The following is a 111,629-nucleotide window of genomic DNA, read 5'->3' as shown; positions in this document are numbered from 1 at the left end:
GCGGCGCCTGCGCGAGCTGTTCATCGATATTTGCCAGGCCGACCCGAACCAGAACTGGGCCGGCTATGAAAAGTATGCGTTGCAGTTGCAGCAGCGCAAGGAAGTGCAAGCCGTGGTGCGCCTGGCCAGCTGGCTGCGCCGCCACCACGACAACGGTCCCGTCAGCGACAGCGACCTGAATGCCGAAGGCGTGATTGCGCTGGCCATCATCTTCGCCATCGAAGGGGGAGGGCGCATCATTGCGCGCACGGGGCAAAAGGAGTTCGAGCGTTTCGTGCGTTCGGTGCGCAAGAACAAGCCCGACTTCGAAGAAGGCTGGGCTGCCTTGCTGGCCAAGGTACCGGCACAGCACCATCCGGTGCTGGAAGACCGGATTGCATCGTATCGCCGCAGCTGCACCGTGGTGCAGAAAATCCGCACGCGGGCCAGCATGAAAAGCCTGTTCGAAGACCTGGAAAACTATGCCGGGTCGGAGCTGGACGCGGATTACTCGTAATTGTTGTTGTCCACCAGGGCCGGCTTTGCCGGCCTTTTTTCTTCTTGCGCCGCTGCTTCAGCCAGCTTCACGAATGCCGTCACCAGCGGCGACGTCTCGTCTTCCCGTAAAGCCAGGAACAGGCTGGTGGTCGCCTGCGGGTCGGCAATCGGGCGGTAGCACACGCCGTCCATGCGGATGCGGTCGAACGAGGCGGGCAGCACGGAAATGCCGCAACCGGCCGCCACCAGACCGATGATGGTCGACGCTTCGCCCGCCTCCTGGGTAATGCGCGGAATAAAACCGGCCGCCCGGCACAGGCGAAAAATCCGTATATAAATCCCCGTTCCCGCATTTTTCGGATACATGACGAACGCTTCGCCGGCCAGGTCGGCCACCGCCACCTCTTTTTGGGCTGCCAGCGGGTGGTGCACGGGCAGCACCAGCAGCAGAGGATCTTGCCGTAGTTCCGTCAGTTGTATGGCGTCAGGAAATGTCGTTTCGGGTGTGCGCACGAAACCCAGGTCCAGGGTGCGGGCGGCGATCGCTTCAAGCTGATGCAGGGTGGCGATCTCGTGCAGGGTCAGGCTGACATGCGGAAACTGCTGGCGGTAGCGGTTGATGACGGTCGCAAAATACGGCGTGAACGGCGTCGAAAAGGTAAAGCCGATGCGTAACTCTCCCGCTTCCCCGCGCTGGGCGCGCTGCGCCGTGATGGCGGCCTGTTCCGACAGCGCCAGGATGCGGCGCGCATCGTCCAGAAATAAACGGCCCGCTTCCGTCAGCCGTACCGAACGTTTATTTCGCTCCAGCAATTGCGCACCCAGTTCCGCTTCCAGCGCCTGGATTTGCTGGCTCAGCGGCGGCTGGCCGATATGCAGGCGCTCGGCCGCACGCGTGAAATGCAACTCTTCGGCGACGGCGACGAAGTAACGCAGGTGGCGCAATTCCATATCCAGTAATCTTTTTTAAGTATGAGTTGGGCCTTAAATATATATTGGACGATATGAGTTGACAATCTTATGATGAAAAATCGCTTTTACCGAACACGGCCATGTCTGATTTATCGCTCGCCCTTGCTGCACCTTCTGCCCCTGCCATCGCCAAGGGTACGCCTGAATTCACGCGCACCAACCGCGCCCTGTTCTTTGGCGGCTTTTCCACGTTTAGCTTGCTGTATTGCATACAGCCGCTGTTTCCCTTGCTGTCGCACCAGTTTCACCTGAGCCCGGCGCAAAGCAGCTGGTCATTATCGGTATCGAGCGGCTTGCTGGCCATCTCGCTGGTGCTGTTCAGCGCCGTGTCGGACCGTATCGGCCGCAAATCGCTGATGGTGTTTTCCATGATCAGCGCCGCCGTGCTGACGGTGCTGTCCGCGTTTGCCCAGGACTTTACACAGTTGCTGGCCATCCGCGCCGTACTGGGTATTGCGCTGGGCGGCATGCCGGCCGTGGCCATGGCCTATCTGGGCGAGGAAATCGATCCGCCATCGCTGGGACTGTCGATGGGCTTGTATATAGCCGGCAGCGCGTTTGGCGGCATGTCCGGCCGCTTGATCGCTGCCGTGCTCAGCGATTTCCTGTCGTGGCGCTGGGCGCTGGCTACCCTGGGCGTGGCCGGCTTGCTGGCCGGTATTGAATTCTGGCGCAGCTTGCCCGCCTCGAAAAACTTTACAGCCAGTACCAAAGGCTGGAATGCCTTGCCGCATGCGGTGCGCCAGCACTTTTCAGACCAGGGCTTGCCCTGGTTATTTATCCTGGCGTTCTTGCTGATGGGCTGTTTTGTCAGCCTGTATAACTACATCGGCTACCGTTTGCTGGCCGCGCCGTTTGGCTTGCGTCAAAGCACGATAGGTTTGCTGGCCTTTTTATATCTGATCGGTATTTTCAGCTCCGTCTGGGCTGGCCGCCTGGTCGATAGGCTGGGCCGGCGCGGCGTGCTGTGGATCATGCTGTCGGTGATGTTGTCCGGCATCTTGTTGACCCTGTTCAATTCGCTGGTGATGATTGTGGCCGGCATGGCGCTGGCCACCTTCGGCTTTTTTGCTACACACTCGATTGCCAGCAGTTGGGTCAGCCGCCGCGCCCGCGCTCCGCAAGCGCTGGCCTCGTCCTTTTACCTGCTGTTCTATTACCTCGGTTCCAGCCTGATCGGTTCGGCCTCCGGCATGATGTGGGGCTTCGATGGCTGGACCGGCGTGATCATCATGCTGGGACTGTGTTTGGGCGGCGGCCTGCTGATCGCCTTGCGGCTGCGCCATTTGCAGCCCTTGGGGGCAAGCGCGGCGGTGGCATAACGCCGATCTTGTAGATTCTCATGCCCTTTGCCGTGTCTGTACCGATCGGGTGGTACTACCGCAAGCGCGCCGGGGAACCTCCAGTGGGCTTGCCTGTCCAACAACAGACAACCCATAGCACAAGGAGGCTTCTCATGATGCAAGTGAGCGAAGTGGCACGGCGCTTTGGCGCCATCGAACAAGCGATAGGCCAGGCGGCAAAAATGTGCGGCAGCGCGCAAGCCATGCCGATGGACTTGAAGGATTGCATGGACCAGCTGGAGCAGCAAAAGAGTGCGGTGCGCCGGGCCATCGATACGCATGATGATGCGCGCATCCGCCAGGCGGTCGATCAACTGGAATCGCTGGGCGACCGCGCCAAGCGGGCCTGTGGCGCGGCCACCCAGCTGACGCCCGAAATGAAGCAGGCGGTGCTGAAGGTGCATGATGAACTATCGGATTTGAAGCATCAGCTGCACTGATTTCACATCTGCCGGAACAGGTGGGCATACAGGGGACTGACCCGCAATTGCGCCGGATGCTGGCGCAGGGTCAGCGATAGCTTGCCCATGTCATCGCGCACGGCAGTGGCGATGGCGCTGGCGTTGACGATGGTGCCGCGGTGGATTTGCCAGAATTGCTGCGGGTCCAGTTGCGGCAAGAGTTCTTTCAGGCTGGTGCGTATCAGCGCCTCGCCATCGTGGCACACCACGTTGATGTATTTGTCCAGCGCTTCGAAATACACCACGTCGGCGACGGGGATCATGCGCACGCTGTTGCCGACTGCCGCCCGTATCATCTGCAAACGCGGCGCAGGCGGCGTCATCGCTTGTAACTGCGTCAGCAAGCGGGCCAGGTTATCGTCTGCTGGCGGGGCGGCCTGCGTGTTGACTGTGCCTGCGTTCAGGCGCTGGCGCAAGCGTTCCACCGTCTTGCCCAAGCGTGCATCGTTGACAGGTTTCAAGACGTAGTCGGCGGCGGCGTGCTCAAAGGCGCTCAAGGCATATTCGTCATAGGCGGTGACGAATACGATGTGCGGGAACGGACGCGTTTCCGGCCATTGCTCGGCCATTTCCTCGGCCGCTTCCAGCCCCGTCTTGCCCGGCATTTTGATGTCGAGAAAGAGTATGTCCGGTAACAGGGCCAAGCCTTGCTGCAGCGCTTCCACGCCATTCGCGCAGGTGGCGACGATTTCCAGCTCTGGCCACAGCCGCCGCAAGGCGTGGGTGAGGGCGGCGGCCAGTATCGGTTCGTCTTCGGCGATCAGGGCGCGGATGGGGCGGGTAGTATGTTCGCTCATGATGGGATGCTCATTGTAGTCGATTGCAGGGGAAGAATCAGGCTGGCGATGACGCCGCCTTGTGGCTGGGCATTCAGTGATAGGCTGGCCGCGTCGCCATGCATGACTTGCAGCCGTTCGCGGATATTCGATACGCCGAGTTGCGTGCCCTTGGTCTGGCCCGGATGGTCTAACCCCAGGCCATCGTCGCGCACCGTCAGGATCAGCCGCGCCCCATCGGTGCTGGCCTCGACTGTGATGTGGCCGCCTTCGATCTTCGGTTCCAGCCCGTGCTGGATAGCGTTTTCCACCAGCGGCTGCAGCAGCATCGGCGGTACTTTTGTCTCGCGCAGGGAGTCGGGCAATTGCAAGGTATAAGCCAGGCGCGCACCCATGCGTATCGCCATCAGGCCCAGGTAAGCATCCATCAGCGCAAACTCCTGGCCCAGGGTGGTGGTGTCGGCGCGCGAGGAACTGAGGGTGGCGCGCAAGTATTGAATCAGCTGCTCGAGCAGCAATTGCGCCTTGTCCGTGTCAAAGCTGATCAAGCCCTGCAGGTTGGCCAGGGTATTGAACAGCATATGTGGTTCGATCTGCGCCTGCAGCAGTTGCAGCTGGGTCTGCATGGCTTGTCGCGCCACCGATTCGGCTCGCGCTTTTTCCTCGGCCGCCGCCGCTTCCAGGCGGGCGATTTTTTCGCGGTTGGCAAAGAACAGCACGGCGCCACCGCCACCGATCAGGGTAAAGGTCAGGGTGCTGATGATTCTGGTGGGTAACAGGCTGGCGATGCTATCGACAGATACGCCAGTCAGCCAGCTGAACAGTTTCAATCCGGCCACTTGCCCCAGCGGTGCGACTACCAGCATCAGGCCGATCATATACCAGAGTTTGTGCTTGCGCTGCTCGTTCAACAAGGTCAGTCGCAGTCCGTTAAACAGCAGATAGATGATGCTGCCGATGCACATCGAGGCGATAAAGTTGAGTTTGATGTCACTGCCCGGATCAAGACCGTAAGTGATCACGATGGTAAAGATAATGCTGATGACCAGCGCATAGCGGACGCCGTACAGCATTTGATACCAGCGCGTTTTTTTCTTGTGGGTAGCAGGCAGAGCGGAATGCATGGTGCAACCTTTAATTGACGATATGGCTATCCTCGGCCGTCCTGCTCACGCGGTCAAGCCTGTTGCGACGAAACCGGCTGTGCGCGGCGCGAATCGTGGTGGCATGGCGGGATGGCTGCGAGCTGGACTTTACTTTTATCTGCGCCGGCGCGATAGTCTGGTTTTCGACACATACCTGACTGGTGGAATCCCATGTGGCCTTATCCACGCACCCTGGCGCACCGCGGCGGCGGCACGCTGGCACCTGAAAACACGCTCGCCGCCTTGCGCTGCGGCCTGGCCTATGGCTACCGCGCCGTGGAATTCGACGTCATGCTGGCGCGCGATGGTCTGCCCGTCGTGGTGCATGACCCGGAGCTGGGCCGCACCGTGGCCGGTACTGGCCATATCAACGATTACACGGCGGCGCAACTGGGCAAGATGGAAGCGGGCGCCTGGTTCGGCCCCCAGTTTGTCGGCGAAGGCGTGCCGACCTTCGAGGCTGTGGTGGCCTACTGCAAGGCGCAGCGCATCTGGATGAATATCGAGATCAAGCCAGCGCCCGGTTTTGAGGTACAGACGGGAGCCATGGTGGCGGGCGCCACGCGTGACTATTTTGCGGCCGAGATTGCTGCCGGAGCACTCTTGCCCTTGCTATCGTCGTTCAGCATCGAAGCTTTACAGGCGGCCCGCCAGGCCGCGCCCGAACTGGCGCGTGGCTGGCTGGTGGAAGAGATTCCTGATGATTGGGTGCAACAGGCGAGGGAACTGGGCGTGGTCGCCCTGCATTGCAACCACAAGCTACTGACGCCGGCCTTGGCACAGGCGGTCAAGGCCGAAGGATTGGGCTTGTTCTGCTACACCGTCAACACGCCCGAACGGGCCAGCGAATTGCTGGCCTGGGGCGTGGACGGCTTTTGTACGGATCGTATTGATCTGATTAAAACGTCACTCGCAACCCCACCGTCAAGTTACGCCCAGTCAACGGCGCCGCGTTCTTGATAAACGAGGTGTTGCTGAACGCCAGCTGATTCGTCAGGTTGTTGGCCTTGATGTAGAACTGGGCAGGCGTGGTGCCGATGCGGGTATCGTAGTTGGCGCTCAGGTTCAGCATATTGTAGCCCGGCGTTTCCGTCTCGAAGGCCGCCACCTTGTCTTGCTTGTTGACCCTGTAGAACTCGGCCAAGCCGCTCCATGCCTGCCAGTTGGCATCGAACCGCACGCCAAAACGCTGCGCCGGAATGCGCGGCAGATTATTGTTACCCGCGCCGCCACCATCGGCCAGTCTGGCCCTTACGGTGTCGCCGAACAGGCTGGCGCCGAACATCGGGTTGATCTGCTGGCGGATTTGCCCTTCGAAGCCGGTAAACGTGGCGTCGCGCTGGGTGTACTGGATCAGCTGGAAACCTTCATGGCTATCCAGGGTCGAGCCAAAGATGTAGTTGTCGATCTTGTTGCGGTAAGCGCTGGCCGAGAAGGTGGTGGCGCCCGCGTATTTGCGCAAAGTCAAGTCGATATTGTTCGACGTTTCCTTGTTCAAGTCCTGGTTGCCCAGTTCATAGGTTGCCGTGGCCATGTGCACGCCGTGCGCATACAGTTCTTCGGCGCTGGGCAGGCGGTGCGTGCGCGACAGGGTGGAACCCAGCGAATACTGCGGCGCGAATTTCCACACGGCGCCCAGCGAGACCGAGGTGCCCTTGGCGCTGCGGTCTTGCAGAGTGGGACTATCGACGGCGATGTCTTGCCACTCGTGGCGCAGGCCCGCTTCGAAACGCCATTGGTCCAGCTTGTATTCCTCGATCAGGAAAGCGGCGTGTTTTTTTGTGATGGTCGGCGCCACATACGCTTCTTCGCCGAGGGCAGAGAAATCGCGTTTCGATGTTTGCAATCCCACCACGCCGCGCCAGCCCAAGACTGGATGGTGTTCCATTTCCAGCCGCGCATCGTGCGCCTTGTTCTTGAAGGTGGTGGCCACTTCCGTGCCTTCGATTTCATCATGCTGGTAATCGGTGAACGAAGCGCGCAGGCGCAGCTTGGCAAAGCCGGGCACGGGATCGCGCAATTCGCCGCGCACATCCCAGCGCTGGCTTTTCAGCTTGACGTAGGGCACGTCGCCGCTTTCGTCGTGATCGTGCTCCTCTTCATCGCCATGATTGTGGCCTTCGTGGCTTTCATGGCCGCCGCAATGCAGATGCGTGCCGTGCGGATGGCAGCTTTCAAATTCGTGGTTGTGGCCAGGCAAGCCATATTCGGCGTGCTGGCTGGTAAAAGCCAGGCCCAGGAAACCGCGCTCACCCACCCACGATACACCGACGCTGCCTGTGTCTGTCCGGTTATAGCTGCCGGGCACGGTGGAGCCGCCTTCCCAGTCGCTGCCGACCTTGTAGGCGCTGGCGTTGCGTTTTACGCCTTCCGCGTGTACGGCGATATTGCCCGAGCCGCCGGTGACTTCAAACGCGCCCGCTTTTTCGCGCGCAGCCGAATTGGCGCGCACTTCCGCACTGCCTTCATAGCCCTTGACCGGCACGCGGGTGGGGATTTTCTTGTCGATCACATTGACCACGCCACCGACGGCGCCACCGCCATAGGCCAGCGCCGAGGGGCCGCGCAGCACTTCGATCTGTTCCGACAGCATCGGTTCCGCCGCCACCGCATGGTCGGGGCTGATGGTCGAGGCGTCCTGCACTTCGGCGCCATCCGACAGGATTTTCACGCGTGGGCCATCCATGCCGCGGATGATGGGGCGGCTGGCGCCGGCGCCGAAATGGCTGGAGGTAATGCCGGGCTGGCCGGCCAGGGTTTCACCCAAGGTTGCTTCGCGTGCACGTACCAGTGCTTCGCCTTCGAGCACGGTCACTGGCGTACTCATGTCATCGCTGCCCAAGGCCAGGGCGCTGGCCGAGACGGTCACGGCGGGCAGGGCAGGAGCTTGTTGCGCCCATACGCTGGCGGGAGCAGCAAAGGCGAGCGTCAGGGCCAGGGCGAGCGGGGTAGGTCGGTGCAGGTGCTTGGTAACGGTCATGGGGCTGGGATTCCTTTATCTATAACGGTGTTTTCAAGTAATGGCTGGCGTTTCAGAAAATATCGGGCGTGCCATAAAATGATAATGATAACGCATTATCATTACTGGGTGGTGAATTTTGCATGCAGTAAAGATAAAGAGTCGCCGACGTGGTGCTGAAGTAGAGGGGGTGGATGGTGTATTCTGTGGGCTATGGAACGCACAACACGTCAAAAAACCGCTATACAAGCCGCCATCGAGTCGGCACAACGCCCCTTGTCGGCGCAAGAGATACTCGAACAGGCCAGTCTGCAAGTGACGCAGCTGGGCATCGCTACCGTCTATCGCAACCTGAAATCGCTGGTGCTGGAAGACAAGGTGCAAGTGGTGACCTTGCCCGGTGAAAACCCGCGTTATGAATCGAACGCGGTGGCCAATCACCATCATCATCATTTCCAGTGCACCCAGTGCCAGCGCGTGTTCGACGTGCATGATTGCCCTGGCGACTTGAAACGGATGGCGCCGCAAGGTTTTGTGGTCGAGCACCACGAGCTGACCTTGTATGGCCGCTGTGCCGACTGCAATACCGGCGCCAGTGCCGTGCTTGCGACAGCGGCGGCACCGCACGAGTGCAGCCACGCCGACCCTGCCTGACGGCCTGCATCCTTGCCTGTCCCTTAATTCCGGGCACCCATATCACGTATAATCAAGCCTTTAAAGCTGCCGCCACCTTTTGCCAATAAAACATGAAATCATCTGAAATCCGCGACAAGTTCCTCAAATTTTTCGAGTCCAAGGGCCATTCCATCGTCCGCTCCAGCTCCCTGGTGCCAGGCAATGATCCGACCTTGCTGTTGACGAACAGCGGCATGGTGCAATTCAAGGACGTGTTTACGGGCACCGACAGCCGTCCGTACACGCGCGCCACTTCCGTGCAGCGCTGCGTGCGCGCCGGCGGCAAGCACAACGACCTGGAAAACGTCGGCTACACGGCGCGCCACCACACTTTCTTTGAAATGCTGGGCAACTTCAGCTTCGGCGACTATTTCAAGCGCGATGCGATTCATTACGCCTGGGAACTGCTGACCAAGGTATACGGCTTGCCCGCCGATAAGCTGACCGTCACCGTGTATATCGAAGATGACGAAGCGTATGACATCTGGGCCAAGGAAATCGGCGTACCAACCGAACGCATCATCCGCATTGGCGATAACAAGGGTGCGCGCTACGCCTCGGACAATTTTTGGCAAATGGCTGACACGGGCCCATGCGGTCCTTGCACGGAAATCTTCTACGACCACGGCGCCGACATTCCAGGCGGCCCACCGGGCTCGCCTGACGAAGACGGCGACCGTTTCATTGAAATCTGGAATCTGGTGTTCATGCAATTCAACCGCGACGAAGCGGGCGTGATGCACAAGCTGCCCAAGCCTTGCGTCGACACCGGCATGGGCATGGAGCGCCTGGCGGCCGTGCTGCAGCACGTACATTCGAACTATGAAATCGACCTGTTCCAGCATTTGATCAAGGCTGCTGCGCGCGAAACGGGCGCCACGGACCTGGAAAACAAGTCGCTGCGCGTGATCGCCGACCATATCCGTTCGGCTGCCTTCATGATCGTCGATGGTGTCATTCCTGGCAGCGAAGGCCGCGCCTACGTCTTGCGCCGCATCATCCGCCGCGCACTGCGCCACGGCCACAAGCTGGGCCAGACCAAGCCTTTCTTCTACAAGCTGGTGGCCGACCTGGCCATCGAAATGGGCGGCGCTTACCCAGAGCTGGAAGAAGCGAAACACAATGTGGCGCAAATGCTGAAAGCCGAAGAAGAGCGTTTCGGTGAAACCCTGGAAACCGGCATGAAAGTGCTGGAAGCGCAATTGGCCAAGGATGGCTCGGGCATCGATGGCGCCACCGCCTTCACCCTGTACGAAACCTATGGCTTCCCGCCAGACTTGACGGCCGACATTTGCCGCGAACGCGACATCACGTTTGACCAGGCCGGTTACGATGCTGCCCTGAAAGAAAGCCAGGAACTGTCGCGCAAGGGCGGCAAGACGCATAAAGACAGCAAGGTGGAATACGCAGGCGAGAAAAACAAATTCGTCGGCTACGATCAACTGAGCTTCAACAGCAAAGTGGTGGCCCTGTACGCCGCCGGTACGCCAGTTCAGGAACTGAAAGCGGGCGACGCCGGCATCGTGGTGCTGGACACCACGCCGTTCTACGCGGAATCGGGCGGCCAGGTGGGCGACCAGGGTGTGATTTCGTCCGGCGCGGGCGTGTTTACCGTCAGCGACACCCTGAAAATCCAGGCCGACGTGTTTGGCCACCACGGCGTGCTGGCTAGCGGTAGCCTGAAAGTGGGCGATGCCGTGGCCGCTGAAGTGGACCAGGCCAAGCGTGGCCGCACCATCCGCAACCACTCGGCCACACACTTGATGCACAAGGCCTTGCGCGAAGTGCTGGGTAGCCATGTGGCGCAAAAAGGCTCGCTGGTCGATCCCGATAAAACCCGTTTCGACTTTAGCCACAATGCGCCGATGACGGTCGATCAGATCGCTGCCGTGGAGACCATCGTCAATAAAGAGATCCTGGAAAACCACGCAACGCAATCGCACCACATGTCGTTCGATGACGCCGTCAAGCATGGCGCGATGGCCCTGTTCGGCGAGAAATACGGCGATGAAGTGCGCGTACTCGACATCGGCAGCTCGAAAGAGCTGTGCGGCGGCGTCCACGTGCAGCGCACGGGCGATATTGGCCTGTTCAAGATCATCGCTGAAAGCGGCGTTGCCGCCGGCATCCGCCGCGTGGAAGCCGTGACGGGTGAAGGCGCGCTGGCGCTGGTGCAAACCATCAACCGCCGCCTGCTCGACGCCGCCAACGCCTTGAAAACGCCGCCGGAAGAGCTGACTGCCCGCATCGGCCAGGTGCAAGACCACGTCAAGGCGCTGGAGAAAGAACTGGCCGCGCTGAAATCGAAACTGGCGTCTGGCCAGGGCGATGAGCTGGTCACGCAAGCGGTCGATGTGAACGGTATCAAGGTGCTCGCCGCCACCCTGGACGGCGCCGATGTAGCCCGTTTGCGCGAAACCATGGACAAGCTGAAAGACAAGCTGAAAACGGCTGCCATCGTGCTGGCCAGCGTCAATGACGGCAAGGTCAGCCTGATCGCCGGCGTGACGGCAGACGCCACTTCCAGGGTCAAGGCAGGCGAGCTGGTGAACTTCGTTGCACAACAAGTGGGCGGAAAAGGCGGCGGACGCCCTGATATGGCGCAAGCTGGTGGCACTGATCCGAGCGGTTTGTCAACTGCCCTGGCAGGTGTCCCTGCCTGGGTTGCTGAACGCGCAAAATAAGGCTATCTACGTTGAAAGCCAGCAGGCATGCGGGGTTGAGTCCCCGCTGCTCTGTCAGAGGGGCCCGCAAACCAGGTTTGCGGGCCCTTATTTTATTTGTCCTCTCGTTGTGACCCCACAACAGCTGTTGAACTATTTTGGTGCAGCGCGTCATGGGCCGCTAATTGGAGTACTATGTCGAAAATCAGTACAACAAAACAATGGTGGGATATTGATGAGCGACACACTACTTGATAACGAGATTATGGAATTTCATAAAGAACTCGATGCGCGGGGCTTGAATTGCCCTTTGCCGATTCTGAAAGCAAAAAAAGCATTGGCAGAGCTGCAAAGCGGTGAAGTGCTGCGCATCATGGCAACCGATCCCGGTTCCGTGCGCGACTTCCAGGCCTTTGCCAAACAAACCGGCAATGCGCTGCTGTCGCATGTGCAAACGGGTACGGAGTTTGTTTTCTTGATGCAACGCAAGTAAATCTGATGGGCCGGGGCCGTCGCAGAACGGCCTGGCCAGCATAGCTGTACCCCTTTGCTGCTACGCTTTTGCTGCCCTGCAGCGTCCTCGTTTCTTCCCTGGAAATCCGTGCAACATTCTGGTTTAGATGGATTGCTCTAACAAAAAATCGCACGATCGTGCTTAAATTCGGTTCAAGATTCAAATTTCTCTTATAATCGAAGTCACAATCAGCACTTGATCCGTCATTTTTATAATTTCCCAAAGGCATAGCTATGAAAGTCTTGGTACCCGTCAAACGCGTGGTCGACTATAACGTCAAAGTACGCGTCAAGAGTGACGGCACTGGCGTCGATACCGCCAACGTCAAAATGTCGATGAATCCTTTCGATGAAATCGCGCTGGAAGAAGCCACGCGTCTGAAAGAAGCCGGCAAGGTGACTGAAGTGGTCGCCATCTCCTGCGGCGTGACCCAATGCCAGGAAACCCTGCGCACCGCGATGGCCATCGGCGCCGACCGCGGCATCCTGGTGGAAACGACGACCGAACTGGAACCGCTGGCCGTGGCCAAGCTGGTAAAGGCGCTGGCCGATAAAGAGCAGCCACAACTGATTATCCTGGGCAAGCAAGCTATCGACGACGACAGCAACCAGACCGGCCAGATGCTGGCGGCGCTGCTCGGTTGGCCGCAAGCCACCTTCGCCTCGAAAGTCGTGCTGGAAGACGGTAAAGTGACCGTGACCCGCGAAGTCGATGGCGGCCTGGAAACCCTGGCGTTGACCTTGCCAGCAATCATCACCACCGACCTGCGCCTGAACGAGCCACGTTATGTGACTTTGCCGAACATCATGAAGGCCAAGAAAAAGCCGCTCGATATCACCAAGCCGGAAGACCTGGGCGTCGATGTCACGCCACGCCTGAAAACGGTGAAAGTTGCCGAACCAGCCAAGCGCTCGGCCGGTATCAAGGTGCCAGACGTGGCCACGCTGGTCGCCAAGCTGCGTACCGAAGCCAAAGTCATCTAAGCGCGGCCTCGCCGTCTATCCAGAATATTTACAGGACATATCATGGTCGCATTAGTTATTGCTGAACACGACAACGCTAGCTTAAAAGGCAGCACCCTCAACACCGTGACCGCGGCTGCCCAGTGCGGCGGCGACGTGCACGTACTCGTCGCTGGCTCGAACGCTTCTGCTGCCGCTGCAGCCGCTGCGCAAATCGCCGGCGTTGCCAAAGTCATCGTGGCCGACGCGCCGCACTTCGCTGACGGCCTGGCTGAAAACGTGGCCGAACAAGTGCTGGCGATTGCCGGCAACTATAGCCACATCCTGGCGCCAGCCACAGCTTACGGCAAAAACATCTTGCCACGCGTGGCCGCCAAGCTGGACGTAGCGCAAATCTCGGAAATCACCAAGGTCGATAGCCCGGATACCTTCGAGCGTCCTATTTACGCCGGTAACGCAATTGCTACCGTGCAATCGGGCGACAAGATCAAGGTCATCACCGTGCGTACCACCGGTTTCGACGCGGCTGCCGCCACCGGCGGTTCGGCTGCCACCGAGACCATCGCTGCCGTGGCCGATATCGGCAAATCGGCTTTCGTGGGCCGCGAAGTAGCCAAGTCCGACCGTCCTGAGCTGACCGCCGCGAAAATCATCGTGTCCGGTGGCCGTGGCCTGGGTTCGGCTGAAAACTTCCAGATCCTCGAACCGCTGGCCGACAAGCTGGGCGCCGCCATGGGTGCTTCGCGCGCTGCGGTCGATGCCGGCTTCGTGCCGAATGACTGGCAAGTAGGCCAGACCGGCAAGATCGTTGCGCCATCGCTGTACATCGCCGTCGGTATCTCGGGCGCGATCCAGCATCTGGCCGGGATGAAAGATTCGAAAACCATCGTGGCGATCAATAAAGATCCGGAAGCGCCGATCTTTGCCGTGGCGGACTACGGCATCGTGGGCGATCTGTTCGAGATCGTGCCGCAACTGGTCAAAGAATTGGGCTAAGAGCAGGGTTAATTTAAGTCACTTCGGGTTTTGTTTATTACAAAGCCACGCCGGCCCGCCCTCCACGGCGAGCCGCGCGTGGCTTTTTTCTTGGAGGAAATAAGATGAGCTATCAAGCCCCGCTGAAAGATATGTTGTTCGTCATGAACGAACTGGCCGGCCTGGCCGAAATCCATACGCTACCTGGCTGCGAAGACGCGACACCGGACACGGCCGAGGCCGTGCTGGAAGAAAACGCCAAATTCTGCGGCGGCGTGGTCGCTCCCTTGAATGGCCCCAGCGACAAGGAGCCGAGCTTCTGGCACGACGGTGAAGTGACGACCTCGAAAGGTTTTAAAGAAGCTTTCAAGGCGTACGGCGAAGCGGGCTGGCAGGGCGTGCAGCACCCGACCGAGTTCGGTGGCCAGGGCTTGCCCAAACTGTTGGCCACGCCCTGCATCGAAATGCTCAACTCGGCCAGCATCTCGTTTGCGCTGGTGGCCCTGCTGTCGGATGGCGCCATCGAAGCGTTGCTGACGGCGGGCAGCGATGCACAAAAAACCACTTACCTGGAAAACCTGGTGTCGGGCAAGTGGACGGGCACCATGAACTTGACGGAGCCGCAAGCGGGTTCCGATCTGGCCGCCGTGCGCACGCGCGCCGTGCCGCAGGAAGATGGCACGTATAAAGTGTTCGGCACCAAGATTTTCATTACCTATGGCGAGCACGACATGGCCGAGAATATCGTCCACCTGGTGCTGGCCCGCACGCCGGACGCCCCGGCTGGCGTGAAAGGCATTTCCCTGTTCATCGTGCCAAAATTCCTCGTCAATGCGGATGGCAGCCTGGGCGCGCGTAACGATGCGCACTGCGTCTCGATCGAACACAAGCTGGGCATCAAGGCCAGCCCGACGGCGGTCTTGCAATTCGGCGACCACGGCGGCGCCATCGGCACCCTGGTGGGCGAAGAAAACCGTGGCCTGGAATACATGTTCATCATGATGAATGCAGCCCGCTTTGGCGTCGGCCTGCAAGGCATCGGCCTGGCTGAGTGCGCATATCAGCAAGCGGTCACTTTCGCCAAGGACCGCGTGCAATCGCGCGACCTGGCCGGCTCGCCCGGTCCGGTTTCCATCATTCACCACCCGGACGTGCGCCGTTTGTTGATGTCCATGCGCTCGCAAACCGAGGCGGCGCGCGCGCTGGCCTATGTGGGCGCGGCCATCAGCGACGTTGCCCATCACCATCCGGACGCGGATGTGCGTGCGGAAAGCCTGGCCACCTATGAATACCTGGTGCCGATTATCAAAGGCTGGTCGACGGAAATGTCGCAAGACGTGGCCCGCGACGGCGTGCAAGTACATGGCGGCATGGGTTTTATCGAAGAAACAGGCGCCGCCCAGCATTACCGCGATGCCAAGATCCTCACCATCTACGAAGGCACGACGGCCATCCAGGCCAATGACCTGGTCGGCCGCAAGACGGTGCGTGATGGCGGTGCGGTAGCCAAGGCCATCATCGCCCAGGTGCGCGCCACGGAAGCCCAACTGGGCGAACTGACGGGCGCCGACTTCCAGGCCATGCAGCGCCATCTGGCCGAAGGCAGCGCCGCACTGGAAGCTGTCGTCGAGTATGTGCTGGCGAACGTCAAGACCGATATCAAGGCGGTGTTTGCCGGCAGCGTGCCGTATCTGAAATTGGCGGGCATCGTGCTGGGCGGCTGGCAAATGGCGCGCGCGGCCATCGTGGCGCAGCAAAAGCTGGGCGAGGGTAGTGGTGACGCCGCGTTCTACAAGGCCAAGATAGGCACGGCGCGTTTCTTTGCCGACCATATTCTGTCGCAGGCACCGGGCTTGCGGGCCACTATTATTGAGGGCAGTGCCGGCGTGATGGCGCTGGATGAAGAGCAGTTTTAAGGGTTTTAAATCTTAAATCTTAAACCAGCGGGCCCGAGGCGCGGGCCTGAGAAAATGCCGATGGCGGCGTTGCAGCTTCCTTGCCGTACATGCGTACTGTCTGCGTCGCTGCGCCTTGCCCTCCCCGCTAGGCCCGAGTGCCTTGGTTCAGGACTCGGGCCTGTTGTTGCTGTGCTGATTTTTATCGACGGGCAATTCCGTTGCCTGAGTTGCGCACCAAGTCACCAGCTGCCAGTCCAGGGTCCTGGTCAAAATTGAAATCAGCCTTGGCGCCGGTTTCATATTGCACGGTGACGGTCCACACCTTGGCGTTTTTGTAGTGGCCTTCGACTTGCTTGCCAGCATAAGCGCCGCCCGCTGCGCCAGCCAGGGTGGCCAGGTCGCGGCCGGTGCCGCCACCGACCTGACGTCCCAGCAGGGCGCCGGCCACGCCGCCGCCTATCAGGCCCAGCGCGCCGCCTTCACCTGCTTTTTCGCTCACATTGACTGCCAGCACCTTGCCGCAATCGGCGCAGATCTGGTGTTGGGCTTGTGGTGGCTGATATTGCGTCGAGCCGCCGGCCAGCGCCGCTTTTTGCGCAGCCTTGGCGTTGATGATGGCCTGGTCGTATTCGCTCTTGGCGTCGCGCAGGCATTGCAAGCGCGTTTTCGAGGTGGTCTCTTCGGCGCACAACTTTTTGTCATCTGCATAGCGCGTATTGGCCTGCTTGGTATCGTAGGTATATTGCGCCTTGGGTGACAGGTTTTGCGCAGTGGCCAGGCCACTGAACAGGGTGGCGATGGCGGCTACTAAAATTAAGGGGCGACGAATCATGATCTTCTCCATTAAGAAACACCAGCAAGGCTGGTCTTGAAATCAGTATAGAGGAAAAGCATAATTGCTTGCCAACACCGCTGTGCGTGCGGTGTGGCGGTAAAAATCAACCGTAGGCGCCACCCGTGTAGAGTAAATCGAACAGGCGCGCCATGGTGGCGATCAGCACGCCTGCGCCTAGCATCAGGGTAGCGACCAGCGCCACGGCCAGAGGCCAGCCCGTATCGGAGTGCTGGCCTGATATGGCGTTGTACTGGGCATCCCATTTTTCATCGGACATCAGGCCCAGCACCAGTGCTTCCAGGAAGCCGATTAGCGCAGAGGTAATCAGGGGCAGGATCTGATAAAACCAGTCGGCATCCGGAAAAATCAGCCGCAAGGCCAGGCTGGCGGGCAGGGCGGCCAGATGCAGCCAGCCCCAGCGATCCTTGCCGCCATGTAAATAGAAGCGGTGCAGGCCAAGAGTGCCGACCAGAAACGCCAGCAGGGTCGTGAAAGCCTTGTTCTTGTGTACGGATTGCGTCATGGTTGTACTGCTCATGAGAACTCCAAGATTGCTTATCGGTAAAGATTATCAGTATGGTGCATAGACTGCGTGAGGCATAGCATTTTTATGTAGCGTAAATAGTATTAAACAGCATGCGAAATATGGATAAAATGCACGGTTTATGGCCGTGCAAGCCTGATAAACGCAGACGGGTATTGCGTCTTTGGCGATGTCTGGTCATAATGTTTGATTAGCCCAAATTACACGCCCGTCATCATAACGCTTGCTGCCTGGCGGTAAAGCGCGCTATAATTTGCGGCTTTTTCCGCCTCAGCACACTTTTTGGAAATATTATGGTCGTTATTCGTTTAGCTCGTGGAGGCGCCAAGAAGCGCCCGTTCTTCAACATCGTCGCTACTGATTCGCGCAATCGCCGCGATGGTCGCTTCATTGAGCGTATCGGTTTTTACAACCCGATGGCGCAAGGTGGCGAAGTTCCACTGCGTATCACCGCAGACCGTCTGGCCTACTGGCAAGGCGTTGGCGCACAATTGTCGCCAACCGTTGCTCGTCTGGTTGCCAGCAACGGCAAAGCAGCAGCTTAATTTCAGATCACTGGTTTGACGGTCAAGACTGCATCCGGGGTGAAAGTCCCCGATGACCTGGTACAGGTAGGCTATGTCTCCGGTGCCTATGGCATTGCTGGCGGGGTCAGGATCACTCCTTTCTCCGACGACGCGGATGCATTATTAAGCGTTAAAACCTGGTGGCTTGATAAACCGACCTTGCATGACGTCAATGTCAGGCAGGCGAAGTTGCACGGCGGCGACGTCGTGGCCCAGCTGGTGGGTGTGGTAGGGCGGGATGCCGCAGAAGCGCTGAAAGGCGTGGCTGTAAAAATTCCGCGTAGCCATTTCCCTACGCTGGATGCCGATGAGTTTTATTGGTCCGATCTGATCGGACTGACAGTTGAGAATTTACAAGGCGAGTGCCTCGGTGTAGTGAGCGACATGATGAGCAATGGTCCGCAATCGATATTGCGTATCGCTCCGGTCGGGAACCCCGATGACACTGCCGAGAAGGCGCCTGAGCGCCTGATCCCGTTTGTCGGCCAGTTTGTCATTAACGTTGACAAGGCCGCCAAGAAGATCACGGTCGACTGGGGTCTCGATTATTAAGCCGATTGCGCTAACTTTGCGCCGAGCAATGTTTTTTGGGATGGGAGTGAGCGATGCAGTTTGATGTCGTCACCCTGTTCCCGGAAATGTTTGCCGCGCTGACGCAGTCGGGTGTTACCCGGCGTGCCTTCGAGCAAAAGAAATGTGGCTTGTCCCTGTGGAATCCTCGTGACTTCACGACCGACAATCACCGTACCGTGGATGATCGCCCGTATGGCGGCGGCCCCGGCATGGTGATGATGGCCCGCCCGCTCGAAGCGACGATCAATGCCGCCAAGCAACGCCAGACGGAACTTGGCCTGGCTGCGCCGCGCGTGGTGTTCATGTCGCCGCAAGGCCGTTCGCTGACGCATGAACGTGTGACGCAGCTAAAAGCCGAGCCTGGCCTGGTGATACTGTGTGGCCGTTATGAAGCGGTCGATCAGCGTTTGCTCGACCGTTGTGTCGATGAGGAAATCAGCGTCGGCGACTTCGTGTTGTCGGGCGGCGAATTGCCTGCCATGGCCTTGATGGATGCGGTGATCCGCTTGTTGCCCGGTGTCTTGAATACCGAGGCGTCGGCGATCGAAGACAGCTTTGTCAATGGCTTGCTCGATTCGCCCCATTACACGCGGCCGGAAACGTATGAAGGCGTGGCTGTGCCCTCCGTCTTAATGGGTGGCAACCATGCCGAGATAGGCAAATGGCGCCGCCAGCGCATGCTGGAAGCGACCGCGAAAAAGCGCCCCGACCTGCTGGTTGCTGCGCGCAGCGGCGGCTTGCTGAGCAAGGCCGACGAACAATTTTTGGCCAGCCTGTAAGTTTTCTTCGGAAGGCAAGCGGGGTGGTTGTAGTGCGGGCATGTTGCCCAAATGTGTAGTACCCATCCTCTACCGGGCGGATAGTGCGCTATCCACAGTGCGCCGGCATGATGGTTTTCGGAGTTATAAAATGGACTTGATTCAACAATTAGAGCAGGAAGAAATTGCTCGTCTGGGTAAAACCATTCCTGAATTCGCACCTGGCGATACCGTTATCGTCAACGTCAACGTAGTCGAAGGCACCCGCAAGCGCGCCCAGGCATACGAAGGCGTCGTTATCTCGCGTCGTAACCGCGGCCTGAACTCGAACTTCATCGTTCGTAAGATCTCGTCGGGCGAAGGCGTTGAGCGTACGTTCCAACTGTACTCGCCGCTGATCGCTTCGATCGAAGTGAAACGCCGTGGTGATGTTCGCCGCGCCAAGCTGTACTACCTGCGTGAGCGTTCGGGCAAATCGGCTCGTATCAAAGAAAAACTGCCAAATCGTCGCGTTGCGGCGAAAGCAAGCGCGTAATTCAGCGTCTGCGTTGTAAAAAAAGGGGGTACCATCGGTACCCCTTTTTTTATTTCGGCGCAGAATGGATGCCCAGGAGGGACTGTATGACGACACTTGCATTTGATCCACAACAATTGGCCATCGATGCGATCGCTGGCGAAGCGGCGCTCGATGTGGCGCGCATGGCGCCGGACTGGCTGCGTGAGCGCCTGGCCACACCACCTGCCTGGCAGGCAGAGCTGCCCGAGGCGGCGTTTTCTCCACGCGCTGAGCCGGTCCTGGCCGCCGTGCTGATTCCACTAGTGCAGCGCCCGCACGGCTTGAGCGTGCTGCTGACCATGCGCACCGATCATTTGAGCAGCCATGCGGGCCAGATCAGCTTTCCCGGTGGCCGTAGTGAACTCTACGATGTGAACCCAGTGGCCACCGCCCTGCGCGAAACGGAAGAAGAAGTGGGTCTGGCGCGCGAGCATATCGAAGTACTGGGCTGCCTGCCCGATTACATGACCGGTACCGGTTACCGGGTCACGCCGGTGGTAGGCCTGGTCACGCCGCCGTTCAGCTTGCGTGCCGATCCGTCCGAGGTGGCGGAAATCTTCGAGGTGCCGCTGGCCTTCCTGATGGATGGGGCGCATCATCAGCGTTTGTCGGTGGAATTGGCGGGCGGGCGCCGTTCGTTTTATGCCATGCCGTATGAGCGGTTTTTTATCTGGGGCGCCACGGCAGGCATGCTGCGCAACCTGTTTCACCTGTTGCGGGCTTGAGCGCGATTAAAAAATTGCGCTGAAAATCCGTGCTGCACGTAATAAGTTTGATTCCAGCACGGCACTGCGCTATCGTAGCGGGCATTGCGGTATTGCTGAAAAAGACAAAAGGACGTTTGATGACATTTCTCTCCATACTTTGCGCATTGCTGATCGAGCAGCTCAAACCTTTGCGCGCGGATAATCCGATCTACGCCGAGATCAAGAGCCTGGCGATGCGCATGGAGACCTGGTTCAATGCCGGCCACGCCAGCCATGGCCGCATGGGCTGGTTTTTGATGCTGGCCATGCTGATGGTGCCGACGGCCGCCATCTATTGGGTCTTGTCGTACTACAAGCTGACCTTCGTGGCCTTCGCCTGGAATATCCTGATCGTCTACCTGACGCTGGGTTTCCGGCACTACAGCCATTATTTCACGTCGATCCAGCTGGCCCTGAGCGCAGGCGACGAGGCTGCCGCGCGCACCTTGCTGGCCGAGTGGACCAAGCAAGATACGGTGGGCATGGAAGTGAGTGAAATTTCGCGCATCGCCGTTGAAAAAGCTTTGATCACCACCCATCGCAATGTGTTTGGCGTCTTCTTCTGGTTTTTGATGCCGATCGGTCCGGCCGGCGCCGTGATGTACCGCGTGGCAGAATACCTGGCGCGTGCCTGGAATGAGCCGGAACACATGCGCAATGAGGCATTTGGCCAGTTTGCCGAACGCGCTTTTTACTGGATCGACTGGATCCCCGTGCGCCTGACGGCCGTGGCCTTTGCGGTGGTCGGCAATTTTGAAGATGCGATCTACGCCTGGCGCAATTTTGCCCACCGCTGGCAGAATGAGGCGATCGGCATCATCCTGACGGCAGGCGGCGGCGCCATGGGCGTGCGCCTGGGTACGCCTGCGGAAACGGCGGCCCGCGTACTGGTCACGCCGGACATGGCGGTCGATGACAGCGATAGCGAAAGCGACATCCTGCCTGGCGAAGAACCTGGTGCGCGAGCATTGCAGAGCACGGTTGGCCTGGTCTGGCGCGCCTTGCTGCTGTGGATGCTGTTACTGCTGCTGATGTCAGGCGCTGTCTGGCTCGGTTGACGACATTCGCCGTGCAGCGCCGTTTCATGCGCATTGCAGGGTGAACAGAGGTAAAATGAGGGGCTGGTGCGCAGTGCGCACCAGCCCCTGTCTTTTATGTGCGTTCATATCTGCTTACATCTGCACTTCAGATCGGGCTAGAACCCAGGTCTTCTATAAGATATAATACTGGCTGAGCGATGCAAGTACAGCACAAGGTAGTTGCAGACGTAGCAAGCGTAGTTGATGTAATTTAAATGCCGCAACTGAAATACAGCAATTGAAATACCAGCCCGGCTTCGCTGCCGGGGCCATTCACGCAATCCAGTCCCGACAAGCCACATGGCCGAGTTATCTCAAAACAACGGAGAACTCTCTGACGAGTTCTTTATCCTAGGTCTCACCAGCAATGGCAAGCAATTTCGCCCCAGCGACTGGGCCGAGCGCCTGTGCGGTGTGATGTCCTGCTTCAATCCCGAAGGTGGCGGGCGCAATGCGCACCTGCAATATTCGCCTTATGTACGCCCGACCCTGGTCAATGGCGTGAAATCGGTGGTGGTCAATACCAAGCTGCGTGAAATCGAACCGATGGCGTTTCACTTCGTGCGCGAGTTCGCCAAGGATAACGACCTGCAAATCGTCGAAGCCTGTTTCCTGCCGCATCCTGACGAGAAGTAAGCACTCATTCTGACAATGCCGCCAGCCCGCGTCCGTGGGCAAGGGTGGTGTTGGTCCGCACACACTGCCAACGCGCACTCAATCAAATCCCCTCGCCTGAAAATGCTGGAGTTGCAACTCGTTTAACGGGAAACATGCATCTACTATCTGTCCAGGTCATTGTGGTAGATGGAGGGCATGGAAATCTGACTTTATGCCGCTACGCGGGCATACATGAAAAAATTCCCCGGCAGACCCCGCACCACGCGGTAGGAACGTAGCCAGCCTTCCCGTTCGAATCCCGCTTTTTCCAGCACGCGTATCGATGCTGCATTGGTGTCGAGTACGCAAGCCTGCACGCGCAGGCAGCGCTGCGATTGTAATGCCCACTCGCAAGCAGCCAGACAGATGGCCGTGGCGATGCCGCGTCCCCACCATGCTGGCGCCAGGTCATAGGCGATTTCCGCCTGGCGGTGCTGCACCGAGCGCTGGTTGAATCCTACGGTGCCGATCAGGCGGCCCGTGCTGCCGTCTGCACAACGTTCTGCAATCGCAAAACGCAGCGGCGTTTCCGGTCCCTCGATCTGGTAGCTGTTGAACAGCGCATAGAGATCATGGATGTCGCGCAGCTGCCAGCTGGTGTGGCGGATCACTTCCGCCTCGCGCAGATACGCATACCAGTGTGGTATGTCGGCCGCCAGCAGGGGCCGGATCTCGACCAGTGGATGGTTGCAGGGTGGCAGGGAGGGAGCTGGCATGCATATCTCCTGTAGCGGCTGGCATTGATTGGTACTTGGTACTTAACTCGTACTTAATTCTGCCACAAAGTCATACATGTCTCCCCGAAAGTAGGAGCGGCAAAATTCCACGGCGCGGCCATCGCGCAAGAAACCCAGGCGTTCCACCGACAAGCCGGCGTCGCCTTCCTCGGCTTGCAGCAGGGTTGCCTGCTCGCCCGTCAGCAATAGCGCACTCAAGCGCTGCAAGGCCCGCACGGGGCGGTTGCCTGCCTGTTCCAGCGCGTCGTACATGGAAATATCCACGGCTTCCAGTGCCGGCAGGCAGCTGGCCACGATGGTGGCGTATTCCAGGCACATCGGCACGTCGTCCGCATAGCGGATGCGGTGAAAGCGGTACACGGGCGCGCCGGGCGAGAGCCGCAGCCGCAGCGCTTCTTCCGGCGTGACCGTGCCTTCCGACCGTTTGAGCCAGACGCTGCGCGGCGTACGGCCGCGGGCGCGCATGTCTTCGGAAAACGAGGTCAGCTTGGCGAAGTTTTTCTCGATGCGGGTATTGATGAAATTGCCGGAGCCGGGACGCCGCACCAGCAAGCCTTCATTGACCAGGCCATCGATGGCCTTTCGTACGGTGATGCGCGACACGGCCAGGTCCATCGCCAGCTGGCGTTCGGCAGGCAGTGCTTCGTCCGGGCCGAGGATGCGTTTGTCGATCGCTTCGCGCAGTGCGCGCTGCAATTGCTGGTACAGGGGCAGGCTGCTGGTCTGCCCCAGGCCTTGCATGATTTGAGCCAGGGTAGTCATACGGTGGGCGTCTCCGTTATGGCGCGTTATGGACGCGCTCTGCATGTGTTTTTCGTCGCTGGATAATACCAAAAAAGGCCGTTATAAAACCAATTTTCATGGTCAAGGCAGCAATTGCGTGAAAATCATCGCTGGTATATATCGCTGTTCCCAGAGTGAAGCACAGATTAGAGACAAAGTGGTCTGTGTGTTTCAAACAACGTTATGAAAAAAATGTTTCAACTGGTAGTGCTGTGGTATTGGTTAGTAGTATATTGGAGTTGAATTGGTTTTGTAAGTGGTTGAAAGAAGGATCTACAGGGGCTGCCAGCTGTGAGCCGACTGTCAAGAAGATCTACGTTAAAAATGAAAAGGTTCCATTCTGGAACCAAAATCAAGGGGGAGTACATGAAAAGCAATTTGACACCTGCTGCTGTCGTTGTGAAATCCGGGTCGCGTAGCCGTACGCCGATCGCCATGGCTGTTGCCGTGATGGTCGCTGGTCTGGCTTTTTCGGCGCAGGCGCAAGAAGCACCGGCAGAAGATTTGACTACCGTGACCGTGACCGGCGTGCGCGCATCGCTGGAAAAATCGCTGAAGCAAAAACGCAATGCGGATTCCGTGGTGGAAGTGGTGACAGCCGAAGATATCGGCAAAATGCCAGACCGTAACGTGGCTGACGCGATCCAGCGCTTGCCTGGTGTGAATACCCAATCGTCGGCCGGTGGTGAAGGCGGCTTCGGCGAAAACGACCGCGTCAGCTTGCGCGGCACCAGCCCAAGTTTCCAGCAAACGCTGTTCAATGGCCATGCCATCAGCACCGGCGACTGGTTTGTGTTGAACCAATTCGGCGGCAACGTTGGCCGCAGCAGCAGCTTCTCCTTGCTGCCATCGGAACTGGTGAGCTCCGTTGTCGTACACAAGAGCGCCACGGCCGACCTGCCTGAAGGCGGCGTCTCGGGCACAATCGACGTGATTACCCGCCGTCCACTGGAATTCAAGAACAAGATCACGGCCGAAGGTTCGATCCAGGGTTTCTATAACGACCTGGCAGGCAAGACCGATCCGCAATTCTCGGGTCTGGTGAACTGGAAAAATGACGACAATACCTTCGGTATCATGGTGCAGGGCTTCTCGCAAAAATCGACGGTGCGCCGCGATGGCCAGGAGATCCTGGGTTACACCCCTATTTCCGCTACCAGTGCTGCCGCCGTGGCCCATCCTGAACTGGCCGGCGTGAAAGTACCGACCTTTATCGGTGCCAGCCTGTTCGAGCAAAAGAAAAAACGTGAAGGCGGTGCATTCGATATCGAATTCCGTCCGACCAAGGACCTGACCCTGGATTTGAACGGCTTCTACTCGGAATTGAAGGCGCCGCATCAAAACACCAACTGGCTGGCAGCACCTGCCAACTCGGTCAACACCGCCAATCTGGTGCCGAGCAACTACACGGTCAGGAACGGCACCCTGATAGGCGGCTCCTTTACCCAAAACGCGGGCGAGGTCGACAATATCTACCGTCCTAATGCGGGCGGTAAATCGCAATATATCGACTTTAACTTCAAATACCGCGCTACCAAGGATCTGACGCTGACCGGCAAGATCGGTTCGACCCGTGGCGTAGGCTATGACCGCGACGATGTGTACTACCAAAACAACGTCGATGGCGGCATGGTTTACCAGTTGAATGGCATGAGCCCGGCGACCGTTTCCTATCCAGGTGGCACCACCAATAAACCAGGTTCGACAGCATGGGCCGGTGGCGGTGAATCGCAGTCCGTCGATAAAGAAAAATATGCCCAAGTCGATGCAGAGCTGCGTTTGTCCAGCGGCATCTGGGATTCGGTCAAGTTCGGTGGCCGTTTTACCGACCACAAGCGCGATGCAGAGCATCCGTTTGAAACCCGTCCGGGCGACCTGGGCTTTTCCAATCCTGGTCCGGTATGGAATGGCACCATGTACCCGAGCGACTTTGCCAAGAATCTGGGTGGCAACCTGTCGAATAACTACTTCAAGTATGACGGCTCGGCATTGGGCGCATGGGGCGCGGCGCCAGGCAACCGTCTGTTCGACTATGTACGTCGCCACAACTGGACCGACGAATTCAAGCTGCAGGAAAAAACCTCGGCCGTCTACGCCATGGCTAACCTGACCGGCGATAACTGGAGCGGTAACTTTGGCCTGCGAGCTGTGCAGACCAAGCAATCGACCTTGGTCAACCAGGCTGGCGGCCCTATCGTCGGTTCAGACTGGGGTCCATACTCGCAGCACCTGTTCGAGCGCACCTACAATGACTACCTGCCTAGCGCCAACGTCAAGTTTGATGTCCGCAACGACTTGGTAGTGCGTGCAGCGATCGCCCGCACCATTGCCCGTCCTGACTATAGCGCGCTCGGTGGTTCGGTTTCCTTGAACGATGATGCATTGAGCGGCAGCGGCGGTAACGTCCAGCTCAATCCAGTCAAGTCCGACAATGCTGAAGTCAGCGCAGAGTGGTACTTCGCGCCGAAATCGGCTTTCTCGGTGGGCTTGTTCTATATGGACCTGAAATCGGTCGTGTCGAACGGCACCGTCAGCGCTACCTATTTCAACAGCAAGCGTAATGCCAATGCCGTGTACCTGATCACGTCGCCATTCAACACCACCGGCAAGAACAAGGGCGCGGAATTCAGCTACCAGCAACCGCTGTTTGGCGACTTCGGCGTACTGGCCAACTACACCTATGCCGACGGCAAGCTGGACAACGGTGATGAGTTGATCAATGCATCGCGCAACACGTATAACGTGACGGGCTTCTATGAAGCCAATGCATGGAGCGCACGCCTGGCCTACAACTATCGTTCGTCCTACAAGGCGGGCGTGGACCGTGGCGCCAGCCAGCACGTTGAAGGCAGTGGCGGCCTGGCCGGTTCGATCAACTACAAGATCAACGAACATTTCACTCTGACGTTCGATGCGCTGAACTTGACGAACACGACCATCAAGATGTATGCCGAGAACCGCGATCAGCCACGCGCGTTCTACAGCAATGGCCGCACCTACTATTTTGGTGTGCGCGGCAAGCTGTAAGCAATACCAGCCAGTCTGATGCATGCGCGCCAGGCTGGCCTCTTTCCTGATCTTTCTTGAGGCAAGCTCCTGCTACAGGTAGCTTGCTTTTTTTTTGCCGTCCTGCCACCGGGCGGATGTTCTGTCGTAGTACTGCAGTGTTTGCCTTCTGTATTCATATAAAACACCCCGCCACCGGCGGTATACCTATAAATCGAGGAGCTTATGAGTCGTTTGCATGCCGTTTTCCCTTCCCCTTCCGTTTTGCGTACGAGCTTGCGTCCTGTTGCCGCTGCCGTCGCCCTGATGTCTTTCAGCCTGGCGGCGCAGGCGCAGCAGGCTGATTCAGCCACGGCCGCCACTGATGCTTCTATGCAAGCCGTGGTGGTAACCGGCATCCGCGCTTCGCTGGAACAATCGCTGAGCCAGAAGCGCAATAGCGATTCGGTGATCGATGTGGTCAGCGCCGAAGACATCGGCAAGCTGCCCGATAAGAACGTGGCGGACGCCGTGCAGCGCGTGCCAGGCGTCAACATTTCATCGTCGGCGGGTGGCGAGGGCGGCTTTTCCGAAAATGACCGGGTCAGCATACGCGGCACCAGTCCCAGCCTGACGCAAACCCTGATCAATGGCCATGCGGTCGGTACGGGCGACTGGTTTGTCACGGATCAAGTCGGTACGGTGGGGCGCAGCGTCAGCTTTGCCTTGCTGCCGTCGGAAATCGTCAGCCGCGTGACGGTGCAGAAAAGCGCGCAGGCCGACCTGGTGGAAGGGGGCGTGGCCGGTTCCATCAATATCGAGACGCGCAAGCCGCTGAGTTTTAAAGATCCGTTCACGGCGGAACTGGCGGTGCAGGCGATTTACGCGGACTTGCCCGGCAAGACCGATCCGCAAATGAATGCCCTGTTCAACTGGAAGAACGAGGCTAAGACCATGGGCGTGCTGTTCCAGGTGTTTTCTGAAAAACGCCACGAGCGCCGCGACGGCCAGGAATTTTTTGGTTATGGCGCCATCGATGCCAACAGCCCGGCCGCGCAGAAGTATCCTGAACTGGCCGGCGTGCTGGCCCCGCTGGGCATCAATTCGGCCCTGTTCGAACAGGTGCGCAAGCGGCAAGGCGGCAGCATCGACTTGCAGTTCAAGCCGACTAACGACCTGATGCTGGACGTGAATGGCTTTTATTCCAAGCTCGATGCGGCCAATTACAACCGCAGCTTTTATAACCAGCCGGGAGCCAACCTCAATGCGGTGGACAATGACGGCAAGCATGTGGGCGTAATCCCCAGCGCATTCACGGTCAAGAACAATACCCTGGTGGCGGCAGAGATTCCTGCTTCGCAATATCCGCTTGCCGGCACCACGCCCTATAACGGGCAGCTGTATCCGGGCCTGGTGGATCAGATCTACCGTCCCGGCTCGAATTCCTCGACCGCCTATATCGATTTCAATGGCAGTTACCGCGCCAGCGACCGGCTGCGCATCACGGGCAGCCTGGGTTACACGCGCGGTATCGGCGAAACGCCGGTCGACCTGGGCTACGAGGCGGGCCTGAGCGGCATCGGCGTGTCGTATCAGTTGAACAGCCTGTCGCCGGCCAAGATGAATTTCCCTGGCCTCGATGTCTCCAAGTTCAGCAATGTCGTCACGGCCTCGGCCTGGGGCTCGCACGTGGAAACCCTGGACACGGAAAAATACGGCCAGCTTGACGGCGAGCTGAGCATGGATATGGGCGTGCTGGAATCGCTGAAATTCGGCGCCCGTTATGCGGAACATCACCGCAATGTGTCGTGGCCGGAAAACCGCAGTTGCGCCCTGTGCGACGGCACCACCAACGCCCCCTTGCCGGTATGGAGCGGCGCCACTTATCCGGGCGACTATGGCAAGGGCCTCGGCGGTGGCGGCTACGGCCGCTACTGGCAGCTCAGTCCTGCCGACCTGGTGGCCTGGGCCAATCAGTACGACACCACCGGCGGACCGAATTCGCGCAACTGGCCAGCCGAACTGGACGTGAAGGAAAAAGACAGTGCAGCCTATGTGATGGCCAATTTGTCGGGCAATAAATGGCGCGGCAATGTGGGCGTGCGCTTGGTGCGCACCCAGCAAACGACGGTGACGAATGTGCCGGGTGGCCCGAATCCGATTGGCCAGGACAACCTGTTTGGCACGTACACGCCGACCGTCGTCAAGCACAGCTACACTGATGTATTGCCCAGCGCAAACTTCAAGTTTGACCTGAGCAAGGATTTGGTGGCCCGCGCGGCAGTAGCGAAAACCATGGCGCGCGCCGATTACAGCGCGCTGGTGGGGGCGGTCAACCTGAACGATCAGTTGCTGACAGGCACGGGTGGCAATCCTGATCTGAAACCGATCCGCTCGACCAATTACGACGCCACCCTGGAATGGTATTTCGCGCCCAAGGCCATGTTGTCTGCCGGCGTGTTTTATATGGACATGAAGTCCTATGTGACCTTCGGCACGGCGCCCGTGACCTATTACAATAATACGTTCAAGAAATTCAACACCTATGTGATCCAGTCGCCGACCAATATCGGCGCCACCAACAAGGGTGTGGAACTCAGTTACCAGCAAGGTCTGTGGGGCGGCTTCGGCGTGGTGAGCAATTACACCTATACCAATGGCAAGGCGGCCGATGGTGCGGCCGTGGTGGGCAGCTCGAAAGGCACCTATAACGTGGAAGGCTATTACGAAGATGCGCGCCTGAGCGCCCGCCTGGCTTACACCTACCGTTCCAGCTTCCTGGCCGGCCTGTTCAGCAGTTCACCGCAGTATGTGAATGGCGTGGGCAACCTGGCCGCATCGATCAATTACAAGATCGACGAGCGGTACTCGCTGACCTTTGACGTGCTGAACCTGAACAATCCGGTGCTCAAGTATTATGGCGCCAACAAGGACCAGCCGACGGCGCTGTATTCGAATGGCCGTCAATATTATTTTGGCCTGCGCGCCAAACTGTAAGTTTTTTTGGACGGCTCCCTGCCACAAGCGGGAGCCGGTTTTTCTCTTTACATTGCTGAATCATGACAACTTTAACGCCGAGCTCTCAACGCTATCTCGCACTCGATGTCTTGCGCGGCCTGACCGTTGCGCTGATGATTGTCGTCAACACACCGGGCGATTGGGCGACCGTGTATGCGCCGTTCCTGCATTCCGACTGGCACGGTTTTACCTTGACCGACCTGGTCTTTCCCAGCTTTCTGTTTGTGGTTGGCAATGCCATGGCATTTGCGCTGGGTAAATATGAAAACCTGGGCCATGGCGCGGTGCTGGCCAAGCTGTTCAGGCGCAGCGCGCTGATCTTCTTGCTGGGCTTTTTCCTGTACTGGTTTCCATTCTTTAAGATTGATGCTGCGGGCCAGTTTGCCTGGACACCGCTGTCGCAGGTACGCATCCCCGGCGTGCTGCAGCGCATCGCCGTGTGTTACCTGGCTGCCGCCTTGATCCTGCATTACTGGAAGATCCGTGGCGCGCTACTGTTTTCCGCCGTGGCCTTGCTGGGCTACTGGGCCATCCTCGCGCACTGGGGCGACTACACGCTGCAGGGCAATGCGGCGTCCAGGCTGGATTTATTCTTGCTGGGCGAGGGCCATTTGTACCATGGCGAGGGCATGGCCTTTGATCCGGAAGGCATACTGGGTATCTTGCCGTCGATCGTCAATGTGATCGCCGGCTATCTGGCGGGCAGCTTTTTACGCCAGACGGCGCCGGCGCAACTGCGCCGCAGCCTGTACCTGCTGGCCGTGGCGGGCGTCATGTGCGTGGCCGTGGCCCTGTGCTGGAATACGGTCTTCCCCATCAATAAAAAGCTGTGGACCAGCTCTTACGTGATGCTGGGCATCGGCCTCGATGTGCTGCTGCTGGCCGCGTTGATGTTCATCATCGATGTGCGCCGTATCACCGGCTGGACTTACTTCTTCGAAGTGTTTGGCAAGAACACCCTGTTCATCTACTTGCTGTCCATGCTGCTGGTGATCATCTCGTTTACGGTGCGCGTTGGCCCCCTGAACGGTTACGACTGGCTGTACCGCACCGTGTTCGTGGGCTGGGCGCCGCCGCATCTGGCGTCCCTGCTGTTTGCGACCAGCTTTATGCTGCTGTGCTGGCTGATCGCCTACGGCATGGACAAGCGCAAGATCTATATCAAGGTATAAGCACTAAAACTTCAGCTTGAGATGGTAGCGGCTGGCCAGCAAGGTCAGCAGCAGCATCAGGGCGGTGACGACGGCCGCGTTCAATAGGCCGGCGGCGCCGCCCGTTTCCCACCAGGGCCACCAGAAGCGGGGCAGGTGCAGCACGGCTGCCAATTGTTCCCACAGGTCGGGCGCGATGTAGGCAAACAGGGCATTGGCGCCGGCCGGCAGCAGCAGGGCTGCCCAGGCGCGCCAGCGCCAGATATCGATCACGATGTAAAACAGCAGGAACATGGCCAGCACGATGCCGCTGCACACCAAGGTGTACGATTCGGTAGCGAAAATCTTGTTAATCTGATGATACGGCCGCAGCAGCAGGCCGGCGGTAAACAGGCCGGCGGCAAACCAGGCCATGAAGACGATGCGCTGACGGTTGCTGAGCGCGGCATCGCGCAGGAACAAGCGCCCCACCAGCGTACCGGCCATCACATTGGCAGCCGTTGAGCCGAGCAGTTGCGGCACGTTCACCAGCTTGTTGATGCCAGCTGGCAAGAAGTCCAGGCTGCCTGCCGTGCCGCCCATATACAGCACGATCAAGCCGGCAAACGCCCCCATCAGTGCCGTGCCGTTGCCGTTGCAAGCCAGGTAGATCAGGCTGCACAGCAGATAGGACCAGCCTATCATGCCGAGGATGCCCCACCAACTCGGTTGCAGCCAGGTGCTGGAAAATTCTTCATTGAGCTGGCCGCGGAAACTGGCCAGCAAGAACAGCATCAGCGCGCCGCCGGCAAGCAATTCCCGGCGTCCCGCACCCTGGCGCCACAGCAAGATCATCGCCACGTAAAACAACAGGTAATACGGCGCGCGCGGCAGCAGGGCGGCTGCTGCATCGTAGCGGTAGGCATTGACCAGCATCACGCCAGCGAGCATCAGGCTGGCTGAACGCCAGAGCAGCCGTCCCAGCAGGGCAGGCGTGACATGGCCGCAGTGACGCTGCAGGGCCAGTGGAATGGCCATGCCCACCATGAACAAAAAGCCGGGAAACACCAGGTCGGGCAGGGTGATGCCGTCGGCGCGCGGCCCAGCATGTTCCAGCCAGTAGGGGATGTTCGGCATGCCGCCCAGGTAGTTGACCCAGATCATCGCCAGGATCACGAAGCCACGAAAGGCATCCAGGCTGATCAGGCGTTCTTGTGTGCTCGTGGCGGTAGTGGACGGCATGGTGATGATCATCTCCTGTTTTGAATTTTTTAAAATTATAAAAAAGATAAATATCGGCGCAAAAAAAAGCGGCTCCGGTACATGCCGGGAGCCGCTTGGGGACTTAAGCTTGCAAGACTTATTGTGCTGCTGCAGGCGCTGCCGCTGCCGCCACCGGACGGTTCAGCCAAAAAATCCAGTAGCGGGCCAGGTCGCTGACGCCGTCAGTACCCTTGATCGTTTCCAGCTCCTTGATGGCTTCATCTTTCTTGCCGGCCATGGCGTAGGAATAACCCAGACGCAGTTTGGCGTCTTCAGGACGTTTCAGGCCGCCCTTGGCGATGCCTTTCTGGATCAGGTCGATACCTTTGTCGAACTGGTCCATCGTGATATAGGCGTAACCGAGGTTGATCAAGCCTGTACCGTCCTTGCTCTTCAAGGCGGAGGCTTCGCCGGTGGCGATGTTTTTCACGTCGTCGGCGGCAGCCTTGTTGGCCTGGTCGCGCAGTTTCTTGTGCTTGGCTGCATTGGCGCCGGTACCCAGCACGCCCTTGGCAAAGCCGGCATCCAGCACTTTTTTCGCTTCGGTCGGGAAGGCGTTTTGCAGGGCGATTTCGCCCATGTCGCTATAGTCTTCCGGCGACATGGTTTTCACGGCCTGGTTTTGCAGGCGCAGCACGTCAAGCGCGAACCGGTCCGAGTAGCCAGCCTTGCCTTGCAGGCGGCCCAGCAGGTCGCTCCAGTAATCGTCCGACGGGTAGTAGCGCACCAGGTTTTCCATGGCGATCAGGTAGGTCGCCTGGTCCTTGCTCTTCGAGCCAGTATTGGCCAGCAATTGCAGTTCTTCGATGGTTGGCGTCTGGCCTGCCTGTTGCTTGGCCGTGATGTCGCTCAGCAATTCCTGTTTCGCACGCGCAAAATCATTGTTGAAGTAGTAAGCGCGGATGATGTACGGGCGCACGCTGGCCACGTCGCCAGTCTCGGTCTGGTAGCGGGTGAACCATTTGATGGCGTTGGTGTAATCCTTGGCGTTGTAGTGGTAGTTCGCCAGTGCCTGGATGAAGTCGCCCTGGGCTTTCTTGTCGAGCTTGCCAGATTCAATCACCGCTTCCAGTGCCGTCATGGCCATCGGCGCATTGTTGGTGGTCGATGCGAGCGCTACGCGCAGGCGGTTCAGCACGAACAGCTCATACGGCGTCAAGGCCGGGATGGCGGCGACCTGGTCGATGCGGCTTTGTACGTCGGCATAGTTCTTGGCATCCATCGATGCCTTCACCTGCGCTGGATCGAGCAGCTTGAAGACTTCAGGACGCACCGTGTCGGCAGGAGCGGCAGCCGGTGCGCCTGCGGCAGGCGCGGCAGGTTGCGCATCCTGCGCGTGCGACAGGGCGGGCAGCATGTTCAGGCCGATGGCGGCCAGGAGCAGGCTAAGACGGGCAAGGCGGAATTGGGACATGGTCAATCCTTCAATCAATAACAAAAGTATGCACCGGCACTGGTTGCCGTAGTGGCAACGCAAGGGGCCAGGCTAGCTTGAAAAACATGTATTCTGCCATTCTGGGCGCACAAGTCAAAGGGCGCCAGCATGGTAAACAGCGGCTATTGTCACATAAACGGCCGCGGCAGGGCGCTAAACTGTACGCGGTAGCGCTTTCCCTGCAGCATCAAACAGCAAACAGCGCTGAGGTGGCAGAGACAGCCGCATGGCGTTGCCCGCTTGCAGCAACTCTTCCTCGGCTGGCTGTTTTACGGCCAGCATCTCGGGCACGCCCTCCATGCTGGCGTAGACGATGGCGACGTCGCCCAGGTATTCAACATGGCTGACCCTGGCGTCGACCAGGTTATCCTGGGTATCTGCCGCGCTGCGCAGGCCCAGGTGTTCGGCGCGCACGCCCAGGGTCAGGCTGTCGCCGCTTGCTATGGTGCTGCCATTGGCGGCGACATCGATGACGGCGCCGCCGGGCAGGCGCACGCTGACCTTGCCAGCCTCGCCTTGCATCGCGGTGCAGGGAATGAAGTTCATCTTCGGCGCACCGAGGAAGCCGGCCACGAACAGATTGCCCGGATTGTTATACAGCTCATGTGGGCTGCCCACCTGTTCGATGCGCCCGCCGTTGAACACCACGATGCGCTCGCCCAGGGTCATCGCTTCGACCTGGTCGTGCGTGACGTAGATCATGGTGGTCTTCAATTCCTGATGCAGGCGCGAGATTTCCACGCGCATCTGCACGCGCAGCGAGGCATCCAGGTTCGACAGCGGCTCGTCGAACAAAAACACTTGTGGCTTGCGCACGATGGCGCGGCCGATGGCCACCCGCTGGCGCTGGCCGCCCGACAGGTCTTTCGGCTTGCGTTTGAGCAGCGGCGTAATCTGCAGTATGTCGGCGGCCCGTTCCACGGCGGCCCGCACCTCGGCCTTCTTGTGGCCCGCCAGGTTCAAGGCAAACGCCATGTTCTCGAACACGGTCATGTGCGGATACAGGGCGTAGCTCTGGAAGACCATCGCCAGGCCGCGCTCGGCCGGCGCGATATCGTTGGCCAGCTTGCCGCCGATGTGCAGCTCGCCGCCGCTGATGTCTTCCAGGCCGGCGATCATGCGCAGCAGGGTCGACTTGCCGCAGCCGGACGGGCCGACAAAGACCACGAATTCGCCGTCGCGGATGTCGAGGTCGATGCCGTGGATGACCGGGTGCTTGTCGTCATACAGCTTGACGATATTGTTTAAAACGATTTGTGCCATGTACGTCGTGACTCCGGTTGACTCTTAATTTGCGCTGGCTGCCGCTGGTGGGGACTCGGATTTGCCGAGTTCCGGCTTGTCGGCGCTCTCTTTTGGTCCCACGCGCATGAAGCGCGACAGCACCAGTACGGGAATGGCCGATACCAGCACCCACAGGAAGAAATTCTTGTAGCCCAGCGCCATCTGGATATCGCCGCTGATCATCTTGAACAGCACGAAGCCCAGCTGCATCACGCCGGTGGCAAACGCATAGTGGGCGGTCTGGTATTTGCCCACCGAGACCACCTGCATCATGAACAGGATCAGGCCGACGAAACCAAAACCGTAGCCAAACATTTCCACGCTCAGGGCAGCCGTGATCAGGGTCAGGTCGCTCGGCAGGCTGTGGCTCAGGTAGTAAAACACCAGGTTCGGCAAGTTCATGGCCAGGATCAGGAAGAACATGGCGCGTTTCAGGCCCAGCCATGAAGTGAAGTAGCCACCGCCTATGCTGCCCAGCAAAAACGCTACCGTGCCAGCCGTGCCATACACGGCGCCCACTTCCACTGTCGACAGGCCCAGGCCGCCCAGTTCGCGCGCTTCGCGCAGGAACAGCGGGCCGATGGTCTGCACCTGCGCTTCGCCGGCGCGGAACAGGATGATGAAGGCGATCATGCCCCAGATGCCAGGCTTTTTCAGGAAGTCCACCAGCACTTCCCACAGGGTGCGGCTGATGCCGGCGATGCTCTTGTCCTTCACGGCGGTATTGCGCACTTGCGGCAGCGACCAGATGTGATAGGCGGCCAGCGACACCATGATGGCGCCGATGATCAGGAAGATCACCGACCAGGCGGACTTGACGCCGATATTTTTCTCCAGGTAGCCGGCCAGGATCACCAGGCCGCCCAGCGAGATGAACTTGCCCGCGTTGAAGAAGGCGCCTTGCCAGCCTGCGTAAGCCGCTTGCTGCTTGTTCGACAGGCTGGCGATATACAGGCCGTCGCAGACGATGTCGTGCGTCGATGCGGCCAGTGCAGCCACGGCCAGCACGGCGATGCAGGCAGCAAACCACAGCGGCGTTTGCAGCGCCAGCGCGATCATGCCCAGGCTCAGGCCACCGAGGAACTGGAACAGCACCACCATGGTTTTTTTACTGGGCGCCAGTTCGAGAAAGGGACTCCACAGCGGCTTGAAGACCCAGGCAAAACCGATCATCGCCGTCCAGCGGGCGATCTGGTCGTTCGGCACACCCAGGCTCTTGAACATCAGACCGGCCACCAGCGCCACCGCATAAAACGGCAAGCCCTGGGCGAAGTACAGCGTGGGAACCCAGGTGATCGGGCTGCGGACGCTTTTACCGTTTTTACTTAACTCTGTCATTCAAGGTCTCCGTGCATCCAGTGGGTGAATTAATGTGCTTACTTGACCGCGCCATCCATGCCGCGCATGAAGAAGCGCTGCGTGAACAAAAAGGCCAGCAGGGTCGGCACGATGGTGATCAGGGTGCCGGCCGCCACCACGCGCGTGCTGCTGCCAAAGGTGCCGCGCAAATACAGCACGCCGACCGACAGCGGGAATTCATCGGGTTTGCTCATCACGATCGATGGCCAGATGTATTCATTCCACGATTCGACCGCTGTCAAAATGCCGACTGTCGCCAGCCATGGCGTAATCAGCGGCAGCATGATGCGGCTGAAAATCACCCACTCGGAGGCGCCATCGACGCGCGCTGCATCGATCAGGTCTTGCGGCACTTCCTCGAAGGCCTGCTTGAGCAGCAAAATGGCCACCGCCGTCACCACGTTGGGCAGGATTACGCCCGTGTAGGTATCGACCAGGCTCATTTGCGTGATGGTGATGAAGTTGACCAGGAAGTTCACTTCCGACGGCAGCACCAGGGTCGCCAGGATCAGGCCAAACACCAGTTTGCGGCCGCGAAATTTCAGGCGCGCCAGCGGATACGCGGCCAGTGAACACAACAGCAATTTCCAGAAGACCGTGAACACGGCGATCAGCACCGAGTTCTTGAAGAAGGACCAGATGGGAATCGCGTTGAACACTTCCACAAAATTTTCCAGCGACGGCGCTTTCGGCCAGAAGGTGGGCGGAAACGCGAATATATTGCCTTCCGTGGAAATGGCGGTCACCAGGGTCCACCAGAAGGGGAATACGCAGATCACGGCGATCGCGCACAGTAGGCCATAGTGGGCTAGCACTTGTAAGCGCGTCTTCAGAGGGCGGGAACGGATTTTCATGGTCATTCCCTTATCAGCGGTGTTTCGGTTTCAGATAACGCAGGCAGAGCAGCGCGATGCCGATGCAGAACAGCGAGACGACAAAGCTGGCGGCCAGCGCGCGCGGCAGTTTTAAGTGTTTCAAGCCCTGGTCGTAGGCGTAGTACAGCGCCGTGAAGGTGGAGTTCATCGGCCCGCCCTGCGTCAGCACGTCGACTTCCTGGTAAGCCTTCAAGGCTGCCAGCACCGACAAAATGGAGCACAGCATGATGGTCGGGCGCAGCATCGGCACGGTGATTTTCCAGAAGCGCTGCCAGCGGTTGGCGCCATCGAGCATGGCCGCTTCCTGCATATCCGACGGGATCGCCTGCAGGGCCGCCAGGTACATCACCATATACCAGCCCAGGCCGCGCCACAGGGTGACGAACATCACGGCAAACAGGGCCAGGCTATCGTTCGACAGCCAGCCCACCGGCGCATTGACCAGCTTCAAAGTCATCATCACGTAGTTCAAGGCGCCCTGTTCGTGGAACATGAAGCCCCACATGATGCCAACCACCGACACGGTGGTCACCACCGGTACATAAAAGGCAGCGCGAAACAGGCGGATGCCGGGCAGGCGGTTATTCACCAGCACCGCCAGCGAGATCGCGCCTATCTGCACGAAGGGCACCATCAGCAGGAATAGCAGCGAATTTTTCAGGCCCGAGACGAACATCTCGTTATTGAAGATGTAGCGGAAGTTATCGAGGCCGACGAAGCGCGTCTCGCGTATCAGGCTGTAATCGGTAAACGCCAGCACCGAACCGTAGCCGACAGGCCAGAAGGAAAAGGCGGCGAGCAGCAGCAGGGCAGGGGTCAGAAATAGCCAGGCTTGCAAGGTGCGGCGGTGAACGGGTTTCATGTGCTTCCTTCTCAGTGCGGCGCCAGGGTGGCCAGCTTCTTGTTCCAGATGGCCACGGCCTGGTCCAGCGCCTGCTTCACATCCTGCTTGCCCGTCACGCCTGCTTCGACGGCTTTCACCAGCGAGCGGCGCAATTCATCGTAATCGTCGATGCCGGCCACGTACAGGGTACGCGAGTGGTTCATCGACATCGCGCCGGCTGCGACGGCTTTTTCAGCCGCGCCTGCGTTCTTTGGCGTCGATAAAAAGAACGGATCGGCCGCCGCCTTGATGGTGGTCGGGAAGACGCTGGCCTGGCGCGCGAAAGCCAACTGGTTGTCGTCGTTGGTGAGGAAGCGGGCGAACTTGCCCACCGCTGGCAGCAAGCCTGGCGATACGCCCTTTGGAATCGCGAAGTGCACCAGCCAGCCGCCATCGGCGATGCTGGTCGGGCCCAGCGGCGCTGGCGCGACGTCGGTGATGGCATAGATATCTTTGGCGTCGCTGCGGATGCGCTGCATGGCCGTCGGCGGCGCCAGCAGCATGCCCAGGCGGCCGCCCTTGTAGGCGTCGATCACGGCCGGGAAGTTATCTTCGGCGAACAGGCTTTCTTTCAATAAGCCGCCCACCTTGTAGGTGTCGGCCAGTTTCTGTACCAGCGCCACATGCTGCGGCGAATTGAAGACGGCCTGGTTGTTGACGATGACGGATAAGCCCTGCTGCATGAACAGGCCATCGATTTTCGACAGCGCCGGCGCGATGCCGGCTTTGCCCGTGCGCTGCGCAATTTGCCGCGCAAACGCCAGCTGTTCATCGAGGCTGGCCGGGCCGCGCGTGAGGCCGGCCTGCTTGAAAATGGCGGTATTAAAGGCGATCACCGCGACATTGCTGTACATCGGGAAGCCATAGGTGCGGCCCTTGAAAGTCAGGTCGGCCAGGGCGCTGGGCAGGTAGTTGCTGCGTGCCTCGCCGAGCAGCGCATCGACTGGCGTGAGCAAGCCGTCGCGCGCATATTCATCGGCCCAGGGCACGTTCAGGCTGACCAGCGCGGGCGGTGTGCGCGCCACGATGCGCGTGACCAGTTTGGTCTGTATCACATCCCAGGGGAAGTCGATCCACTCGATCTTGACGTCGGGATTCTGCGCCTCATAGCTGGCCACCACCGCATTGAAATACGGCGTGAACTTGGGCTTCATGCTGAAGGTCCAGAATTCGATTTTTTGGGCGGCGTAGGCCTGCGGCGCCAACAGGGCCACGGTGGCAACGGCTGCCAGCAGTCTCTTGATCATCATTCTTGTCCTGGCGCCGTGCAGCGCCATGTGTCTATGAATCCGCAGCGCGGGTACATGCCCTTGCCGTCGTTTATCGTGGGTGGCGGCAGCGCTACCCCGTGCCGAGGGTAGCGCTGCCGGGTGCTGCTTTTAATTGGTCTTTGTCACTTTGTTCAGGTGACGCGGCGTATCCGGATTCATGCCACGCGCTGCCGACAACTGGGCTGCCATCACGTAGAAAGACTGGATCGCGGCGATAGGGTCGAGATCAGGCGTGGCCGTCACTGGCAAGGTCAGGTCGCGCTCGGCCACATCGGCCGGGGCGGCCAGCAAGACCTTGGCGCCACGTCCGCGCATTTCGGTAGCCAGTTGCAGCAGGCTGGCCTGGGTCGCGCCGCGGGTTGCAAAAATCAGCAGCGGGTAGCCATCTTCGATCAGGGCCATCGGGCCATGCTTGATTTCGGCGCCGCTGAAAGCCTCTGCCTGCAGGGCCGAGGTTTCCTTGAACTTCAGGGCCGATTCCAGCGCTACCGGGAAGCTGATGCCACGGCCGACCACCATGATGTTGCGGGCAGGCGCCAGTACCTCGATCGCTGGCGACCAGTCGATGCGGGCAGCTTCTTGCAGTGCTTCCGGTAGTGCTTCCAGGCCAGCCAGCAGTTCAGGATCATTCTGCCAGTGCGCTACCAGGCGCGCGCCGGCCACCAGGCTGGTGATGAAGCTCTTGGTGGCGGCCACGCTTTGTTCTTTACCTGCGCGCAGCGGCATGGCCCATTCGGCGGCGTGCGCCAGTGGCGATTCGATGTCGTTGACCAGGGCCACGGTGGTGGCGCCGCCGTCGCGGAAGTAGCGGATCGGTTCGACTACGTCAGGGCTCTGGCCTGATTGCGAAATCGAGATGGCCAGGGTATCGCGCGTCAGCAGCGGCGATTTGTTCAGGGTCACCAGCGACATCGGCAGCGACGCCACCACGCGGCCCAGGCGCGCCATGATCAGGTAGGCGACATAATTGCAGGCGTGGTCGGAACTGCCGCGCGCGATGGTCAGCGCGGTCGAGAAAGCGGTGCTCCTCAATTTGCGGCCCAGTTCCGCGTAGCGTTCCGAGTCGTTGGCCAGTTGCAGGGCGACGCATTCGGCGGCGGAAACGGCTTCTTTAAGCATCATTGAGGTCACAGATTTCTCCTTCTATATACACAGCTTTGAGTTTGAGATCGCGATCCAGTACCACCAGATCGGCGTAAGTGCCGGGGGCCAGCCGGCCGCGTTCTTCGAGGCCCAGATAATCGGCAGCATTGGTCGATACGCGCCGCGACGCATCGGCCAGGTCCAGTCCCAGCCCTACCAGGTTGCGCAGCGCCTGGTCCAGGGTCAGGGTGCTGCCCGCCAGGGTGCCATCGGGCAGGCGCACGCCACCCATGCATTTCTGCACGGCGTGGCGGCCCAGCATGTATTCGCCGTCCGGCATGCCGGTGGCGGCGGTTGAATCGGTAACGCAGTACAGCCGCGGGATGGCGCGCAGGGCCACCTTGATGGCGCCCGGATGCACGTGCAGCAGGTCGGGGATCAGTTCAGCGTATTCGGCGTGCGCCAGCGCGGCGCCGACCATGCCCGGCTCGCGGTGATGCAGGCCGCTCATGGCGTTGAACAGGTGCGTAAAGCCGACCGCGCCGTGTTCCAGCGCAGCTACGCCATCTTCGTAGGAACCGAGCGAATGGCCGATCTGCACGCGCACGCCGGCGTCGGCCAGAGCGCGCACCAGCTCGAGGTGGCCGGCGATTTCCGGCGCCACCGTGATCACGCGCAGCTTGGCCAGGGTTTGCAGGCGGTCGATTTCCGCCAGCGAGGCGGCGCGTGCATAGTTGGGTTGCGCACCGAGCTTGCCGGAATTGATGTATGGGCCTTCCAGATGGGCGCCCAGCACGCGCGCCGTGTTCGGCCGGCGGTTCCTGGCCGCGATGCCGATCGCCGTCAGGGCCGCGTCGATATCTTCCGGCGGCGCCGTCATGGTGGTGGCCAGCAGGCTGGTGGTGCCGTGGCGCGCATGGATGGCGGCAATCGTGTAGACCGCTTCGCCGCCTTCCATGATGTCCTTGCCGGCGCCGCCGTGCACGTGCAGGTCGATAAAGCCCGGGATGATGTAATCGTCGCCGTTCTGGGATGGGTGGACCGAGTCGCCTTTGATCGCCTTGACGCGCTCATCGAATTCGATGGCGCCGTGGATCCAGCCGCCTGGTGTCAGGATATTGCCTTGGATATTCAATACATCGCTCATCTGCGCGACTCCGCTACGAATTCATAATAATCACTGCGGCAATACGAGTGGGTCAGTTCCACTGCCGCGCCGTTGTCGAGATAACTGACACGGGTGATGTGCAGCATGGCTTCCCCCGTCTTGATATTGGCCAGCTTGGCCTGTTCCGCCGTGGCGTTGACGGCGCGGATATGCTGCAGCGCGCGCATCGGGATGGTGCCGCGCGACTCCAGATAGCCGTACAGCGAATCGCTCACCTGCTGCGGGTCCGGCATGTACAGCGCCGGGATGGTGGTCGTTTCAATCGCCATCACCACTTCGTCGGCCGTGCGCAAGCGGCGCAGGCGCGCCACCGGCATATGCGGCGACAGGCCCAGCGACAGCAGTTCCAGCGGCGCGGCCGCGCCGATATCGCGTTGCAGCCAGCGCGAGCCGGCCTTGAAGCCGCGCTGGCGCAGTTCTTCCGAAAAGCTGGTCAGGCGCGACAGCGGCTGTTCCAGCTTGGGCGTGATATAGGTGCCCGAGCCGCGCTTGCGGGTCAGCATGCCGCGGTCGCACAGCATGTCGATCGCCTTGCGCGCCGTGACCCGTGAAATTTCCAGCAGGTCCGACAGCACGCGTTCGGAGGGCAGGGCCTGGTTGGCGCGCCAGTCGCCGCTGGCGATGCCGTCCGACAGCATGTTTGCCAGCTGCATGTAGAGCGGCGTGTCGCTGGCGGGATTGGGTTTGAAGCTCGAGAGTTTGGCTAGCATGGCGCTGTTTCCCGCAGATGGTTGCGTATCAGGCGCAGGCCGCCTGCCGCCGAGTCGCCCTGGGCCGGCACGACGCGTTGCAGCAGTTCAGCCGGCAGGTAGGCCGACAAGGGCGCCGCCAGGCCGCCGCACAGGGCGACCGGCAAGCTGGCGTTCGGATCGAGTGCCCCGGCGATCAGCGCGACTTGCTGGCCTGCTTCGACCAGGATGGCGCGCGCCACGGCGTTGTTGGGTGCATGTTCCAGTACCAGCCGCGCCAGTTGCGCGAAGGTGGTCTGCGAGGCGCTGGCCAGCCAGGCTTGCATGGCGTCGCGGTGGCCGCCGCACGCGTCGATGATGGCGGTGGCGAACGCGCTGCCAGGTACGCGGCCATCGACCACTTGCTGCGCATGGCCCATGGCGCGCATGCCGATCCAGGCGCCACCGGCTTCGTCGCCGGACGGGTAGCCCCAGCCACCGACTTCATGGCGGCTACCGTCCGCATACAGCACTTCGCCCACGCTGCCGGTGCCGATGGCAACGATGGCGCCCGGTTTGCCGCTGTGGGCGCCCAGCAGGGTGGTCAGCGCGTCGGACTCCAGCGCCACGTGGGCGTAGCCGGGATTGTGTTCGATGAAGCTGGCAGCCCACTGTTTGTTGTGCACGCCGGCCAGGCCCAGGCCGATGGCCATCTGCTGCAAGGGCGGCTGCGCCAGGTCGGCCGCGCGGAAGGCCAGGGTGACGGCGTGCGCCACCGAAGTCCAGGCGCGGTCGATGCCGTGCACCAGGCCGGAAGGCCCGCTTTGTCCCTGCCCCAGTTCTTGTCCATCAGGGCGCGCCAGGCGTACGCGGGTTCCGCTGCCCCCTCCGTCGACGCCGATTATGTATTCGATCATGTGTATGCAGTCCGGCTATGGTTGGTTGCGCCTGTTCCCGGACTTTTATTTGCAGGGCGGGAAAAAGCTGAAGGCACTATATTGTCGGCCCGGTGGCTTGTCAACAGGTATTTAAGTGGTATTGACTAACTGATCAACAAGTTTGCGTGCATGATTGAATTTGTTGTTGCAAGTTATTGTTATTAAAGAGTTTTTTAATGTTGAGAATGGTATTGAAATTGGCCTTGTTCAATGCCAATTTTTTGTGGCGATATGACCACTGGGGCTTGAGGTTTGCGTGGAAGCATGCTTGGCAAGGCCGGTCATCAGGAGTACAGTCCGCCTTTTAGACCTCAGTTGGAAGACAGCAGATGAACGACAAGGCAGCAAAAAGCGAGTATTGGGACGAGTGGCAAAGCGAGGCGCTGGCCGCCGGCGTGCCAGCGCCGTTGGCGGCACTGGGCATGGAAGTGATGCGCGCCCATCGCAAGAACCGCTGGCCGAAGGAATTCCTCGGCCGCCTGGACGATGGTCCGACCATGCTGGCGATGTGCCTGGAAGACGAGGCAGAAACGGAAATGTTGTTTACCGAGTGCCTGTATCCCTACGATACGGCGCTGCTCGAGAAGACGCGCCGGCGCCTGTGCCTGCACTGAGGTAGTGCGGGAGCAGGTAGTCAGCAGTAAGCAGAACGGCCGCCTTGCGCGGCCGTTTGCACGTGTGCAAGCTATTGGCCGACGAAGGTATCGTTGTTGGAATTACGCATGCGCAAGAGCAGCAGGCCAATGGCGATCAGCAGCAGCGCCGGGGTACTCGGTTCGTAAGGTTGCAATAAAGGCAGCTGGCCGAGGTGATGCCGCGTGGAATCGGCGCCAGCGAGATTGCTGCTGGCCGACAGGGTCAGGGCTGAGGCGAGCAAGATCAACTTTTTCATCATGGTGTGTCCGTCCGAGGCTGCAATCTGAATACGCATGGCCGAAACAATGTCGGTCCATGTCCTGTCTCCAGCGTGTAGTCTTGTCCACGACGACGGGTTTGCGCCCGCACATGATGGGTTCATATCTTTTTATACATTCCTTGTATTTAAACACAATAAATATAAATTTGAAATGCTTTTTTGCTTGCATCGCGTTTGGGCGTCGAGGGATGCACAAGGAAGTGGCCGGGAAATGACGTGGCATTTTACTTGCGCGGTGTCATAATGGGCAGGGCATCCCCGCCCGGGCGCATGGAGCAGATGATGAGTAAGGCACAGGACAGCAAGAAGGAAAGCAAGAAAGAGCCGGCGAAATCCATGAAGGAAAAAAAGGAAGCCAAGAAGATCAAGAAGGAAGAGCGCAAGCGATAGGCGCTGGCGTGGATCGTATGCGCATGCCCCATCTGACGCGTTTTATGTTGATGGCCGCCATGGCTCTGTTGCCGGCCGTCAACGTCATGGCGCAGAAGAAGGCGCCGCCGTCCACCTTCGGCCAGGTGGTGGGCAATGCGGTGCTGTGTATCGATCATCTCGACAACAAGGCTTTTTATGCGTATCTGCTGACTGCCTTCGGCCCGGCCTACAAGCATGAAGGCGGCGCTTACTGGTTCCGTACCGACGCCACCCTGTGGGGCGCACCCGTTAATGAGGTGATCGTCAGCGACGATACCAGCCCCCTGGTGTTCATGGGCGTGGTGGTCGATAGCACGCCGGAAAAACTCGAACCGGCCATCCGCACCGCGTCTGGGATGAGTTTCCGCAAGGCCGATAATTCCGCATTTCCTGTCCGCACATCCGTGCCTGGCAGTAAAATCGTCTACTTTGGTCGCAAGGCAAAAGTCTATTGCGCAAGATACAAGCCATTGCCGCCCAAGCATACCCGCTGAGTGTGCAGCTTGTCTGTATTTTGTCTGTTAACTCGGCGCCTGACTGCGCCACCTGATACTCCATCTGCAGGGTCTTCATGTACACGCATTATTTTCAGCTCAAACAATCGCCGTTTTCGATCGCCCCCGATCCCCGCTATCTGTTCATGAGCGAACGCCACCGCGAAGCGCTGGCCCATTTGCTGTATGGCGTGGGCAGCGGCGGCGGTTTTGTCTTGCTGACAGGGGAAATCGGCGCTGGCAAGACTACCGTGTGCCGCTGTTTCATGGAGCAGATACCCGAGAATTGCCAGCTGGCCTATATCTTCAATCCCAAGCTGTCGGTCGAGGAATTGCTGCACTCGATCTGCGAGGAATTCCGAATCAGCCTGGCGCCCGGCGTGGCCAGCGTGAAAGGTTATGTCGACGCGATCAACACGCATTTGCTGGCCAGCCACGCACAGGGCAAGAACAATGTGCTGATCATTGACGAAGCGCAAAACCTGTCGGCTGCGGTGCTGGAGCAGTTGCGTTTGCTGACGAATCTGGAAACGAGCGAGCGCAAGCTGCTGCAAATCATTTTGATCGGCCAGCCTGAATTGCGCGCCATGCTGGCCAGGCCGGAACTGGAGCAGCTGGCGCAGCGCGTGATTGCGCGCTATCACCTGGGGTCCCTGTCGGCCGATGAGACGGCCAGCTACATCCACCACCGGCTGGCAGTGGCAGGCAGTACGGCGCAGCAGCCATTCTCTGCCAGCCTGATGGCGCAAATCCATGCCCTGAGCCATGGTGTGCCGCGCCGCATCAACTTGCTGTGCGACCGTGCATTGCTGGGTGCCTATGTGGAAAACCAGCGGCAAGTGACGCGCAAGATCTTGCGCCGGGCGGCGCAGGAAGTGTTTGCGGAAGAGGGAAGTAAATCGTCCGTGCAGGCCTGGCGCTGGCCGCAAGTGGCGGCGGGCGTGCTGGCCGGCGCCGTGGTGACGGCGGCACTGGCCTGGCATTTTGTGCCCGCGCCAGTCTCCGCACCGTTGCATGCGGCGGCGCCGGTGGCTGCGGTTAAGCCAGCGCCTGCTGTCGCGCCGGCCGCCAAAGTGGCTGCGCCCGACCGCGACGCCGTCTTGCGCCAGCTGGCCAGCTTGTGGGGCGAGCAACTGCCAGTGGGCGATGCCTGCCAGGCGGGCGCCCGCGCCGGCTTGCGCTGCCTGCAAAGCCGCGGCGGTATCGCCGAGCTGCGCGTGCTGGACCGGCCGGCCATGCTGACCTTGTCCGGCGATGGCGGCGCGGAGCAACTGCTTTTGCTGACAGGTGTGCATGGCGAGCAAGCCAGTGTGCTGGTCGATGGCAAACATCAAACCTTGCCGCTGGCAGAACTGGCACAGCGTAGCGATGGCAGTTTCGTCACGTTCTGGCGCGCGCCGCGCGGCTGGCGCGATGAAGTGCCCGTCGGCGCGCGTGGCCCCGATGTGGACTGGCTGGCGCGCCGCCTGGCGCAATTGCATGGCTTGCCACCGCCGGCCGACAACTTGCCGCTGGACGATGCGATGCAAAAGCTGCTGCGCGGCTTCCAGCAAGAACAGCAACTGAAGGCCGATGGCCTGGCGGGACCGAAGACTTTCATGCGCCTGATGCAGCTGGGCGACAACAATACAGAGCCGCGCCTGTCGGATGCGACGGCAGCTACAGCAGCCACAGCGGCCATGGTCGCGGGGAAATAAGATGTCGTATATTCTGGAAGCACTGAAAAAATCGCAGGCCGAGCGTCAATTGGGCGAGTTGCCATCCATCCACGCGCCCCAGTTTCCCTTGCACCATGTGCACGGCGTGGCTGGCAATAGCCGCTTGCCAGTGTGGCTGGGGCTGGGCGCCGCCAGCCTGGCCGTGCTGGCGGCATTGCTGTGGTGGCAGCCTTGGCAGCAGAAGATTGCTGCGCCAGCCCCGGTGGCTGCCGCGCCTGTGCCGCTACCTTTGCCTGCCGCTCCCTCCGCCCCCGCGACGGTGGCGGCAACGCCAGCGCCAACATTGGCGCCTGCACCCGTCAAGATGGCGCCCGTGCCTGAATCCAAACCGCAACCCCAGCCCCAGCCTCAGCCCGTCGCCAGGGTTGAAGCGGCGGCGCCAGCCAGCGTGCCAGCGGAAGAAGTGATACCCGGCTTGCGCGACTTGCCCGAACCGATACGGCAGCAAATTCCACCGATAGTCCTGGGCGGTTATATTTACTCGAAGAATCCGGAAGACCGTCTGCTGCTGATCGACAAGGTGCTACGCCATGAAGGCGAGGAGCTGGCGCCTGGACTGGTGCTGGAAAAACTGCAGCCGAAGGCGGCCATCTTCAACTTCAAGGGCTATCGCTACAAGATGCCGTACTGATGCCAGGCCGGACGTTGTTGCATATCAAGCCAGGCTAAGGCCAGGGGAACCCGGCAGCCGAGCCTGGGTCGAACTTCTGTTGGCGCCGCTGTGCGCCTCGGGCGCAGGCAGGCCGGAAGTTCTGGGCTTGGGAGTTCAATAATGGCGAGCAATCTGGCGCAGATCGACCATATCGTCGTGCTGATGATGGAAAACCGTTCCTTTGACCATATGCTGGGCTATTTGAGCCTGGAGGGCGGGCGTAGCGATATTGATGGCTTGCGCGTCGGACACGCCAACACGCATGCCGGCGTGAGTTATCCCATCCATCATTTGCAGCGCACGGCATTTGGCCCTGAGCAAGACCCATCGCATACGGGCGCCTCGGTGGCGGTGCAGCTGCAAAACAGGAATGGCGGGTTTGTCGACGATTACGCGCAAACCCATCCGGGCGACCCTGACCCCGGTCTGGTGATGGGCTATTACAACGCCGCCGATTTGCCCACGTACGACTTCCTGGCACAGCAATTCTGCGTCTGTGACCGCTGGTACAGCTCAGTGCCGGGCGCAACCTGGCCGAACCGCCTGTATGCGCTTAGCGGCAGGGCGGCTGGCAGCAAGGATAGCCGGCGTGTACCGCTGTATGGCAACAAATCGTTTGTACGCCAGCTGGAACGTTCCCTGGTCAGCTGGAAATTTTATTCTGCCTGGAAACCGTGGAGCCTGGCCTTGACGGACGACCATTACCGCTCATCCGAATGTTATGAGCCGTTCGGTTCGCGCCAGCGCCGCTACGGTTTTATCGGTGATGCGCTGGCGGGCGCCTTGCCCTCGGTTAGCTGGATCGATCCCCATTTCTTTGCCAATGACGACCATCCGCCAGCCGATATCCGCGCCGGCCAGGCGCTGGTGGCGCAGGTGTACCAGGCGCTGTCTCAGGGGGCGGGCTGGCCGCGCACGCTGCTCATCATTTGCTACGACGAACACGGCGGCCTGTTCGATCACGTGGTTCCTGGTGCAGCCGAGGATGATGATCCTGCATTTCGCCAGTACGGTGTGCGCGTGCCGGCCCTGCTGGTGTCGCCACTGGTGGCTCCCGCCAGCGTCTGTCATGAGGTGCTGGACCATACCTCCATCATCAAAACCATCTTGCAGCGTTTTTGCCACGGCGATGGCGGCGCCTTGCCTGCCATGGGCGCGCGCGTGGCGGCGGCCGGTAGCCTGGAGGCGGCATTGCTGCTGGCGCAGCCACGGCCAGCGCCTGTCGTGCCCGACAGTGTTCAGGCGCAGCGCGCTGTCTGGGAGGCTGATTTGCGCGCCGCCGATTTTGCGCCCGTGAGCGTGGCTGCATCGTCCGCGCCTGCCATGTCCGATGCCGAGGCGGGGGCGATCGCGGCCCACCGGCAATTGGCCCGGGGCGCCAGGAATGCGCTGGCGGCCAATGTTAAAAGCGCAAGAAGTGGCAATAGCGGCGGCAAGAGCACGCCGCAGTCGCTGGGCCGGCGGCGTAAAAGGAAAGGGCTGCTTGATGAGAGGGCGCCGGCGTCTTTGGGCATGCTGGCTGCTGCAGACGGGGAGGGGCAAGGATGAGGTAGAGCGCCAGGTGGGCTGCGTATAATACGCAACAGTCACTGAGCAAAGAGGACGACAATAATGCAAATATCCATGCCCGCTCATCCGGTACTGGGCGTGATAGGCCGTTCCGGCAGCGGCAAGACCACGTTGCTGGAATATGTGGTGCAGCAGCTGGCGGCGCGCGGCTTGCGCGTCAACCTGGTCAAGCACAGCCACCATGACCTGTCACTGGAGCCGCCACAGAAGGATAGCGCCCGTTTGCGCCTGGCTGGCGCGGCCGAGGTACTGGTGGCTTCGCCGTATCGTTATGCCATCGTACATGAACTGCGTGGTGCGCCCGAGCCGACCCTGGCCCAGCAGTTGGCCCGCATGGGGCCGGCGGACCTGACCCTGGTGGAAGGCTTCAAGCAAGATCCCATCCCGAAGCTGGAAGTATTTCGTGCCGAAGTAGGGCAAATGCCGCTGTATCCACATGATTTGCATGTAATCGCGGTAGCGTCGGACAGCCCTGCGCCAGACGGCTTGCGCGAGGGCCTGGTCTGGCTGGATTTGAATGCCTGCGAAGATGTGCTGGCCTGGCTGCTGCAGTGGCATAAAGACAGGCTGGCAAAATAAGACTAAAGTATTGCCAGCAGCACCCGTTAACAGGGGTAGACCTTCACTGGAGAACGCTATGGACGTTGGAAGCATTGCTCAACTGTCAACCACGATGGCGGAGACAGGGACGCGGCAAGCTGTCGGCTTGTCCGTATTGAAAAAAGCGCAGGAAGTGCAGAGCTCAACGGCGACCGCCTTGCTGGCCGCTTTGCCACCTGTGCCTGCGGCGCCAAACCTGCCTGCTCACCTGGGTAACCGTATCAACACGACCGCCTGAGCGCGTCATCAGGCGCGGCTTTCCAGCGCCTGACGAGATTCAAGCTGCCCACACCACCGTTATTAACGGTGTTGTGGGCTTTTTGTTTTTTTTACCTGCTCTTCCTTTGGCCATAAAAACGGAATGTTCGCCATAGTGCCGCCAATTCAGTAGAATCACTGTGCCGCCAGTTGCAGGGCAGTGCCGCGGCGCAAGCTCCTGAACTCATCACTTACCATTTGCACGAGGATCACCATGAACAAACGTCAAGCTTTCGTCGCCGCTGCTCTCGCAGGCCTGTGCGCCGCCAGCACCGTCAGCGCAGCGGCGCACGATGCGCCCGCCACTACTGGCGACAAGGAAAAATGCTACGGCGTCGCCAAAGCGGGACTGAATGACTGTGCCTCGGCCGACGGCGCCCATTCCTGCGCCGGGCAGGCGACACAAGATAACTTGCCTGGCGAATGGGCCTATGTTGCCAAGGGCACGTGCACCCAGGCTGGCGGTTCCCTGAAGCCGGCCAAGGCTGCTAAAAAGGCCCAGTAATCATCGCCGCTGCACGCACGCCCTTGCCCACCCATGCGCTCGCTGGCGTGGGCGTTGGCTTGCGCGCCAGCCATTACCGCGACTTCCTGGCAGCCCGGCCCGCTGTGGACTGGCTGGAAGTGCACACGGAAAACTATCTGGCCCGTTCCGGCTGGGATTGGCAAGTGTTGTCCACCTTGCGTGCCGACTATGCGCTCAGCCTGCATGGCGTGGGCCTGGGGTTGGGCTCGGCGCAGGGGTTTTCCGAGCAGCATCTGGAGCGCGTGCGCCAACTGGTAGAGCAGATCGAACCAGCGCTGGTGTCGGAACACCTGTGCTGGGGCGCCGTAGCACAGCATCAATTCAATGATTTGCTGCCTTTGCGCCTCGATAGCGTGGCGCTGGACTTGCTGTGCGCGCGGGTTGGGCGGGTGCAAGATGTCTTGAAAAGGCCGATCTTGCTGGAGAATGTCTCCACTTATCTGCGTTTTCATGGCGACACCATGAGCGAAGCGCAATTCCTGGCTGAACTGGCCCGCCGCAGCGGCTGTGGCTTGCTGCTCGACATCAACAACCTGTATGTAAACCAATGCAACCACGGCGAAGATGCGCTGGCAGCCATGCAAGCCATCGCGCCGGGCAGCGTGGGCGAATTCCACCTTGCCGGCCACCTGGTCACGCCGCATGCGGTGATCGACCATCACGGCGCGCGTGTTGCTGAACCCGTCTGGGCCTTGTACAAAGCTGCCTTGCAGCGCTTTGGCCAGGTACCGGCCCTGATCGAATGGGATACGGATGTGCCCGCGCTGGAGGTCTTGCTGGGTGAAGCGGACAAGGCGCGCAGCCTCATGGCGCCGCACCGGCCGCCTGTGCCATGGCAAGCTTCAAGTGGTTCGATGGCGCCCGCGCTGCCGGACCCTGCGCTGGAGGCAGGCCAGCAAGCATTTGCCGCCGCGCTATTCGATATGGCATACAACGATGCCGCCTTGCAGCAATTTGCAGGCTCATCGAGCCCCGAGCGTCTGGCCTTGTACCGCGGCAACCTGGGTGCCACCTGGCGACGCACCCTGGGCCATGCTTATCCTGTCGTGCTGGCGCTGGTGGGCGAGGAATTTTTTAGCGGCCTGGCGCGCGCCTATGGCAATGTTTATCCTTCGCAAGATCCTGACCTGAACCAGTTCGGCAGCCATTTTTCGACCTTCCTCGACGACTTTCCGCCTGCGGCCGAATTGCCGTATCTACCTGATATGGCGCGCCTGGAATGGGCCTTGCACCTGGCTCATTACGCGCCCGATGCGGCCGGTTTGCCGGCCAGCAGCCTGGCGTCATTGACGCCGGACCAGCTCGAAACGAGCCGCTTTGCCGTGCATCCTGCATGCTCCCTGATCGCTTCGCCATGGCAAGTGCTGGCCTTGTGGCAAGCGCATCAGGAGGGTGACAGCAAGGGTGTATTTCCCGGGGAATTGGCTGGCGATACTTATGTGCTGGTGTGCCGGCCACAGTGGAAGGCGCAGGCGGTTGTACTCGATGCAGCGGCGCATGCGGCGCTGTCGCTGCTGCAGCAGGGGCAGGTGTTTGGCGCCGCGCTCGATGCGGCGTTTGAGTTCGATGATGCGTTCGACCTGGGTGGCCAGTTGCGCCACTGGCTGGCGCATGCGGTATTGATTGAAATGCGTTAAAGCGCTATCAAGGCTGGCTAAAGGCGCGCAACAGGCGTGCTTCGCCCGTCTGATCGTGGCATAGTGCGTTGGCCGCTTCAGTGGCCGCCATCATGCGCGCCAGCTGTTCTTCTTCGAAGCGGCTCAGCTCAGCCATGGCAGCTACCAGCGCGACTTCCAGCCTGGCGCGGGCGCTTTGATACAGGCTGCTCGTGTATTTATCTGTGTTGCGGAGCAATTCTTCCGCATTCTCTATGACTTGCCGCAAATCAGCGATCAGGCGTTCCTGATCGTGTGTGCCGTGCTCGGGATGGTCCATGGCTTCCCCCTTCCGCATATCGATGAATATATGAAACAGTCTCTGGAGCCATGCACTCAGCTGCGGTGCTTGCCCTGGAGCGCGGCTGCGCCCCAGGCTCCCATCGTCAGCCGACGACGGTGATGCGGACGTCGGCCACGCTGACCACCTGGCCTGCGCGAATCTTGGCTGTCTTGCGCAATTCCTTCTTGCCGTCGACCTTCACCACGCCGCTGTCGACCATGACCTTGCCTGCGCCACCGCTGTCACACAAGCCGACCAGCTTGAGCAGCTGGTTCAGCTCGACGAACTCGGAGGTTAAATCAAAGCTTACTTTTTGCATTGTATCCCTTATTGCAATAATGTGTTTTTAGCACTGGATGACGACGTCTACCAATCTGTTACGCCTAGTTTACATCAAGCTGTCCGGGATGCAGGCAGGGCTTCAGCTTTTGTTGGGGCGCGTCATCTCCAGTGGCACGATCCACGTTGCAAATTGCTCCTCTGTTACAAAGCCCAGTCCCAATGCCGCCTCTTTCAGGGTCGTGCCTTCATGCTGCGCCTGCTTGGCGATTTGCGCCGCCTTGTCATAGCCGATATGCGGCGCCAGTGCCGTGACCAGCATCAGGGAGCGCGCCATCAGCTCGGCGATGCGCTCGCGGTTTGCTTCGATGCCGTGTGCGCAATGCTCGTCAAAGCTGCGCATGCCATCGCCCAGCAGGCGGGCGCTCTGCAGGAAATTGTGCGCAATCAAGGGCTTGAAGACATTGAGCTCGAAATTGCCCGACGCGCCACCCACCGTGATGGCCACATCGTTGCCGAAAACCTGGCAGCACAGCATGGTCAGCGCTTCGCACTGTGTCGGGTTGACCTTGCCCGGCATGATGGAGCTGCCCGGTTCGTTTTCAGGGATCGTGATTTCGCCAAGGCCGGAACGTGGGCCGGACGCCATCCAGCGCACGTCGTTGGCAATTTTCATCAGGGCCGTTGCCAGGGTTTTCAGTGCGCCATGCGAGGCGACCAGCGCATCGTGGGCGGCCAGGGCGGCAAACTTGTTGCTGGCGCTGGCAAATGGCTGGCCTGTCAGGCGCGCGAGTTCGGTGGCGATGCGGTCGGCAAATTCGGCATGGGCATTCAATCCCGTGCCCACGGCCGTGCCGCCGGCGGCCAGTTGCAGCAGCGGTGGCAATGATGCCGTGATGATATGTTCGGCAAAGTCCAGCTGTGCCACGTAGCCGGAAAATTCCTGGCCCAGGGTCAGCGGCGTGGCGTCTTGCAAGTGGGTACGGCCGATCTTGACGATATCGGCAAACTGCGTGGCCTTGGCATCGAGGGTGGTCCGCAACTGGCGCAGGGCGGGCAAGACGGTGTTGGCGACGGCCAGCGCGGCAGCCACATGGATGGCCGTCGGGAAGATATCGTTCGAGGATTGCCCCAGGTTGACGTCGTCATTCGGATGCAGCAGGCGCTCGGCGCCGCGCAAGCCACCCATCAGCTCGGAACCCCGGTTGGCCAGCACTTCATTCATGTTCATATTGCTTTGCGTGCCCGAGCCCGTCTGCCAGACGGCCAGCGGAAATTCGCCGTGGTGTTTGCCGGCCAGCACCTCATCGGCCGCTTGCGTGATGGCGACGGCTTTCTTGCCGCTTAATAAACCCAGGTCCAGGTTGACGTGGGCGGCCGCGCGTTTGACGGTAGCCAGGGCGGCGATCAATTCAGGCGGCATCTTTTCCGTGGAAATGTGGAAGTGCTCCAGCGAGCGCTGGGTCTGCGCTCCCCACAACTGACCGGCGGGTACGTCGATCGGGCCGAAACTGTCGCGTTCGATTCTGCTACTCATGGCATCCCTTTCATCGATTTTGGTCCTTCGAGTGTACTCCAGACGACAAAATCGCACAGGGCGTGGCCATACGGTACTGCTCGGCCTTTATTTTGTGTATTTCCTGCCGTTAATAAGGGAGGTACCCCATTTTCCCTGTTGTCAAAGCGACTCATCCATGCAGAGCAGTGTATTTTCCCGTCGGATCCTGATCTCCTGTGCCGCCGCCAGCGTGGCCATGCCCGGCGCTTTTGCGGCCGAACTCGGTGATATCAGCGCGCTCTCGCACGTGGGCCAGCCGCTGTCAGCCGATATCGAACTGACGGCGCTGGCGCCCGATGAAAGCGCTGGCGTGGCCGTGCGCCTGGCGTCCCCCGATGTGTACCAGGGCGGCGGCATCACGATGGATCCGGCACTGCAAGGGCTGGCCATCAGCCAGGCGGTGCGCCACGGCCGGCGCTATGTCCACGTGAGTACGCAACAGGCAATCACGGCGGGCCATGTACACCTGTATTTTGTGCTGGGCAGCGGTAGCGGCGCCAATGTTCGCCTGGCAACGGTCTGGCTGACACCGGCGCCGGCCGCGCCTGTTCCTGCGCCAGTGCCTCTTGCCGTATTAGCTGCTCTGCCGGCCAAGCCCCTTGCGCCGCCCCCCGATGCGGCCGCACTGGCAGCCCGTGTCCGTGCGGAAGGCATGGTGCGCCCACCGGCCGTGTTCGTGCCTCCTGCCGTACCTTTGATGCGGCCGCCGCTGCGCCGGACCATCCCGGCGGCGGCATCCTGCGCGCCGCAAGCCGTTGCCGCACCCGATGCAAGTTGTGTTGCGCTCAATCAACAGAATGCCGCCTTGAATGACAAATTGGGCGAGTTGGAAGGCAAGGTTGGCGCTTTGCAAAAGGCGCTGGCCGTGCCTGCTGTCGCTCCTGCTGTTGCCGCCGCGCCAGCCGCCGCCGAAGCGCCGCACGCCAAGCCCAAGCCCCTGCATGCAGCCCCAGCCGTGAAGGAAAAAAAACCGTCCGGCGGCGGCCTGTGGTGGCTGGGACTCGGTATCCTGCTCTTTTTGCTGCTGACGGCGGTGATCGTGTATGTCTGGCGCAAGCGCAGGGAAAAAGGCGCCGACCGGCCGCCATCGAAATACTGGGTTTTGCTGCGCAAACCATTTCGCCGCGCGCCAGTGCCTGTCTTGACGGAAACGGTGGAGGAGGGCGAGGCTGAAGCGGCGCCAGCGGAACCGGAGCCATCGCCATTTTCGCGGTGACTCATTTGCTCGCTGGTGGTTCAAGATGTAAAAAAAGCGCCCATGGCGCTTTTTTTGTATCGGTCAGTTTGGCCGGGTGGCCGCAGGGCTGGCTACCAGCGTCAGCGGTGTTTCCGTGATATCGCGTATGACCCTGTCATTCGCCAGTATTTGTTTCAGCAAGTCAATCTTGCGCTTGCGCGCTGCGGCAGACAGTGGCGCAACCTCACCATGCTCGATAGATTGCGTTTCTTGAGAGCACTGTTTTTCCAGGATACTTAAACCATCCCAGTCGCTCGAACGCGCGGCGGAGACCATTTGATTAGTCAGTCCGGCAATATTTTCATACATCGCGAGAACGTCGTTGGGAGTCATGAGCCTCTCCAGGTAAGTTACGGAAAAGTGCTACATGGCTAGCATAACGGCGAAGCGGCTGAAAACTTGAGTGATTTTTTGAAAGAAAGTGTAAGTAGTGTTCAAACAGACATCAAACAAACGAACTCCCCGGGAAGCCGCATGAATACTGGGGTTGCAAGATTTCCTTCAGGTAATATTTAGTGTACTAGTTCTTCCAGGCCGGCGCTGAGCGTGGCAGGTGGCGGCATCTTGTCGACCATGATGGAAGGCGGTAATCCGAGCGCTTCAGCCACTTCACTGGGGTAGCAGGCGATGATTTCTTCGTTGTTCAGCGCATTTTCCTCGATACGGGCGCGCCAGGCGGCCAGGTGGATGACGGCCGCCATGCGATTGAGGGGCTGGCCGGCCAGCGGATCGGGAAAGGCAGCGATGGTTTCGGCAAAAACGGGCGGGAACTTCCAGCGGCGCGCCAGTTCCGCGCCTACATCGGCGTAGCAGTAACCTAGCGATACGCGCTCGGCGTCGATGCGGCGCGCGTCGAACGGTGGGGCGATCTTGTCCAGTTGCATGGCTTGCTCGGGCGCCGCTGCATGCAGCACCAACTGGCCGATGGCATGCATCATGCCGATGGTGAAGGCCAGCTCCGTATTGTCGCCCGTCTGTTTGGCGATCCAGCGGGCCGAGACGGCGCTATGCAGGCTGTAGCGCCAGAATTGCTGCAGGTTTAATCCCGGCACGGCCTTGAAGCCGCTGACCAGGCCGGAACTGATGACCAGAGTACGCACGGTCACAAAGCCCAGCATCAGCACCGCATCTTCCACCGTGCCGATGCTGCGCGAGACGTGGTAATACGCCGAGTTGGCCAGGCGCAGCAGCTTGGCGCTCAGGGCCGGGTCGGCGCCCAGCTTGCGGGCCAGTTCTTCGGTGGAAATACTGGGATTGTCGAAGCTGCGGACCAGCTCATCGACGATTTTCGGGGCAGTGGGCAGGGCATGGGCATGTTGAAACAGCGCTTCAAGTTGCATGGCACTCTCCTTTGTTCGCGCGGCAATCGGTCTGGCTGTCACGAAACTATATGCCGTTTTTTTATCTTGTTGCAAAAAATCTCGACAACGCTTTTTGTCGCCAAACAGGCTATGATTTCAGCCACGATTTCAGAGACATTCACGAAAGGATTTCCATGCACGCTAGCCGCCCATCCTGGCGCACCACGCCACTTTCCGCCGCCTTGGCGCTCGCCCTGGCCGGCGCTGCCCTGGCTGGCTTGCCGGCCCACGCCGCTCCTGCCACGGCCGCTACCGCCACTGCGCCAGCGGCTGTTTTACCCGGCGATGACTTCTTTAATTACGTCAATGGCGACTGGGTGCGCAACACACAGATTCCCGCCGACCGCAGCAGCTGGGGCTCGTTTGCCAGCCTGAGTGACAGCACGAACAAGCGTATTATCGGCCTGGTTGAAGGCCTGGAAACCCAGCAAAATCCAAGCGCCGAAGCGCGCCAGATCAGCGATTTTTACCGCTCCTATATGGACGAAACGGCTATCGAAGCGAAAGGCTGGGCGCCTTTGAAACCGCTGTTGAAGAAAATCGATGGCATACATGACCAGGCCAGCCTGGCACGGGCGCTGGGCGCGAGCTTGCGCGCCGATGTCGATCCGCTCAACTCGACCAATTTTTTTACTGAAAACCTGTTTGGCCTGTGGGTGGCGCAAGACTTGAACGACACCACGCGCAACGTGGCTTATCTGTTGCAGGGCGGCCTGGGCATGCCCGACCGCGCCTATTACCTGGACAATAGCGCGCGCATGCAGCAACTGCGCGGCGAGTACCAGAAGCATATCGCTACCCTGTTCAAACTGGCAGGCTACAGCGATGCACAGGGCCGCGCCGCGCGCGTGTTTGCGCTGGAACAAAAGATCGCCGCCAGCCACGCCAGCCGCGAAGATTCGGCCGATGTCGCCAAGGGCAACAACGTCTGGCGCGCGCAGGATTTCGCCAGCAAGGCGCCGGGCCTGGATTGGGCTGCGTTTTTTGAAGGCGCGGGATTGTCGGAACAAAAAGACTTCATCGTCTGGCATCCCAGCGCCATGGCGGGCAGCGCCGCACTGGCGTCCAAGGTGCCGCTGGCAACCTGGAAGGATTTTCTCGCTTTCCATACCATCAACCATTTTTCCACCACCTTGCCACGCGCGGCCGCCGATCAGCACTTCGCCTTTTATGGCCGCGCCCTGAGTGGCACGCCTCAGCAATCGGCGCGCAGCAAGCGCGCGCTGGCCGCTACCAATGACGCACTGAGCGACGCCGTCGGCAAGCTGTATGTGGAGCGCTATTTCTCGCCCGAGTCGAAAGCGCGCGTGCAGGATATGGTCAGCAAGCTGGTAGCTGCCTTCTCGCGCCGTATCGACAAGCTGGACTGGATGGCGCCTGCCACCAAGGCGCAGGCGCAGGAAAAACTCAAAACCCTGTACGTGGGCGTGGCCTATCCGGACCACTGGGCCAGCTATGCGGGCTTGCAAGTGGTGCGCGGCGATGCGCTGGGCAATGCTCAGCGCGCCGAGCAATTCCACTATCAGCAGCAACTGGCCAAGCTGGGCCAGCCTGTCGACCGCACCGAATGGGCGATGCCTGCGCAACTGGTCAACGCCGTCAACCTGCCGCTGCAAAATGCGCTGAACTTCCCGGCCGCCATCCTGCAGCCGCCATTCTTTGACCCGAACGCCTCGGACGCAGCCAACTATGGCGGCATAGGCGCCACCATCGGCCATGAAATCAGCCATAGTTTTGACGACCAGGGCGCGCAGTTCGACGCCCAGGGCAAGTGGCGCGACTGGTGGACGCCAGCCGACCTGGCCCACTTCCAGGCTGCCTCGAAACAGCTGGTGGCGCAGTTCTCTGCCTACAAGCCGTTCCCTGACCTGGCTGTCAATGGCCAGCTGACCCTCAGTGAAAACCTGGCCGACCTGGCCGGCCTGTCGGCTGCCTACGATGCGTTCACCTTGTCGCAGCAAGGCAAGCCGGCCCAGCCTGGCGCCGACCGCGAGTTCTTCACCGGTTATGGCATCAGCTGGCGCAACAAGGCGCGTGAAGCAGCCGAGCGCCAGCAGATCCTGACGAATGGCCACGCGCCGGCGCAATACCGCGCCGCCACCGTGCGCAATCTCGATGCATGGTACCCGGCCTTCGACGTCAAGCAAGGCCAGCGTCTGTACCTGGCGCCGGAGCAGCGCGTAAGAGTCTGGTAGCACGGTAAAATGGAGGGCTGATGCAACAGGAAAACCTCAGACAGGAATACCATGAACGACCAGCCCTCCCTATCGCCCTCGCAGCAGGACGCGCAAGATGCGCTGCATGCCATCACTGAGCGCACGCTGGCCCATTACGACGCCAGCGCCGAGCAGTTTTTTGAAGGTACGCGCGACCATGACGTGCGCCAGAATATAGCCGCGCTGCTGAACGCCATTCAAGCGGGCGGGCGCAGCGCGCCATTTTCCATCCTCGACCTGGGCTGCGGCCCCGGGCGCGACCTGAAAGCGTTCACCGAGCTGGGCCACCACGCCACCGGCGTCGATGGTTCGCGCCGCTTTGTCGAGATGGCGCGCGCGTATAGCGGCTGCACCGTCTGGCAGCAAGACTTCGTCGACCTCGATCTGCCCGCCAGCCACTTCGACGGTGTGTTTGCCAACGCCGTGCTGTTCCACGTGCCCAGCGCCGCCTTGCCCGGCGTGCTGCGGACGCTGCACGGCTGTTTGAAACCCGGTGGCGTGCTGTTCAGTTCGAACCCGCGTGGCCAGAACCAGGAAGGCTGGAATGGCCCCCGTTATGGCAGTTATTACGATGAGGAAACCTGGTTTGCCCATCTGCAGACGGCCGGTTTCAGCCTGGTCGAGCATTATTACCGTCCCGCTGGCTTGCCGCGTGAACAGCAGCCATGGCTGGCGACCGTCTGGCGCAAAGCTGCTTAAACGAGAAATAAATACATTTGGGCATGTGTTAGGGACCGAACAGAACGGATGAAGCCTCAAGCGTAGTATGGACACATCGACACGCAGCAAGCAGCGTGTGAGCCGCGGTACCGGCCCTGGTGGCTGGACAGAGATATACCCACAGATGTACCAACTACAGCGAGGAGTTCACCATGAACAAAGATCAAGTCGAAGGTAAACTGAAAGAAGTCGGCGGCAAAATCCAGGAACAAGCTGGCAAGCTGGTCGGCAGCCAGGAACAGCAAGCCAAGGGTCTGGCCAACCAGGCTGAAGGCAAAGTGCAAAAGAAAGTTGGCGATGTGAAAGATGCGGTCGAGACCGTCACGCGCAAGCCATAATTCCAGGCACGCATGAAAAAACCGCCGCCTGTCGCGAGACAGGCGGCGGTTTTTATTTGGGCGCTACCTAGCTTACTTCGCCGCTTCGCCGCCCAGGTTTTTCTTGAAGAAGCCGGCGATCTTCGCGTACACGTGGCGTTGGCCCGCGCGCGAGGAGATGCCGTGCTTGGCGCCTGGATAGGTCATCAGGTCGAACTGCACGCCACGGTTGACCAGCGCATCGATCAAACGCGTGGTGTTCGTAAACAGCACATTATCGTCCGCCATGCCGTGTATCAGCAGCAGCGGCGATTTCAAGCCATCGAGGTGGGCAAACACGGTGCTCTTCTGGTAGCCGTCGGCATCTTCCTTCGGCATGCCGAGGAATTGTTCCGTGTAGTGGGTGTCGTACAGCGACCAGTCGGTCACGGGCGCTACCGACACGCCCATGGCGATCTTGTCCGACGCGGCCGACAGCAGGCGCAAAGTCATGAAACCGCCATAGCTCCAGCCGAACACGCCGATGCGCTTGGGGTCGACAAAGCTTTGCTTGGCCAGCCAGTCGATGCCCACCAGCTGGTCGGCTACTTCCGCTGCACCCAGGTTATGGTAGATGGCGTCGGTGAAAGCGCGTTCGCGGCGCGACGAACCGCGGTTATCGAGGCGGAACACCACAAAACCCTGCTGCGCCATGTACTGGTCAAAGGTATTGCCCCAGCGGCGAGCCACGTGCTGCGAGTGCGGACCGCCGTAGGTCGACAGGAAGACCGGGTAGCGTTTCGAGGCGTCGAAGTTCGACGGTTTTACCAGCGAGTAGTACAGGGTCTGGCCATCGTTCGATTTCAGGGTGCCGTATTCGGTCGGCAGGTGATCAGCCTTGTATTTCGCGTACGGGTGGCTGGCGTTCAGGGCGTTTTCTTCCAGCCAGCCCACCATCGAACCGTCAGGGCGGCGGATGCTCACTTGCGGCGGCGTCGATGGATCGGAATACGTATCTACGAAGACCGCGCCATTGCGGGCAAACGTCGTGTCATGCCAGCCATCGGCTTTGGTCACGCGCTGCGGCTTGTCGGCCGTGCTGCCATCGAGCGCCAGGGCGTAGGTTTGCTTGTCGATCACGGCGTCGCGGTTCGACGAGACGTAGACCTTGCCGGTTTTTTCATTGATGGCCAGCAGATTGTCGATGCCCCACTCGCCGCTGGTCACAGCGTGCAGCAGCTTGCCGCTCATGTCGTACAGGTACAGATGGTTGCGGCCCGTGCGCTCGGACGACCACAGGAAGGTGCCGTTGGACAGGAAACGCAGGTCATCATTGATGCTGACCCAGGTCTTCGAGGTTTCGGTCAGCAAGGTGCGCTGCGCCAGGGTGGCCACATCGACTGCGACCAGGTCCAGCGTTTTCTGGTCGCGCGACTGGCGTTGATACACCAGCGACTTGCTGTCGGCGCTGAAGTCGGCGCGTACCAGATAAATATCGGGATTGCTGCCCAGGTCGACCTGGCGCTGCACGCCGGTTGCTGGCTCCACGATATGCAGTTGTACCAGCACGTTAGGATCGCCAGCGGCAGGGTAGCGCTGTTCGACGACGTCGGTGCGGTCGGCGAAGATTTCAAAGCGGCGCACCACCGGCACCGGCGCTTCGTCGTAGCGTTTGTAGGCGATGGCGCTATCGTCCGGCGCCCAGTAGTAGCCGGTGCGCTGGCCCATTTCTTCCTGCGCCACGAATTCGGCTTCGGCGTTATGGATGGTGCCCTTGCCGTCGGTGGTCAGCTGGCGCTCGGCATTGGTTTTCAGGTCGATCACGAACAGGTTCTGGTCGCGCACGAAGGACACGTAGCGGCCTTTCGGCGAGATTTTCGGATCGAGCACATTGCCCTTGGCGACCAGGCGCGCCTGGTCCGGCTTGGCCGCATCGACCAGGTACAGATTGCCGGCCAGCGGCACCAGCAGCTGCTTGCCATCGGGCGACCAGCTGTAGCTGAGAATGCCGTTCAGACTGGCCGTGCGCTCGCGTTCGCGGCGCGCCTGTTCTTCGGGCGAGATGGTTTCATTCGGCACCAGCGCCTTGGAATCGACCAGGCGGTGCGTGCTCTTGTCTTTCAGCTTGAATTCCCACAGGTCGAGCTGGAACTGGTTGTCGGCACGGCCGCGCAGGAACGTGACGCGCTCGCCGTCGGGCGATACCTTCAGATTGCGCACGCCGGGGCCGGACAGCGCCGGATCGGCGTGGATGCGCTCCAGGGTCAGCTTTTCAGCTGCCGCAGGAACGCTGGCCATCGCGGCCAGAAAACAAAGAAGAAAACGCATGGATGTCTCGGTGATGGTAAAAGAGTGATCAAGCTCGCAGCTTGACCACAAACGATACCAGAGCGCGGCATTTAATGCGATAGGGCTGGGCACGGAATAAGGCCGTGATTGCCTTGTTTACTTCGGTGAAAGATTAGGGATAGCGATATTTTGTATTCCCAGGTGCAAAGGCGGCACGCATAAATTGCGCGCCGCCTGGTGTTTATGCCGCTGCGTGCATGCGGCGCAGCGATAGCCGGTTCAGATACCAGGTCAGCAGCACGGCGGCCACCGTCAAGCCCAGCACCAGGCCTATCCAGAAACCGGTGGCGGCCATCGGCGCCGCTGGCGACAGGAAGAAGCCTTGCGGCGCCAGGCCCAGCACATAACCGATCGGCAGGGAAAAGCCCCAGAAGGCCAGCAGCTGTATCAGCATGGGCTGGCGCGTTACCTTGTAGCCGCGGATGGCGCACGAGGCGGCCACCTGAGTTGCGTCGGACAACTGGAACAGGGCGGCAAACAGCAGCAGATGCGCGCACAGCGCCTGCACTTGCGGATCCGACGTATAGGCTTGCGCGATCTGGTGGCGGAACACGGTGATGAGGATGGCCGAGACCACGGCCGCCGTCAGCGACATGGCTACGCCGACCCACGAAATGAAGCGCGCCCGGCGCAGATTGTTTTCACCCACGGCGTGGCCCACGCGGGTCACCAGCGCGATGCCGAACGTGAGCGGCACCATGAACACGACGGAGGAAAAATTGAGGGCGATCTGGTGCGCCGAAACCTGGATCACGCCAAAGCGCGCCACCAGCAGGCTGATGATGCCGAAGGCGCTCACTTCCGCAAAATACGTCACGCCTATCGGCAAGCCCAGGCGCAGCATGGGGGCGATGCTGGCCGCCTGCGGTGCTTCCCAGTGGCTGAACGGATAGGTAGGGCGGTAGACGGGGGCGTGGCGTATCCACAGCACCATCGCGATCAGCATCATCCACACACAGGTAGTGGTGGCCACCGCGCAGCCGATGCCGCCCAGCTTGGGCATGCCCCAGTGGCCGTAGATCAGCAGGTAGTTGACCAGGATATTCAAGCCCAGCGCGGCCAGCGCGATCACCATCACCGGCTTGGTCTGGTTGATGCTGGTGCTGTAGCCATACAGCGCGCGGTAGGCGGCAAACGGCGGCAGCGCGCAGCTGATGATGTGCACGAACAGCTTGGCCTTGGCCGCCACGGCCGGCTCCAGCATCAGATGATCGAACACCAGCGCGGCGATGTTCGTCAGCAGGCAGGCGACCAGGCCCACGGCCAGCGCCTTCCACAGCGCCTGGCGCACGATGTGCGGCACCTTGTCGTGGCGCGCGGCGCCGATTTCATGCGCCACCAGCGTATTGATCGCCATCATGATGCCGCTCACCGTCACCAGCACGATAGACCAGATGGCTGCGCCCAGCGACACGGCCGCCAGCTCTTCGGGATTGGTGTGGCCCGTCATGGCCACGTCGGCCGCGCCCATGCCGACGGTGGCCAGCTGGCCGATCAGGATGGGCCAGGCCAGCTTCCACAAGGACGATACTTCATTGCGGATGGCGGGGATAGTGAACGAGGTGGTATGGGGCATTGAAACGAGACCTGACTAAGCTGGAAAGACGTGATTGAACAGGGCATTTTACTGACATTGCGGCAACTTGTCCGCGCGCCGGTAGAAAGGGCAGGGTGTCGCTTTCAGATGAATGCTGCTGTCTGAACGTCAATTATTGCTTTTAGTAACAATTTCTTGTGTATTTCCCATATTTTGTTACAACGTTTTTTTTGCGCGACAGCTACACTGGCGGCTAGTTGTCATGTTCTTATCACTGGAGACCCGCCGATGAACCGTACACTGAAACACGCCCTGGTCTGTGCCGCCATCCTGCTATCCCACGCTGCCGCGCAGGCAGGGGAAATCAGTCTCTACACCGATGTCAATTTCCGTGGGCGCGTGGTGGTATTGCGCGACCCCAGCGATGATCTGTCGCGCCTCAATTTCAATGACACGGCCTCCAGCATCCGGGTCAGTTCAGGCACCTGGGAAGTGTGCACGGATTCGCAATTTAACGGCCAGTGCCGCAGCTTCGGGCCGGGCGAATACAGCAGCCTTGACGGTTTGAACGACAAGATTTCATCGGTGCGTGAAGCAGGACGCGACGGCAGCAGTGGTTCACGCCCGGCACTGGAGCTGTTTTCCGAGCGTGACCAGCGGGGCGCGTCGGCGCCTGTGAATGCAGACCGCGATGATTTTGTCACCATCGGTTTCAATGATCGCGCCAACAGCATCCGCGTCGAACGCGGCTACTGGCAGTTGTGCAGCGATGCCAATTACAACGGCAGTTGCCGGGTCTTCGGGCCGGGCAGCTACGATGAGCTGGGCCGCGACCTCAACGGCCGCGTGTCGTCGGCGCGCCTGGTCGACCCGCGCGAAGCCAACCGTCCACGCGGTGGCGATAACCTGGTGGTGTTGTATGCACGCAGCGACATGCGGGGCCCCGGCTTGTCCGTCAACCGCGACGTCCGGGATTTGGTGAGCATGAATTACAATGACCAGGCCAGCTCGATAGTCATCCATGAAGGCACCTGGGAGATGTGCGAGGGTTCCCAATACAACGGCAAATGTGAAGTGATGGGCCCCGGCAGCTACCCGGATCTGAATGGCCTCGACAAGAGCATCTCCTCGCTGCGCCGCATCGATTAAAGCAGTACCTGGCCATACTATGCAAGCGCATGCGGGAGATCGCCCTGCATGCGCGATGAATATAAATAAACGGAGTTTAAGATGCTGTACCCTTTGAAACGCAGCCTGCTGTGCGCAGCCGCCCTGCTGATCCACCTGGGCGCCTCTGCTGGCGAAATTACCTTGTTTGAAGACGTGAATTTCCGTGGCCGCGCGGTGAACCTGCACGACACCACGGACGACCTGTCGCGCTACAATTTCAATGACAAGGCGTCGAGTATCGTCGTGCGTTCGGGCAGCTGGCAAATCTGTACCGACGCCGGTTTCCGCGGCAATTGCAGGGTGCTCGAACCGGGCGAATATCCTTCGCTGCCAGGCATGAACGACGCCCTCTCTTCAGTGCGTGAAATGGGTTTCAATCCGGGCCGTCCGGGCCGCGATCCTGACCGGGGTAATGGTGGCGGCTACGGCCGTGGCTCGACGCTGGAAGTGTATTCGGGGGCGGGCCAGAATGGCGGCTCGGCGCGCGTCAACCGCGATACCGACGATTTCGTCAATATCGGCTTTAACGACCGCACCACCAGCATCGTCATCTACAACGGCTACTGGCAGTTGTGCAGCGATGCCAATTACAACGGCGTGTGCCGCATCTTCGGGCCTGGCCGCTATGACGACCTGGGACGCGGCCTGTCCGGCAAGGTGTCGTCGGCGCGCATGGTCGATGAACGCGAAGGACGCCGCCAGCAGTATGATCCACCACAATACCCACAGTATCCGCAGCAGCCGCAATATCCGCAGCAGCCACAGTACCCGCAGTACCAGCAGCGCGGCGCCATCCTGCTATTCCCGGACCGCGACATGGGCGGTGAACCGCTGGCGCTGGACCGCAATGCCGATGACCTGGTGCAGTTTGGCTTTAATGACCGTGCTTCGTCGATCGTCGTCAACTACGGTCAATGGCAAGTCTGCGTCGACTCGAACTACAACGGCCGCTGCGAGATCATCGGACCGGGCCAATATGGCCGCCTGAACGGCATGGAGAACCAGATTTCTTCCGTGCGCAGGGTGCGCTGATATGCGCTCTGCGTTTCGACCTGCGCTGCTGTGCGCCGCCACCTTGCTGGCACCATTCGCTGCCGATGCGGGCGAGATGACCTTGTTCCAGGATAGCGATTTTCGTGGCCGCGCCGTGACCGTGCGTTCCGACGTGGGAGATTTGTCGCGCATGAATTTCAACGACAAGGCGTCGAGCATCATCGTGCGTTCAGGCTCCTGGGAAGTGTGCCGCGACGCCAATTACCGGGGCAGCTGCCGCGTGCTGCGTCCCGGCTACTACAGCAGCCTGCCGGGCATGAATGACGTCATTTCCTCGGTCCGCGAGGTGGGCAAGCCTGGCCATGGCGGCCATCGCCCGCCCCCGCCGCCACCTCCCAAACCGCGTCCGCCTGACGATATGCGTGGCGCCGTGCTGCTGTTCCCCGACGTAGGCATGCGCGGCCAGCCCGTGCGCCTGGAGCGCGAAGTCCGCGACTTGAGCCGCTACGGTTTCAATGACCGCACCGTTTCCGTCGTCATCAATTACGGCCGCTGGGAATTCTGCGTCGACGCCAATTACCGTGGCCGCTGCATGATCATGGGACCGGGCAGCTACGGCCGCCTGCACGGCATGGAGCGCCGCATTTCCTCGGTGCGCAGGGTGCGTTAAGTACGCACGGCCACATCGCTTAAAAGCTCAGCCATCCAGCCCACGAAGGCCCGCACCGTCGATGACAGGTGCCGGCTCTGCGGGTAAATCACGGAGAGCGGGACGGCTGGCCCCGCGTACTGTTGCAGCACCTGCACCAGGCGTCCGCTGCGCAAGTGCGGCGCCGCCAGGTAGTCGGCGATGCGTATCAATCCCAGCCCTTCCAGGGCGCATGCCAGATAAGCGTCTGTATCGTTCACCGCCAGCTTGCCCTTGACGGCGATCGTGCGCTCTTGACCATCGGCGATAAATCGCCAGTCGATCGAACGGCCACTGCGCCCCGAGTGAAATTCAATCAGCTGGTGCTGCTGCAGCTCTTCCAGCGACTGCGGCCTGCCATGGCGCGCCACATAATCAGGCGAGGCGCAGACCAACCATGCAAAGCTGCCGACCTTGCGCGCCACCAGCAGCGCCGAGTTTTCCGGCACGCCGCTGCGCACCACGCAGTCCACGCCTTCCTGTATCAGGTCGATAGTCCGGTCGCCCAGGGTCAGCACGAGGTCGATCTCGGGATACCTGGCCTGGAATTGCGCAATCGCAGGCAACACTATCTGGCGCGCGAACGACGCTGTCATATCGATGCGCAGCTTGCCCCGAGCCTGGCTCGTGCTGAAAGAGAGCTGGGTTTCAACCGCCTCCACCTCATTCAATACACGCAGGCAGTGGTCATAGTAAAGGCTGCCGCCAGGTGTCAGGCTGAGCGTGCGCGTCGTGCGCTGCAGCAGGCTGGCGCCGAGAAACGCTTCCAGATCCTGGATCGTCCTGCTGACGGTGGAGCGGGGAACCGACAGGCTTTTCGCGGCCCCGGCGAAGCTGTGCGACTCCACCACGCGGGCAAATATTTGCATGGCTCGAATTCTGTCCAAGGTCACTCTCCCGCAGGCTGATAAGTGCTCAGATTATCCCGTATTTTGCAATTCTGAAAGCAGCGTTTGGCGGCTTATGTAGAAGAGAGGCCAGTTTTATACTCTGCGGACTGAATCAAAAAACAGACTAATCGCTTGCCTACCATGAAGAGGAAACACAGATGAACCACAACGCGGAGATAGAAAATACATTGGTGCTGGGGGCCGGTGAATTGGGCATGGCGGTCTTGCGCAGCCTGGCGCCGCGCCTGCAGCACACTGGTACTGGGCTATCCGTGCTGGTGACGCTGCAATCGCTGGTCTCGCCGACGGCGATGCAGGTTTTGCGTCAGCGCGAGCTGGACGCCATGGGGGTGCAATTGCTGCCCTTCGATCTGGTGGGGCGCAATAACGCCGATTTGATCGCACTGCTGGGACAATTTCATACGGTGATCAATTGCACGGGATTCGTGGCAGGAAAGGGCACGCAGACCAGGCTGACGAAAGCGGCGATTGCCGCCAGGGTGCGCCGCTATTTTCCATGGCAGTTCGGCGTGGACTACGACGTCATTGGCAAGGGCAGCGGCCAGCCCGTGTTCGATGAACAGTACGATGTGCGGGGCTTGCTGCGGTCGCAAACGGGCACCGAATGGGTGATCATTTCGACCGGCATGTTCACCAGTTTTTTGTTCGAGCCAACAACGGGCCTGGTCGATTTCGAGGCGGGCATCGTACGGGGACTGGGGACATGGGACACGAAAGTGACGGTGACGACACCGGAAGACATCGGCCGCCTGACGACCGAAATCCTGCTGCAGCAGCCGCGCATCCGCAATCAGGTGGTCTTTGTGGCCAGCGACACGGTTTCCTATGGCCAGCTGGCGGACATCGTCGACGACGTGACGGGCCGTGTTTTTGAGCGCGAGCTGTTACGCCGTGAAAAGCTGGCCTTTCAACTGGTGCAGCAGCCGGACGATGTCATGCTGCGCTACCGGGCCGCGTTCGCACTGGGTCACGGCATGTGGTGGGACAAGGCGACCACCTACAATGCACAAAAAGGCATCCCCACGACGGACGTCAGGGCGTGGCTGGCTGCCCGTCACAAAGCCAAACCTTAATCCTTGGCCTTGTATTGTGCGCAACGATAGTTCCGCTCAATTCGTGTACTCTTTCCACAGGCGGGTCAACCATGGGGAGCATGCACGGTGGATTACAAGGACTATTACAAGGAGCTTGGCGTCGAAAAGACGGCGAGCGAGGCCGATATCAAGAAAGCGTACCGCAAGCTGGTGCGCAAATACCATCCCGACGTCAGCAAGGAACCGGACGCGGACAAGCGTACCAAGGAACTGAACGAAGCCTATGGCGTGCTGGGCGACGCGGAAAAGCGCGCTGCCTACGATGAGCTGGGGCGCCAGCCAAATGCCCAGGGAGGGCAGGGCGGATCGTTCCGGCCGCCGCCGAACTGGGGCTCGGGCTACGAATCGTCCAGCGCCGACGACAGCGACTTTTTTGCCGACCTGTTCGCCCACGTGGGCGGGCGCGGACGGGCCAACAGCCAGTTCCAGATGCAGGGTGAAGACAGCCACGCTGCCATCGAGGTCAGCCTGCACGACAGCTACCACGGCGCCAAGCGCACCATCGTCATGCGCGTGCCGGAAGCCGATGGCCAAGGCCGCGTGGTGACGCGCGAGCGTACGCTGGAAGTGACGATACCGAAAGGCGTGACGGAAGGCCAGCAGCTGCGCATGAAAGGACAGGGCCAACCGGGCAGCGGCGGTGCGCCGGCCGGCGACCTGTATCTGGAAATCCGCTTCCAGAACGATGCGCGCTACAAGGTCGAAGGGCGCGACGTCTTTGAAACGGTGCCCGTCACGCCGTGGGAAGCGGCGCTGGGCGGTTCCATCGACGTGCCCACGCCATCGGGTACGGTGTCCGTCACTGTGCCGCCCAATTCGCAGACGGGGCGCAAGCTGCGCCTGAAGGGGCGCGGCATACCCTCTGTCCAGCCTGGCGATTTATATCTGCTGCTGGAAGTGGTGCTGCCGCCGGCCAACGATGCGAAGGCACGCGAACTGTATGAAACCATGGCGCGCGAGATGGCTTTCAATCCGCGCCAGAAGCTGGGAGCGTAAATCATGACGAGCAATGTAATCGGCGTGCTATTGGAAGACAAGGCCCTGAGCCTGGAAGAACTGGCGCGCGCCTGCGCCGTGGAGCCGGACTGGGTGGTGCAGCGGGTGCAGACGGGCGTGCTGCTGCACGATGGGCTGCCGCCAGGGCAGCTCACCGCCTGGCGTTTCACCAGCCTGGACCTGGTGCGCGCGCGCCGCCTGCGCGAAATCGAATCGGTGTTCGATGCGAATGCCGACCTAGCGGCGCTGGTGGTGGATTTGTCCGAAGAGGTGGCGCGTTTGCGGCGGCGCCTGCACGTGCTCGGTGCAGACTAATCAAAGTCTCAGGCAGGATCGCCGTGCCGCTGCACGGTGATCCTGGCGATATAAAACTGGCCATCGACCACGACCCGGTGCGGGATGCCGGCCACGTCGAAGCCGGGGCCGCCGTCTTCCATCCATTCCTGTGCCACGCTGTCGAATTGCTGCGGCGTCATGCGCAGCATTTGCGCCGTGATGACGAAACGCGCGCCAGGTTTTTGCTTGTTGACGAAGTCGTCTATGCCGGCCATGTGATTGTCTCCATTGTGTCTGATCCCGGATTCTACCCTTCGCACGACGCTTCTAATACCCCTGCGCCAGCAGCAGTGGTAACTGCTCCGCAAACCGTTCCGTCAGCCACTTGCCGGCCTGTCCCGGTGGGGTGCCGGTGCGCTGTATCAGGTAGATCGGGTAGTTGGCGCTCTTGTCGACGATCAGCGGCAAATGCACGAGACGGCCCGAGGCCAGGTCTTCGCGCACCATCGCTTCGGGCATATTGCCCCAGCCCAGGCCCGCGCGCAGCAGGGCGTGCTTGGAGCCGAGGTCGCCCAGGCGCCAGTTGCGCAAGCCCAGCACCCCAAAGTCTTGTCCTTCCGTCAGCGAACTGCGGTCGCTGAGCACCAGTTGCACATGCTCGCGCGCCAGGCCGATGGGGATCGGTCCTTCGATCTGCGCCAGCGCATGGCCCGGTGCGGCCACCGGCATCAGGCGCACATGGCCCATGGCCAGGCGTTCGATGGCGTCCGAATTGGCCGACATCCAGCCGCCCACACCGAGATGGCAATGGCCATCGAGCACTTGCTGCGATACCGCGCCCATGGCTTCGATGCGCAGGCGCAGCGCGACAGTGGGAAACTGCACCTGGAAGGTTTCCAGGATGCGCACCAGCACGTAGGTGGGAAACATCACGTCCACCACCACCGACACTTCCGCTTCCAGTCCGCCAGCGAGCGCCTTGGCCCGCGCGCGCATGGCGTCGATTTTCAGCGCCACGGCGCGCGCATCGGCCAGCAGCGCCTGGCCTGCATCGGTCAGGGTGGGCTTGCGCTTGCTACGGTCGAGCAGCACCACGTTCAATTGCTCTTCCAGGTTGGCGATGGTGTAGCTGATCACCGATTGCGTGCGGTGCAGCTGGCGCGCCGCGTGGGCAAAGCCGCCCGCGTCGATGACGGCGACAAACACGCGCAACTGGTCCAGCGAAGGTTGTCCTGGTTCTCTCATGGCCACTCCATTTTCATACGATATCTACAAATTCGATGCTAAGCATTTAAATTTAACTGGTTTCGTCGATAGTAGACCCGAACTATGATATGTGCAAGTGCAGCAATTGCGGCATTCCACATCCACTTTCTCTGAAGGAGCGATTCATGTCCAAGGTTCTCTACATCAATAGCAGCGCACGTAACAACAGTTCCCTGTCGCGTCAACTGTCGGGCGAATTCGTCGCCAAACTGGCGGCACAGGGTAATACCGTCGTCGAGCGCGACCTGGCTGCCCAGCCTGTGCCGCATCTGACGGAAGAAGTGATCGGCGCCTTCTTTACGCCGCCAGATCAGCGCGGCGCAGAAGCGGCCTTTGCTGTGAAGTTGTCCGATACCCTGGTCGATGAGCTGCTCGCTGCCGACGTGCTGGTACTGGCTGCACCGATGTACAACTTCTCCGTGCCATCGACCTTGAAAGCGTGGATCGACCATGTGGCGCGCGTGGGCCGCACCTTCCAGTACACGGCAACGGGTCCGGTCGGTTTGGCAACGGGCAAGAAAGCCTACATCTTTACCTCCAGCGGCGGCATCTATAGCGAAGGCCCGGCTGCGGCCTACGATTACCTGAGCACCTATCTGCGCACTGCGCTGGGCTTCATCGGCATCACCGACATCAGCTTCATCCAGACTGAAGGCGTGTCGCGCGGTGATGAAGCGCTGGCCAATGCGCTGGCCAAGACCCGCGCCTCGATCGCTGCACTGGCTGCCTGAAGCCCGCTTCACTAGTTCTTTAGGAGGATTGCCAGCCTTGCATGGTTGACATAAGCTTGCCGGCGATGCGCACCGCATCAGTCCGGCGAGCGGTTCGCCATGAAAGATCCTCATGCTGATGCTGGCAAGGGCAGTATTGCCCCGAAATTCCCTACAGGCGCGTGCCGCGCCGCCATCTCCCGTTCCTGGCAAACAGCTGCCATTATTGATGCAGCGCAAGCTTACACACCGGTGTAAGGGCTGATTCAATAGCTGCTTGCGTTGCAATAATTTTTTCATATCGTTTATACTTTCTACATGCATTTAGGCAACACGCTTGTGTTCGCTTGTGTCTGCATGTAGCAGGGCGGACTGATCGTCGATTTTTCCAGTTGTGCCGCGTCATAAAAAATAAATAGCTGAGCTAAGTATCCTGAGCAAGCGCGATCGCATGGTTTCCAACCCACCACCGGGCCAGTTTTCAGAGACGGACTAGCCGGTCACTTTTTGGAGCAAACATCGTGCCAATAAAGCATGTTGATTTTTATGAAGTGGACTACATGGCCGAGCCCTTGCGCGGCTGCAAGCTATGGGGCGCTTACGTTGCCGTCTATGCCCCTTCGGCCAACCCCATGCACAGGACCAATATCCTGAAAAAACGCAGGGTCTCGGCCGACCATCAATTCACCACGCAAGCCGACGCCATTGCCGTCGCGGGCGAGGCCGCCGTCAAGCTGGTCGAGCGCCGCCGGCGCCGCTACTATCTTCATCCCTGACGCCGCCGGCCTACGGTAGCGCATTGCGCTGAAACTGTTTCCCAGACGTGGTAGTCTGCAGTGGAAGGCAGCTGGGAGGCGTGCTGTGCCAATAGCATTTGTTGATCACTATGAAGTCGATTACACGGCGGAACCCTTGCGGGGTACCCGCCAGTGGGGCGCTTACGTCGCCATCTTTACGCCGTCAAACAGTCCCATGCATCGCGACAATGTGTTTCCCAAGCACCGGGTGCTGGCCGATCACGTTTTCACTACGGAAGCGGATGCGGAAGAGGCAGCGCATGCCGAGGGCCTGGCTGTCCTTGAACGGCTGCGTCGCCCACCCGAGTATTGAGCTTTGCACAGCTGCAAGCTTGCCCTTATCATCTCCTTCCCGCCACGCCCGAGGATCACCATGAAACGCTCGCTGCACCTGCTCGTCATCGACCCGCAAAACGATTTTTGCGACTTGCCTGCCGCCTGGCTGCCTGAAGGCGCCGCGCCTGCGCTGCCCGTGCCCGGCGCACACGCCGACATGCTGCGCGTGGCGCGCCTGATCGAGCAGGCAGGCGCCGGCCTGACGCAGATCAGCGTGACCCTGGACGCCCATCACCGCTACGATATCGCCCATCCCACGTTCTGGTCTACCGGCGATGGCGGCGTGGTGACGCCGTTCACGCAAATCGTCGCCGCCGATGTGCGGAGTGGCCGCTACCTGCCGCGCCGGCCCGAAGCCTTGCCGCGCGCGCTCGCTTATCTCGATGCGCTGGAAACCGCCGGGCGCTACCAGCTGATGGTCTGGCCCGTGCATTGCGAGATCGGTTCCTGGGGCCAGAATATCCATGCGGCCGTGCGCGCCGCCTACAACGGCTGGGAAGTGGCCCAGTTAAAAGTGGTTGCAAAACTCAGCAAGGGATCGAATCCGTGGACCGAACATTACTCGGCCGTCATGGCGGAAGTGCCGGACAACGAAGATCCCGCCACGCAGTTGAATATTTCCTTCCTCGATACCCTGCTGCCGGCCGAGCGCATCTATGTGTGTGGCGAGGCGGCCAGCCATTGCGTCAAGGCCAGCACCGAGCATATCGCCGACTACCTGGAACAGCAGCAAGGCAGGCAGGCGCTGTCGCGGCTGGTGCTCTTGACCGATTGCATGAGTCCGGTGACGGGTTTCGAAGTTCAGCAGCGCGACTTCCTGGCCGCCATGCAGGCGCGCGGGGCGCGCTTGGCGACGGCAGCGGAGGTCTTGCCTGAACTGTTGGAAAATGCAGCTCGATGACGCATTTATAAGGCGCTCTCTGCTGAAATGCTTGCAGTGGCGTACTATCTTGGCTTGAGGAAGTTGGAGAAAATTACACATGACCCCGATAGTGCGCAGTTTGCTGGAAACCGATCTGTATAAATTTACAATGTGGCAAGCTTTGCTGCACGGTCATCCGAACACCCATACCGAATACGAATTTGTCTGCCGCAATACGCCCGTGTTTCCACTGGCTGAATTGAAACATGAGCTGGAAGAGCAGCTCGACCACCTGTGTTCGATGTCGTTTGCCGAGGACGAGCTGGCCTATCTGCGAACCTTGCGCTTCATGAAGAGCGATTTCGTCGATTTCCTGACAGTGTTCCGCTTCCAGCGCAAATTCATCGAAGTGAGCACCGATGGCGATGACCTGGTCGTGCATGCGGCTGGCCCGCAAGTGCATGTGATGGGTTTCGAGATTTTCGTGCTGTACATCATCAACGAATTGTATTTCCGCCGCTTTGACCTGGACGCTGCCATGCGCGAAGGGCGCCAGCGCCTGGCGGCCAAGGTGGTGGCCGTCAAAGAATTTGGCAAGCTGCCGCGCCGCAAGCATCCGTTTGAATTTTCCGATTTCGGCGTGCGCCGCCGTTTTTCGGGCGCCTGGCACGATGAAGTGGTGTCGACCCTGGCGCGCGCCGTGCCCGAATATTTCAAGGGCACTTCGAATGTCTACCTGGCGAAAAAGCTGGGCATTGTGCCGATCGGCACCATGGCGCATGAATACATGCAATCGTTCCAGTCCTTTGGCGTGCGCTTGCGCGATTTCCAGAAAGCGGCGCTGGAAGACTGGGTGCAGGAATACCGCGGCGATCTGGGCATTGCACTGACGGACGTGGTCGGCATGGATGCCTTTTTGGCCGATTTCGACCTGTATTTTGCCAAGCTGTTCGATGGCTTGCGCCACGATTCGGGCGATCCGGTCGCGTGGGGTGAGAAAGCGCTGGCCCATTACGCAACCTTGCGCATCGACGCCAATACCAAGCGCCTGGTGTTTTCCGATGGCCTGGACCTGGACAAGGCCTTTGCCCTGTACCAGCATTTCGCCGACCGCATCATGACGGGTTTTGGCATCGGCACCAACCTCACGAACGACGTCGGCTTGACGCCGCTCAACATCGTCATGAAGCTGGTGCGCTGCAACGGCCAGTCGGTGGCGAAATTGTCTGATTCGCCAGGCAAGACCCTGTGCAAGGATGAAACTTTCCTCGCTTATCTACGCCAGGTATTCCATCACCCCGCCGCGTAAAACTATGCTCTCTTAGAAACCCGTCAGCACGGTTTGCATGTGTTCCACCTGCGGCGGGGCGGCGAAGAATTCGCTGACCAGGGCGCGCCATGCGGGGAAGGCGTCGCTGTTGCGGAAGTGCACGGTATGGTCTTCCAAGGTAGCCCAGCGTACTACCAGGCGGTAGCCTTCGCTGTTTTCGATTGAACGCTCCAGGTGCACGGCCTGGCAGCCGCGCGAGTTCTTGAACAGCGGCACGGCCTTGGCGACGGCTGCTTCGAAGGCGGCGTGGGTATCGGGTTTGATCTGGAGATGGGCAATTTCAAAAATCATGGAAAGTTCCGGTGTGAAGGAGAAGAACGCCTATCTTGCCATGGTTTGAGCTGCAGCGTGAGAGCCGGTTTTGAGCTTATCGTGCGGGGATTGCAAGATAAATATCTTGATATTCTCGTAACTGGCACGCAAGTGGCGGTAAGATATGGCCTGGATGCGAGCTTGCGATGTATCTTGCAAACTGAAGTGCTGGGATGATCTTTCATAGGAGAACCAAATGGCAGCGAAGAAAATTCTGTTTTTGACGGGCGATTTTGCAGAGGATTATGAAACGATGGTGCCGTTCCAGGCACTGCTGATGCTGGGCCATACCGTGCATGCCGTTTGTCCCGGCAAGAAGAGTGGCGACACCATCAAGACCGCCATCCATGATTTCGAAGGCGACCAGACTTACACGGAAAAACCTGGCCATCTGTTCACGCTCAATGCGGCCTTTGATGAAATCGATCCGGCCCGCTACGACGCGCTGATGATCGCAGGCGGGCGCGCGCCCGAATACCTGCGCCTGAACGACCGGGTGATCTCCGCCGTGCGCCACTTTGCCGAAGCGGGCAAGCCCATCGCCGCCGTCTGCCATGGCGCGCAATTGCTGGCCGCTGCCGACGTGATACGCGGCAAGCGCATATCCGCTTACCCGGCTTGCGCGCCGGAAGTGAAACTGGCTGGCGGCGAGTATGCCGATATCGCCGTCACCGAAGCTGTCACTGATGGCCAGTTCGTGACGGCGCCCGCCTGGCCGGCCCACCCGGCCTGGCTGGCGCAGTTCGTCAAGCTGCTGGGGACGGAAATCCGTTTGTAATTATTTTTTGTCCGCCATGCCGTGACCGGCATGGCGGCTATGTTTTCCTTTGATTCGAGTTTTCATGCAAGCGCCGCGCAGTAATCCTTCCCGCAAACAACTTCCCGCTTCGCGCTGGCGCCAGCGCCGCCAGGCGCAAACACCAGCCCGCCTGAGCGCCGCGCAGCAGCGGCAACTGGCCACCCTGCACGATATTTCCACCTTGCTGGCGGGCCAGCATGCGATCGATGCCCTGTGCCGTGGTTTCTTGCGCCACGTGATGCAATTTGCCCAGGCCGAAGGCGGCACGGTGCGCATCCTCGACACCCAGCAAGACACGGTGCACATGATCGTGCACGAGGGCATCTCGGAAGCGATGGTGGAAGAAGAGCATTGCATGCCGAATAACGATTGCCTGTGCGGCGCGGCTGTGGCGCAAGGCGTGATCCAGATCCGCGAGTTTCGCCCTGGCGATACGGAGCAGCGCTTCCGTTGCCAGGATGAAGGTTTTAGTGCGATTACCGTGATTCCCATCATCGTGCGCGAGCAGGTGGTCGGTAGTTTTTCCCTGCATTTTGCGCGGCCGCAAAAGGTGGGCGCACAGCAGCATGGCTGGCTGGAAACCCTGGCGCAAAGCCTGGGTATTGCGATTGAAAACCAGCGCCTGATCGCGCGTGAAAAAGAATTTGCCGTGGCCCGCGAACGCAGCCTGCTGGCCGAAGGCTTGCACGACAGCATAGCCCAAAGCCTCAATTTCATTAGCCTGCAAGTGCAGATGCTCGACGATTCCGTGCGCCGGGGAGAACTGGGCGAAGCGGCCGAAGTGTTGCCGCTGATGCGCATGGGCGTGGAGCAAAGTTATCAGGATGTGCGCGAATTGCTGGTCAATTTCCGTACGCGCTGGCAGGGTAGTGACTTGCAGGAAAAACTGGCCGAAGTGCTGGCCCGCTTCGAACAGCAAACGGGCATCACTGGCGCGCTGGACGTGCGCGGTCATGGTGCGCCGCTGGCGCCGGAACAGCAATTGCAGGTACTGTTCATCGTGCAGGAAGCGCTGTCGAATATCCGCAAGCACGCGCAGGCCAGCCACATACTGTTGCGGGTCGACAATGGCCGCGATTTTGCGCTGCGCGTGTGCGACGATGGCGACGGTTTTGAAGCCCAAAGCCGGGACAGCCAGACCGAAGTGCAGATCGGCTTGCGCATCATGCAGGAAAGGGCGCAACGCCTGGGCGCGCAATTGACCGTCGACAGCACGCCCGGCGAAGGCACGACGGTGTCGCTGGCCTTGCCTGAAGCGCGGCGCCAGGCCGCCTGATGAACTCTCAACATAGCATCAACATAGATACGGAAATAGTGAACGCAACTATCAATATTTTGCTGGTCGATGACCACACCCTGCTGCGTAGCGGCGTCAAGCTGCTGCTGCAGCGCAATCCGCAATTCAAGGTGGTGGGCGAAGCATCGAACGGGCTCGACGGCGTCAGGCTGACGGGCGAGTTAGAGCCTGACGTGGTGCTGATGGATTTGAATATGCCCGGTGTCTCGGGTCTGGAAGCGCTGCAGCAAATCTTGCAGCAATGGCCGCACACGGTGGTGCTGATGCTGACCGTGTCGGAAGACGCCGCCGACTTGGGCGCGGCCTTGCGCGCCGGTGCACGTGGCTATCTGCTGAAAAATATCGAAGCCGAGCAGCTGGGCCAGGCGATACGCCGCGCCGCCGCCGGCGAATCGGTGATCGCCGACGCCATGACGGCCAAGCTGGTGTCGCAATTCCGTGCCGGCCAGGCTGCGCCCGAAGAATACTACGACAAGCTGACGCCACGCGAACGCGAAGCCATGGCTTGCCTGGCGCGCGGCCTGAGCAACAAGGAAATCGCCCGCGAACTGGACGTGGCGGAAAGCACGGTCAAGATCCACGTGCAAAACATCCTCAAAAAGCTGAAGCTCAGCAGCCGCGTGCAAATCGCCGTTTACGCCGTCGAACGTGGTTTAGGCAAATAAGGTCTATCTAAACCTACTGCGCGTCGCGCTTTGCGGCTTGCGATGCTCACCGTGCTTTATCACGGTTGCGCTTCTTAGCCACAAATCACTGCCGCTCGCGACGGTTTTGTTAGACCTTATACCCGCAAAAGAATGCGTGGATAATTGATCTGGATAGCGTTTTTGCCTAGATGATTCTAGTTCCTTTGACGTATGGTCTTGACGCTGTTGGCACACTACACTTAGCTATTCGCTAATCCACAGAAGAGAGTGTCATGCATAAGGTTAACGTCGATGGCTTGCTGTCGAGCCAGGCTCTGTTCCGCCATATTTCGCCATCCCAACTTGAACAATTGCGTCACGATGTAGTCCGTGTCGAAGTGGAAAAAGGTAAAGTGCTGTTCCGCAAGGGCGAAGTGGCGGAAGGCGCGTATGTGGTGGTGTTTGGCCTCATCAAGCTGAGCGTGTTTTCGATGGAAGGCACGGACAAGGTGCTGGAGCTGATCCGTCCCGGCCAAAGTTTCGGCGAAGCCATGATTTTCCTCGACGAACCGTATCCTTTCTGCGCCGAAGCGCTCGAACATTGCTTGCTGCTGCGCATCCCGCCGCACGCTTTGCTGCGTTTGCTGGACCAGTCGCCGCGCATCGCGCGCCAGATGATGAACAGCCTGTCGCACCATTTGATGGGATTTATCCGCAATGTGGAGCGCTGCTCGGTGCAAAATGCTACCCAGAGGGTGGTCGAGTATTTGCTGCAGGCATCGGACCAGCAGCGCACGAACGAGGTGAAGCTGGACTTGAAGAAAAGCCTGCTGGCATCGTTCCTGAATCTCGCGCCCGCCACCCTGTCGCGCGTGCTGCATCAGCTGACGGACTTGCATCTGATTAAGGTCAGCGGCTCGCTCATCCAGATCCAGTCCGACGCCTTGAAAAGCTATCGCCACGGCGCGGGCACGCCGCTGCTCAACTAGGTTTTTGCAGCGGGTAAGGTCAGCCGCCAAAAGACCAGCGCGACCAGGCTGACCAACGCGCCCAGCCCGCATACGCCCCACCAGCCGGCCAGCGCCTGCACGCTGGTGGCGGCGATGGCGCCCAAGCCACTGCCCACCGCATAAAACAGCATATAGCACGCCACCAGGCGGCTGTGCCCATCGCTCTCCTGCTTGAAAATCAGGCTCTGGTTGGTGACGTGGATGGCTTGGCCAGCCAGGTCCAGCGCGATGATGCCGACGATTAAAGGCCACAATGCCTGCGTGGTAAATCCCAGCGGCAACCATGCTGCCAGCAGCAACAGCAAGGCTGCGCCCGTGGTCCATTGCGCCTGGCCTCTGTCAGCCAAACTACCTGCACGCGCCGCTCCCAGCGCACCCACCACACCGACCAGGCCAAAGGCGCCGATCGCGGTGTGCGTATAGCCTTGCGCACTCAGCGGAAACACCAGGCTGCTCCAGAAAATGCTCAGCGCGGCAAACATCAGCAATGCCAGCACACCGCGCACCTGCAACACCTTGTTGTGGGCCAGCATATGCACCATCGACGCCAGCAGCGCACCATACGACAGGCGTTTTTCCGCTTGCGGGGAGGGCGGTAGCATGCGCCACAGCAAGACCAGCAAAGCCAGCGAGATGGCGGCCGAGACCAGGTACACGGCGCGCCAGCCGGCGATATCGGCCACCAGACCCGACAAGGTACGCGCCAGCAACAGGCCGATCATCACGCCGCCCTGCGCCATGCCGACGACTCTGCCCCGCTCATGGCTTGATGCCGCGCTGGCCGCGTAGGCGATCAAGCCCTGCGTCATGGCCGTGCCCAGCAAACCTGTCATCAGCATGCCAGCCAGCAAGCCGGTAGTGGAGGTGGCGCTGCCCAGTGCCAGCAAGACCAGGCACAGCATCACGAGCTGAACCAGGGTCAATCGGCGCCGGTTTAACATATCGCCCAGCGGCACGAGCAGCAGCAGGGCCAGCGCGCAACCGAGTTGGGTGGCCGTGATGATCATGCCGCTGGCCGCCTCTGTCAAACCGAATTCCTGCGCCAGGGTGGCTAGCAGTGGCTGGGCGTAATAAACATTGGCTACGCTCAAGCCGCTCGCAGCGGCAAACAGCCAGACCAGGTACGTGGGAAGAGTTTTGTTGCTGTTGATATCGGTATCGCGCATGGCTTTGAATAATCTAGTTTTAAAATGAAACTAGTTGGAGTCTATGCTGAATAGTTTTAAAATGCAACCACAAGCAAAGGAGAATGTTGTGGCCAAGCGCAAGAGTCTGAAAACCGATCCCTGTCCCGTGGCGCGCGCGCTCGACGTGATCGGCGACCGCTGGTCCTTGCTGATCGTGCGAGATGCTTTCGATGGCATGCGCCGTTTCGGCGAATTCCAGAAGAGCCTGGGCGTGGCCCGCAACATCCTGGCCGACCGCCTGCATACCCTGGTGGAAGAGGGTATCTTTAGCAGTGCACCGGCTTCCGATGGCACGGCCTATCAGGAATATGTGCTCACTGAAAAAGGCCTGGGCCTGTTTCCCATCGTGGTGGGGCTGCGCCAGTGGAGCGAGGCACAGCTGTTCGAGGCGGGTGAAATGCATTCGACCTTGCTGGAGCGCAATTCAGGCACGCCCGTGCGCGCACTGCAGGTGCTCTCGCCAGACGGCCGCGTGCTGCAGGCGGGCGATACCTTCGTGCACAAGGTGAAACCATGAGGACCAGGCCATGAGCAGGGTGGCGGTGATCGGCGGTGGCATCACGGGCGTGACCACGGCATATGCCTTGGCCAAACGGGGCGTGCACGTGACCCTGATCGAGCGGCACCGCTATGCCGCGATGGAAACTTCGTTCGCGAATGGCGGGCAATTGTCTGCCTCGCATGCCGAGGTGTGGAACCACAAGGCCACCATCGTCAACGCCCTGAAATGGATGCTGACCCGCGACGCGCCCCTGCTGCTCAACCCTCGCCCAGGCTGGCACAAGCTGAGCTGGTTCGCCGAATTCCTGGCCGCCATGCCGTCGTATGAAGACAATACGGTGGCCACCGTGCGCATGGCGATTGCGGCGCGCAAGCATCTGTTTTCCTGGGCGGCAGAAGAGGGTATTGATTTTGATCATCGCCAGGCCGGCATCCTGCATATCTACCGCGACCGGGCCGGTTTCGAGCGGGCAGCCCGCGTGTCGCGTCTGCTATCCCAGGGCGGCTTGCTGCGCCGCCCCGTCACTCCACAAGAAATGCGCACCATCGAGCCGGCCTTGATGGGCAATTTTTACGGTGGCTATTTCACGGAAAGCGATTCCACCGGCGACATCCACAAATTTACCAGCGGCCTGGCCGCCGCCTGCCTGCGGCTTGGTGTGCGCTGCCGTTACGGCACCACGGTGACGGCGGTGGCCAGTGAAAACAATCGTATCGGCATCACTACCAATCAGGATTACAGCGTGTTCGACGCCGTCGTCATCTCTGCCGGCACGGCCAGCCGCAAGCTGGCGGCCATGCTGGGCGACCATGTGAATGTGTATCCGGTGAAAGGCTATTCCATTACCGTGCAGCTGGATGACGAAGCCAGCCAGGCGGCCGCGCCCATCGTCAGCCTGCTCGATGATGCGACCAAGCTGGTCAGCAGCCGCCTGGGGCAAGACCGCTTGCGCGTGGCCGGCACGGCAGAATTTAATGGAAGCAACCGCGACATCCGCGCCGACCGCATCCGCCCGCTGCTGCAATGGGTAGAGCAATGTTTCCCCAACGTCAGCACGCGCAAGGTCGTGCCCTGGGCCGGCCTGCGCCCCATGCTGCCCGACATGTTGCCGAAAGTGGGACGGGGCAAGGCGCCGGGCGTGTTCTACAACACGGGCCACGGCCACCTGGGCTGGACCCTGGCAGCCGCCACCGCCGAAACGGTGGCGGCGCAGGTGGCGGCGTCGCTGGACTGAGCTGTTTAAGGCAGTAGGGCCGCCTTGCCTTCTTGCGTCAGGAATGGTGCGATCTTGGCATAAGGCAAGCTGAACTCCTGCTCGCAACCGCTGCCATACGCTTCTTCCCAGAATTTCACGCCCGTATCCGTCAGGCTCAGGTGGTACAGGCCGCGTCCCATGTAATCGGTCTTGCAATCGTCGCTGATGGTTACGCCCTTGAACAGGCTCTGGCGCAAGCTGAGAGGCAGGGCGCTCATGTCGTAGCTGCCTTCCTCGGATTTGCTGCCGAACCAGCGCCACACATCGATTTCCTTGCCGCTCTGCAAATCCCAGGTACGAAAACGCATGCTGATGCCGTTGCGGCCCATGCCTGCCGCCCAGCGGTAGAAATTGATCGTCACATAGCGCGCCGACCAGAACGTGGGTTCGGCGTGCACTTCATCGTCCATCGCGACGCCATAAGTGCCCAGGAAATTGCGGCGCCGCTCGAAATAGTCGGCCAGGTCGTGCTTGTTCTGCGGCAGCTCGGTGCGCAGCTGCCTGTTGATGGCGGCAACGCCTTTGCCCGGCCCCGTCAGCTCGACGGTGATCGAGTCGGCGATGCGCAGGCTGCGGAAGGACACGTCTTTCCGATTGTTCAGATACATGGGCCGGCTGGTGACCAGTGCAGGAAAATCTTCCAGCGCCAGGTTGTAGGCGGTGCTGGAGCAGGGCTCTTCCTTGCCGGCTGGCGGGCGCACCAGTATCAGGGAAATCGGCAAGCTCTTGCCATTCGATGGGTGATGCCAGGTGCCGCTCAGATTGCCATCCTGCGGCTTGCCCAATTCCCAGCGGCCGGTGGGATTTTCAGCGTCCAGGGTTTCCACCCATTGCTGCTTGCCTTCTGGCTGGTTCAGGTTGATCGATGTCTTGTGGCGCGTGTAGTAATAGTTGCCCTTGTTGTCGTAGGTGCTGGGAAAATTGAAACAGGTGGTGATCTCGGCATTGCCCAGCTTGCCTTTCCAGACACCGGCCAGGTCGCCATTGTCGGGTGTGGTGGCTGCCTGCCCTATCATGGGGAGAAAGGGCAGGCAGAGTAGGGCAAACAAGAGACGGCGCATCGGTATTTCCTTGCTATGTTGAATGATGGCCGATTTTACATGCTGCATTCACCATGAGCACTCACGACTCGCACGCTCCCCCTTGCTGCGCCAGCACGCCCATTGCCGGCGCCAGGAATTGCAGCATGGCCGGTGTCACGAAACTGCCATCCATCAAACGCGGCTCCTGCTGGTGCGCCGTGCGCAATTTTCTATGTGTGGCAGGATCACGGCCTGCATACGACTGGAACAGGTCCAGCCATTGTCTGGCCAATTCCAGCACCATGGGGTCGGTGGGAGCGGCATTGGCATCCATGGCGGTGCGGATGGCGGCAAACAGGGGCAGCCATTCGGAAGCGCGCTTGCCATAGTTTGCTTTCAGGAACATAAATTCGGCATCGTCGAGGAAAGGGCGGTAGAGCGCCACGCGCGAGGCATTGAAGCACTGGATAATGAATTGCATCAGCGCGTTATCGATGCCGGTTGAGACCTGCAGCGCCGTCTCCGTTTCATGCATGGTGTTCAGGCGCGCAAACAGGCCGGCGTGGGCGTTGGTGTCGTGCACTATCTTGACCATCCATTGCGTGGCCAGCGCTTGCGCGGTGGCATCGTCTGGCGTGGCGCCTTTTGCCTGGACGGCGCGCACGCGGGCCACCAGCGCCTTCCATTCCTGTTCCACCTTCGCATCGGTCAGCATGGGTATCTGTTGCAGTTCTTCGCGTGAAAAATAATTGTCGTACATGGTCATCAGCTCCATCGTGGTCAGCCATTCGGCCAGTTCCGGCTCCTGCCCCTGCACCAGCTGCTGCTGCAGCATTTGCAAACGGCCGCGCAAGGTATCGGCTTGCGCGATCTGGCTATCGAGTGCGGCGATCTGTTTCGCCACGATAGACGCCAGCGGCAGGTCCGGACCGGCCAGTGAAGTTGCTATTTCGGCCAGCGACAGGCCAAACCTGCGCAGTGCCATGATCCGGTGCAGCCGGGCCATGTCGCTGTGCTGGTACAGCCGGTAGCCAGCCTGCGTGCGCCCCGAAGGCGAGAGCAGCCCGATGCTGTCGTAGTGGTGCAGGGTGCGCACGGTCAAACCCGTGCGTCTGGCCAGTTCACCGATTTTCAACAGCATGGAATACTCCTTTTCTGTGGGCGTACAGACAGCATGGAGTCTGACGTTGCGTGAGGGTCAAGCAAATAATGGACTATTTTAAATCGTCAGCCGCTGCCGCAATTCCTGCAGCAATATGCCGGTCTTGGGCGTCAGCTGGCGCGCCAGCGGCCAGGCCAGGTACAGCGGCAGGCCCGGCGTGGCGTAGCTGGGCAGCACTTCGACGATGGCGCCCGAGGCCAGATGTTCTTGCACCAGCCAGGTCGCCAGCTGGGCCACGCCCAGGCCGGCCAGTACGGCGGCCGTGCGGGCTTCGGCGTCGCCCACGGTCATGCGCGGTGTGACGTCGCGGCGTTCGACCTGGCCGTCGCTGGCGGCGAACAGCCATGTCATCGGCGTGCCGTCGCTGCGGCCGTAGGCGATGCAGTCGTGCTGTTCCAGGTCGGCGATAGTGTGCGGCGTGCCGCGCCGCGCCAGATAGGTCGGGGCTGCGCAAAAGATCAGGTGCTCGTCGCCCAGGTGCATCTGGCCCAGCGCGGCGGGCCAGTTCGACGGCATGCCGATGCGTACCGCGATATCGACGCGCTCTTCGAACAGGTCGACGAAGCGATCGCTGAAGGCGATGCTGGGCTGCAGCTTCGGGTACTGCCCGCACAATTGCAGCAGGGCCGGCATCACGCGCAGGCGCCCATAGGAAGCGGGTACGGCGATGCGCACCTTGCCCGCCAGGTCGCTCGCCTGTTCGGCCAGCACGTTTTCGGCATCCATCAATTCCTGCAGCACGCGCTTGCACGTCGCGTAATACGCGCGGCCCGCATCGCTCAGCGCCAGGCGGCGCGTGCTGCGCTCGAACAGCATCACGCCCAGCCTTTCCTCCAGCCGCGCCACGCTCTTGCTGACGGCGGAACTGCTGAGGTGCAGATGTTCCGCCGCCCTGGTAAAGCTGCCCAGGTCTGCGGTGTACAGGAAGGGCGTGATGCCTTTCAGGTGGTCGGATGAAAACATGATTGCAGAATTTTATTCACGAATGGAGTGAAATAGTATCGCAGATAAGAATTTAAATCGCATCTATCATGGTCTACTCTCTCAACAGAACAGGCATTCTCATGAAAGCATTAATCATCGGCGCCAGCGGCGTTATCGGCCGCGAGCTGGCCATCCATCTGCTGGCGCAAGGCTGGCAAGTGACGGGCGTGTCGCGCGGCCGCACACCCGTACCGCAAGGCTGCCAGGCCTTGACCCTGGACGTGACGGATGGTCCGGCAGTCGCCGCCGCGCTGGCCGGCATGGAAGTGAGCCACGTGTTTTTCACGGCCTGGGCGCGCCAGGAAAACGAGCAGGAAAATATCCGCGTCAACGGCGCCATGGTGGCCAATGTGCTGGCCGCGCTGGGACCATCGGGGTACTTGCGCCACGCGGCGCTGGTGACAGGCATGAAGCATTATCTGGGCCCATTCGAGGCCTATGCCCAGGGGGCCGTGCCCGTCACGCCATTTCGCGAAGAGCAGGGGCGCCAGCCGGTCGACAATTTCTACTACGAGCAGGAAGACCGTTTGTTTGAAGCGGCCGCGCGCCATGGCTTTACGTGGAGCGTGCACCGCCCGCACACCATCATCGGCTACGCGCTCGGTAACGCCATGAACATGGGCTTGACCCTGGCCGTGTACGCGACCCTGTGCAAGGCCAGTGGCCAGCCATTCATCTTCCCCGGTTCAGCGGCGCAGTGGCATGGCTTGTCCGACATGACGGACGCGGGCCAGATTGCCCGCCAGTTGGCCTGGGCAGCGGGCAGCGAATCGGCGCGCAATGCCGACTTCAATATCGTCAATGGCGACGTGTTCCGCTGGAAGTGGCTGTGGCCGCGCCTGGCCGCCTACTTTGGTATCGAGGCTGCGCCCTTGCCAGAGATCATGGCGCCGCTGGCCGCGCGCATGGACGACGCGCCCGCTTTATGGCGGGCCATCGCCGCCGAACATCAGCTGGTGGAAGCCGATATCGGCCGCCTCGCTTCCTGGTGGCATACGGATGCGGATCTTGGCCGGCCAATGGAAACCATGACCGACATGGGCAAGAGCCGCAAGGCGGGGTTCCTCGATTACCAGGATACGCCGGACTCCTTCTTCGCCCTGTTCGAACGCTTGAAGGAAGAACGCGTCATTCCCCGCTAATCTTGGCGGGTGCAGCGCTGGCGGCAGCGGCATTCACCTTGCGCTGCTGCCCCCGTTCCCACTCCAGGCCGGGCCGGTCCACACGAAATTGCAGCAGCCGGCCTTGCACCACTTCCGTCACATAGGCTGTGCGCCCATCGGGGCCACCGAAGGCGATGTTGCTGGGTTTCGCGCCCGGCACAGTGATCTCTTGCAGTACCTTGCCTGCGGGAGACAGTTTGACCACCGTGCCCTTGCCGTAGCGCGTCACGTACAGGTTGCCGTCCACGTCCACGCGCATGCCATCCATGCCGAAATCGTCGAACTTGATCAGCAGGCGCTTGTTCGCCAGGCTGCCATCGGCGGCGATAGTGTAGGCCCACAGATTGCGCTGCACGCTTTCATTCACGTACAGGGTCTTGCCATCGGGGCTGACTTCGATGCCATTGGCCGTGCCCATGGCATCCAGCGCCAATGTCACCGTGCCATCGGGATCGATGCGCCACACGCGGCCCGTGTTGTCTTTCCAGTTCGGATCGCTGGCATACAGCACGTCGCCAGCGGTGATGGCGATATCGTTCGGTTGCGACATGCGCGGTTCGCGCGCGTGGATGGACAGCGCGCGCGTGGCCGGGTCGACTTTATAAATCGTGTGTTCGACATAATCGGCCAAATACATCTGGCCATCGCTGCCGAAGCGGATGCCATTGGCGATGCTGGTGCCGGGAAGCGTCAGCCACACTTCGCCTTTGCCGTCGGGGCTGACTTTGCCTATGGTTTGCTGGCGCGCGAAATTGACGGCGTAGACATTGCCGTCCGCATCGACGGCCGGACCTTCGATACCTTTTGTGAAGGAGTGCGGCGCCGTCAAGGTGGTGGCCAGGAACAGGGTCTCGTGGGCGGGCTGGCTGGCGCAGGCAGTGAGGCCGACCAGCGGCAAGGCCAGCGCGGCGGCGCGCAGCCAGCGCAGGGCGTAGCGGGAACGGGGCATGATTGACTCCATATTTGTGATGCAAAGCAGGCATGGTACCGGACTTCAGCGCAGACACGGCAGGCGCTTGATCCATGCAGACCGTACAATCGTGTCTTTGCCGGAGCGACCATGGACCACATCATTTTCCGCACTGCCCAGGCCAGCGACCTGGCCGCCATCATCGGCTTGCTGGCAGACGACCCGCTGGGCGCCCAGCGCGAAACCCTCACCCCGGCCGGCTCGCCGCCAGCCGCCTGCTATATCGACGCCTTCAAGGCTATCGCCGCAGACGCCAACCAGCAATTGGTGGTCGCCGTCGACAACGGCATCGTCGTCGGCACCTTGCAATTATCCTTCATCCCCGGCATCGCCCGCCGTGGCGCCTGGCGCGGCCAGATCGAAGCCGTGCGCATCGCCGCCACGCACCGCAGTGCGGGCCTGGGCCAGCACATGTTCGAGTGGGCGATTGCCTTATGCCGCGCGCACGGCTGCCACCTGGTACAACTGACCACCGACAAGGGCCGCCCCGACGCGCACCGCTTTTATGAGCGGCTGGGCTTTGTGGCCAGTCATGAAGGCTACAAGCTGGCGCTGTAAAACATGCAATGCGGCGTATGATGGACTTTTCCACGCAATGGGAGGAGACATCATGGACAAGCCGGAATTCATATTGGCGGTCAAGGCGATGGAAGCGCTGGAGATGTACCAGGCCTCATATGGTACGTCCCAGGAATACCAGTCGCATCTGCAGGAAGTGCAGCAGATACTGCGGCACAAGGGCGCCTCGTTGTTGCTTTCTGAACACGGCGCCGCCAAGTTTTTGCTGGCCTTTGCGGACGCCCTGGAAGTGGCCCATCTGCCCGGAGAGTACCTGCCTTTGAGCCGCAGATAGAGATACATCGCGCAACTTGATCTTTGCCTGAATACCAATAATATTTTTGTTATTGGTAATGATTCTCATTTATAATCCCCTTCCACATCGCTCCGGCTGGCGGAAGCGCAGGGGATAAAAATGAAAATAACGATGGCACAATCCTGTGCGGCTCCTTTCAGGAGCGCCGCATGAGGGCGCCCGTATTACGTGGCTGGTATGCCGTACACCGCTGGAGCAGCCTGATTTGCACGATCAATCTGCTGCTTTTGTGCATCACCGGCCTGCTGCTGGTCTTCCATGATGAAATCGATGCAGCGCTGGGCCAGGATCACCGGCCGGTGGCTGCCGTGGTCGGCAATGCCGCCAAAGCCAGTCTGCAAACACTGGCTGACAATGCCGTGCAGGGCGACGCGCAGCATACCGTGCAATCGATGTTTTTCCCGCCCGACGAACCGTCGCTGGTGGCCATGCATCTGGGCGAGCGCGGTTCGGCCAGCCTGCGCGGCGGCAAGAACATCATCTTCAATATGGACAATGGCATGCGCCAGGCGCTGCCCGTCAATGTCGAAACGGTCACGGGTTTTCTGCTGAAACTGCACGTCAACCTGTTCCTCGGCTTGCCCGGCCAGTTGTTCATCGGCCTGGTCGGCCTGATCTTTGTGCTCAGCATCGTCAGTGGCATCGTGATCTATGCGCCGCTGACGCGCAAGCTGGTATTCGGTATCTTGCGTTTCGGCCGGCAGGCGCGCATCGTGCAGGCCGATCTGCATAACCTGTTCGCCGTCACTACCATGGTGTGGGCGCTGGTGGTGGGCCTGACCGGCACCTTCCTGGCGTTTTCGCCGCTGATCATCGGCCTGTGGCAAAAGACAGAACTGGCCGACATCATCCGCACCCTGCCGGCCGCCAGGCCGCACAGCATGGTGCCCGTCGATCAGGCGATTGCCCAGGCACGGCAGCGCGCTCCCGGCAAAGACCTGGCCTATGTGTTTTATCCCGGTACCGAATACGCCACCCAGCGCCATTACATGGTGGTGCAGCGCGGCCACAGCGAGCTGGAACAGCGTTTGTTCAGCATCGTGGTGGTTGACGCACAGGATGGCACGGTGGCCGACGCGCGCGGCATGCCCTGGTATATGCAAGCCTTGCTGCTGTCCGGCCCCTTCCACTTTGGCGACTATGCGGGCCTGCCTTTGAAAATTCTGTGGGCCTTGCTGACACTGCTGACGGCCACCGTCACCGTCAGCGGCTTTATCGTCTGGATGAAACGCACGCGTGCTGTCGTCGTGCGCCGCAATGAGGCCACCCTGGCCGATGGATTAGGAGGACAAACATGAACGGTACCTGGGGTTGGCCGCTGCTGCTGGCGGCATTGAGCCTGGGCGGCCTGGCCGCCGGCATTCTGGGCGATGGTGTCTGGGACTGGCTGTGCTGGGTGGGACTGGCTGCACCGATTTTCGTGGTGGTGCGCTGCATGCGGGCCCAGTGGCATGGCCCCGATGAACGCAGCAATCACAATCCATAACGGCATTCGGGAGGAGGGCGTGTCTGCCGACAGCATCCAGCGCAATGAATTGATCAGCCTGCTGTTCCACAAGCACCATGGTTGGCTTTCAGCGTGGCTGCGCAAGAAGACCGGATGCCAGCACCGCGCGGCAGATCTGGTGCAGGAGGCCTTCGCCCGCATTTTGCTGCTGCCCGATCCCCGCCAGCTGGAACAGCCGCGCGCCTTCATGGTCACCACGGCCACGCGCATCCTGATCGACGAGCAGCGCCGCCGCCTGCTGGAACAGACTTATCTCGAAGCCCTGTACCGCTTGCAGGGCGATGACCCTGCCTGCGCCGATACACCTGAACAGATCATGCAGGCCGTGCAGGCGCTCGAGACCATCAGCAGCATGCTCGATGGCCTGGCTGCCAAGCCGCGCCGCGCATTTCTGCTGAGCCGTCTCGATGGCCTGGGCCACGCGGAAATCGCTACCGAACTTGGGGTGTCTGCCAGCATGGTCAAGCAATACCTGGCCAGTGCGCTCGGCCACTGCTACCGCGTGCTGTATCCGGCCGCCGCATGATGGCCAACAGCGTGCAGCCGGAACCCGACGACGCGGTCGTGGACAAGGCCATCCTGTGGCTGACGCATTTGAGTTCGGGCCTGGCCAGCGAGGAAGAACGCCGCGCCTACCGCGACTGGTGCGCGCAGCATCCGCAAAACGCGCTGGCGGCGCACCGTATGGAAGGCATCTTTGCGCGTTTCGATGGCTTGCCGGCCGAACCTGCGCGTGCTGCGCTGGAAGGCCAGCGCAGGCCAAGGCGCAAGGTCATCAAGCTGGCCCTGACTGTAGCGCTGCTGCTGGCCGGCGGTGGCATGTTGGCGCAATGGCCGCAGGCCCGATACTGGAACGCCGATTACCGCACGGCGGCAGGCGAACGGCGCGTGGTGGAACTGGCCGACCATAGCACGCTGACCTTGAACAGCGGCAGCGCTGTGAACATCCGCTATGACGGCCATGCGCGCCGCGTTGACTTGCTGGCCGGCGAAGTGCTGGTGCAAGTGGCGCACATTGCCGACCCAGCATCACAGCCATTTGCTGTGCATACGCCAGACGGCGAGGCGCGTGCGCTCGGCACGCGCTACCTGGTGCGGCGGGAAGCTGGCGCCACCGTGGTGACGGTGCTGGAGTCAATGGTAAGGGCAGGCAGCGCAGATGGCAGCTCATCGCGCACCGTTTTGCCGGACCAGCGCGTGCGCATCACCGCCAACGCCGTCAGTGCCCCGCAAGCTGTCGATGCCGGGCAGGCTGCCAGCTGGGTACGCGGCCGCCTGGTGGCCGATAACGCGCCGTTGTCCGAAGTGCTGGCCGAGTTGTCGCGCTACCGCCGTGGTCTGCTCCGTTACGACGCGGCGCAAATGCAGGCAGTGCGCGTCTCCGGCGTATTTGCGCTCGACGATGGCGACCGCACCCTGACGACCTTGCAGGCGCTGCTGCCGATCACGGTCGAGCATTACACGCCGTTTTTGACCGTGGTATCGGTCAAGCCAAAAAAATAATTCACTATTTTTTACTGCGCCGCTGTCCTTGCGCCGTTCTGCTTCGTCATGGTTACTGTAGCGAGCCAATTGCATGCACTCATCCACAGGAAACGACAGGAACCGACATGACCTCGAAAAACACCCTCCACCCGCTGCGCCTGGCGGCCAGACTCACACTGCTGTGCGCCGCCGGCGCCACGCTCTTCATGGCGCCGGCAGCCCACGCGCAAGCGCCAGTCGCTGCCGCAGCGGCACACAGGCAATACAACATCGCTGCCGGTCCTTTGAGCAGCGTACTGAATAAATTCGCGCAGCAGGCCGACGTCATCGTCGCCTTCGATCCGGCGCTGGTCCAGGGCCAGGTATCGGCAGGCTTGAATGGCAGCCATAGCTTGCAATCGGGTTTCGAGACGATATTGCAAGGCAGTGGCCTGGCCGCCGCGGTGCAGGGCAGTGGCAGTTTCCTGATCCAGCGCGCCGCTGCTGCATCTGCTACATCTGTAACGCAGACGCATGTGGTGGCCGCGCCCGTGCTGAGCGAAGTGCTGGTAGTGGGGGCGCGCACGCCGACCCAGATCACGGAAATTCCCAGCACGGCCTGGATCATCGGCAGCGACAGTATCGCCGCCCAGGCGCGCGCCGGCGTACCGCTGAAGGAAATGCTGGGCAACCTGGTGCCAGGCCTCGATATCGGCCCGCAAGGCCGCACGGCGTTTGGCCAGAACCTGCGCGGCCGCAGCGCGCTGGTGATGATCGATGGCGTGTCGCTCAATGGCTCGCGCGCACTGAGCCGCCAGTTCGACTCCATCGATCCCTTCAATATCGAACGCATCGAAGTGCTGTCTGGCGCCAGCGCCCTGTATGGCGGCAATGCTACCGGCGGCGTGATCAACATCGTCACCAAGCGCGCTGCATCGGGCGCGCTGGCCTTTACCAGCGAAGTAGGTGGGCGCAGTGGCTTGCGCAATGGCGATGACCTGGACTGGCATGTGGCGCAATCGGTCGCAGGCGGCAATGACAGCGTATTTGGCCGCCTCGGTTTCGTGTATGGCAAGACGGGCGCCAGCTACGATGGCAATGGCAAGGCCGTAATCCCGGACATCACTCAGACCGATTTGCAATACAACCAGTCGATCGACTTGCTGGCCAACCTCGATATCAAGCTGGCCCCCGGCCAGGATTTGAAGCTGCTGGCGCAGGTGTACGACTCGGGTTTCCAGCCGGGCAAGGCGCTCTACCTGGGACTGAATCTGGGCGGCGCGATCCAGCTGACGGCGGCGCCCGTCAATCCGGCGCTGCTCGATATCCGCGATGGTTTTTCGTCTAGCGTCAAACCGCGCACCAAGCGTCATATGCTGTCGGTGGACTACCATGCGGCCAATGTGCCGGGCGGCCAGGACTTTTATCTGCAAGCCTATACGCGCAGTGAAAAGCTGGACTTTTACCCGTTCCCCGGCATCGACAATTTTGTGGCCGGTGGCGTGCCTGGCCGCTCGCTGAATTATGCCGCCTCGCGCCAGAATACGGATACTTCGGGTTTGAAAGCCGTCTTCGCCAAGCAGTTCGATGCGGTAAAACTGACGTATGGTCTCGATTACGACCACGAGAAATTCGAAGGCAATCAAGTCTTGTTCAACACGGCGCAAGCGCTGCAAAGCGGTGGCCTGGTGTTCAACCAGATTGCAGAGCTGGGCCGCTACCCTGGCTTCAAGACGGATATCTATGCGCTGTATGGACAGCTTGACTGGCGCATCAGCGACGTCTTGTCGCTGTCGGCTGGTCTGCGCCACCAGCGCGCCAATATTGAAGTCGACGACTTCGTGCAGGCGGCGCAGCAGCGTTTGATCGCTGTCGGTATCGGCCGTTCGGCGCAAGCCATCCCCGGCGGCAAGAACCACTACGACGTTACTTTGCTCAACGCGGGCCTGCTGTACAAGCTGTCGCCGCAACAGCAGTTGTGGACCAATTATTCGGAAGGCTTTGAACTGGCCGACCCGGCCAAATACTACGGCCAGGGCAATTACGCGCTGGTGGGCGGTGCGGCCGGCAGCTGGAATCTGCTCAACTCCATCAACGTCAGCGGTTCGCCGATGAGCGGCATCAAGACGCGCCAGCTGGAAGCGGGCTGGCGCCATCGCGGCGGGCCTTTGTCGGCCCAGGTGGCGCTGTTTTATTCGCAGTCGGACAAGGCGATTGAAGTCAACCGCAGCACGTTCGACATCAGCGTGGTCAATCAGAAGGTGCGCAATATCGGCCTGGAAGGCCAGCTCAATTTCAGCGTCAATGAACACTGGGATGCGGGCGCCAACTGGCTGGCCATCATTACGCAGCAGCAAAGCAATGGCGACTGGAACAAGCGCGACGTGACGGTGTCGAGCCCATCGAAACTGACTTCCTATGTAGGCTGGAAGCAGTCATCGCTGGCGCTGCGCTTGCAGGGCACGCAGGTATTCGCGGTGGCTGACGCCAGCAGCAAGCGCCTGACCGGTTATGCCCTGTTCGACTTGCTGGGAGCCTACCAGCTGCCGAAAGGGACATTGAGTTTTGGTCTGCAAAACCTGCTGAACCGCGACTACACGACGACCTGGGGCCAGCGTTCAAAAATCCTGTATGGCAGCCTGATCGCCGCCCAGGCGCTGGACTATCGTGGCCGTGGGCGCAGCATCGGCCTGACGTATTCGCTTGATTATTGAGGCTGCCAACTGGCCTGCCGATGGAAAGTTATAATGCGTGCGCAATCGCAGGCATTTTTTTATTTGACTTTTCACAGGCAGGCAGCATGCAAAACCATCCCATCACCACCGATATCTTACGCGGCGCCATCGAGCTGGAAGCGACCGCACAGGGCGTGCTGCCGCATCGTTTGCCCGTATGGGTGCGCCAGCAGTGCAGCGACCCGCAACTGGCGATGGTGGAAGCCCAGCCAGCCGGCGTGCGCTTCGTCTTTCGCAGCGAAGCGACCGTGATCGAACTCGATGCCGTCTGTACGCGCCGCGTGTATGTGGGCGCGCCTGCGCGTCCGGATGGCCTGTATGACTTGATCGTCGATGGCCAGCTGGTGGCGCAGCAGAGTGTCAGCGGCGGCAAGCTGATGACCATCGACATGGCGGCCGGCTCCATGAAGATGGACACCGGCCCGGCTGGCACGGTGCGCTTCGACGGCTTGCCTAACTATGAAAAACGCATCGAGATCTGGCTGCCGTATAACGAGGCGACCGAAATTCTCGCGCTGCGTACCGATGCACCGATAGAAGCGATCGCGGACGACGGCCGCAAGGTCTGGCTGCACCACGGCAGCTCGATCAGCCATGGCACGGACGCTGCCAGCCCCAGCACCACCTGGCCCGCGATGGCGGCAGCACAAGGTAAAGTGGATTTGATCAACCTGGGCTTCGGCGGCAGCGCGCTGCTCGACCCTTTTGTCGCCCGCGTGATCCGCGATACCAGGGCTGACCTGATCAGCATCAAGCTCGGCATCAACCTGGTCAACCTGGACGTGATGCGCTTGCGCGCCTTCGGCCCGGCCGTGCATGGCTTCATCGACACCATCCGCGAGGGTCATCCAAGCACGCCGCTGCACATCATCTCGCCGATACTGTGCCCCATCCACGAAGACACTCCCGGCCCCAGCCTGCCCGACATGGCTGCGCTCAGCAGCGGCAAGCTGAGTTTCTACGCGGCCGGCAACCCGGCCGAACGGGCAGCAGGCAAACTGACCCTCAATGTGATCCGGACCGAACTGGAAAAAATCGTCAAGCTACGCGCGGTGGACGATGCGCATCTGTTTTACCTCGATGGCCGTGAACTGTATGGCGAGGCGGATGCGCAAGAATTGCCGCTGCCGGATAACTTGCACCCGGATGCGGCTACGCACCGGCGTATGGGTGAGCGGTATGCGGGGCTGGTGTTGCGTTGATTTGACAATAGGAGGGTTGCTCGCGCAGTGATGCCTCTTTCAGCCTTCCTCCTTGCGCCTTTCCCATGACTCTACTGCAGTAAACTCAACTCCAGCCAGACCAGGCGCTACAGCCGCCATTCAATCATTTTTCCTCCGCGTGTGTATTACCCGTCCCCGACTTTTTATCTTAAGTATCTCCAATTTGTAATGAATTAATCATTGCAATAGCAGCTTTTCGTTTGCAATAATTCAATTAATGACGATATCGAAAAGCAAGCCAAGTTGGTTTGTGTCGCATATCGTCTAAAGCCAATATTGATTGATAAAAATAATTTTAAAATGCTCAAGTTGAAGTCCTTGATATTGCTATTTCCCTTTTTATTGATGCTGCCAGGTTTGGCATCTGCCACATCAGAAGAAGATCAATTGCTCTCGGAGCTAAAGAGATTTCAATGGGCGAAGCTGTCTGGCGAAACAGCGCCATGTGCCTCCTACGAATGCCATTTGATCTGGGCGGCGCCAGCGATGGCTATCGGCGATGTCGGATTGTATGCGCGCAGGGTCAAGGTCGAAGGCATGCAGCAATACGCGAAAGAAAAAGGCATTCATCAGGATTTTGATGCAGTCAGCAAGCTGGAATCACTGGCGCCGATGACGCCAGCGCATTTTCATGGGCGATATCAGATTCAGATAAAAAATCAATCTTCCAGAACCAGAAATGAGCCAACTGACCTGGAGGTTGAGTCGCGCCTTGTTATCCAGATTGCGGTAAATGGCGTCGCCACCGATGTGATCTTTGATAGCGGTGCACCGCTGATCTTGCCGACGGACGCTGCAGCCGTCACCACATTGGATGCAGTCGATATTCCAGCGAATAATGCAGGCGCATTGGGAGTAGCGCCCAGCAGCGCGCTGTTGATCGCCAAAGAGGTCGCTATCGGAAATGCCGTGCTCAAAAACCAGATGGTGATCACAAAAGAAAGCGTATTTAAACAAGGTATTCAATCACTGGGCTTGTTTGGTTATGATTTTTTGCTCAGGTTCGATGCTGTGAATGTGGATTTACGATCTGGCGTGATCCAGTTCAATCCTGCCACGGTTGAGCGTGGCTACTGTGCCCCCATGGAACTGGCGCTGGATAAGAATCGCATACCTGCCGGACTGGCAACCGATATCCTGATCGACGATATACCGTTCAAGGCCAGGATAGATACGGGAGCCAATATGGATGTGTTGTTACACGGTAAAGACTTGATGCCATGGAAAAAGGGCAAGCCCTTGCGTGTGCTTGGAGTGGATACTGCCGGCCTGACGACGCCGCTGGAAGAGTTTGCAGCGCATGTCACGCTCGGCACAACCACCTCGACTCACGCCGTTGTGCGTACGCCCGTCCCGAATCAGACCTTCGACGCCACGCTGGGCATCAAGTTTTTTGCTGGCCATAGCCTGACGTTTGATTTCAGGCATAGCCAATTCTGTATGGACTAACTGAGTTCCAACATTTGTTCTTAGCGCTTTTCCTTATTATTTTCCTTATTAATCACTTGCAACAGCTTGAACGCTTCGTGCTCGATTGCCGGTTCTGCATCGGCCAGTTCCTTGCTTGCCTTGACATAGGCGGCGCGCTTGCGCTCCTTCTTTTCTTCCGGTGCAAGGGCCACCGTCATGCCCGGCATCATGATCTGCGCGCCGGAGTTGTACTTCTTGTAGATGACTTGCTTGCCGTAAGCGGTGTTATAGAAACGGGTCATCTCGGTTGCGGTGTCCACGGAAATGGTACTCGTCAACGTTGGCGCCAGACGCTGATAAACCTCTGCCGGCGGAATTTTGTCGAGCTTGGCGAATACGGCCTGCTTCTGTGCTTCAGTCGGGTAGCGGCTGCGGGCGGCCACGCCTTTTAATACCTTTTCAATCTGCATCGCGGCCAGCAGATTCTGCACGGCTTGAACGTGGGCGGGGTTGGATGCCACAAGCGGTGCTGCGGGCGCCGTGTTGGCGGCAAATGCGGGGGCGGTGAAGGCCAGCGATAAACCCAGTACGGCTTGGACTGCAAACTTCATAAGTTCCCTTCGGGTGAGGAGGTAAGCACCATAAGTACGTGCATGAATAAAAAATTCCGCGAGGCCAGAGTGCGTGTAGCCACAAGACGACAGGCTGTTTCTGGACGATGGTCTTATGGGATGCAACTATAGCGCAATTGATAAGGGGCGTCAGTTGAAGTTCAGCCTGCTTGATAGCAGGTATGGCACCGTCTCCTCCCAATTTGAAGGTGATAATTGGATAGTATTTCCTCAATGAAAATGCCATACTATCCAGCATCATCTTCAGTCAAACCCGGACCATTAATGAAGCTGTTCTCCACGGTAAGCCCGGTCGTATTTGGCGATAGAGGAGAAGGCTGGCCGCGTCAGGCCGTGTTCCGTATCGCAGTCGTTGTAGTGCTGCATCTGGGGCTGCTTTGGATATTCACCCGGCCGTCACAGATACCCGCAGTGCCTGACAATCGGGTGTGGCTACAATTACTGCAGCCAACATCGCCCGTATTTATTCCCAGGAAGATCGTTGTTGAGCCTAAGCTTGATCCGCTCCCGGAGCCCAGGCCTGTTCCTCAGTATACGCCAGCGCCTTCCATCGCCACACCTCAGCCAGCCAGCCCGCTTGTAACGCCTTCCGCACAGACGGCGCCAGCATCGATAGCGGATGGCCTTGACGAGCGTGCGCAGCCAGCGGCAGCCAGTACACCGCCTGCCGACATGCTACAGCGGGCGCTCAAAGCAGTTGGCGCGATAGACCGCCAGTTGCGTGCGGAACATAAACAAGAATTTACTGCGCCACCAGACACCGCCAGTTCGCGCCTGGCCAGAGGATTTGCAGAGGCGCATGCGGCAGTGGGCCCCAAGTGGAACGAGGCCGCCCGCATCGAGTTGTTCAGTGCCCCCAACGACCCCAAGCGCATCTATCGTGTGACAACGGCAATGGGCGAGTATTGCGTGTTTTTTGCTGACAAGGCCAGTATTGCCGAGAACGGTTCCGCCAAGGCGGGGTGGGCCGGGTTTGGCCAGGCTAGCATGTCGAAGTGTCCGATAAAGTTTTGATGGGCTTACAGCGATGGAATTTGCTGGCGCCGCTTGAATCCCCCCAATCCCACGGCTGCACCGGTTAGTAGCAATGCCACGGCAGTGTATAGCGCCAGATGCATGCCATGCATGAATAGCGTTGTTTCCCCCTGCCTGACAAAAAATCCGAAGATGGCCACGCCGATCACGCCACCAAGCTGGCGCGCCGCGTTCAACAGGCCCGAAGCAATACCGGCCTGCGTATTGGGAACAGCCGCTAGGGTTGCATTGGTGATGGTCGGTATCGTCAGCGCAATGCCGCTGCCGGCCAGCAGCATGGGCAAGACCAGTGGCAAGTAAGACTGCATCGCCAGCGCCGGCAGCATCAGCAGGTAACCGATGGCAGAGATCAGCAGGCCGGTAACGGCCAGCTGGCGTGTCCCGATACGGCTGACCAGCCTGCCAGCAATAATGTTCATCACCATCAGGATGGCCATCATCGGTAGAAAAGCCAGGCCGGTCTGCTGCGGTGTCCTATGCTGCACCGATTGAAAGAACAGGCTGAAGCTAAATACCATGCCGTAAAACACCAGGTTGACGATCAGTCCGATCACGGTTGCGCTGCTGACTGCCGCATCACGGAATAATGCCAGTGGCAGCATCGGCGAGGGATGGTGTGCCTCCAGCCAGATAAACAGGCTGCCAAGCAGGATCGATAGCAGCAGTGCCCCCACAATAATCGGGCTTTGCCAGCCGAGGCTGCTCGCTTGCGTCAGGGCAAACGTGAACGTTGCCAGGGTGACTGCTCCCGTCATTTGGCCGGGCATATCCAGGCTGCGGCCGGCTTGGGTGGGCGATGCTGGCGCATAGCGATAGGTCATCCACAAGCCGATCAGGCCGACCGGCAGGTTGATCAAAAATATGCTGCGCCAGCCCAGCGCGCTGATCAACAGGCCGCCGATGACCGGTCCGGCGGCAAGGGCGATGCCGCCGCCGGCGCCCCACCAGCCTATCGCCCGGCTACGCTGCTGGTCATCGTGGAACGCCTGCCTTAAGAGCGACAGGGAGTTGGGCACCAGCAGCGCCGCGCCAAGTCCTTGAGCCAGGCGCCAGGCAATCAGCGAGGGCAGGCTCGATGCGGCGCCGCAGCCCACCGATGCCAGCGTGAAGATCGCAAAACCTGCCATGAAGACGCGCTTCGCGCCCAGGCGATCGCCCAGCGCGCCGGCCATCAATAATAATGCCGCGAAGACTAGCGCATAAGCATTGACGACCCATTGCAGGCCGGTCAGATCGGAATGGAAGGCGTTACGCAGGGCCTCCAGCGCGACATTGACGACACTGACGTCGATCAAGACAAGTACGAAACCAAGGCAGGTGGCGATCTGGATAAAGCGGAGATGTAGGGATGACTTGAGCATGGTGACCTCTCTATAAGTAGGTCACAGTGTAAGAATGTTTGATCTGTGCGAATATTCCCTATATTTGCATAACAAACTGGAGAAAACGCACAGATGTTTGACTGGGAAAACCTGCGCTGCTTTCTCGCCGTTGCACAGGCCGGCAGCCTGTCTGCTGCCGCGCGCGTGCTGAAGGTCGATCACGCTACCATCAGCCGCCGCCTGAGTGCGCTTGAGGCGGAGCTTCAGGTGCGCCTGGTCGATCGATTGCCACGTTCATGCCAATTGACAGCGCTGGGGCAAAGAATCTTCGCCATCGCCAAGGAGATGGACGCGGCCGCCTTTGCCGTAGAGCGGGTGGCGCGTGCAGAACAGGCTCCCATTGTGGGCAAGGTGACGCTCAGCGTGCCACCCGTGCTGGCCAACAATTTCTTTGCAAAACATCTGCCTGCATTCAGGCGACTGCATCCGGGAATACAGCTATCGCTCGCCAGCCAGGCGCAAAGCGTCTCGCTAGGCCGGCGCGAGGCAGATATCGCCGTGCGCCTGTTTCGCCCTACCGAACCGGGTAATGTGGTGCGCAAACTGGGCACCATGCCATTCGCCCTGTATGCCAACCGGAACTACCCGTATCTGGACGAGCCAGCGAGCTGGGAATTCATCGGTTTCGATGCACAATTCGCCGACATGCCCAATCAGAAATGGCTGCTGGCGGCGATAGGAAAACGCCGGATAATCTGCGAGGTCAGCGACATCACCACCCAGCACGCCGCCGTTCGCACAGGGATAGGCGTGGCGAACTTGCCAACGTTTATCGGGGACAGCGACCCTGAGCTGCAACGCTTGCCGTTTGATGGCGAGGCGTTCTTCAGGGATATCTGGCTGGTGGTGCATGTCGATTTGCGGCATGCACCGTTGCTGAGGGCGGTGATCGAGTTTGTGGTGGAGGTGGTGGCGGGTGAGTTTGGCGGGCAGTAGCGCGCCTGATGGCCACTCCTAAGATTCAGCGACGTGGATGCTGGCCTTGATATGCTTGAGATGGGCCACGATGGTGAACGTCATCACCACCAGCAGCGACCATGAACTCCATTTGTTGACATGCACCACCGACCAGGCCCCTAGCTGGTTCGGATAGCGCCATACGCCGAAGAAGGTGCTGATGTTTTCTGCCAGCCAGATAAAGAAGCCGACCAGCACGAAACCCAGCAGCAAAGGCATGCTGCGGTCGCGGTCCAGCGGGCGGAACACCACGGTGGTGCGCGCATACAGGCCCAGCGCGCAGGCGGCCAGATACCAGCGATAGTCGCCGATGTAGTGATGGGTAAAAAAGTTGGCGTAGATCAGCACGGCGATCAGCACCCCCATCCAGTACGGTGGATGGTGGCGAATCCGCATATCGAGCAAGCGCCAGGTCTGGATGATGTAACTGCCGACGGCCGCATACATAAAGCCCGAAAACAGGGGCACCCCAAACACCTTGCTGTAGGCAAAATCGGGATAGCTCCACGACTGTATCGTCCCCGACACCTTGAACACCTCCAGCGCAAAACCGACCGCATGAAACAGGCTGATGGCTTTCAACTCATCCCACGTTTCCAGCCCGCTCCACACCATCGCCGCCTGGATGACCAGCGCCACCAGCAACAGCACGTCATAGCGCGGCAAGCCAAAAAGCCCCGCGCGCGGCACCAGGAACACGGCAGAGAAAAACAGCCCCACGAACAGGCAGGCCCTGGCTTCCTTGATGCCGAAATAGAGGAATTCGGTCAGGAAGCGCGGCAAGCCGCGCAGGCGGTTGCGGGGTGTGGTGTTTAAGAGGTGGGTGTCGAGGGCGGTAAGCATGGGGGGACTTTAGCGGCAGGGGGCTACTCAATCACAGTTAGCAAATTTTTTTCTTGGTGTCGTAGTCTAGGCATTCATTTTCATAGCGCTCGTTGACATCTTTTAGGAATCTATCACGGCCACGATTGAGTTTGGAAACCGTTAACTCTTGTTCTTCCTCAGGTGTGATCGAGCCGACGTCGGGTTTCAAAGTCTGATGGTCGGCGGATATTGTATAGCCAATATCACAGTATTTATCGTCATCAAGGCGATGCGAGCCGATCCAGTAGCAAATACCGACGCTCGACGGTTTGCCATCATATTTGTAAAAAATATCAAAGCCCGCCAGCTTGAATTGCTTGGGGCGCATTTTTTCTGCGTGCTGTAGTACTTGCAGAACGGTTGCGCCGTCATCTGTTTTCTGGTTCTGCGCAGCCTTGATGAGGCGTTTTTCCTCGGCCGGTGAAAGTGGCTGGGCTTTGAATTCTGTTGGGCTTTTGATTGCGGCTGGTGGCGGTGCCTGGGCAGGCGTGGGTGCGGGTGCTGCAGGTACTTCGGTAGGGGCTGCAGGGGCTGGTTCGGGGTCTTGGGAGCAGGCGGTTAGGGCGGCTAGGGTGAAGGCCAGGATAGATAAGCGCATTTTAGGAAGGTGTTGTTAATTAATGATCATTGTAATGGTGAAGCTGGGGGACGGGGCAGGTTGAGCTGCACTTTGGACAGCGACAGGCGCGGTTCCCAGCGGCGCAGCGCAAAGGCGGTGGCGGCGTAGATGCGCAGTTGCGTGGCCTCGTTCAAGGGCTGGTCGATCAGTTCGGGCACTTCCGAACCGTAGCGGCGGCGCCGGATGCGCGAGCCGATAGATGTCGTGAGAATGTCGGCTATCGACTGGCGCAAGTGGGCCAGGCCCGTCAGGCTGCGCCCGGTGCTGGCGTTCATGCCCATCATGATTGCGGCCCGCCCGACTTGTCGCCACCGGCCTTGACGCCGCCGTGCGTGTGTTTGGCCAGGCTGATATCGCCAGCCAGCCAGCCAGCACGTCGCCGCTAGCCTTGACGCTGTCCTTGACGGTAGCGCCTTGCATGACGATCAGGTTTTCATGACGGTCAGATCGCCTGTGCAGATGGTGCTGGGCGCGTTCGATGTGACCTTGTCGACCGTGATGGTGGCCGTGCCGCCGGGCAGGGTGGCAGTCAGTTCGTGGGACGCATGGTCGTATTGCACCATGGCGCCATTCGGGTAATGGGTGGTGTGGATGGTGTTGCTGGTTTCGGGCGCGTCAAATTCCTTGAAGTACAGCGCCGGCACGATGGTACCGCGCGTCAGATCGCCTCCAGGGGACAGCGCTATCACCTGTTCGCCCACGGTGGGCACTGACCAAGTGCGCGTGCTACCGGCACAAGGTGTGATCCATTTCAGCCATTCAGTGGTGAGATTCGGCCCAAACTGGACGCGCACCTTTGCGCCATCGACTTCGGCAATGGTGCCCAGGCGGATCAGGTTTTGCAGCAAGCGGAGGATGTCGGACAGGTCGGCGTTCATGCATGGCATGTTGCCGAAGACCGCGTACGGATGCACGCGGGGGCGGGTTGATAAGCCGATTAGCGACTATGGCACACTTAGTGACGGTTTAAAAACTTCATAGCAACTTTCGGGTCCAATCATTTTTGATGTTTTGGAGCGATTGACGATGTGGACGCAAGAGAATCGAAGCCGGCACCAGCAGGTAAGAACCGCGCTCAAACGTGGCTACCCCACGGATGTAAAAGATGACGAGTGGCGCCTGATCGCGCCGCTGTTACCAAGGCAAGCGAAGACGGGAAGACCTCGCAAGACGGATTTGCGTGCAGTGATCAACGCGCTGCGTTACATGGTGCGCTCCGGGTGCGAGTGGCGCATGTTGCCCAATGATTTCCCTCCTTATCAGACCGTCTATTACTGGTTCCGACGACTGATGCGGCACATGCTGTTTCGTACCATCCATGACTTGGCGCTGATGCTTGATCGCTTATGCAATGAACGGGAGGTGCTTCCAAGTGCTGGCATTGTCGATAGCCAGAGCGTGAAAGCGCCAGGCGCGCGAACGCGAGGTTATGACGCCAACAAGAAACTCAGCGGTCGTAAACGCCATATTGCGGTCGATACGGATGGTCGCTTGCTGGCGGTGAACCTGACGCCAGCCGATATCGCCGACGCCACTGGTGCCCAGATGGTGCTCGACGGCTTGATCAAACGCTGGCCTTGGGTAAAGCATCTGTTTGGGGATGCGGCATACGACCGCAGACAGTTGATGGACAAGGCCGCTTTTCTCGACTTTACAGTGGAAGTAGTGCGGCGTCTGCAGGGGCAGCAAGGTTTCGCTGTTCAGCCAAGACGCTGGGTGGTCGAGCGAACCTTTGCATGGCTGATGCGTTATCGGCGCTTGGTGCGCGACTATGAGCAGCGCATTGATGTGTCGGAAAACATGATTTACCTGGCCATGGGATCGTTACTGCTGCATCGACTAAATTTCCGCTAAGTTATTAAACCGTCTCTTAGATAGTCCAATATATTATTCAAAAAAACACGAGATACTGCAAATATGAAAAGTCATTCTCATCCTAAGAAAACAGCAATAAGAATCATTATAATAATTCCACTTATAACAAAACCCCAATACGCTTTTCTTTCAGAATTAGACATTTCATCAAGACGTTGCCCTAGATTTTTTGTGAAAATATCTTTGTATAATTCTTTCTGACTTTTCTTTTTATTCATTTTCCTTCCTCTGGAAATTTTGTATCGAAAAAAGAACCCTTCTGCAAGTCCAAATTTTCAAAAAATCTGAATTACATCAGAAGAATATTGATTGAATATAACTCTGTTCGATAGTGAAAAATCGTAGATGACTCTAACTCATTTGATAACTAATGTCAGTTAAAGTTTACATTGATACTTCTTGCTTTCTCTTCATGTGATGTAGCAGGGACTCGCGTATCAACGTTCGATCCGGTTCGCTCAAGCCCAGCAGCGGCCGCTCCGGGTACTTGTACAGTAGCCCTTTTTTCGACAATCGGTCTTGCCGGCTAAACTGATGCACATGCGCCACGCGCGCCACTCAGCCAAAGAGGCCAACTTCGATCTGGCCGCCGGTCGCCTTCACTTTCATGTGCTTGGCGGTACGGATTTTGGCAAACATTGCCGCTTTCTGCCGCTTGATCCGTCCATTTTTACTTTTAAGCTCCTTGCGCGCCGGATAAGCCGCGCCGTCCGGCCCCTGCTGCGCCTTGATGCGCTGCGCCTGACTGCGGCGCAGGTCGATGGCTACTTTGTGATTGATGGCGCGGCGCTGGGCTGGCTGCAGCTTGGCTAGCAGAGCACCGGCCCAGGCTTCCAGGGCGTGGAGGTCGTCGCTCATGCTGTCGCCTTGGGCGTGCTCCATTCGGCCAGCAGGTTGTCGCCTGCGTAGAGTGTCCAGAATTCGTCCGCATAGGCTGGCGTGTCCTGCATCTCGGCCAGGTGCTGGATATCGAGGCGGCCGGCCTCGCTGCGCTTGACGGCCACGCGCTCGGTCAGTTCCAGCTTGATCGAGATATTGACTGTTTCATGGTTATTGAAATCGACTTCAAAGCTGATGCCATGCTTGCGCCGCTCTTCGTTGGCCATCAGGTCCAGCTGGTGGACTTTCAGCCAGGCGATCATGGCCACCATGATGGCGTCGGCGTCGCCGGCAATGGCGCCAAGAGTTGCCGCAGTCGTTACACGAGGCAGCACACGAGCTAGCGAGCCAGGGGCAGGTCCGTTATTTAGACACGATCTGATCAGTAGTAGATGGTGTTTGTAGAAAAAGCAGCTTGCGTCCTAAAACATGGTCAGAAGAATCGGAGAGGGTTGCGCTTGTATGTGCAACCTGGGTTTGTGGCGGCGAGCTGTGCTCGCCGAATTCTCGCCCCCTGCTCCCGTACCGGACGTGGATTTGCGTCCCGGCTATCGGCGCGTAGGATCAAAAAATAAAGGCCCCGTCGCTTGCGGCCCACTGTCCATATATCTGGCCAGTTTGCGTTCTGTGCCTCTTTTCAAGCGGTCCGTCGCATGCCTGTCTAGCGGTGAAAAATCACGGCGTATTGTTAAGTCTTTATCATGAGCGGCGGGTGCTACGCTGCCAAATAAGGGGGAACAATGCAGAAACCGATAGGTCTACTATGTGCGGTCGTATTCGCCTTGAGTGCCGCTGTGAATGTCCAGGCAACCACGCTTGACCAGCTCGTTCACGCTTACGCTGAACAGCGCGACTTTAGCGGCGTCGTGCTGGTCGCGCGCGATGGTCAGACCATCTACCAGGCCGCTTTTGGTATGGCACAGCCAGCCTGGAAGGTGGCGGTCACCGACGATAGCGTATTTCGTATCGGCTCACTCAGCAAGCCGCTTACTGCGACGTTGGTCATGCGGCTGGTGGAAATTGGCCGTATCAAGCTCGATGAAACCGTTGGCAGCTACCTCCCGGCTGCGTATGCAGGTACGGACGCGGGGAAAATCACGGTGCGACAACTGCTGGCGCATACGTCCGGCCTGGCTGATGTGCCATCTCGCTACACCGATACATTCTGGAGCCGAGACGCGCGCCGTCATTACACGCCCAAAGAATTCGCAAGCGCATGGATTCCCGGTGCACTGGCAAGCGAACCCGGGATCTGGCGCTACAACAACAACGGCTATTACTTGCTTGGAATGATAGTTGAAGCGGCCACCGGGAAAAGCTATGCCGAGAATATGAAACAATATATTTTTGCGCCGGCGGGCATGCAAGATAGTGGTCTATTCGATGGCCGCACAATTATCCCGAAACTCGCACAGGGAACCGTCCAGGCCGACGATGGCACGCGCGTATTGCCTTCCTATATAGACCCATCCGTATCTTATTCTGCGGCTGGCCTATATTCGACGGCGCTCGACCTGGTGCGCTTTGACTCGGCGCTGACGGGTGGCCGTCTGCTCAGCCAGACTTCCCAGCGCGAAATGTTTGCCAATAGAGGCAAGGGCTATGGTTACGGCTGGGAGGTCGAGGACTGGGCCGTACGCAAAGATACGCCACTTCCCGTTGTGTTGCATACCGGAAGCATTCCTGGCTACCAGAGTATATTTGTGCGCTCCTTATCCGATCATGTGGCTATCGTCGTTCTTGACAATACCTGGCAAGGGGCGACGGTGGTTGCGATGGCAAGAGACATTGCCGACCTTGTGCACGGCAAACCGGTGGCCCTGCCGCGACGCAGCCTGCAGGCTGCCCTCGGTCCGATCTTGTTTCGTGAGGGGCTGGACGCAATGCGTGCGGCCTACCTCCGCTTAGGTGCACACGAGTCCACAATGTACGATGTAAGCGAATCTGCACTCAACGCTTTTGGCTATAGCCTATTACGCAAGGACCAGCGGGAAGCTGCTATCCAGGTCTTTCGCTGGAATGCAGAAGCCTATCCCCTTAGCCCTAACGTCCACGATAGTCTGGCTGAAGCCCTGCTTGCATCGGGGGACCGCGAAGGCGCCCGCGCCGGCTATGCCAAGGTATTGGCTTTGGATCCAGGCAATCGCCACGCGACTGAAGAACTGGAAAAGCTCCGGCCTACAAATCCCTGAGCAATCTCCGTTTTGGGGCGAAAGCGGACGGCGCCGATTAGCGCTCTGCATCGCCACCAGTAGCTAAGACTGCGATTCTCAGCGCGGGAATTTATACCGTACCAGCAGCGAAGGTCCTTTGCCGCCGGGTGGCGTCAGCAGTATCTCGTCACCGGGCTGCATCTCTTCATACATCACCGTGCAACAGGTGGGCATCGAGTGGCCGCGCGCGGGATAAACGCCGACGTCGGTATGCAGGGTCGCGGCGCGTACGTCCACGCTGGCCTTGCCGGCCTTTCCTTCTTCTTGCAGCAGCTTGCGCAGGGCGGTGACGAAGTCCCCTTTGCTGAGCCTGGCGGGGGGTTGGCTTGCTTGCGAGCGGGTGGTTGCGTCGTTTTTCATGGCAGTTTCTTTCGGTGTGTATATTTCCGGCACTATAGCATTGGGGGCTGATGTTGGATGGAGGTTAACTGGTAGATTTAGTCGTTAGTCAGAGAGGCCGGGGCGGTTCTGCCATTTCGATACTGACTGGGTATCAGATGGTGTTTTCAGGAGCGGCAGCCAGGGCCCTAAAACCTGGCCAGAAGAATCGGAGGGGGGACGCTTGCAAGCGCAACCCGGTTTTGCGGCGGCGAGCGGTGCTTGCCGAAGTCCCGCAAAACCCCCGCGTCCGTGCCCCCACCCAGGGCACATCGGCTGCGTCTTTGAAGAAGAATGGATTAATGAACTGGGAAGAAGCCTGGTACGGGTGAGTATTGAGAAGCCTTGGCCCATAGAATCGGTAGCTGGATAGACCAAGTTCACGGTGTTTAAAGAACAAATCTTTCCGGGTTAAGTTTGGGCCGCGAACGGCCACTAGCCGTCGTTCCCGCGCAAGCGGGAACCCTTGCAGAGCGTGATGAACTATGGACTCCCACTTTCACGGATATGACGGCTCGTGGCCCCTAACGGTTAGCCGCCTGCATGGAATAGCACGCTGTCTGGCTGGCCTCTCGCAGAAAAATCCCGCGCTGCTTTTGCTCCCTCAGCGTCAGCGTTTTGTAGACATGTCAGCCAATAAGCCAAACAAGACATCGAGCTACTTTAGCAATCCGCGCTCTCGAAGAGCCTGGAGCGCCCTTTCAATTTGGGCCCGGCCACCATCGCGCAAGTCAGCAAGCGTGCTTTTGCTCTCCAAATCAGGGCGCATGCCGGCTGCTTGAGTCGCAAACGGGCGCGCACGACTTGGCGCAAAGCGGTCAATGGATACTTTTTCAAGTAATGCCGTCTCGTTTGCTTCCCCTGCCTGTAGCTCTCCACGTGGATCGAAGAAAGCGAAGCTTTCACTGGCACGAACGTTGAAGTTTGAATTCGGTAACGCGAACCCTTTCGATCCAGCTTCGAGACCACCTCCGGCACCAATCGTGCGCTCACCAACGAGCAGCGCGTTGCCCGCCCACATCCACGCCGCCGTATGCTCGCCGGCAGAGCGTGTGCCCGCATCCGTCATGACAATGATTGGCTTGCGGCTCTTGACTCGTCCGCAAGACGCATCGGTCGGCTGTGCAACCAGTTTCAGCACGCCGGATTTGCCAGAGGCGAAGACGTCGAAGGTTGGCGTTGAAACAGATGTCATCGCCTCGACCAGCAGCCTGGCTTCCCTGCCAAAGCCTCCCATGTTCCCGCGCAGATCCACCACCATCACGTCCGCCTGATCTGCGACGGCGTCAAATTCTGCAATATAGCTGCGCACGACAGCGCAGAAGCCTGCCAGCATCGCCTGGTCTTCGGTAGTTCCGGGGACCTTTTCCGCTTGGTCGTTTGCTTTATTGAAGGTGTCGGAATATTGAGGCGCGAACAGTCCTAAACGCATCGTCCCGATACGTGTTCCTACTGCAGAGAAATGGCGCGGTAGATCGCGTTGTTCGACGGCGTTGGCCATTGCCAGAGCACGCTGCTCGGACATGGGCTGATACTTGAGTATGACTTTGCGAGGAGGGTGCGCATCGGTCTGCACAAGCAGCGACACGGCATCGCCAAGCCCCTGAATCTGATGATTAGCACGCGTGCTCATCCCCAGCTGAAATGCGGCAAGAGCGGCCCGCGACCGGCGATTGCCGCCAAAGGTGACAGCCTGGACGCGATCAAGCCACGCAGCGGTCGGCACGTCATCGATGGACAATACCGCGTCCCCTGACTTGAGCTCGGCGCCGTGTGTATCGAATACGCGCCAAACAATCATCTGCTTATCGCTTGAGGTACGAAACAGCGCCCCAAGGGTCTGGTTGCTGCCCACAGCTGTCCCTTTGAGAGAAACGTGATAATCCTCAAGACCAACCAGCGCGGAAACCAAATCCTGCGCTGTCGCGGCAGGTGGAAGAGGCCCCTCCGCCCACAGAGCATTGGAGCCTTGAATCTCTTCTGGATAGGCTGAGCGGTATCGCTCTACGTAGGCCAGTGATGGATAGGTCTGACGCAAATAATTGCGCAAAGCGACCGCTTCACTCTTTTCCGCAGCGATGCCAGCCAATGGCACGAGCATGATCAGGCCGATGATGCAAGACTTCATTAACACTCCTTCGTTGAATAAGATGCACCGACGCAAGGATAGCATTTTTGTTAATGTTGAAACATGCGAATTCCGCAGTTTATATTGGTGCCATTGTTTCATTCAGATGGATTCCGGTTTCAGTATGTAGCAAATATCGACCGGCGGCTTCGGGGCGTTGCCTGCCTCTCAGTCAGGATAGGTAAGGGCCCAAAGCAGGGCAGTTCTGCCGGTTCGATACTGACTGGGTATTGGATGGTGTTTTTAGTGACGGCAGCCAGTGCCCTAAAACCTGGTCAGAAGAATCGGAGGGGGGTGCGCTTGCAAGCGCAACCCGGTTTTGCGGCGGCGAGCTGCGCTCGCCGAAGTCCCGCAAAACCCCCGCGCCCGTACCGGACGCGGATTCGAACCCCGGCTATCGGCGCCCTGGATAAAAAATAAAGGCCCCGTCGCTTGCGCTCGGGGGCCTTTATTTTTTTATCCAGTGGTGGAGACGGCGGGAATCGAACCTACCGTAAACTTAGGTTTTTTAGGCATCTTGAAGGCTTTACTGGCAAAATGCAGACAATCAACCCGCAACGGCAGCTATCGGCCAGAAGCACACGGCCAGAAAGATGGGCTGTATGTTGCAGCGCCTCGGACACATCAATTTAGGCGCGGTCTGATCTGACTATCAGCTCCTTGGCTTACTCCTTGTGACGAATAGCTTCGACAACAATCCGAAGTGCCCTCGATTCGTGGCGGCGGCTGGGATAGTACGCATGGAGGCCAGGAAACCTTTTACACCAGTCGCTCATGACGCTGATTAATCGGCCTTCCCGTATGTGTCCCGCCACCAGGTCTTCCGTGACGAACGCCAAGCCATTGCCGCTCAAGGCTGCTTGTACCATGGGCACGGCGCTGGTAAACACGGCCTGGCCGCTCACCCTAGCTTCCACGTTGCGTCCATCATGCTGTAGTTCCCACGCGTAGATGCCGCCATTGCCTGCGAGCCGCAGCGTGATGCAATTGTGTTTCAAGAGATCTTCTAGGTTGACTGGTTGCGAATGCCAGGAGAAGTAGTCAGGCGAGCCAACGATCATGGTAGGAATGTCCGGCGTGAGCCTGACTGCAATCATATCCTCCTCGACTTGATCTCCATAACGCACTCCGATGTCATAGCGGTCCGCCGCGATATCGATCAGCTTGTAATCTGATTGAATCTCGATATGTAGGTCGGGATAGTGAGGCAGCACCGGCGCCAGTCTTGGCCACAACAATGTATCAATAATATGGTCAATGGCGGTGATGCGCACAGTGCCCGCCGGCTTGCCATTCAAATCGCTCACAGCAGCGATTTCTGCATGAACCTCTTCAAGTCGCGGTGCGACATTGGTCAGCAGGCGCTGGCCTGCTTCCGTGGGTGAAACACTGCGCGTCGTTCGATTGAGCAGCCGCACGCCCAGCCTGGCTTCCAGATCCCGAATGATGTGACTGAGCGTTGATTGGGACATGCCTAGCTTGATGGCGGCGCGAGTGAAGCTGCGTTGGCGAGCGACCTCGAAAAATATAAGAATATCAATAATATTGTCTCTGGCCATCTTGATGATTCCTGAAACCTGCAGTTGATGATGTCTCGGCGTGCTGCCCAGCTACCTATGATATCAAGGGGAATGTGTGAATTTAGATATAAATATACAGAGTATTCATGGCTGTAGCACATATACCTGTTCGAGTTTTCGGTGCGTCGATGCGTTAACCGCCACGTACGATGTCGCTAAACGTAATACGCACAGCCCATACTGAACGAACTGGAGAAACAGACATGAACATAGATGATGTAGCGCGCCGCGATTTCTTAAAGACTGCTGGCACCGGCATGGCCGTGCTGGGTAGCCTTTCCATTGCCGGTAGTTCGGCGTTTGCTGCCGATACCAAGCCAGTGCCGGATATGTCCAACAAAGCTGACAACTTTTACAGGAGCGCGACAGTCACTGCGCGCAAGGTCAGCTTCAACAACCAGTACCAGATGCAGGTCGTCGGCATTCTGTTCACGCCCAAGGACCTCGACCACAATGCGAGGCATCGCGCGATCATTATCGGCCACCCGATGGGGGCGGTGAAGGAGC

At 59.8% G+C, this 111,629-nt stretch carries 112 protein-coding genes and 2 pseudogenes (2 of these 114 only partly in view); 65 read left to right on the top strand and 49 right to left on the bottom strand.

Annotated features, from left to right (window positions below; genetic code table 11):
* Nucleotides 1-496, top strand: the 3' portion of a protein-coding gene (locus HDE75_RS17725; RefSeq protein WP_183678625.1) for a hypothetical protein. It extends 377 nt beyond the left edge of the window; only the last 496 of its 873 coding nucleotides appear in the window; the start codon falls outside the window, past its left edge; its stop codon occupies nt 494-496.
* On the opposite strand, the gene HDE75_RS17720 is transcribed toward HDE75_RS17725, so the two are convergent.
* On the bottom strand, nt 487-1,428 hold the full coding sequence (locus tag HDE75_RS17720) for a LysR family transcriptional regulator (RefSeq protein WP_183678623.1): 942 nt from the start codon (nt 1,426-1,428) through the stop codon (nt 487-489). The two genes, HDE75_RS17725 and HDE75_RS17720, sit on opposite strands and share 10 nt — an antisense overlap.
* 101 nt (nt 1,429-1,529) lie before the next feature.
* Here HDE75_RS17720 and HDE75_RS17715 point away from each other — a divergent pair, with 101 nt between their 5' ends.
* The gene (locus HDE75_RS17715) at nt 1,530-2,771 is read left to right on the top strand and encodes an MFS transporter (protein ID WP_183678621.1); all 1,242 of its coding nucleotides are present in this window, start codon (nt 1,530-1,532) and stop codon (nt 2,769-2,771) included.
* Between the two features lie 134 nt (nt 2,772-2,905).
* A complete protein-coding gene (locus HDE75_RS17710; protein ID WP_183678618.1) occupies nt 2,906-3,232 on the top strand; it encodes a hypothetical protein in 327 nt (108 codons plus the stop codon).
* A 2-nt stretch (nt 3,233-3,234) separates the two neighbouring features.
* Here the strand turns inward: HDE75_RS17710 and HDE75_RS17705 are convergent, their stop codons facing one another.
* Together HDE75_RS17705 and HDE75_RS17700 are read right to left on the bottom strand one after the other, a co-directional pair.
* The gene (locus tag HDE75_RS17705; protein ID WP_183678616.1) at nt 3,235-4,050 is read right to left on the bottom strand and encodes a LytR/AlgR family response regulator transcription factor; all 816 of its coding nucleotides are present in this window, start codon (nt 4,048-4,050) and stop codon (nt 3,235-3,237) included.
* Complete coding sequence (locus HDE75_RS17700) at nt 4,047-5,153, bottom strand: sensor histidine kinase (RefSeq protein WP_260174166.1); 1,107 nt, start codon at nt 5,151-5,153, stop codon at nt 4,047-4,049. The genes HDE75_RS17705 and HDE75_RS17700 overlap by 4 nt, the downstream gene beginning before the upstream one ends.
* 192 nt (nt 5,154-5,345) lie before the next feature.
* On the opposite strand from HDE75_RS17700, the gene ugpQ reads away from it, so the two are divergent.
* Nucleotides 5,346-6,134, top strand: coding sequence for a glycerophosphodiester phosphodiesterase (gene ugpQ, locus HDE75_RS17695; RefSeq protein WP_183678614.1), 789 nt, complete (start codon nt 5,346-5,348; stop codon nt 6,132-6,134).
* On the opposite strand, the gene HDE75_RS17690 is transcribed toward ugpQ, so the two are convergent.
* Entirely contained in the window at nt 6,073-8,154 is a 2,082-nt protein-coding gene (locus HDE75_RS17690) for a TonB-dependent receptor domain-containing protein (RefSeq protein WP_183678612.1), read from the bottom strand. The two genes, ugpQ and HDE75_RS17690, sit on opposite strands and share 62 nt — an antisense overlap.
* A 192-nt stretch (nt 8,155-8,346) precedes the next feature.
* On the opposite strand from HDE75_RS17690, the gene HDE75_RS17685 reads away from it, so the two are divergent.
* From HDE75_RS17685 to HDE75_RS17660, 6 genes are all read left to right on the top strand, one after another.
* Nucleotides 8,347-8,787 (top strand): Fur family transcriptional regulator, encoded by a 441-nt coding sequence (locus tag HDE75_RS17685; protein ID WP_183678610.1) that lies wholly within the window; start codon nt 8,347-8,349, stop codon nt 8,785-8,787.
* 92 nt (nt 8,788-8,879) lie between these two features.
* Nucleotides 8,880-11,492: an alanine--tRNA ligase gene (alaS, locus tag HDE75_RS17680; protein ID WP_183678608.1), complete on the top strand. Its 2,613-nt coding sequence runs from the start codon at nt 8,880-8,882 to the stop codon at nt 11,490-11,492.
* A gap of 244 nt (nt 11,493-11,736) precedes the next feature.
* Nucleotides 11,737-11,964 (top strand): sulfurtransferase TusA family protein, encoded by a 228-nt coding sequence (locus HDE75_RS17675; RefSeq protein ID WP_065308091.1) that lies wholly within the window; start codon nt 11,737-11,739, stop codon nt 11,962-11,964.
* Between the two features lie 254 nt (nt 11,965-12,218).
* The gene (locus HDE75_RS17670; RefSeq protein WP_183678606.1) at nt 12,219-12,968 is read left to right on the top strand and encodes an electron transfer flavoprotein subunit beta/FixA family protein; all 750 of its coding nucleotides are present in this window, start codon (nt 12,219-12,221) and stop codon (nt 12,966-12,968) included.
* Between the two features lie 42 nt (nt 12,969-13,010).
* On the top strand, nt 13,011-13,943 hold the full coding sequence (locus HDE75_RS17665; RefSeq protein ID WP_183678604.1) for an electron transfer flavoprotein subunit alpha/FixB family protein: 933 nt from the start codon (nt 13,011-13,013) through the stop codon (nt 13,941-13,943).
* A 104-nt stretch (nt 13,944-14,047) separates the two neighbouring features.
* Nucleotides 14,048-15,838 carry an acyl-CoA dehydrogenase gene (locus tag HDE75_RS17660; RefSeq protein ID WP_183678602.1) on the top strand — a complete coding sequence of 597 codons (1,791 nt, stop codon included), beginning with the start codon at nt 14,048-14,050 and terminating at the stop codon, nt 15,836-15,838.
* A gap of 181 nt (nt 15,839-16,019) precedes the next feature.
* Here HDE75_RS17660 and HDE75_RS17655 read toward each other — a convergent pair whose 3' ends face one another.
* Both HDE75_RS17655 and HDE75_RS17650 read right to left on the bottom strand, forming a co-directional pair.
* Complete coding sequence (locus tag HDE75_RS17655) at nt 16,020-16,652, bottom strand: glycine zipper 2TM domain-containing protein (protein WP_183678600.1); 633 nt, start codon at nt 16,650-16,652, stop codon at nt 16,020-16,022.
* Nucleotides 16,653-16,758: 106 nt separating this feature from the next.
* A complete protein-coding gene (locus tag HDE75_RS17650; RefSeq protein WP_260174167.1) occupies nt 16,759-17,193 on the bottom strand; it encodes an NINE protein in 435 nt (144 codons plus the stop codon).
* A 299-nt stretch (nt 17,194-17,492) separates the two neighbouring features.
* Between HDE75_RS17650 and rpsP the strand changes: the two genes are divergently transcribed.
* The 7 genes from rpsP to HDE75_RS17615 all read left to right on the top strand — a co-directional run bounded on the left by rpsP (nt 17,493) and on the right by HDE75_RS17615 (nt 22,113).
* A complete protein-coding gene (rpsP, locus tag HDE75_RS17645) occupies nt 17,493-17,744 on the top strand; it encodes a 30S ribosomal protein S16 (protein ID WP_076567307.1) in 252 nt (83 codons plus the stop codon).
* Nucleotides 17,745-17,759: 15 nt separating this feature from the next.
* The gene (rimM, locus tag HDE75_RS17640) at nt 17,760-18,317 is read left to right on the top strand and encodes a ribosome maturation factor RimM (RefSeq protein WP_221291916.1); all 558 of its coding nucleotides are present in this window, start codon (nt 17,760-17,762) and stop codon (nt 18,315-18,317) included.
* Nucleotides 18,318-18,370: 53 nt separating this feature from the next.
* Nucleotides 18,371-19,117, top strand: coding sequence for a tRNA (guanosine(37)-N1)-methyltransferase TrmD (trmD, locus tag HDE75_RS17635; RefSeq protein ID WP_183678598.1), 747 nt, complete (start codon nt 18,371-18,373; stop codon nt 19,115-19,117).
* Between the two features lie 130 nt (nt 19,118-19,247).
* On the top strand, nt 19,248-19,631 hold the full coding sequence (gene rplS, locus HDE75_RS17630; protein ID WP_183678596.1) for a 50S ribosomal protein L19: 384 nt from the start codon (nt 19,248-19,250) through the stop codon (nt 19,629-19,631).
* An 86-nt stretch (nt 19,632-19,717) separates the two neighbouring features.
* Nucleotides 19,718-20,377 carry a CoA pyrophosphatase gene (locus tag HDE75_RS17625; protein WP_183678594.1) on the top strand — a complete coding sequence of 220 codons (660 nt, stop codon included), beginning with the start codon at nt 19,718-19,720 and terminating at the stop codon, nt 20,375-20,377.
* A 119-nt stretch (nt 20,378-20,496) separates the two neighbouring features.
* Nucleotides 20,497-21,456, top strand: a complete 960-nt coding sequence (locus HDE75_RS17620) for a CobD/CbiB family protein (RefSeq protein ID WP_183678592.1) — start codon at nt 20,497-20,499, stop codon at nt 21,454-21,456.
* Nucleotides 21,457-21,777: 321 nt separating this feature from the next.
* Nucleotides 21,778-22,113, top strand: coding sequence for a DUF3579 domain-containing protein (locus HDE75_RS17615; protein WP_183678590.1), 336 nt, complete (start codon nt 21,778-21,780; stop codon nt 22,111-22,113).
* A 191-nt stretch (nt 22,114-22,304) separates the two neighbouring features.
* Here the strand turns inward: HDE75_RS17615 and HDE75_RS17610 are convergent, their stop codons facing one another.
* Complete coding sequence (locus HDE75_RS17610) at nt 22,305-22,850, bottom strand: GNAT family N-acetyltransferase (RefSeq protein ID WP_183678588.1); 546 nt, start codon at nt 22,848-22,850, stop codon at nt 22,305-22,307.
* A 42-nt stretch (nt 22,851-22,892) separates the two neighbouring features.
* Nucleotides 22,893-23,633 (bottom strand): GntR family transcriptional regulator, encoded by a 741-nt coding sequence (locus HDE75_RS17605; RefSeq protein WP_183678585.1) that lies wholly within the window; start codon nt 23,631-23,633, stop codon nt 22,893-22,895.
* Nucleotides 23,634-24,020: 387 nt separating this feature from the next.
* On the opposite strand from HDE75_RS17605, the gene HDE75_RS17600 reads away from it, so the two are divergent.
* The 3 genes from HDE75_RS17600 to HDE75_RS17590 all read left to right on the top strand — a co-directional run bounded on the left by HDE75_RS17600 (nt 24,021) and on the right by HDE75_RS17590 (nt 30,829).
* The gene (locus HDE75_RS17600; RefSeq protein WP_183678584.1) at nt 24,021-26,681 is read left to right on the top strand and encodes a TonB-dependent receptor; all 2,661 of its coding nucleotides are present in this window, start codon (nt 24,021-24,023) and stop codon (nt 26,679-26,681) included.
* A gap of 204 nt (nt 26,682-26,885) precedes the next feature.
* Nucleotides 26,886-29,636, top strand: a complete 2,751-nt coding sequence (locus HDE75_RS17595; RefSeq protein ID WP_183678582.1) for a TonB-dependent receptor — start codon at nt 26,886-26,888, stop codon at nt 29,634-29,636.
* Between the two features lie 62 nt (nt 29,637-29,698).
* Nucleotides 29,699-30,829, top strand: a complete 1,131-nt coding sequence (locus HDE75_RS17590; RefSeq protein ID WP_183678580.1) for an acyltransferase family protein — start codon at nt 29,699-29,701, stop codon at nt 30,827-30,829.
* A gap of 3 nt (nt 30,830-30,832) precedes the next feature.
* On the opposite strand, the gene HDE75_RS17585 is transcribed toward HDE75_RS17590, so the two are convergent.
* From HDE75_RS17585 to HDE75_RS17535, 11 genes are all read right to left on the bottom strand, one after another.
* A complete protein-coding gene (locus HDE75_RS17585; RefSeq protein ID WP_183678578.1) occupies nt 30,833-32,029 on the bottom strand; it encodes a DUF5009 domain-containing protein in 1,197 nt (398 codons plus the stop codon).
* Between the two features lie 118 nt (nt 32,030-32,147).
* Nucleotides 32,148-33,464, bottom strand: coding sequence for a tetratricopeptide repeat protein (locus HDE75_RS17580; protein WP_183678576.1), 1,317 nt, complete (start codon nt 33,462-33,464; stop codon nt 32,148-32,150).
* Nucleotides 33,465-33,638: 174 nt separating this feature from the next.
* A complete protein-coding gene (locus HDE75_RS17575; RefSeq protein WP_183678574.1) occupies nt 33,639-34,748 on the bottom strand; it encodes an ABC transporter ATP-binding protein in 1,110 nt (369 codons plus the stop codon).
* A 24-nt stretch (nt 34,749-34,772) separates the two neighbouring features.
* Entirely contained in the window at nt 34,773-36,107 is a 1,335-nt protein-coding gene (locus HDE75_RS17570; protein ID WP_183678572.1) for an MFS transporter, read from the bottom strand.
* 38 nt (nt 36,108-36,145) lie between these two features.
* Nucleotides 36,146-36,982 carry a carbohydrate ABC transporter permease gene (locus tag HDE75_RS17565; protein WP_183678570.1) on the bottom strand — a complete coding sequence of 279 codons (837 nt, stop codon included), beginning with the start codon at nt 36,980-36,982 and terminating at the stop codon, nt 36,146-36,148.
* A 13-nt stretch (nt 36,983-36,995) separates the two neighbouring features.
* A complete protein-coding gene (locus HDE75_RS17560; RefSeq protein ID WP_183678568.1) occupies nt 36,996-37,865 on the bottom strand; it encodes a carbohydrate ABC transporter permease in 870 nt (289 codons plus the stop codon).
* Between the two features lie 11 nt (nt 37,866-37,876).
* A complete protein-coding gene (locus HDE75_RS17555) occupies nt 37,877-39,136 on the bottom strand; it encodes an ABC transporter substrate-binding protein (protein WP_260174168.1) in 1,260 nt (419 codons plus the stop codon).
* A 129-nt stretch (nt 39,137-39,265) separates the two neighbouring features.
* The gene (locus HDE75_RS17550; RefSeq protein ID WP_183678783.1) at nt 39,266-40,279 is read right to left on the bottom strand and encodes an SIS domain-containing protein; all 1,014 of its coding nucleotides are present in this window, start codon (nt 40,277-40,279) and stop codon (nt 39,266-39,268) included.
* On the bottom strand, nt 40,269-41,387 hold the full coding sequence (gene nagA, locus HDE75_RS17545; protein WP_183678566.1) for an N-acetylglucosamine-6-phosphate deacetylase: 1,119 nt from the start codon (nt 41,385-41,387) through the stop codon (nt 40,269-40,271). Before nagA ends, HDE75_RS17550 begins: the two co-directional genes overlap by 11 nt.
* Nucleotides 41,384-42,118, bottom strand: a complete 735-nt coding sequence (locus tag HDE75_RS17540) for a GntR family transcriptional regulator (protein ID WP_183678564.1) — start codon at nt 42,116-42,118, stop codon at nt 41,384-41,386. The genes nagA and HDE75_RS17540 overlap by 4 nt, the downstream gene beginning before the upstream one ends.
* Nucleotides 42,112-42,993 (bottom strand): glucosamine kinase nucleotide-binding domain-containing protein, encoded by an 882-nt coding sequence (locus HDE75_RS17535; protein ID WP_183678562.1) that lies wholly within the window; start codon nt 42,991-42,993, stop codon nt 42,112-42,114. Before HDE75_RS17535 ends, HDE75_RS17540 begins: the two co-directional genes overlap by 7 nt.
* Before the next feature lie 350 nt (nt 42,994-43,343).
* Between HDE75_RS17535 and HDE75_RS17530 the strand changes: the two genes are divergently transcribed.
* Nucleotides 43,344-43,628 (top strand): hypothetical protein, encoded by a 285-nt coding sequence (locus HDE75_RS17530; RefSeq protein ID WP_183678560.1) that lies wholly within the window; start codon nt 43,344-43,346, stop codon nt 43,626-43,628.
* 71 nt (nt 43,629-43,699) lie between these two features.
* Here HDE75_RS17530 and HDE75_RS17525 read toward each other — a convergent pair whose 3' ends face one another.
* Nucleotides 43,700-43,909 carry a PEP-CTERM sorting domain-containing protein gene (locus HDE75_RS17525; protein ID WP_183678558.1) on the bottom strand — a complete coding sequence of 70 codons (210 nt, stop codon included), beginning with the start codon at nt 43,907-43,909 and terminating at the stop codon, nt 43,700-43,702.
* 434 nt (nt 43,910-44,343) lie between these two features.
* On the opposite strand from HDE75_RS17525, the gene HDE75_RS17520 reads away from it, so the two are divergent.
* The 8 genes from HDE75_RS17520 to bufB all read left to right on the top strand — a co-directional run bounded on the left by HDE75_RS17520 (nt 44,344) and on the right by bufB (nt 51,795).
* Nucleotides 44,344-44,835 (top strand): hypothetical protein, encoded by a 492-nt coding sequence (locus HDE75_RS17520; RefSeq protein ID WP_183678556.1) that lies wholly within the window; start codon nt 44,344-44,346, stop codon nt 44,833-44,835.
* Between the two features lie 77 nt (nt 44,836-44,912).
* A complete protein-coding gene (locus HDE75_RS17515) occupies nt 44,913-46,532 on the top strand; it encodes an ExeA family protein (RefSeq protein WP_183678554.1) in 1,620 nt (539 codons plus the stop codon).
* A gap of 1 nt (nt 46,533) precedes the next feature.
* Nucleotides 46,534-47,184 carry a general secretion pathway protein GspB gene (locus tag HDE75_RS17510; RefSeq protein ID WP_183678552.1) on the top strand — a complete coding sequence of 217 codons (651 nt, stop codon included), beginning with the start codon at nt 46,534-46,536 and terminating at the stop codon, nt 47,182-47,184.
* Between the two features lie 141 nt (nt 47,185-47,325).
* Nucleotides 47,326-48,753, top strand: coding sequence for an alkaline phosphatase family protein (locus tag HDE75_RS17505; RefSeq protein ID WP_183678550.1), 1,428 nt, complete (start codon nt 47,326-47,328; stop codon nt 48,751-48,753).
* 63 nt (nt 48,754-48,816) lie between these two features.
* Nucleotides 48,817-49,353 (top strand): molybdopterin-guanine dinucleotide biosynthesis protein B, encoded by a 537-nt coding sequence (mobB, locus tag HDE75_RS17500; protein WP_183678548.1) that lies wholly within the window; start codon nt 48,817-48,819, stop codon nt 49,351-49,353.
* A gap of 58 nt (nt 49,354-49,411) precedes the next feature.
* On the top strand, nt 49,412-49,612 hold the full coding sequence (locus HDE75_RS17495; RefSeq protein ID WP_183678546.1) for a YjfB family protein: 201 nt from the start codon (nt 49,412-49,414) through the stop codon (nt 49,610-49,612).
* A gap of 234 nt (nt 49,613-49,846) precedes the next feature.
* Nucleotides 49,847-50,137, top strand: coding sequence for a BufA1 family periplasmic bufferin-type metallophore (locus tag HDE75_RS17490; RefSeq protein WP_183678544.1), 291 nt, complete (start codon nt 49,847-49,849; stop codon nt 50,135-50,137).
* Between the two features lie 23 nt (nt 50,138-50,160).
* Nucleotides 50,161-51,795, top strand: a complete 1,635-nt coding sequence (bufB, locus tag HDE75_RS17485; protein WP_221291915.1) for an MNIO family bufferin maturase — start codon at nt 50,161-50,163, stop codon at nt 51,793-51,795.
* Nucleotides 51,796-51,802: 7 nt separating this feature from the next.
* Here the strand turns inward: bufB and HDE75_RS17480 are convergent, their stop codons facing one another.
* The 3 genes from HDE75_RS17480 to fumC all read right to left on the bottom strand — a co-directional run bounded on the left by HDE75_RS17480 (nt 51,803) and on the right by fumC (nt 53,912).
* A complete protein-coding gene (locus tag HDE75_RS17480; RefSeq protein ID WP_183678542.1) occupies nt 51,803-52,093 on the bottom strand; it encodes a hypothetical protein in 291 nt (96 codons plus the stop codon).
* Nucleotides 52,094-52,199: 106 nt separating this feature from the next.
* Nucleotides 52,200-52,415, bottom strand: a complete 216-nt coding sequence (locus HDE75_RS17475; protein ID WP_183678540.1) for an RNA-binding S4 domain-containing protein — start codon at nt 52,413-52,415, stop codon at nt 52,200-52,202.
* Between the two features lie 102 nt (nt 52,416-52,517).
* Complete coding sequence (fumC, locus tag HDE75_RS17470) at nt 52,518-53,912, bottom strand: class II fumarate hydratase (protein ID WP_183678539.1); 1,395 nt, start codon at nt 53,910-53,912, stop codon at nt 52,518-52,520.
* Between the two features lie 157 nt (nt 53,913-54,069).
* On the opposite strand from fumC, the gene HDE75_RS17465 reads away from it, so the two are divergent.
* Nucleotides 54,070-55,149, top strand: coding sequence for a type IV pilus assembly protein FimV (locus HDE75_RS17465; protein ID WP_183678537.1), 1,080 nt, complete (start codon nt 54,070-54,072; stop codon nt 55,147-55,149).
* 63 nt (nt 55,150-55,212) lie between these two features.
* On the opposite strand, the gene HDE75_RS17460 is transcribed toward HDE75_RS17465, so the two are convergent.
* Together HDE75_RS17460 and HDE75_RS17455 are read right to left on the bottom strand one after the other, a co-directional pair.
* Nucleotides 55,213-55,503 (bottom strand): flagellar protein FliT, encoded by a 291-nt coding sequence (locus HDE75_RS17460; RefSeq protein ID WP_183678535.1) that lies wholly within the window; start codon nt 55,501-55,503, stop codon nt 55,213-55,215.
* Between the two features lie 179 nt (nt 55,504-55,682).
* Nucleotides 55,683-56,510, bottom strand: coding sequence for an HDOD domain-containing protein (locus tag HDE75_RS17455; RefSeq protein ID WP_183678533.1), 828 nt, complete (start codon nt 56,508-56,510; stop codon nt 55,683-55,685).
* A 155-nt stretch (nt 56,511-56,665) separates the two neighbouring features.
* Between HDE75_RS17455 and HDE75_RS17450 the strand changes: the two genes are divergently transcribed.
* From HDE75_RS17450 to HDE75_RS17440, 3 genes are all read left to right on the top strand, one after another.
* Nucleotides 56,666-58,726 carry a M13 family metallopeptidase gene (locus HDE75_RS17450; RefSeq protein WP_183678531.1) on the top strand — a complete coding sequence of 687 codons (2,061 nt, stop codon included), beginning with the start codon at nt 56,666-56,668 and terminating at the stop codon, nt 58,724-58,726.
* Nucleotides 58,727-58,777: 51 nt separating this feature from the next.
* Nucleotides 58,778-59,446, top strand: coding sequence for a class I SAM-dependent methyltransferase (locus tag HDE75_RS17445; protein WP_183678529.1), 669 nt, complete (start codon nt 58,778-58,780; stop codon nt 59,444-59,446).
* Between the two features lie 173 nt (nt 59,447-59,619).
* Entirely contained in the window at nt 59,620-59,805 is a 186-nt protein-coding gene (locus HDE75_RS17440; protein WP_183678528.1) for a CsbD family protein, read from the top strand.
* Nucleotides 59,806-59,877: 72 nt separating this feature from the next.
* Here HDE75_RS17440 and HDE75_RS17435 read toward each other — a convergent pair whose 3' ends face one another.
* Nucleotides 59,878-62,091, bottom strand: a complete 2,214-nt coding sequence (locus tag HDE75_RS17435; protein ID WP_183678526.1) for a S9 family peptidase — start codon at nt 62,089-62,091, stop codon at nt 59,878-59,880.
* Between the two features lie 202 nt (nt 62,092-62,293).
* Nucleotides 62,294-63,688, bottom strand: a complete 1,395-nt coding sequence (locus tag HDE75_RS17430) for an MATE family efflux transporter (RefSeq protein WP_183678524.1) — start codon at nt 63,686-63,688, stop codon at nt 62,294-62,296.
* A 249-nt stretch (nt 63,689-63,937) separates the two neighbouring features.
* On the opposite strand from HDE75_RS17430, the gene HDE75_RS17425 reads away from it, so the two are divergent.
* The 3 genes from HDE75_RS17425 (at nt 63,938) to HDE75_RS17415 (ending at nt 66,482) form a co-directional block, all read left to right on the top strand.
* A complete protein-coding gene (locus HDE75_RS17425; protein WP_183678522.1) occupies nt 63,938-64,798 on the top strand; it encodes a beta/gamma crystallin-related protein in 861 nt (286 codons plus the stop codon).
* A gap of 81 nt (nt 64,799-64,879) precedes the next feature.
* Nucleotides 64,880-65,851 (top strand): beta/gamma crystallin-related protein, encoded by a 972-nt coding sequence (locus HDE75_RS17420; RefSeq protein WP_183678520.1) that lies wholly within the window; start codon nt 64,880-64,882, stop codon nt 65,849-65,851.
* Between the two features lies 1 nt (nt 65,852).
* The gene (locus HDE75_RS17415) at nt 65,853-66,482 is read left to right on the top strand and encodes a beta/gamma crystallin-related protein (protein ID WP_183678518.1); all 630 of its coding nucleotides are present in this window, start codon (nt 65,853-65,855) and stop codon (nt 66,480-66,482) included.
* Here the strand turns inward: HDE75_RS17415 and HDE75_RS17410 are convergent.
* Nucleotides 66,479-67,369: a LysR family transcriptional regulator gene (locus tag HDE75_RS17410; RefSeq protein ID WP_260174169.1), complete on the bottom strand. Its 891-nt coding sequence runs from the start codon at nt 67,367-67,369 to the stop codon at nt 66,479-66,481. The two genes, HDE75_RS17415 and HDE75_RS17410, sit on opposite strands and share 4 nt — an antisense overlap.
* A gap of 179 nt (nt 67,370-67,548) precedes the next feature.
* Between HDE75_RS17410 and HDE75_RS17405 the strand changes: the two genes are divergently transcribed.
* From HDE75_RS17405 to HDE75_RS17395, 3 genes are all read left to right on the top strand, one after another.
* Nucleotides 67,549-68,484, top strand: a complete 936-nt coding sequence (locus tag HDE75_RS17405) for an aromatic alcohol reductase (protein WP_183678514.1) — start codon at nt 67,549-67,551, stop codon at nt 68,482-68,484.
* A gap of 87 nt (nt 68,485-68,571) precedes the next feature.
* Nucleotides 68,572-69,501, top strand: a complete 930-nt coding sequence (locus HDE75_RS17400) for a DnaJ C-terminal domain-containing protein (RefSeq protein WP_183678512.1) — start codon at nt 68,572-68,574, stop codon at nt 69,499-69,501.
* Nucleotides 69,502-69,504: 3 nt separating this feature from the next.
* Nucleotides 69,505-69,816, top strand: a complete 312-nt coding sequence (locus HDE75_RS17395) for a MerR family transcriptional regulator (protein ID WP_183678510.1) — start codon at nt 69,505-69,507, stop codon at nt 69,814-69,816.
* Nucleotides 69,817-69,824: 8 nt separating this feature from the next.
* On the opposite strand, the gene HDE75_RS17390 is transcribed toward HDE75_RS17395, so the two are convergent.
* On the bottom strand, nt 69,825-70,052 hold the full coding sequence (locus HDE75_RS17390) for a hypothetical protein (RefSeq protein WP_183678509.1): 228 nt from the start codon (nt 70,050-70,052) through the stop codon (nt 69,825-69,827).
* A 52-nt stretch (nt 70,053-70,104) separates the two neighbouring features.
* Complete coding sequence (locus tag HDE75_RS17385) at nt 70,105-71,022, bottom strand: LysR family transcriptional regulator (RefSeq protein WP_183678508.1); 918 nt, start codon at nt 71,020-71,022, stop codon at nt 70,105-70,107.
* Between the two features lie 146 nt (nt 71,023-71,168).
* Here HDE75_RS17385 and HDE75_RS17380 point away from each other — a divergent pair, with 146 nt between their 5' ends.
* From HDE75_RS17380 to pncB, 5 genes are all read left to right on the top strand, one after another.
* Nucleotides 71,169-71,774: an FMN-dependent NADH-azoreductase gene (locus tag HDE75_RS17380; RefSeq protein WP_183678507.1), complete on the top strand. Its 606-nt coding sequence runs from the start codon at nt 71,169-71,171 to the stop codon at nt 71,772-71,774.
* 500 nt (nt 71,775-72,274) lie between these two features.
* Nucleotides 72,275-72,529 (top strand): hypothetical protein, encoded by a 255-nt coding sequence (locus HDE75_RS17375; protein ID WP_183678506.1) that lies wholly within the window; start codon nt 72,275-72,277, stop codon nt 72,527-72,529.
* 85 nt (nt 72,530-72,614) lie between these two features.
* Nucleotides 72,615-72,863, top strand: coding sequence for a hypothetical protein (locus HDE75_RS17370; RefSeq protein WP_183678505.1), 249 nt, complete (start codon nt 72,615-72,617; stop codon nt 72,861-72,863).
* Nucleotides 72,864-72,923: 60 nt separating this feature from the next.
* A complete protein-coding gene (locus HDE75_RS17365; protein WP_183678504.1) occupies nt 72,924-73,787 on the top strand; it encodes a cysteine hydrolase family protein in 864 nt (287 codons plus the stop codon).
* 79 nt (nt 73,788-73,866) lie between these two features.
* Nucleotides 73,867-75,057 (top strand): nicotinate phosphoribosyltransferase, encoded by a 1,191-nt coding sequence (gene pncB, locus HDE75_RS17360; RefSeq protein ID WP_183678503.1) that lies wholly within the window; start codon nt 73,867-73,869, stop codon nt 75,055-75,057.
* Nucleotides 75,058-75,069: 12 nt separating this feature from the next.
* Here the strand turns inward: pncB and HDE75_RS17355 are convergent, their stop codons facing one another.
* The gene (locus tag HDE75_RS17355; RefSeq protein WP_183678501.1) at nt 75,070-75,369 is read right to left on the bottom strand and encodes an antibiotic biosynthesis monooxygenase family protein; all 300 of its coding nucleotides are present in this window, start codon (nt 75,367-75,369) and stop codon (nt 75,070-75,072) included.
* Nucleotides 75,370-75,586: 217 nt separating this feature from the next.
* Between HDE75_RS17355 and HDE75_RS17350 the strand changes: the two genes are divergently transcribed.
* The 4 genes from HDE75_RS17350 to HDE75_RS17335 all read left to right on the top strand — a co-directional run bounded on the left by HDE75_RS17350 (nt 75,587) and on the right by HDE75_RS17335 (nt 79,101).
* Complete coding sequence (locus HDE75_RS17350) at nt 75,587-76,168, top strand: DJ-1/PfpI family protein (RefSeq protein WP_183678499.1); 582 nt, start codon at nt 75,587-75,589, stop codon at nt 76,166-76,168.
* A 64-nt stretch (nt 76,169-76,232) separates the two neighbouring features.
* A complete protein-coding gene (locus HDE75_RS17345; protein ID WP_183678497.1) occupies nt 76,233-77,465 on the top strand; it encodes a GAF domain-containing sensor histidine kinase in 1,233 nt (410 codons plus the stop codon).
* 38 nt (nt 77,466-77,503) lie between these two features.
* Nucleotides 77,504-78,151: a response regulator gene (locus tag HDE75_RS17340; protein WP_409335663.1), complete on the top strand. Its 648-nt coding sequence runs from the start codon at nt 77,504-77,506 to the stop codon at nt 78,149-78,151.
* Nucleotides 78,152-78,405: 254 nt separating this feature from the next.
* The gene (locus tag HDE75_RS17335) at nt 78,406-79,101 is read left to right on the top strand and encodes a Crp/Fnr family transcriptional regulator (RefSeq protein ID WP_183678493.1); all 696 of its coding nucleotides are present in this window, start codon (nt 78,406-78,408) and stop codon (nt 79,099-79,101) included.
* Here HDE75_RS17335 and HDE75_RS17330 read toward each other — a convergent pair.
* A complete protein-coding gene (locus HDE75_RS17330) occupies nt 79,098-80,288 on the bottom strand; it encodes an MFS transporter (protein ID WP_183678491.1) in 1,191 nt (396 codons plus the stop codon). The two genes, HDE75_RS17335 and HDE75_RS17330, sit on opposite strands and share 4 nt — an antisense overlap.
* An 88-nt stretch (nt 80,289-80,376) precedes the next feature.
* Between HDE75_RS17330 and HDE75_RS17325 the strand changes: the two genes are divergently transcribed.
* Together HDE75_RS17325 and HDE75_RS17320 are read left to right on the top strand one after the other, a co-directional pair.
* Entirely contained in the window at nt 80,377-80,826 is a 450-nt protein-coding gene (locus HDE75_RS17325) for a winged helix-turn-helix transcriptional regulator (RefSeq protein WP_183678489.1), read from the top strand.
* A 10-nt stretch (nt 80,827-80,836) separates the two neighbouring features.
* On the top strand, nt 80,837-82,045 hold the full coding sequence (locus HDE75_RS17320) for a D-amino acid dehydrogenase (RefSeq protein ID WP_183678487.1): 1,209 nt from the start codon (nt 80,837-80,839) through the stop codon (nt 82,043-82,045).
* A gap of 5 nt (nt 82,046-82,050) precedes the next feature.
* On the opposite strand, the gene HDE75_RS17315 is transcribed toward HDE75_RS17320, so the two are convergent.
* The 3 genes from HDE75_RS17315 to HDE75_RS17305 form a co-directional block, all read right to left on the bottom strand.
* Nucleotides 82,051-83,127, bottom strand: coding sequence for a hypothetical protein (locus HDE75_RS17315; RefSeq protein ID WP_183678485.1), 1,077 nt, complete (start codon nt 83,125-83,127; stop codon nt 82,051-82,053).
* A gap of 61 nt (nt 83,128-83,188) precedes the next feature.
* Nucleotides 83,189-84,229: a MerR family transcriptional regulator gene (locus tag HDE75_RS17310; RefSeq protein ID WP_183678483.1), complete on the bottom strand. Its 1,041-nt coding sequence runs from the start codon at nt 84,227-84,229 to the stop codon at nt 83,189-83,191.
* A gap of 78 nt (nt 84,230-84,307) precedes the next feature.
* Entirely contained in the window at nt 84,308-85,213 is a 906-nt protein-coding gene (locus HDE75_RS17305) for a LysR substrate-binding domain-containing protein (protein WP_183678481.1), read from the bottom strand.
* A gap of 101 nt (nt 85,214-85,314) precedes the next feature.
* Here HDE75_RS17305 and HDE75_RS17300 point away from each other — a divergent pair, with 101 nt between their 5' ends.
* Entirely contained in the window at nt 85,315-86,376 is a 1,062-nt protein-coding gene (locus HDE75_RS17300; protein WP_260174170.1) for an SDR family oxidoreductase, read from the top strand.
* Here HDE75_RS17300 and HDE75_RS17295 read toward each other — a convergent pair.
* On the bottom strand, nt 86,363-87,346 hold the full coding sequence (locus tag HDE75_RS17295; protein ID WP_183678479.1) for an SMP-30/gluconolactonase/LRE family protein: 984 nt from the start codon (nt 87,344-87,346) through the stop codon (nt 86,363-86,365). The genes HDE75_RS17300 and HDE75_RS17295 overlap by 14 nt on opposite strands.
* 111 nt (nt 87,347-87,457) lie before the next feature.
* Between HDE75_RS17295 and HDE75_RS17290 the strand changes: the two genes are divergently transcribed.
* The 9 genes from HDE75_RS17290 to HDE75_RS17250 all read left to right on the top strand — a co-directional run bounded on the left by HDE75_RS17290 (nt 87,458) and on the right by HDE75_RS17250 (nt 96,619).
* Nucleotides 87,458-87,925, top strand: a complete 468-nt coding sequence (locus tag HDE75_RS17290) for a GNAT family N-acetyltransferase (RefSeq protein WP_183678477.1) — start codon at nt 87,458-87,460, stop codon at nt 87,923-87,925.
* Nucleotides 87,926-87,977: 52 nt separating this feature from the next.
* Nucleotides 87,978-88,220 carry a hypothetical protein gene (locus HDE75_RS17285; protein WP_183678475.1) on the top strand — a complete coding sequence of 81 codons (243 nt, stop codon included), beginning with the start codon at nt 87,978-87,980 and terminating at the stop codon, nt 88,218-88,220.
* 170 nt (nt 88,221-88,390) lie between these two features.
* Nucleotides 88,391-89,539, top strand: coding sequence for a PepSY-associated TM helix domain-containing protein (locus HDE75_RS17280; RefSeq protein ID WP_183678473.1), 1,149 nt, complete (start codon nt 88,391-88,393; stop codon nt 89,537-89,539).
* Nucleotides 89,536-89,727 carry a hypothetical protein gene (locus tag HDE75_RS17275; RefSeq protein ID WP_183678471.1) on the top strand — a complete coding sequence of 64 codons (192 nt, stop codon included), beginning with the start codon at nt 89,536-89,538 and terminating at the stop codon, nt 89,725-89,727. Before HDE75_RS17280 ends, HDE75_RS17275 begins: the two co-directional genes overlap by 4 nt.
* Nucleotides 89,728-89,746: 19 nt before the next feature.
* Nucleotides 89,747-90,274: a sigma-70 family RNA polymerase sigma factor gene (locus HDE75_RS17270; protein ID WP_311735130.1), complete on the top strand. Its 528-nt coding sequence runs from the start codon at nt 89,747-89,749 to the stop codon at nt 90,272-90,274.
* On the top strand, nt 90,271-91,251 hold the full coding sequence (locus HDE75_RS17265) for a FecR family protein (protein WP_183678468.1): 981 nt from the start codon (nt 90,271-90,273) through the stop codon (nt 91,249-91,251). The genes HDE75_RS17270 and HDE75_RS17265 overlap by 4 nt, the downstream gene beginning before the upstream one ends.
* 107 nt (nt 91,252-91,358) lie before the next feature.
* The gene (locus HDE75_RS17260; protein ID WP_183678466.1) at nt 91,359-93,926 is read left to right on the top strand and encodes a TonB-dependent receptor; all 2,568 of its coding nucleotides are present in this window, start codon (nt 91,359-91,361) and stop codon (nt 93,924-93,926) included.
* 86 nt (nt 93,927-94,012) lie between these two features.
* Nucleotides 94,013-95,149 carry an SGNH/GDSL hydrolase family protein gene (locus HDE75_RS17255; protein ID WP_183678464.1) on the top strand — a complete coding sequence of 379 codons (1,137 nt, stop codon included), beginning with the start codon at nt 94,013-94,015 and terminating at the stop codon, nt 95,147-95,149.
* Between the two features lie 297 nt (nt 95,150-95,446).
* Nucleotides 95,447-96,619, top strand: coding sequence for a pepsin/retropepsin-like aspartic protease family protein (locus tag HDE75_RS17250; RefSeq protein WP_183678462.1), 1,173 nt, complete (start codon nt 95,447-95,449; stop codon nt 96,617-96,619).
* A gap of 20 nt (nt 96,620-96,639) precedes the next feature.
* Here the strand turns inward: HDE75_RS17250 and HDE75_RS17245 are convergent, their stop codons facing one another.
* Complete coding sequence (locus tag HDE75_RS17245) at nt 96,640-97,317, bottom strand: hypothetical protein (RefSeq protein ID WP_260174171.1); 678 nt, start codon at nt 97,315-97,317, stop codon at nt 96,640-96,642.
* Between the two features lie 159 nt (nt 97,318-97,476).
* On the opposite strand from HDE75_RS17245, the gene HDE75_RS17240 reads away from it, so the two are divergent.
* Nucleotides 97,477-98,226 (top strand): hypothetical protein, encoded by a 750-nt coding sequence (locus HDE75_RS17240; RefSeq protein ID WP_183678460.1) that lies wholly within the window; start codon nt 97,477-97,479, stop codon nt 98,224-98,226.
* Between the two features lie 5 nt (nt 98,227-98,231).
* Here HDE75_RS17240 and HDE75_RS17235 read toward each other — a convergent pair whose 3' ends face one another.
* Nucleotides 98,232-99,608: an MFS transporter gene (locus tag HDE75_RS17235; RefSeq protein ID WP_183678458.1), complete on the bottom strand. Its 1,377-nt coding sequence runs from the start codon at nt 99,606-99,608 to the stop codon at nt 98,232-98,234.
* A 93-nt stretch (nt 99,609-99,701) separates the two neighbouring features.
* Between HDE75_RS17235 and HDE75_RS17230 the strand changes: the two genes are divergently transcribed.
* Nucleotides 99,702-100,565, top strand: a complete 864-nt coding sequence (locus tag HDE75_RS17230; protein WP_183678456.1) for a LysR family transcriptional regulator — start codon at nt 99,702-99,704, stop codon at nt 100,563-100,565.
* Nucleotides 100,566-100,583: 18 nt separating this feature from the next.
* Here HDE75_RS17230 and HDE75_RS17225 read toward each other — a convergent pair whose 3' ends face one another.
* From HDE75_RS17225 to HDE75_RS17210, 5 genes and pseudogenes are all read right to left on the bottom strand, one after another.
* Nucleotides 100,584-101,429 carry a DUF817 domain-containing protein gene (locus HDE75_RS17225; RefSeq protein ID WP_183678454.1) on the bottom strand — a complete coding sequence of 282 codons (846 nt, stop codon included), beginning with the start codon at nt 101,427-101,429 and terminating at the stop codon, nt 100,584-100,586.
* A gap of 37 nt (nt 101,430-101,466) precedes the next feature.
* The gene (locus HDE75_RS17220) at nt 101,467-102,048 is read right to left on the bottom strand and encodes a hypothetical protein (protein WP_183678452.1); all 582 of its coding nucleotides are present in this window, start codon (nt 102,046-102,048) and stop codon (nt 101,467-101,469) included.
* A 59-nt stretch (nt 102,049-102,107) separates the two neighbouring features.
* Nucleotides 102,108-102,353: pseudogene (locus HDE75_RS17215) on the bottom strand (GPW/gp25 family protein); the annotation flags it as partial.
* Nucleotides 102,350-102,421 carry a hypothetical protein gene (locus tag HDE75_RS27040; protein ID WP_409335664.1) on the bottom strand — a complete coding sequence of 24 codons (72 nt, stop codon included), beginning with the start codon at nt 102,419-102,421 and terminating at the stop codon, nt 102,350-102,352. The pseudogene HDE75_RS17215 and the gene HDE75_RS27040, both read right to left, overlap by 4 nt.
* 73 nt (nt 102,422-102,494) lie before the next feature.
* Nucleotides 102,495-102,947: a phage baseplate assembly protein V gene (locus HDE75_RS17210; RefSeq protein WP_183678448.1), complete on the bottom strand. Its 453-nt coding sequence runs from the start codon at nt 102,945-102,947 to the stop codon at nt 102,495-102,497.
* Between the two features lie 148 nt (nt 102,948-103,095).
* On the opposite strand from HDE75_RS17210, the gene HDE75_RS17205 reads away from it, so the two are divergent.
* A complete protein-coding gene (locus tag HDE75_RS17205; protein ID WP_183678447.1) occupies nt 103,096-103,923 on the top strand; it encodes an IS5 family transposase in 828 nt (275 codons plus the stop codon).
* A 77-nt stretch (nt 103,924-104,000) separates the two neighbouring features.
* Here the strand turns inward: HDE75_RS17205 and HDE75_RS17200 are convergent, their stop codons facing one another.
* The 3 genes and pseudogenes from HDE75_RS17200 to HDE75_RS17190 all read right to left on the bottom strand — a co-directional run bounded on the left by HDE75_RS17200 (nt 104,001) and on the right by HDE75_RS17190 (nt 105,158).
* On the bottom strand, nt 104,001-104,162 hold the full coding sequence (locus tag HDE75_RS17200) for a hypothetical protein (RefSeq protein WP_183678445.1): 162 nt from the start codon (nt 104,160-104,162) through the stop codon (nt 104,001-104,003).
* 166 nt (nt 104,163-104,328) lie between these two features.
* Nucleotides 104,329-104,802, bottom strand: a pseudogene (locus HDE75_RS17195) (phage virion morphogenesis protein).
* Entirely contained in the window at nt 104,799-105,158 is a 360-nt protein-coding gene (locus tag HDE75_RS17190) for a phage tail protein (protein WP_311735131.1), read from the bottom strand. The pseudogene HDE75_RS17195 and the gene HDE75_RS17190 overlap by 4 nt, the downstream one beginning before the upstream one ends.
* A 405-nt stretch (nt 105,159-105,563) precedes the next feature.
* Between HDE75_RS17190 and HDE75_RS17185 the strand changes: the two genes are divergently transcribed.
* A complete protein-coding gene (locus HDE75_RS17185; RefSeq protein ID WP_183678443.1) occupies nt 105,564-107,015 on the top strand; it encodes a serine hydrolase in 1,452 nt (483 codons plus the stop codon).
* A 78-nt stretch (nt 107,016-107,093) separates the two neighbouring features.
* On the opposite strand, the gene HDE75_RS17180 is transcribed toward HDE75_RS17185, so the two are convergent.
* From HDE75_RS17180 to HDE75_RS17170, 3 genes are all read right to left on the bottom strand, one after another.
* Nucleotides 107,094-107,396 (bottom strand): HNH endonuclease, encoded by a 303-nt coding sequence (locus HDE75_RS17180; protein WP_183678441.1) that lies wholly within the window; start codon nt 107,394-107,396, stop codon nt 107,094-107,096.
* A gap of 676 nt (nt 107,397-108,072) precedes the next feature.
* Complete coding sequence (locus HDE75_RS17175) at nt 108,073-109,542, bottom strand: S41 family peptidase (protein ID WP_183678440.1); 1,470 nt, start codon at nt 109,540-109,542, stop codon at nt 108,073-108,075.
* A gap of 665 nt (nt 109,543-110,207) precedes the next feature.
* Entirely contained in the window at nt 110,208-111,101 is an 894-nt protein-coding gene (locus HDE75_RS17170; protein WP_183678438.1) for a LysR family transcriptional regulator, read from the bottom strand.
* A gap of 224 nt (nt 111,102-111,325) precedes the next feature.
* On the opposite strand from HDE75_RS17170, the gene HDE75_RS17165 reads away from it, so the two are divergent.
* Nucleotides 111,326-111,629: the 5' end (the start) of an alpha/beta hydrolase gene (locus tag HDE75_RS17165; protein ID WP_260174172.1), read on the top strand. 788 nt of this gene lie beyond the right edge of the window; only the first 304 of its 1,092 coding nucleotides appear in the window; its start codon is at nt 111,326-111,328; the stop codon falls past the right edge of the window.

The organism is Janthinobacterium silvisoli (assembly GCF_014200725.1).
GTDB lineage: Bacteria > Pseudomonadota > Gammaproteobacteria > Burkholderiales > Burkholderiaceae_D > Janthinobacterium.
Note: the sequence above shows the minus strand (reverse complement) of the source record. Positions and strands in the feature narration are given on the sequence as shown.

Bases quoted from the DNA above. Each gene is read 5' to 3' on its own strand.
- HDE75_RS17585 (WP_183678578.1), bottom strand. From the start codon at position 32,029: ATGCCGTCCACTACCGCCACGAGCACACAAGAACGCCTGATCAGCCTG.
- HDE75_RS17320 (WP_183678487.1), top strand. From the start codon at position 80,837: ATGAGCAGGGTGGCGGTGATCGGCGGTGGCATCACGGGCGTGACCACG.
- HDE75_RS17385 (WP_183678508.1), bottom strand. From the start codon at position 71,022: ATGAGAGAACCAGGACAACCTTCGCTGGACCAGTTGCGCGTGTTTGTC.
- HDE75_RS17275 (WP_183678471.1), top strand. From the start codon at position 89,536: ATGAACGGTACCTGGGGTTGGCCGCTGCTGCTGGCGGCATTGAGCCTG.
- HDE75_RS17255 (WP_183678464.1), top strand. From the start codon at position 94,013: ATGCAAAACCATCCCATCACCACCGATATCTTACGCGGCGCCATCGAG.
- HDE75_RS17460 (WP_183678535.1), bottom strand. From the start codon at position 55,503: ATGACTCCCAACGACGTTCTCGCGATGTATGAAAATATTGCCGGACTG.
- HDE75_RS17530 (WP_183678560.1), top strand. From the start codon at position 43,344: ATGAACGACAAGGCAGCAAAAAGCGAGTATTGGGACGAGTGGCAAAGC.
- HDE75_RS17610 (WP_183678588.1), bottom strand. From the start codon at position 22,850: ATGCCAGCTCCCTCCCTGCCACCCTGCAACCATCCACTGGTCGAGATC.
- HDE75_RS17690 (WP_183678612.1), bottom strand. From the start codon at position 8,154: ATGACCGTTACCAAGCACCTGCACCGACCTACCCCGCTCGCCCTGGCC.
- HDE75_RS17280 (WP_183678473.1), top strand. From the start codon at position 88,391: ATGAGGGCGCCCGTATTACGTGGCTGGTATGCCGTACACCGCTGGAGC.
- HDE75_RS17575 (WP_183678574.1), bottom strand. From the start codon at position 34,748: ATGGCACAAATCGTTTTAAACAATATCGTCAAGCTGTATGACGACAAG.
- HDE75_RS17405 (WP_183678514.1), top strand. From the start codon at position 67,549: ATGAACCACAACGCGGAGATAGAAAATACATTGGTGCTGGGGGCCGGT.
- HDE75_RS17595 (WP_183678582.1), top strand. From the start codon at position 26,886: ATGAGTCGTTTGCATGCCGTTTTCCCTTCCCCTTCCGTTTTGCGTACG.
- HDE75_RS17225 (WP_183678454.1), bottom strand. From the start codon at position 101,429: ATGCTTACCGCCCTCGACACCCACCTCTTAAACACCACACCCCGCAAC.
- HDE75_RS17345 (WP_183678497.1), top strand. From the start codon at position 76,233: ATGCAAGCGCCGCGCAGTAATCCTTCCCGCAAACAACTTCCCGCTTCG.
- HDE75_RS17535 (WP_183678562.1), bottom strand. From the start codon at position 42,993: ATGATCGAATACATAATCGGCGTCGACGGAGGGGGCAGCGGAACCCGC.
- HDE75_RS17675 (WP_065308091.1), top strand. From the start codon at position 11,737: ATGGAATTTCATAAAGAACTCGATGCGCGGGGCTTGAATTGCCCTTTG.
- HDE75_RS17265 (WP_183678468.1), top strand. From the start codon at position 90,271: ATGATGGCCAACAGCGTGCAGCCGGAACCCGACGACGCGGTCGTGGAC.
- HDE75_RS17710 (WP_183678618.1), top strand. From the start codon at position 2,906: ATGATGCAAGTGAGCGAAGTGGCACGGCGCTTTGGCGCCATCGAACAA.
- HDE75_RS17720 (WP_183678623.1), bottom strand. From the start codon at position 1,428: ATGGAATTGCGCCACCTGCGTTACTTCGTCGCCGTCGCCGAAGAGTTG.
- HDE75_RS17260 (WP_183678466.1), top strand. From the start codon at position 91,359: ATGACCTCGAAAAACACCCTCCACCCGCTGCGCCTGGCGGCCAGACTC.
- HDE75_RS17660 (WP_183678602.1), top strand. From the start codon at position 14,048: ATGAGCTATCAAGCCCCGCTGAAAGATATGTTGTTCGTCATGAACGAA.
- HDE75_RS17565 (WP_183678570.1), bottom strand. From the start codon at position 36,982: ATGAAAATCCGTTCCCGCCCTCTGAAGACGCGCTTACAAGTGCTAGCC.
- HDE75_RS17685 (WP_183678610.1), top strand. From the start codon at position 8,347: ATGGAACGCACAACACGTCAAAAAACCGCTATACAAGCCGCCATCGAG.
- HDE75_RS17420 (WP_183678520.1), top strand. From the start codon at position 64,880: ATGCTGTACCCTTTGAAACGCAGCCTGCTGTGCGCAGCCGCCCTGCTG.
- HDE75_RS17305 (WP_183678481.1), bottom strand. From the start codon at position 85,213: ATGTTTTCATCCGACCACCTGAAAGGCATCACGCCCTTCCTGTACACC.
- rpsP (WP_076567307.1), top strand. From the start codon at position 17,493: ATGGTCGTTATTCGTTTAGCTCGTGGAGGCGCCAAGAAGCGCCCGTTC.
- HDE75_RS17380 (WP_183678507.1), top strand. From the start codon at position 71,169: ATGTCCAAGGTTCTCTACATCAATAGCAGCGCACGTAACAACAGTTCC.
- HDE75_RS17220 (WP_183678452.1), bottom strand. From the start codon at position 102,048: ATGCGCTTATCTATCCTGGCCTTCACCCTAGCCGCCCTAACCGCCTGC.
- HDE75_RS17465 (WP_183678537.1), top strand. From the start codon at position 54,070: ATGCAGAGCAGTGTATTTTCCCGTCGGATCCTGATCTCCTGTGCCGCC.
- HDE75_RS17615 (WP_183678590.1), top strand. From the start codon at position 21,778: ATGGCCGAGTTATCTCAAAACAACGGAGAACTCTCTGACGAGTTCTTT.
- HDE75_RS17580 (WP_183678576.1), bottom strand. From the start codon at position 33,464: ATGTCCCAATTCCGCCTTGCCCGTCTTAGCCTGCTCCTGGCCGCCATC.
- HDE75_RS17665 (WP_183678604.1), top strand. From the start codon at position 13,011: ATGGTCGCATTAGTTATTGCTGAACACGACAACGCTAGCTTAAAAGGC.
- nagA (WP_183678566.1), bottom strand. From the start codon at position 41,387: ATGAGCGATGTATTGAATATCCAAGGCAATATCCTGACACCAGGCGGC.
- HDE75_RS17620 (WP_183678592.1), top strand. From the start codon at position 20,497: ATGACATTTCTCTCCATACTTTGCGCATTGCTGATCGAGCAGCTCAAA.
- HDE75_RS17625 (WP_183678594.1), top strand. From the start codon at position 19,718: ATGACGACACTTGCATTTGATCCACAACAATTGGCCATCGATGCGATC.
- HDE75_RS17355 (WP_183678501.1), bottom strand. From the start codon at position 75,369: ATGATTTTTGAAATTGCCCATCTCCAGATCAAACCCGATACCCACGCC.
- HDE75_RS17655 (WP_183678600.1), bottom strand. From the start codon at position 16,652: ATGATTCGTCGCCCCTTAATTTTAGTAGCCGCCATCGCCACCCTGTTC.
- HDE75_RS17290 (WP_183678477.1), top strand. From the start codon at position 87,458: ATGGACCACATCATTTTCCGCACTGCCCAGGCCAGCGACCTGGCCGCC.
- HDE75_RS17445 (WP_183678529.1), top strand. From the start codon at position 58,778: ATGAACGACCAGCCCTCCCTATCGCCCTCGCAGCAGGACGCGCAAGAT.
- HDE75_RS17510 (WP_183678552.1), top strand. From the start codon at position 46,534: ATGTCGTATATTCTGGAAGCACTGAAAAAATCGCAGGCCGAGCGTCAA.
- HDE75_RS17170 (WP_183678438.1), bottom strand. From the start codon at position 111,101: ATGGCCAGAGACAATATTATTGATATTCTTATATTTTTCGAGGTCGCT.
- HDE75_RS17540 (WP_183678564.1), bottom strand. From the start codon at position 42,118: ATGCTAGCCAAACTCTCGAGCTTCAAACCCAATCCCGCCAGCGACACG.
- HDE75_RS17175 (WP_183678440.1), bottom strand. From the start codon at position 109,542: ATGAAGTCTTGCATCATCGGCCTGATCATGCTCGTGCCATTGGCTGGC.
- HDE75_RS17700 (WP_260174166.1), bottom strand. From the start codon at position 5,153: ATGCATTCCGCTCTGCCTGCTACCCACAAGAAAAAAACGCGCTGGTAT.
- HDE75_RS17505 (WP_183678550.1), top strand. From the start codon at position 47,326: ATGGCGAGCAATCTGGCGCAGATCGACCATATCGTCGTGCTGATGATG.
- HDE75_RS17670 (WP_183678606.1), top strand. From the start codon at position 12,219: ATGAAAGTCTTGGTACCCGTCAAACGCGTGGTCGACTATAACGTCAAA.
- pncB (WP_183678503.1), top strand. From the start codon at position 73,867: ATGACCCCGATAGTGCGCAGTTTGCTGGAAACCGATCTGTATAAATTT.
- HDE75_RS17480 (WP_183678542.1), bottom strand. From the start codon at position 52,093: ATGGACCATCCCGAGCACGGCACACACGATCAGGAACGCCTGATCGCT.
- HDE75_RS17300 (WP_260174170.1), top strand. From the start codon at position 85,315: ATGAAAGCATTAATCATCGGCGCCAGCGGCGTTATCGGCCGCGAGCTG.
- HDE75_RS17590 (WP_183678580.1), top strand. From the start codon at position 29,699: ATGACAACTTTAACGCCGAGCTCTCAACGCTATCTCGCACTCGATGTC.
- HDE75_RS17315 (WP_183678485.1), bottom strand. From the start codon at position 83,127: ATGCGCCGTCTCTTGTTTGCCCTACTCTGCCTGCCCTTTCTCCCCATG.
- HDE75_RS17705 (WP_183678616.1), bottom strand. From the start codon at position 4,050: ATGAGCGAACATACTACCCGCCCCATCCGCGCCCTGATCGCCGAAGAC.
- HDE75_RS17525 (WP_183678558.1), bottom strand. From the start codon at position 43,909: ATGATGAAAAAGTTGATCTTGCTCGCCTCAGCCCTGACCCTGTCGGCC.
- trmD (WP_183678598.1), top strand. From the start codon at position 18,371: ATGCAGTTTGATGTCGTCACCCTGTTCCCGGAAATGTTTGCCGCGCTG.
- HDE75_RS17295 (WP_183678479.1), bottom strand. From the start codon at position 87,346: ATGCCCCGTTCCCGCTACGCCCTGCGCTGGCTGCGCGCCGCCGCGCTG.
- rplS (WP_183678596.1), top strand. From the start codon at position 19,248: ATGGACTTGATTCAACAATTAGAGCAGGAAGAAATTGCTCGTCTGGGT.
- HDE75_RS17440 (WP_183678528.1), top strand. From the start codon at position 59,620: ATGAACAAAGATCAAGTCGAAGGTAAACTGAAAGAAGTCGGCGGCAAA.
- HDE75_RS17180 (WP_183678441.1), bottom strand. From the start codon at position 107,396: ATGAAAAACGACGCAACCACCCGCTCGCAAGCAAGCCAACCCCCCGCC.
- HDE75_RS17560 (WP_183678568.1), bottom strand. From the start codon at position 37,865: ATGAAACCCGTTCACCGCCGCACCTTGCAAGCCTGGCTATTTCTGACC.
- HDE75_RS17490 (WP_183678544.1), top strand. From the start codon at position 49,847: ATGAACAAACGTCAAGCTTTCGTCGCCGCTGCTCTCGCAGGCCTGTGC.
- HDE75_RS17475 (WP_183678540.1), bottom strand. From the start codon at position 52,415: ATGCAAAAAGTAAGCTTTGATTTAACCTCCGAGTTCGTCGAGCTGAAC.
- HDE75_RS17240 (WP_183678460.1), top strand. From the start codon at position 97,477: ATGAAGCTGTTCTCCACGGTAAGCCCGGTCGTATTTGGCGATAGAGGA.
- HDE75_RS17410 (WP_260174169.1), bottom strand. From the start codon at position 67,369: ATGCAAATATTTGCCCGCGTGGTGGAGTCGCACAGCTTCGCCGGGGCC.
- HDE75_RS17600 (WP_183678584.1), top strand. From the start codon at position 24,021: ATGAAAAGCAATTTGACACCTGCTGCTGTCGTTGTGAAATCCGGGTCG.
- HDE75_RS17555 (WP_260174168.1), bottom strand. From the start codon at position 39,136: ATGATGATCAAGAGACTGCTGGCAGCCGTTGCCACCGTGGCCCTGTTG.
- HDE75_RS17515 (WP_183678554.1), top strand. From the start codon at position 44,913: ATGTACACGCATTATTTTCAGCTCAAACAATCGCCGTTTTCGATCGCC.
- ugpQ (WP_183678614.1), top strand. From the start codon at position 5,346: ATGTGGCCTTATCCACGCACCCTGGCGCACCGCGGCGGCGGCACGCTG.
- HDE75_RS17605 (WP_183678585.1), bottom strand. From the start codon at position 23,633: ATGACTACCCTGGCTCAAATCATGCAAGGCCTGGGGCAGACCAGCAGC.
- HDE75_RS17715 (WP_183678621.1), top strand. From the start codon at position 1,530: ATGTCTGATTTATCGCTCGCCCTTGCTGCACCTTCTGCCCCTGCCATC.
- HDE75_RS17310 (WP_183678483.1), bottom strand. From the start codon at position 84,229: ATGCTGTTGAAAATCGGTGAACTGGCCAGACGCACGGGTTTGACCGTG.
- fumC (WP_183678539.1), bottom strand. From the start codon at position 53,912: ATGAGTAGCAGAATCGAACGCGACAGTTTCGGCCCGATCGACGTACCC.
- alaS (WP_183678608.1), top strand. From the start codon at position 8,880: ATGAAATCATCTGAAATCCGCGACAAGTTCCTCAAATTTTTCGAGTCC.
- HDE75_RS17205 (WP_183678447.1), top strand. From the start codon at position 103,096: ATGTGGACGCAAGAGAATCGAAGCCGGCACCAGCAGGTAAGAACCGCG.
- HDE75_RS17230 (WP_183678456.1), top strand. From the start codon at position 99,702: ATGTTTGACTGGGAAAACCTGCGCTGCTTTCTCGCCGTTGCACAGGCC.
- HDE75_RS17210 (WP_183678448.1), bottom strand. From the start codon at position 102,947: ATGAACGCCGACCTGTCCGACATCCTCCGCTTGCTGCAAAACCTGATC.
- HDE75_RS17365 (WP_183678504.1), top strand. From the start codon at position 72,924: ATGAAACGCTCGCTGCACCTGCTCGTCATCGACCCGCAAAACGATTTT.
- HDE75_RS17450 (WP_183678531.1), top strand. From the start codon at position 56,666: ATGCACGCTAGCCGCCCATCCTGGCGCACCACGCCACTTTCCGCCGCC.
- HDE75_RS17285 (WP_183678475.1), top strand. From the start codon at position 87,978: ATGGACAAGCCGGAATTCATATTGGCGGTCAAGGCGATGGAAGCGCTG.
- HDE75_RS17435 (WP_183678526.1), bottom strand. From the start codon at position 62,091: ATGCGTTTTCTTCTTTGTTTTCTGGCCGCGATGGCCAGCGTTCCTGCG.
- HDE75_RS17550 (WP_183678783.1), bottom strand. From the start codon at position 40,279: ATGATGCTTAAAGAAGCCGTTTCCGCCGCCGAATGCGTCGCCCTGCAA.
- mobB (WP_183678548.1), top strand. From the start codon at position 48,817: ATGCAAATATCCATGCCCGCTCATCCGGTACTGGGCGTGATAGGCCGT.
- HDE75_RS17570 (WP_183678572.1), bottom strand. From the start codon at position 36,107: ATGACAGAGTTAAGTAAAAACGGTAAAAGCGTCCGCAGCCCGATCACC.
- HDE75_RS17455 (WP_183678533.1), bottom strand. From the start codon at position 56,510: ATGCAACTTGAAGCGCTGTTTCAACATGCCCATGCCCTGCCCACTGCC.
- HDE75_RS17330 (WP_183678491.1), bottom strand. From the start codon at position 80,288: ATGCGCGATACCGATATCAACAGCAACAAAACTCTTCCCACGTACCTG.
- HDE75_RS17395 (WP_183678510.1), top strand. From the start codon at position 69,505: ATGACGAGCAATGTAATCGGCGTGCTATTGGAAGACAAGGCCCTGAGC.
- HDE75_RS17235 (WP_183678458.1), bottom strand. From the start codon at position 99,608: ATGCTCAAGTCATCCCTACATCTCCGCTTTATCCAGATCGCCACCTGC.
- HDE75_RS17415 (WP_183678518.1), top strand. From the start codon at position 65,853: ATGCGCTCTGCGTTTCGACCTGCGCTGCTGTGCGCCGCCACCTTGCTG.
- HDE75_RS17430 (WP_183678524.1), bottom strand. From the start codon at position 63,688: ATGCCCCATACCACCTCGTTCACTATCCCCGCCATCCGCAATGAAGTA.
- HDE75_RS17390 (WP_183678509.1), bottom strand. From the start codon at position 70,052: ATGGCCGGCATAGACGACTTCGTCAACAAGCAAAAACCTGGCGCGCGT.
- HDE75_RS17350 (WP_183678499.1), top strand. From the start codon at position 75,587: ATGGCAGCGAAGAAAATTCTGTTTTTGACGGGCGATTTTGCAGAGGAT.
- HDE75_RS17495 (WP_183678546.1), top strand. From the start codon at position 49,412: ATGGACGTTGGAAGCATTGCTCAACTGTCAACCACGATGGCGGAGACA.
- HDE75_RS17335 (WP_183678493.1), top strand. From the start codon at position 78,406: ATGCATAAGGTTAACGTCGATGGCTTGCTGTCGAGCCAGGCTCTGTTC.
- HDE75_RS17425 (WP_183678522.1), top strand. From the start codon at position 63,938: ATGAACCGTACACTGAAACACGCCCTGGTCTGTGCCGCCATCCTGCTA.
- HDE75_RS17650 (WP_260174167.1), bottom strand. From the start codon at position 17,193: ATGAGCAGTACAACCATGACGCAATCCGTACACAAGAACAAGGCTTTC.
- HDE75_RS17200 (WP_183678445.1), bottom strand. From the start codon at position 104,162: ATGAATAAAAAGAAAAGTCAGAAAGAATTATACAAAGATATTTTCACA.
- HDE75_RS17185 (WP_183678443.1), top strand. From the start codon at position 105,564: ATGCAGAAACCGATAGGTCTACTATGTGCGGTCGTATTCGCCTTGAGT.
- HDE75_RS17520 (WP_183678556.1), top strand. From the start codon at position 44,344: ATGCCCCATCTGACGCGTTTTATGTTGATGGCCGCCATGGCTCTGTTG.